This is a genomic window from Haemophilus sp. HMSC71H05 (assembly GCF_001838635.1).
Taxonomy (GTDB): domain Bacteria; phylum Pseudomonadota; class Gammaproteobacteria; order Enterobacterales; family Pasteurellaceae; genus Haemophilus_D; species Haemophilus_D parainfluenzae_R.
The window spans coordinates 1-115,343 of sequence record NZ_KV838038.1 but is presented as its reverse complement, the minus strand read 5'-3'; the positions used below and the strand labels follow the sequence as shown (position 1 = coordinate 115,343).

Annotated in this window: 113 protein-coding genes, 1 other RNA gene and 1 riboswitch (1 of these 115 running past the window's edge); of the genes, 59 read left to right on the top strand and 55 right to left on the bottom strand. The window is 39.7% G+C overall.

Annotation, left to right across the window (positions count from 1 at the left end; translation table 11 throughout):
* A protein-coding gene (gene grcA / locus HMPREF3279_RS09405; RefSeq protein ID WP_005697846.1) for an autonomous glycyl radical cofactor GrcA crosses the window boundary here: on the bottom strand, positions 1–343 show its 5' portion. It extends 41 nt beyond the left edge of the window; 343 of the gene's 384 nt are visible here — the first part of the coding sequence; the start codon lies at positions 341–343; the stop codon falls past the left edge of the window.
* Between the two features lie 250 nt (positions 344–593).
* Here grcA and ung point away from each other — a divergent pair, with 250 nt between their 5' ends.
* Positions 594–1,268 carry a uracil-DNA glycosylase gene (gene ung / locus HMPREF3279_RS09400; protein ID WP_257284698.1) on the top strand — a complete coding sequence of 225 codons (675 nt, stop codon included), beginning with the start codon at positions 594–596 and terminating at the stop codon, positions 1,266–1,268.
* Here ung and tadA read toward each other — a convergent pair.
* From tadA to ampD, 6 genes are all read right to left on the bottom strand, one after another.
* Complete coding sequence (tadA, locus tag HMPREF3279_RS09395) at positions 1,265–1,783, bottom strand: tRNA adenosine(34) deaminase TadA (RefSeq protein ID WP_143422670.1); 519 nt, start codon at positions 1,781–1,783, stop codon at positions 1,265–1,267. The two genes, ung and tadA, sit on opposite strands and share 4 nt — an antisense overlap.
* A gap of 9 nt (positions 1,784–1,792) precedes the next feature.
* On the bottom strand, positions 1,793–2,644 hold the full coding sequence (locus tag HMPREF3279_RS09390) for a thymidylate synthase (RefSeq protein ID WP_049364941.1): 852 nt from the start codon (positions 2,642–2,644) through the stop codon (positions 1,793–1,795).
* A 9-nt stretch (positions 2,645–2,653) separates the two neighbouring features.
* Positions 2,654–3,463: a prolipoprotein diacylglyceryl transferase gene (gene lgt / locus HMPREF3279_RS09385; RefSeq protein ID WP_070868977.1), complete on the bottom strand. Its 810-nt coding sequence runs from the start codon at positions 3,461–3,463 to the stop codon at positions 2,654–2,656.
* Between the two features lie 8 nt (positions 3,464–3,471).
* The gene (locus HMPREF3279_RS09380) at positions 3,472–4,266 is read right to left on the bottom strand and encodes a sulfite exporter TauE/SafE family protein (RefSeq protein ID WP_070776080.1); all 795 of its coding nucleotides are present in this window, start codon (positions 4,264–4,266) and stop codon (positions 3,472–3,474) included.
* On the bottom strand, positions 4,266–4,859 hold the full coding sequence (rppH, locus tag HMPREF3279_RS09375) for an RNA pyrophosphohydrolase (protein WP_049384519.1): 594 nt from the start codon (positions 4,857–4,859) through the stop codon (positions 4,266–4,268). Before rppH ends, HMPREF3279_RS09380 begins: the two co-directional genes overlap by 1 nt.
* Positions 4,860–5,343: 484 nt before the next feature.
* Entirely contained in the window at positions 5,344–5,907 is a 564-nt protein-coding gene (gene ampD, locus HMPREF3279_RS09370; RefSeq protein ID WP_049371639.1) for a 1,6-anhydro-N-acetylmuramyl-L-alanine amidase AmpD, read from the bottom strand.
* Between the two features lie 142 nt (positions 5,908–6,049).
* Between ampD and HMPREF3279_RS09365 the strand changes: the two genes are divergently transcribed.
* The 8 genes from HMPREF3279_RS09365 (at position 6,050) to rhlB (ending at position 12,321) form a co-directional block, all read left to right on the top strand.
* Positions 6,050–6,493: a prepilin-type N-terminal cleavage/methylation domain-containing protein gene (locus HMPREF3279_RS09365; protein WP_049369499.1), complete on the top strand. Its 444-nt coding sequence runs from the start codon at positions 6,050–6,052 to the stop codon at positions 6,491–6,493.
* A gap of 6 nt (positions 6,494–6,499) precedes the next feature.
* Complete coding sequence (locus HMPREF3279_RS09360) at positions 6,500–7,879, top strand: GspE/PulE family protein (protein ID WP_070868976.1); 1,380 nt, start codon at positions 6,500–6,502, stop codon at positions 7,877–7,879.
* Positions 7,880–7,887: 8 nt separating this feature from the next.
* Complete coding sequence (locus tag HMPREF3279_RS09355) at positions 7,888–9,111, top strand: type II secretion system F family protein (RefSeq protein WP_049357729.1); 1,224 nt, start codon at positions 7,888–7,890, stop codon at positions 9,109–9,111.
* The gene (locus tag HMPREF3279_RS09350) at positions 9,108–9,785 is read left to right on the top strand and encodes a prepilin peptidase (protein ID WP_049357727.1); all 678 of its coding nucleotides are present in this window, start codon (positions 9,108–9,110) and stop codon (positions 9,783–9,785) included. Before HMPREF3279_RS09355 ends, HMPREF3279_RS09350 begins: the two co-directional genes overlap by 4 nt.
* An 88-nt stretch (positions 9,786–9,873) precedes the next feature.
* Positions 9,874–10,494 carry a dephospho-CoA kinase gene (coaE, locus tag HMPREF3279_RS09345; protein ID WP_049357725.1) on the top strand — a complete coding sequence of 207 codons (621 nt, stop codon included), beginning with the start codon at positions 9,874–9,876 and terminating at the stop codon, positions 10,492–10,494.
* Positions 10,487–10,693, top strand: a complete 207-nt coding sequence (gene yacG, locus HMPREF3279_RS09340) for a DNA gyrase inhibitor YacG (protein WP_005695505.1) — start codon at positions 10,487–10,489, stop codon at positions 10,691–10,693. Before coaE ends, yacG begins: the two co-directional genes overlap by 8 nt.
* On the top strand, positions 10,690–10,971 hold the full coding sequence (locus tag HMPREF3279_RS09335) for a GNAT family N-acetyltransferase (protein ID WP_049357723.1): 282 nt from the start codon (positions 10,690–10,692) through the stop codon (positions 10,969–10,971). The genes yacG and HMPREF3279_RS09335 overlap by 4 nt, the downstream gene beginning before the upstream one ends.
* Positions 10,972–11,061: 90 nt before the next feature.
* Entirely contained in the window at positions 11,062–12,321 is a 1,260-nt protein-coding gene (rhlB, locus tag HMPREF3279_RS09330; RefSeq protein ID WP_049384600.1) for an ATP-dependent RNA helicase RhlB, read from the top strand.
* 41 nt (positions 12,322–12,362) lie between these two features.
* Here the strand turns inward: rhlB and mreD are convergent, their stop codons facing one another.
* The 4 genes from mreD to HMPREF3279_RS09310 form a co-directional block, all read right to left on the bottom strand.
* Positions 12,363–12,851, bottom strand: coding sequence for a rod shape-determining protein MreD (mreD, locus tag HMPREF3279_RS09325; protein ID WP_049372835.1), 489 nt, complete (start codon positions 12,849–12,851; stop codon positions 12,363–12,365).
* The gene (gene mreC, locus HMPREF3279_RS09320) at positions 12,851–13,915 is read right to left on the bottom strand and encodes a rod shape-determining protein MreC (protein ID WP_049372834.1); all 1,065 of its coding nucleotides are present in this window, start codon (positions 13,913–13,915) and stop codon (positions 12,851–12,853) included. The genes mreD and mreC overlap by 1 nt, the downstream gene beginning before the upstream one ends.
* A gap of 86 nt (positions 13,916–14,001) precedes the next feature.
* The gene (locus HMPREF3279_RS09315) at positions 14,002–15,057 is read right to left on the bottom strand and encodes a rod shape-determining protein (RefSeq protein ID WP_014064069.1); all 1,056 of its coding nucleotides are present in this window, start codon (positions 15,055–15,057) and stop codon (positions 14,002–14,004) included.
* 171 nt (positions 15,058–15,228) lie between these two features.
* A complete protein-coding gene (locus tag HMPREF3279_RS09310) occupies positions 15,229–17,019 on the bottom strand; it encodes an ABC transporter ATP-binding protein/permease (RefSeq protein ID WP_049372833.1) in 1,791 nt (596 codons plus the stop codon).
* 165 nt (positions 17,020–17,184) lie between these two features.
* Here HMPREF3279_RS09310 and HMPREF3279_RS09305 point away from each other — a divergent pair, with 165 nt between their 5' ends.
* The 10 genes from HMPREF3279_RS09305 (at position 17,185) to lipA (ending at position 27,087) form a co-directional block, all read left to right on the top strand.
* Positions 17,185–18,837, top strand: coding sequence for a putative transporter (locus HMPREF3279_RS09305; protein WP_070868975.1), 1,653 nt, complete (start codon positions 17,185–17,187; stop codon positions 18,835–18,837).
* Between the two features lie 152 nt (positions 18,838–18,989).
* Positions 18,990–19,298: a ribosome silencing factor gene (gene rsfS / locus HMPREF3279_RS09300; protein ID WP_005695495.1), complete on the top strand. Its 309-nt coding sequence runs from the start codon at positions 18,990–18,992 to the stop codon at positions 19,296–19,298.
* Positions 19,299–19,337: 39 nt separating this feature from the next.
* Complete coding sequence (gene rlmH / locus HMPREF3279_RS09295) at positions 19,338–19,805, top strand: 23S rRNA (pseudouridine(1915)-N(3))-methyltransferase RlmH (protein ID WP_070868974.1); 468 nt, start codon at positions 19,338–19,340, stop codon at positions 19,803–19,805.
* A gap of 15 nt (positions 19,806–19,820) precedes the next feature.
* Positions 19,821–21,797, top strand: a complete 1,977-nt coding sequence (gene mrdA, locus HMPREF3279_RS09290; RefSeq protein WP_070868973.1) for a penicillin-binding protein 2 — start codon at positions 19,821–19,823, stop codon at positions 21,795–21,797.
* Positions 21,797–22,912 carry a rod shape-determining protein RodA gene (gene rodA, locus HMPREF3279_RS09285; RefSeq protein ID WP_049364923.1) on the top strand — a complete coding sequence of 372 codons (1,116 nt, stop codon included), beginning with the start codon at positions 21,797–21,799 and terminating at the stop codon, positions 22,910–22,912. Before mrdA ends, rodA begins: the two co-directional genes overlap by 1 nt.
* Positions 22,913–22,965: 53 nt before the next feature.
* Positions 22,966–23,826: a septal ring lytic transglycosylase RlpA family protein gene (locus HMPREF3279_RS09280; protein WP_005699977.1), complete on the top strand. Its 861-nt coding sequence runs from the start codon at positions 22,966–22,968 to the stop codon at positions 23,824–23,826.
* Positions 23,827–23,844: 18 nt separating this feature from the next.
* A complete protein-coding gene (locus HMPREF3279_RS09275) occupies positions 23,845–25,032 on the top strand; it encodes a D-alanyl-D-alanine carboxypeptidase family protein (protein WP_049369508.1) in 1,188 nt (395 codons plus the stop codon).
* Between the two features lie 108 nt (positions 25,033–25,140).
* A complete protein-coding gene (gene ybeD, locus HMPREF3279_RS09270) occupies positions 25,141–25,419 on the top strand; it encodes a DUF493 family protein YbeD (protein ID WP_070868972.1) in 279 nt (92 codons plus the stop codon).
* A 1-nt stretch (position 25,420) separates the two neighbouring features.
* Positions 25,421–26,062, top strand: coding sequence for a lipoyl(octanoyl) transferase LipB (lipB, locus tag HMPREF3279_RS09265; protein WP_070868971.1), 642 nt, complete (start codon positions 25,421–25,423; stop codon positions 26,060–26,062).
* A 62-nt stretch (positions 26,063–26,124) separates the two neighbouring features.
* Positions 26,125–27,087: a lipoyl synthase gene (gene lipA / locus HMPREF3279_RS09260; protein ID WP_005695484.1), complete on the top strand. Its 963-nt coding sequence runs from the start codon at positions 26,125–26,127 to the stop codon at positions 27,085–27,087.
* Between the two features lie 69 nt (positions 27,088–27,156).
* Here lipA and HMPREF3279_RS09255 read toward each other — a convergent pair whose 3' ends face one another.
* The 4 genes from HMPREF3279_RS09255 to galE all read right to left on the bottom strand — a co-directional run bounded on the left by HMPREF3279_RS09255 (position 27,157) and on the right by galE (position 32,393).
* Positions 27,157–29,181 (bottom strand): hypothetical protein, encoded by a 2,025-nt coding sequence (locus tag HMPREF3279_RS09255; protein ID WP_070868970.1) that lies wholly within the window; start codon positions 29,179–29,181, stop codon positions 27,157–27,159.
* Between the two features lie 97 nt (positions 29,182–29,278).
* The gene (gene adk / locus HMPREF3279_RS09250) at positions 29,279–29,923 is read right to left on the bottom strand and encodes an adenylate kinase (protein ID WP_005695482.1); all 645 of its coding nucleotides are present in this window, start codon (positions 29,921–29,923) and stop codon (positions 29,279–29,281) included.
* Positions 29,924–30,021: 98 nt separating this feature from the next.
* Complete coding sequence (locus tag HMPREF3279_RS09245; RefSeq protein WP_070868969.1) at positions 30,022–31,296, bottom strand: MFS transporter; 1,275 nt, start codon at positions 31,294–31,296, stop codon at positions 30,022–30,024.
* Between the two features lie 80 nt (positions 31,297–31,376).
* Positions 31,377–32,393: a UDP-glucose 4-epimerase GalE gene (gene galE / locus HMPREF3279_RS09240; protein WP_070776096.1), complete on the bottom strand. Its 1,017-nt coding sequence runs from the start codon at positions 32,391–32,393 to the stop codon at positions 31,377–31,379.
* Positions 32,394–32,598: 205 nt separating this feature from the next.
* Between galE and HMPREF3279_RS09235 the strand changes: the two genes are divergently transcribed.
* Positions 32,599–35,832, top strand: coding sequence for a S8 family serine peptidase (locus HMPREF3279_RS09235; protein ID WP_070868968.1), 3,234 nt, complete (start codon positions 32,599–32,601; stop codon positions 35,830–35,832).
* Between the two features lie 167 nt (positions 35,833–35,999).
* Here HMPREF3279_RS09235 and HMPREF3279_RS09230 read toward each other — a convergent pair whose 3' ends face one another.
* The 3 genes from HMPREF3279_RS09230 to HMPREF3279_RS09220 form a co-directional block, all read right to left on the bottom strand.
* Positions 36,000–36,197: a hypothetical protein gene (locus HMPREF3279_RS09230; protein WP_070868967.1), complete on the bottom strand. Its 198-nt coding sequence runs from the start codon at positions 36,195–36,197 to the stop codon at positions 36,000–36,002.
* A 258-nt stretch (positions 36,198–36,455) separates the two neighbouring features.
* Entirely contained in the window at positions 36,456–37,283 is an 828-nt protein-coding gene (fghA, locus tag HMPREF3279_RS09225; protein WP_070868966.1) for an S-formylglutathione hydrolase, read from the bottom strand.
* 8 nt (positions 37,284–37,291) lie between these two features.
* The gene (locus HMPREF3279_RS09220; RefSeq protein ID WP_197542873.1) at positions 37,292–38,401 is read right to left on the bottom strand and encodes an S-(hydroxymethyl)glutathione dehydrogenase/class III alcohol dehydrogenase; all 1,110 of its coding nucleotides are present in this window, start codon (positions 38,399–38,401) and stop codon (positions 37,292–37,294) included.
* 148 nt (positions 38,402–38,549) lie between these two features.
* Between HMPREF3279_RS09220 and HMPREF3279_RS09215 the strand changes: the two genes are divergently transcribed.
* Positions 38,550–38,957, top strand: a complete 408-nt coding sequence (locus HMPREF3279_RS09215; RefSeq protein ID WP_070868965.1) for a MerR family transcriptional regulator — start codon at positions 38,550–38,552, stop codon at positions 38,955–38,957.
* Positions 38,958–39,081: 124 nt separating this feature from the next.
* On the opposite strand, the gene HMPREF3279_RS09210 is transcribed toward HMPREF3279_RS09215, so the two are convergent.
* Entirely contained in the window at positions 39,082–39,612 is a 531-nt protein-coding gene (locus HMPREF3279_RS09210) for an inorganic diphosphatase (RefSeq protein WP_005695476.1), read from the bottom strand.
* Between the two features lie 200 nt (positions 39,613–39,812).
* On the opposite strand from HMPREF3279_RS09210, the gene HMPREF3279_RS09205 reads away from it, so the two are divergent.
* The 6 genes from HMPREF3279_RS09205 (at position 39,813) to HMPREF3279_RS09180 (ending at position 48,223) form a co-directional block, all read left to right on the top strand.
* Positions 39,813–41,129 carry an NCS2 family permease gene (locus HMPREF3279_RS09205; RefSeq protein WP_070868964.1) on the top strand — a complete coding sequence of 439 codons (1,317 nt, stop codon included), beginning with the start codon at positions 39,813–39,815 and terminating at the stop codon, positions 41,127–41,129.
* 178 nt (positions 41,130–41,307) lie between these two features.
* Positions 41,308–42,687, top strand: coding sequence for a prephenate-dependent tRNA uridine(34) hydroxylase TrhP (gene yegQ / locus HMPREF3279_RS09200; protein ID WP_070868963.1), 1,380 nt, complete (start codon positions 41,308–41,310; stop codon positions 42,685–42,687).
* A gap of 560 nt (positions 42,688–43,247) precedes the next feature.
* On the top strand, positions 43,248–45,191 hold the full coding sequence (locus HMPREF3279_RS09195) for an AAA family ATPase (RefSeq protein ID WP_070868962.1): 1,944 nt from the start codon (positions 43,248–43,250) through the stop codon (positions 45,189–45,191).
* A 180-nt stretch (positions 45,192–45,371) separates the two neighbouring features.
* The gene (queA, locus tag HMPREF3279_RS09190; RefSeq protein ID WP_070868961.1) at positions 45,372–46,463 is read left to right on the top strand and encodes a tRNA preQ1(34) S-adenosylmethionine ribosyltransferase-isomerase QueA; all 1,092 of its coding nucleotides are present in this window, start codon (positions 45,372–45,374) and stop codon (positions 46,461–46,463) included.
* A gap of 112 nt (positions 46,464–46,575) precedes the next feature.
* Positions 46,576–47,724: a tRNA guanosine(34) transglycosylase Tgt gene (tgt, locus tag HMPREF3279_RS09185; protein ID WP_070868960.1), complete on the top strand. Its 1,149-nt coding sequence runs from the start codon at positions 46,576–46,578 to the stop codon at positions 47,722–47,724.
* A 124-nt stretch (positions 47,725–47,848) separates the two neighbouring features.
* Entirely contained in the window at positions 47,849–48,223 is a 375-nt protein-coding gene (locus HMPREF3279_RS09180) for a hypothetical protein (protein WP_049363859.1), read from the top strand.
* A gap of 14 nt (positions 48,224–48,237) precedes the next feature.
* Here the strand turns inward: HMPREF3279_RS09180 and HMPREF3279_RS09175 are convergent, their stop codons facing one another.
* Both HMPREF3279_RS09175 and HMPREF3279_RS09170 read right to left on the bottom strand, forming a co-directional pair.
* Positions 48,238–48,660 (bottom strand): hypothetical protein, encoded by a 423-nt coding sequence (locus HMPREF3279_RS09175; protein ID WP_070868959.1) that lies wholly within the window; start codon positions 48,658–48,660, stop codon positions 48,238–48,240.
* A 4-nt stretch (positions 48,661–48,664) separates the two neighbouring features.
* A complete protein-coding gene (locus HMPREF3279_RS09170) occupies positions 48,665–49,702 on the bottom strand; it encodes an IS1595 family transposase (RefSeq protein WP_070868958.1) in 1,038 nt (345 codons plus the stop codon).
* 131 nt (positions 49,703–49,833) lie between these two features.
* Here HMPREF3279_RS09170 and HMPREF3279_RS09165 point away from each other — a divergent pair, with 131 nt between their 5' ends.
* The 3 genes from HMPREF3279_RS09165 (at position 49,834) to HMPREF3279_RS09155 (ending at position 53,378) form a co-directional block, all read left to right on the top strand.
* Entirely contained in the window at positions 49,834–50,166 is a 333-nt protein-coding gene (locus tag HMPREF3279_RS09165; protein WP_070868957.1) for a helix-turn-helix domain-containing protein, read from the top strand.
* 169 nt (positions 50,167–50,335) lie between these two features.
* A complete protein-coding gene (locus tag HMPREF3279_RS09160; RefSeq protein WP_070868956.1) occupies positions 50,336–52,306 on the top strand; it encodes an HsdM family class I SAM-dependent methyltransferase in 1,971 nt (656 codons plus the stop codon).
* Entirely contained in the window at positions 52,296–53,378 is a 1,083-nt protein-coding gene (locus HMPREF3279_RS09155) for a restriction endonuclease subunit S (RefSeq protein WP_070868955.1), read from the top strand. Before HMPREF3279_RS09160 ends, HMPREF3279_RS09155 begins: the two co-directional genes overlap by 11 nt.
* A gap of 122 nt (positions 53,379–53,500) precedes the next feature.
* Here HMPREF3279_RS09155 and HMPREF3279_RS09150 read toward each other — a convergent pair whose 3' ends face one another.
* Both HMPREF3279_RS09150 and HMPREF3279_RS09145 read right to left on the bottom strand, forming a co-directional pair.
* Positions 53,501–54,673, bottom strand: a complete 1,173-nt coding sequence (locus HMPREF3279_RS09150; protein WP_070868954.1) for a hypothetical protein — start codon at positions 54,671–54,673, stop codon at positions 53,501–53,503.
* On the bottom strand, positions 54,673–55,644 hold the full coding sequence (locus HMPREF3279_RS09145) for a nucleoid-associated protein (RefSeq protein WP_070868953.1): 972 nt from the start codon (positions 55,642–55,644) through the stop codon (positions 54,673–54,675). Before HMPREF3279_RS09145 ends, HMPREF3279_RS09150 begins: the two co-directional genes overlap by 1 nt.
* A 479-nt stretch (positions 55,645–56,123) precedes the next feature.
* Here HMPREF3279_RS09145 and HMPREF3279_RS09140 point away from each other — a divergent pair, with 479 nt between their 5' ends.
* The 6 genes from HMPREF3279_RS09140 to secF all read left to right on the top strand — a co-directional run bounded on the left by HMPREF3279_RS09140 (position 56,124) and on the right by secF (position 61,539).
* Positions 56,124–57,260 (top strand): IS1595 family transposase, encoded by a 1,137-nt coding sequence (locus HMPREF3279_RS09140; RefSeq protein ID WP_070868952.1) that lies wholly within the window; start codon positions 56,124–56,126, stop codon positions 57,258–57,260.
* A 284-nt stretch (positions 57,261–57,544) separates the two neighbouring features.
* Positions 57,545–58,057, top strand: coding sequence for a hemerythrin domain-containing protein (locus HMPREF3279_RS09135; protein ID WP_070868951.1), 513 nt, complete (start codon positions 57,545–57,547; stop codon positions 58,055–58,057).
* A gap of 3 nt (positions 58,058–58,060) precedes the next feature.
* Positions 58,061–58,288 (top strand): sulfurtransferase TusA family protein, encoded by a 228-nt coding sequence (locus tag HMPREF3279_RS09130; RefSeq protein ID WP_005695469.1) that lies wholly within the window; start codon positions 58,061–58,063, stop codon positions 58,286–58,288.
* Between the two features lie 101 nt (positions 58,289–58,389).
* On the top strand, positions 58,390–58,680 hold the full coding sequence (yajC, locus tag HMPREF3279_RS09125; protein ID WP_005695468.1) for a preprotein translocase subunit YajC: 291 nt from the start codon (positions 58,390–58,392) through the stop codon (positions 58,678–58,680).
* A 23-nt stretch (positions 58,681–58,703) separates the two neighbouring features.
* Positions 58,704–60,554 carry a protein translocase subunit SecD gene (secD, locus tag HMPREF3279_RS09120; RefSeq protein WP_070868950.1) on the top strand — a complete coding sequence of 617 codons (1,851 nt, stop codon included), beginning with the start codon at positions 58,704–58,706 and terminating at the stop codon, positions 60,552–60,554.
* 10 nt (positions 60,555–60,564) lie between these two features.
* Positions 60,565–61,539, top strand: coding sequence for a protein translocase subunit SecF (secF, locus tag HMPREF3279_RS09115; protein WP_005697896.1), 975 nt, complete (start codon positions 60,565–60,567; stop codon positions 61,537–61,539).
* A gap of 82 nt (positions 61,540–61,621) precedes the next feature.
* On the opposite strand, the gene HMPREF3279_RS09110 is transcribed toward secF, so the two are convergent.
* The 7 genes from HMPREF3279_RS09110 to HMPREF3279_RS09080 all read right to left on the bottom strand — a co-directional run bounded on the left by HMPREF3279_RS09110 (position 61,622) and on the right by HMPREF3279_RS09080 (position 68,093).
* Positions 61,622–62,662, bottom strand: a complete 1,041-nt coding sequence (locus HMPREF3279_RS09110) for an AI-2E family transporter (protein ID WP_049364902.1) — start codon at positions 62,660–62,662, stop codon at positions 61,622–61,624.
* Positions 62,662–63,000, bottom strand: a complete 339-nt coding sequence (gene glnB, locus HMPREF3279_RS09105; RefSeq protein ID WP_005697836.1) for a nitrogen regulatory protein P-II — start codon at positions 62,998–63,000, stop codon at positions 62,662–62,664. Before glnB ends, HMPREF3279_RS09110 begins: the two co-directional genes overlap by 1 nt.
* A 1-nt stretch (position 63,001) precedes the next feature.
* Complete coding sequence (mog, locus tag HMPREF3279_RS09100; protein ID WP_070868949.1) at positions 63,002–63,595, bottom strand: molybdopterin adenylyltransferase; 594 nt, start codon at positions 63,593–63,595, stop codon at positions 63,002–63,004.
* Between the two features lie 112 nt (positions 63,596–63,707).
* Positions 63,708–66,278, bottom strand: coding sequence for an ATP-dependent chaperone ClpB (gene clpB / locus HMPREF3279_RS09095; protein ID WP_065243050.1), 2,571 nt, complete (start codon positions 66,276–66,278; stop codon positions 63,708–63,710).
* Positions 66,279–66,413: 135 nt separating this feature from the next.
* A complete protein-coding gene (locus HMPREF3279_RS09090) occupies positions 66,414–66,986 on the bottom strand; it encodes a 5-formyltetrahydrofolate cyclo-ligase (protein WP_070868948.1) in 573 nt (190 codons plus the stop codon).
* 26 nt (positions 66,987–67,012) lie between these two features.
* Positions 67,013–67,210, bottom strand: a non-coding RNA gene (gene ssrS / locus HMPREF3279_RS09085) — 6S RNA.
* 91 nt (positions 67,211–67,301) lie between these two features.
* Complete coding sequence (locus HMPREF3279_RS09080; RefSeq protein ID WP_005697879.1) at positions 67,302–68,093, bottom strand: outer membrane protein assembly factor BamD; 792 nt, start codon at positions 68,091–68,093, stop codon at positions 67,302–67,304.
* A 109-nt stretch (positions 68,094–68,202) separates the two neighbouring features.
* On the opposite strand from HMPREF3279_RS09080, the gene rluD reads away from it, so the two are divergent.
* Entirely contained in the window at positions 68,203–69,177 is a 975-nt protein-coding gene (rluD, locus tag HMPREF3279_RS09075; RefSeq protein ID WP_065243051.1) for a 23S rRNA pseudouridine(1911/1915/1917) synthase RluD, read from the top strand.
* A 1-nt stretch (position 69,178) separates the two neighbouring features.
* The gene (gene pgeF, locus HMPREF3279_RS09070; RefSeq protein WP_070868947.1) at positions 69,179–69,916 is read left to right on the top strand and encodes a peptidoglycan editing factor PgeF; all 738 of its coding nucleotides are present in this window, start codon (positions 69,179–69,181) and stop codon (positions 69,914–69,916) included.
* A 48-nt stretch (positions 69,917–69,964) separates the two neighbouring features.
* Here pgeF and ruvX read toward each other — a convergent pair whose 3' ends face one another.
* The 4 genes from ruvX to fadR are packed head-to-tail and all read right to left on the bottom strand — an operon-like array spanning position 69,965 to position 72,465.
* Positions 69,965–70,384: a Holliday junction resolvase RuvX gene (ruvX, locus tag HMPREF3279_RS09065; RefSeq protein ID WP_070868946.1), complete on the bottom strand. Its 420-nt coding sequence runs from the start codon at positions 70,382–70,384 to the stop codon at positions 69,965–69,967.
* Positions 70,384–70,944 (bottom strand): YqgE/AlgH family protein, encoded by a 561-nt coding sequence (locus HMPREF3279_RS09060; protein ID WP_070868945.1) that lies wholly within the window; start codon positions 70,942–70,944, stop codon positions 70,384–70,386. The genes ruvX and HMPREF3279_RS09060 overlap by 1 nt, the downstream gene beginning before the upstream one ends.
* Positions 70,944–71,678 carry a 16S rRNA (uracil(1498)-N(3))-methyltransferase gene (rsmE, locus tag HMPREF3279_RS09055; protein ID WP_070582873.1) on the bottom strand — a complete coding sequence of 245 codons (735 nt, stop codon included), beginning with the start codon at positions 71,676–71,678 and terminating at the stop codon, positions 70,944–70,946. Before rsmE ends, HMPREF3279_RS09060 begins: the two co-directional genes overlap by 1 nt.
* Positions 71,679–71,736: 58 nt before the next feature.
* Positions 71,737–72,465 (bottom strand): fatty acid metabolism transcriptional regulator FadR, encoded by a 729-nt coding sequence (gene fadR / locus HMPREF3279_RS09050; RefSeq protein WP_070868944.1) that lies wholly within the window; start codon positions 72,463–72,465, stop codon positions 71,737–71,739.
* Positions 72,466–72,600: 135 nt separating this feature from the next.
* Between fadR and nhaB the strand changes: the two genes are divergently transcribed.
* Both nhaB and dsbB read left to right on the top strand, forming a co-directional pair.
* Positions 72,601–74,139, top strand: coding sequence for a Na(+)/H(+) antiporter NhaB (nhaB, locus tag HMPREF3279_RS09045; protein ID WP_070582571.1), 1,539 nt, complete (start codon positions 72,601–72,603; stop codon positions 74,137–74,139).
* A gap of 19 nt (positions 74,140–74,158) precedes the next feature.
* On the top strand, positions 74,159–74,692 hold the full coding sequence (dsbB, locus tag HMPREF3279_RS09040; protein ID WP_070868943.1) for a disulfide bond formation protein DsbB: 534 nt from the start codon (positions 74,159–74,161) through the stop codon (positions 74,690–74,692).
* A gap of 74 nt (positions 74,693–74,766) precedes the next feature.
* Here the strand turns inward: dsbB and HMPREF3279_RS09035 are convergent, their stop codons facing one another.
* The 9 genes from HMPREF3279_RS09035 to HMPREF3279_RS08995 all read right to left on the bottom strand — a co-directional run bounded on the left by HMPREF3279_RS09035 (position 74,767) and on the right by HMPREF3279_RS08995 (position 84,467).
* Positions 74,767–75,042, bottom strand: a complete 276-nt coding sequence (locus HMPREF3279_RS09035; protein ID WP_049372809.1) for a DUF1294 domain-containing protein — start codon at positions 75,040–75,042, stop codon at positions 74,767–74,769.
* Positions 75,042–76,304, bottom strand: coding sequence for a serine hydroxymethyltransferase (glyA, locus tag HMPREF3279_RS09030; protein WP_049364889.1), 1,263 nt, complete (start codon positions 76,302–76,304; stop codon positions 75,042–75,044). The genes HMPREF3279_RS09035 and glyA overlap by 1 nt, the downstream gene beginning before the upstream one ends.
* 115 nt (positions 76,305–76,419) lie before the next feature.
* Complete coding sequence (locus tag HMPREF3279_RS09025; RefSeq protein ID WP_257284417.1) at positions 76,420–76,992, bottom strand: hypothetical protein; 573 nt, start codon at positions 76,990–76,992, stop codon at positions 76,420–76,422.
* 81 nt (positions 76,993–77,073) lie between these two features.
* Positions 77,074–77,619 carry a hypothetical protein gene (locus HMPREF3279_RS09020; protein ID WP_070868941.1) on the bottom strand — a complete coding sequence of 182 codons (546 nt, stop codon included), beginning with the start codon at positions 77,617–77,619 and terminating at the stop codon, positions 77,074–77,076.
* 63 nt (positions 77,620–77,682) lie between these two features.
* Positions 77,683–78,906, bottom strand: a complete 1,224-nt coding sequence (locus HMPREF3279_RS09015; RefSeq protein WP_070868940.1) for a DUF711 family protein — start codon at positions 78,904–78,906, stop codon at positions 77,683–77,685.
* Between the two features lie 24 nt (positions 78,907–78,930).
* The gene (gene purD / locus HMPREF3279_RS09010) at positions 78,931–80,220 is read right to left on the bottom strand and encodes a phosphoribosylamine--glycine ligase (protein WP_070868939.1); all 1,290 of its coding nucleotides are present in this window, start codon (positions 80,218–80,220) and stop codon (positions 78,931–78,933) included.
* Between the two features lie 192 nt (positions 80,221–80,412).
* Positions 80,413–82,011, bottom strand: coding sequence for a bifunctional phosphoribosylaminoimidazolecarboxamide formyltransferase/IMP cyclohydrolase (gene purH, locus HMPREF3279_RS09005; protein WP_070868938.1), 1,599 nt, complete (start codon positions 82,009–82,011; stop codon positions 80,413–80,415).
* Positions 82,012–82,191: 180 nt separating this feature from the next.
* A complete protein-coding gene (locus HMPREF3279_RS09000) occupies positions 82,192–82,590 on the bottom strand; it encodes a DoxX family protein (protein ID WP_014064111.1) in 399 nt (132 codons plus the stop codon).
* Between the two features lie 110 nt (positions 82,591–82,700).
* A complete protein-coding gene (locus tag HMPREF3279_RS08995) occupies positions 82,701–84,467 on the bottom strand; it encodes a protein-disulfide reductase DsbD (protein ID WP_070869045.1) in 1,767 nt (588 codons plus the stop codon).
* Between the two features lie 179 nt (positions 84,468–84,646).
* Between HMPREF3279_RS08995 and arcA the strand changes: the two genes are divergently transcribed.
* The 4 genes from arcA to ykgO all read left to right on the top strand — a co-directional run bounded on the left by arcA (position 84,647) and on the right by ykgO (position 86,529).
* Entirely contained in the window at positions 84,647–85,360 is a 714-nt protein-coding gene (arcA, locus tag HMPREF3279_RS08990) for a two-component system response regulator ArcA (protein ID WP_070582579.1), read from the top strand.
* A 112-nt stretch (positions 85,361–85,472) separates the two neighbouring features.
* Positions 85,473–85,955 (top strand): SsrA-binding protein SmpB, encoded by a 483-nt coding sequence (gene smpB / locus HMPREF3279_RS08985; protein ID WP_014064114.1) that lies wholly within the window; start codon positions 85,473–85,475, stop codon positions 85,953–85,955.
* 160 nt (positions 85,956–86,115) lie between these two features.
* A complete protein-coding gene (locus tag HMPREF3279_RS08980) occupies positions 86,116–86,382 on the top strand; it encodes a type B 50S ribosomal protein L31 (protein WP_070868937.1) in 267 nt (88 codons plus the stop codon).
* A 9-nt stretch (positions 86,383–86,391) separates the two neighbouring features.
* On the top strand, positions 86,392–86,529 hold the full coding sequence (gene ykgO, locus HMPREF3279_RS08975; RefSeq protein WP_005695435.1) for a type B 50S ribosomal protein L36: 138 nt from the start codon (positions 86,392–86,394) through the stop codon (positions 86,527–86,529).
* Between the two features lie 50 nt (positions 86,530–86,579).
* Here ykgO and cgtA read toward each other — a convergent pair whose 3' ends face one another.
* From cgtA to rplU, 4 genes are all read right to left on the bottom strand, one after another.
* A complete protein-coding gene (cgtA, locus tag HMPREF3279_RS08970; protein ID WP_005697855.1) occupies positions 86,580–87,752 on the bottom strand; it encodes an Obg family GTPase CgtA in 1,173 nt (390 codons plus the stop codon).
* Positions 87,753–87,779: 27 nt separating this feature from the next.
* Positions 87,780–88,697: a DMT family transporter gene (locus HMPREF3279_RS08965; RefSeq protein ID WP_070868936.1), complete on the bottom strand. Its 918-nt coding sequence runs from the start codon at positions 88,695–88,697 to the stop codon at positions 87,780–87,782.
* A gap of 176 nt (positions 88,698–88,873) precedes the next feature.
* A complete protein-coding gene (gene rpmA / locus HMPREF3279_RS08960; RefSeq protein ID WP_005539872.1) occupies positions 88,874–89,131 on the bottom strand; it encodes a 50S ribosomal protein L27 in 258 nt (85 codons plus the stop codon).
* Between the two features lie 20 nt (positions 89,132–89,151).
* Entirely contained in the window at positions 89,152–89,463 is a 312-nt protein-coding gene (rplU, locus tag HMPREF3279_RS08955; RefSeq protein ID WP_005695431.1) for a 50S ribosomal protein L21, read from the bottom strand.
* Positions 89,464–89,692: 229 nt separating this feature from the next.
* On the opposite strand from rplU, the gene ispB reads away from it, so the two are divergent.
* Both ispB and HMPREF3279_RS08945 read left to right on the top strand, forming a co-directional pair.
* The gene (ispB, locus tag HMPREF3279_RS08950; protein ID WP_070868935.1) at positions 89,693–90,682 is read left to right on the top strand and encodes an octaprenyl diphosphate synthase; all 990 of its coding nucleotides are present in this window, start codon (positions 89,693–89,695) and stop codon (positions 90,680–90,682) included.
* Between the two features lies 1 nt (position 90,683).
* Entirely contained in the window at positions 90,684–91,424 is a 741-nt protein-coding gene (locus HMPREF3279_RS08945; RefSeq protein ID WP_070868934.1) for an epoxyqueuosine reductase QueH, read from the top strand.
* A 47-nt stretch (positions 91,425–91,471) separates the two neighbouring features.
* Here the strand turns inward: HMPREF3279_RS08945 and HMPREF3279_RS08940 are convergent, their stop codons facing one another.
* Positions 91,472–91,777 carry a cell division protein ZapA gene (locus HMPREF3279_RS08940; RefSeq protein ID WP_070868933.1) on the bottom strand — a complete coding sequence of 102 codons (306 nt, stop codon included), beginning with the start codon at positions 91,775–91,777 and terminating at the stop codon, positions 91,472–91,474.
* A gap of 160 nt (positions 91,778–91,937) precedes the next feature.
* Here HMPREF3279_RS08940 and polA point away from each other — a divergent pair, with 160 nt between their 5' ends.
* The 5 genes from polA to HMPREF3279_RS08915 all read left to right on the top strand — a co-directional run bounded on the left by polA (position 91,938) and on the right by HMPREF3279_RS08915 (position 97,824).
* Complete coding sequence (gene polA, locus HMPREF3279_RS08935) at positions 91,938–94,736, top strand: DNA polymerase I (RefSeq protein ID WP_070868932.1); 2,799 nt, start codon at positions 91,938–91,940, stop codon at positions 94,734–94,736.
* 11 nt (positions 94,737–94,747) lie between these two features.
* Positions 94,748–95,062 carry a cupin domain-containing protein gene (locus tag HMPREF3279_RS08930; RefSeq protein ID WP_070868931.1) on the top strand — a complete coding sequence of 105 codons (315 nt, stop codon included), beginning with the start codon at positions 94,748–94,750 and terminating at the stop codon, positions 95,060–95,062.
* A 17-nt stretch (positions 95,063–95,079) separates the two neighbouring features.
* The gene (locus HMPREF3279_RS08925; protein ID WP_070868930.1) at positions 95,080–96,384 is read left to right on the top strand and encodes an L-cysteine desulfidase family protein; all 1,305 of its coding nucleotides are present in this window, start codon (positions 95,080–95,082) and stop codon (positions 96,382–96,384) included.
* 165 nt (positions 96,385–96,549) lie between these two features.
* Positions 96,550–97,593 carry a YeeE/YedE family protein gene (locus HMPREF3279_RS08920; protein ID WP_070868929.1) on the top strand — a complete coding sequence of 348 codons (1,044 nt, stop codon included), beginning with the start codon at positions 96,550–96,552 and terminating at the stop codon, positions 97,591–97,593.
* A gap of 9 nt (positions 97,594–97,602) precedes the next feature.
* Complete coding sequence (locus HMPREF3279_RS08915; RefSeq protein WP_005631077.1) at positions 97,603–97,824, top strand: sulfurtransferase TusA family protein; 222 nt, start codon at positions 97,603–97,605, stop codon at positions 97,822–97,824.
* A gap of 67 nt (positions 97,825–97,891) precedes the next feature.
* Here the strand turns inward: HMPREF3279_RS08915 and nanQ are convergent, their stop codons facing one another.
* A complete protein-coding gene (gene nanQ, locus HMPREF3279_RS08910) occupies positions 97,892–98,359 on the bottom strand; it encodes an N-acetylneuraminate anomerase (protein WP_070868928.1) in 468 nt (155 codons plus the stop codon).
* A gap of 242 nt (positions 98,360–98,601) precedes the next feature.
* Between nanQ and pnp the strand changes: the two genes are divergently transcribed.
* From pnp to HMPREF3279_RS10175, 5 genes are all read left to right on the top strand, one after another.
* Complete coding sequence (pnp, locus tag HMPREF3279_RS08905) at positions 98,602–100,740, top strand: polyribonucleotide nucleotidyltransferase (protein WP_049367217.1); 2,139 nt, start codon at positions 98,602–98,604, stop codon at positions 100,738–100,740.
* Between the two features lie 63 nt (positions 100,741–100,803).
* Entirely contained in the window at positions 100,804–101,745 is a 942-nt protein-coding gene (nlpI, locus tag HMPREF3279_RS08900; protein ID WP_070869044.1) for a lipoprotein NlpI, read from the top strand.
* 75 nt (positions 101,746–101,820) lie between these two features.
* Complete coding sequence (locus HMPREF3279_RS08895) at positions 101,821–103,659, top strand: DEAD/DEAH box helicase (RefSeq protein WP_070868927.1); 1,839 nt, start codon at positions 101,821–101,823, stop codon at positions 103,657–103,659.
* Between the two features lie 95 nt (positions 103,660–103,754).
* Complete coding sequence (mltF, locus tag HMPREF3279_RS08890; RefSeq protein ID WP_070582590.1) at positions 103,755–105,149, top strand: membrane-bound lytic murein transglycosylase MltF; 1,395 nt, start codon at positions 103,755–103,757, stop codon at positions 105,147–105,149.
* 56 nt (positions 105,150–105,205) lie between these two features.
* A complete protein-coding gene (locus tag HMPREF3279_RS10175) occupies positions 105,206–105,349 on the top strand; it encodes a hypothetical protein (protein WP_005697833.1) in 144 nt (47 codons plus the stop codon).
* Positions 105,350–105,394: 45 nt separating this feature from the next.
* Here the strand turns inward: HMPREF3279_RS10175 and hpf are convergent, their stop codons facing one another.
* The 4 genes from hpf to HMPREF3279_RS08870 all read right to left on the bottom strand — a co-directional run bounded on the left by hpf (position 105,395) and on the right by HMPREF3279_RS08870 (position 110,604).
* Positions 105,395–105,718, bottom strand: a complete 324-nt coding sequence (gene hpf / locus HMPREF3279_RS08885) for a ribosome hibernation-promoting factor, HPF/YfiA family (protein ID WP_005695412.1) — start codon at positions 105,716–105,718, stop codon at positions 105,395–105,397.
* 241 nt (positions 105,719–105,959) lie between these two features.
* Complete coding sequence (locus tag HMPREF3279_RS08880; RefSeq protein ID WP_070868926.1) at positions 105,960–107,330, bottom strand: alanine/glycine:cation symporter family protein; 1,371 nt, start codon at positions 107,328–107,330, stop codon at positions 105,960–105,962.
* 87 nt (positions 107,331–107,417) lie between these two features.
* Positions 107,418–107,539: riboswitch (glycine riboswitch) on the bottom strand.
* A 304-nt stretch (positions 107,540–107,843) separates the two neighbouring features.
* Positions 107,844–109,841 carry a transketolase gene (gene tkt, locus HMPREF3279_RS08875; RefSeq protein WP_070868925.1) on the bottom strand — a complete coding sequence of 666 codons (1,998 nt, stop codon included), beginning with the start codon at positions 109,839–109,841 and terminating at the stop codon, positions 107,844–107,846.
* 85 nt (positions 109,842–109,926) lie between these two features.
* Positions 109,927–110,604, bottom strand: coding sequence for a YtjB family periplasmic protein (locus HMPREF3279_RS08870; protein ID WP_143422669.1), 678 nt, complete (start codon positions 110,602–110,604; stop codon positions 109,927–109,929).
* A 68-nt stretch (positions 110,605–110,672) separates the two neighbouring features.
* On the opposite strand from HMPREF3279_RS08870, the gene serB reads away from it, so the two are divergent.
* Together serB and HMPREF3279_RS08860 are read left to right on the top strand one after the other, a co-directional pair.
* Entirely contained in the window at positions 110,673–111,617 is a 945-nt protein-coding gene (gene serB, locus HMPREF3279_RS08865) for a phosphoserine phosphatase (protein ID WP_070868924.1), read from the top strand.
* A gap of 20 nt (positions 111,618–111,637) precedes the next feature.
* Entirely contained in the window at positions 111,638–112,129 is a 492-nt protein-coding gene (locus HMPREF3279_RS08860) for a YajQ family cyclic di-GMP-binding protein (RefSeq protein ID WP_070868923.1), read from the top strand.
* 61 nt (positions 112,130–112,190) lie between these two features.
* Here the strand turns inward: HMPREF3279_RS08860 and argH are convergent, their stop codons facing one another.
* Positions 112,191–113,564: an argininosuccinate lyase gene (argH, locus tag HMPREF3279_RS08855; protein WP_070868922.1), complete on the bottom strand. Its 1,374-nt coding sequence runs from the start codon at positions 113,562–113,564 to the stop codon at positions 112,191–112,193.
* Positions 113,565–113,794: 230 nt separating this feature from the next.
* Between argH and rho the strand changes: the two genes are divergently transcribed.
* Positions 113,795–115,057, top strand: coding sequence for a transcription termination factor Rho (rho, locus tag HMPREF3279_RS08850; protein WP_005695393.1), 1,263 nt, complete (start codon positions 113,795–113,797; stop codon positions 115,055–115,057).
* A 62-nt stretch (positions 115,058–115,119) separates the two neighbouring features.
* On the opposite strand, the gene rplS is transcribed toward rho, so the two are convergent.
* Positions 115,120–115,343: 50S ribosomal protein L19 (gene rplS, locus HMPREF3279_RS08845; RefSeq protein ID WP_070868921.1), on the bottom strand; the 224-nt coding region annotated here is incomplete at its 5' end.

Below are 115,343 nucleotides of genomic sequence, written 5' to 3'. Positions count from 1 at the left end.
GTTGTTCTGGTGTTAAAGAGTTGAAACGTACTGCGTAACCAGAAACACGGATAGTTAATTGAGGGTATTTATCCGGGTTGTTTACTGCATCTTCTAACGTTTCACGACGTAATACGTTCACGTTTAAGTGTTGACCACCTTCAACTTTAACAGTTGGTGCTACGTTTACCGGTAATTCACGGTATTCGATTTGGCCTAATTCGCTCACTGCTACTACTTGGTCTTCTGCAAATTCAGCTTTTGCACATAAACAACGAGCTTCATTTTTTTCGCTGTCTAATAACCAGAATGAGTTTAAAAGATTGTCATTTGCTGCTTGAGTAATTTGAATACCTTTGATCATAAAGTGCCTCCTAATTTGGCGGTTGTATATTTATTAAACTGTGCAAATTTTATCAAACTATTTGAAGAATTCAATTAATTTTGACCTAAAACAGGTTCTTTTTTCTGACTAATTTTTAAAAATTGATCTAGATTAAAGTTTCAGCCACAGCAAGGCTTCAACACACTCCGACTTTTAACAAAGTATTAACATAATTCTAAGATAAAGCCTTTCTAAGCAATTTCATTTATAATGTGCTCAAGCTTATCCAATAAGGAAATACAGAATGAAAACCTGGACAGATGTTATCGGTCAAGAGAAAGAAAAACCTTACTTTAAACACATTTTACAACAAGTCCATCAAGAGCGACTCGCGGGGAAAACCATTTATCCACCGCAAGACGAAGTGTTTAATGCCTTTAAATATACGGCATTTGATGAGGTGAAAGTCGTCATTTTAGGACAGGATCCCTATCATGGCCCAAATCAAGCGCACGGTTTAGCTTTTTCGGTGAAACCTGAGGTTGCAATTCCCCCTTCTCTACTGAATATGTACAAAGAATTGGCTAACGACATTCCAGGTTTTCACATGCCAAATCATGGCTACTTAGTGAAATGGGCGGAGCAAGGTGTACTGCTGCTTAACACCGTGCTGACCGTAGAACGTGGCATGGCACATTCACATGCTAAATTTGGTTGGGAAGTTTTTACAGATCAAGTGATTGCAGCACTTAATGAACATCGTGAAAAAGTCGTATTTTTACTTTGGGGAAGTCATGCGCAGAAAAAAGGGCAATTTATTGATCGCAATCGTCATTATGTTTTAACCGCACCGCACCCTTCTCCACTTTCGGCACATCGTGGTTTTCTAGGATGTCATCATTTTTCTAAAACTAACGAATATTTAAAACAAAATGGTTTAAGTGAAATTGATTGGCAAGTTTAAGATTGCGACTCAACATCAAGCGGGAGACTCTTTTCCCGCTTTTCTTCTTTTTTCTGCTCTCGTCTTTTTTTGAAAAAATCACTCAATTTCTGACCGCACTTTTCTGCGAGCACGCCAGACGTAATTTCTAACGTATGATTCATTTTATAATCATCAAAGAAATGAAAGCGAGAACCTACTGCCCCGGTTTTATAATCTGATGCACCGAAGACTAATCGTTTAATACGGCTATGTAAAATCGCGCCGGCACACATCGTACAAGGTTCTAGTGTGACATAGAGTGTGGTATTGAGTAGACGATAATTTTGAATATTTTGCGCTGCGTTACGCAATGCGACAATTTCAGCGTGAGCGGTTGGATCATTTTCAATGATAGATAAATTCCAGCCTTCACCGAGAATATTTCCTTCATCATCCACCAACACTGCCCCGACAGGAATCTCACCGAGCGCTTCTGCACGATCGGCAAGCATCAGAGCGTGTTGCATAAATTTCTCATCTAAATCTGACCGCACTTTGAATGCCTAAACAGAGAAAGGATATTTGATTGGTTCGTGAGATTGATAACCCACCACCTTGAAATCATCCATCGTTACCCAAGTCTCAAGATCTTCAAGAGTTTTAATATCAGGATTAATTTCTAATTGTGGTGACGGGAATGGTTCACGTTTTAATTGCACATCACGCATTAACTCAAGTTGGTCTTCATAAATATGCGCATTTACAATTTTATGATATGCCTTACCCGGTTTATTGCCAGTAATTTGCGCCATTAATGCAAGGAAAGTAAAAACTTGAATTTGATTGAAATTTAAGCCAAGTGGCACATCACAAGAACGCTGATAGCTAGTTAAGTGCAATGTATCGCCCACTAAGGAGAAGGTGTGTGTGTGCATGCAAGGACGCAAACAACCCAGATCAAATTCACCCGGATTAAAGAAAGTCAGGATCTCACCGCGGTCATCGATACCTCGACTTAAATTATTCACAATTTTACGAAGTTGATCGATGGTTTCGCCATTCGGTTTACGCCATGCTCTACCTTGCACACCATAGACGCGGCCCATATCATCGGTGCCTTTACGGTGTGGATTGGCAAGCCAAGCGGCATTTTCATTGGCATTGGCATCCCATGTTTTGGTGCCAAGTTTACGGAAATCTGCCGCATTATCATAACCACGGATATAGCCTAAAAACTCCGCAATTGCCGCTTTCCAATAGCTTTTTCGCGTGGTAATTAAGGGGAATTGATTATTAGCAACATCATATTCTAAATCCGCATTAATCACTGTAAGGCAACGCTTACCAGTACGCTCATTAGCAACCCACTCACCTTCATTTACAATACGTCGGCAAAGATCTAAATATTGTTTCATAAAAACTCCTTACTGATGAACCGCACTTTTAGAGCGATTGTATGCCCATGCCATAATTAACCCACCGCCAATAATCATCGGCAAACAAAGCGCTTGTCCACGAGTCATGATGCCTAAGAAAGATTCCACTTCAGGCTCACGGACATATTCAACGATAAAACGGAAAATCCCGTAACCAACAAGGAATAATCCTGCTACCGAACCTACAGGACGAGGCTTTTTAATAAAGACATTCAGAATAATAAACAGCACGAAACCTTCTAAGAACGCCTCATAAAGCTGTGAAGGATGGCGAGGTAATAACAATGGATCATTTGGGAAAATCATGGCCCAAGGGACATCTGTTTCTCGTCCCCAAAGTTCTAAATTGATGAAATTACCAATTCGTCCCATCCCTAAGCCAAATGGAATCAAGGGCGCCACAAAATCTGCCGTTTGCCAAAAGCTTCTTTTTTGAGAATAAGAGGTCCAAATCATTGAGATAATCACCCCAATTAATCCACCATGGAATGACATTCCCCCTTCCCAAACACGAAATAAATACAGCGGATCTTGTACAAAATGATCGAAATTATAGAAGAAAACATCCCCAATGCGACCACCTAAGAACACGCCCATAAAGCCATTAAAAAGTAACGTATCCACTTGATCGACTGTCCAACCACTATTTGGTTGATTGGCACGACGAACCGCTAGCCAACGAGCAAAGATAAAGCCTAATAAATACATTAAACCATACCAACGCAACCCTATATTGCTATTACCAAAAGTGAAAATAGTCGGATCAAAATGCGGAAGCATCAAAAATTCTGAATTCATAACATTCCTTATTTAATAAACATATCAACTGCGATCGCAATTAATAGCAAGGCAAAGCCTTTTTTCAAGGTTGGGACAGGGAGTTTGGAGGTTGCTGTTGCCCCTAGTTTAGAAGTGAAGAATGAAGTGCCCGTAATACCAAGCACGGCAGGCAAATAAACATAACCTAGGGAATAATCTGGCATGGAAGGATTACCCCAACCACTCACCATAAAGCTAAACATGCCTGATAAACCAAGAAGTGCCCCACAGAATGCAGAAGAACCGATAGATTTTTTCATATCAATCCCGCGGGAATTTAAAAATGGCACGATAAAACCACCACCGCCAACGCCTGCTGCACTTGATGCCATCCCAATTAAAATACCACCGATAACAGATGCTTGTGTTGTTAAAGGTTTGGTTTTCCCTGTGTTTTTCTTAATAGAAATCACCATTTTTGCCGCTAAATATACGACTAAACAGGCAAAGATTTTGGCTGATACATCACGATCAAGTTTGCCAATAAACAAACCAGAGATAAAGACCGAGATCATCACCATCGGTGCCAATACTTTCACGGCACTCCAGACTATATTACCTAGTTTATGATGACGCTGTGCAGAAGAAAATCCAGTAATCACAATGGTTGCAAATGAAGTCCCTAATGCGGTAGACATCAGCAAGGGTTCAGGTACGCCTACCATCGGCAATAAATAAACCAAGGTAGGGACGATAATTAACCCACCACCAATGCCAAATAATCCCGCAAGAAAACCAACCACAGACCCGACAAGCAAACAAAGTAAAATAAAAGTGAGCATTATTGCCCCCTTGATTTATAAAACGAACGTTTTTGATATTTAGAAGAACCATTTTTACGCGGCGCATGATAAGGTTTATTTGTCTCATGCTCTTGCGAATTTTCAAGCAATGTTTTTTCGTTGCCAAACATCACTTGGGCAAACTCTTTCATCGCTTTGCGATAAACATCTTTCTTAAAGGACACAACCTGACGTACGGGATACCAAAAACTTACCCAACGCCAACCATCAAATTCTGGTGATTTTGTTGTGTTCATATTAATATTTTTTTCATCCCCCACTAATTGCAACAAAAACCAACGTTGTTTTTGCCCAATACACACGGGTTTGCTGTCATAACGCAGCAATCTTTTCGGCAGCTTATAACGCAACCAATGTTTAGACGCGTAAAGCACCTTCACATCTTTGGGTTGCAAACCAACCTCTTCATATAATTCACGATACATGGCTTGTTCGGCACTTTCATTATCGTTAATTCCACCTTGCGGGAATTGCCACGAATTCTGCCCGTATCGTTTAGCCCAAAGCACCTGCCCTTTGCGATTACAAATGACAATGCCTACATTTGGACGGTAGCCATCAAAATCGATCACTATCGTTCACCTTAAATTTTGTACAAAAATAGTTTGCAGATTGTTTCATAAATTCGCTTTTTTATCAACCGAATGGGCATATTTACCCTATTGTGGATAACTCTGTGGGTAACACTTGGATAGTCTAAATTTAACTGTGTATAAAAATTAAAAACCGCTTTTCACACTTCATTTTTTTCATTTTTGCATAACCTTTAATCAAAAATTTTCCAAAAAAAATGACCGCACTTTTTCTCATCAAAGTGCGGTCAAAAATTCAGCCATTTTTTAGTTTAAACATTCCTGGCTTGGTGAAGAAATAACAGCTGTGAGTTATTCAATATTTCTGTGGATAAAATTGTGATTGAGCAAATGGTGACTGTTGCATAACTCTTCTTAGCATTTTACCATAGAGCTTTGAGGAAAAATTTTATCTTTAATTTCATAAAGATAACGCTTATTCACAGAAATCATCTTATTCACATTCAAGTAAAAATTTTAGTGGTTATTTTTCATCCAAGCCTTTTTTGACTAACGCTAAATAGCGTTCCCATTCAAAATATTGACCTGGATCGATCTTACGACCAGGCGAAATATCGCAATGCCCAACGATACGATCGAGCGTTATTTTCGGGTAAGCTTGCATGATATCTCGTGTTAATGCAGCAAGCACTTGGTATTGCTCCGCTGTAAAAGGTTGTTCATTACTGCCCTCTAGCTCAATCCCAATCGCAAAATCATTACATTTATCCCGTCCTTCAAAGCAAGAAAGCCCCGCATGCCATGCTCTATCATTGAAACTAACGTACTGTGTCACCTTGCCATCCCGTTCAATTAAACAATGGGCAGACACGCGAAATTGATAAATTTCCTCAAAATAGGGATGGATGGTTGGATCGAGTTTACCTTGGAAAAAATCATCTACATATCCACCACCAAATTGTTCTGGCGGCAAACTGATGTAATGAATGACGAGTAATGAAATATCCTCTACATCAGGACGTTCATCAAAATGTGGTGAAATCACTTTTCTTGCCTGGCTTAACCAGCCATTTTTTATCTTATTCATCTGTTTTTCTGCGATTAAATTTTATTTTTGCGATCGAGATCGCAAAAGAAGTGCGGTCAGTTTCACTTTCATTTTTCCCTTTTACACAATGTTGCAGCCAATCCTGGCATTTTTTTATTCAACCAAAAGGAAATTTAATTTAATGAAACTCACTTTTTCTAAACCTTTACATAAAGGTTTTACGTTAATTGAATTGATGATCGTGATTGCGATTATTGCTATTCTCGCGACGATCGCCATTCCGTCTTATCAAAATTATACCAAAAAAGCAGCTATCTCCGAATTGTTACAAGCTTCTGCACCTTATAAATCTGATGTGGAACTATGTATCTATAGCACCAATGCCCCAACAAACTGTTCAGGTGGCTCAAATGGCATTGCAGCAGATATCACTACCGCAAAAGGCTATGTCAAATCCATCACCACGAAATCAGGTGTGATTACGGTGACAGGAAATGGTGCATTGGATGGGATCAGTTATTCTTTAACGGCGACAGGCTCAACCTCATCAGGTGTTACCTGGACAACTGCTTGCCCAAGTAATGCTGATTTATTCCCTGCAGGCTTCTGTTCTTCTGCTAAATAGCGAAACATGGCTTATCAAGCAATCGCAAAAAATGGCGAGATTTATCATATCTCGCCACAATATTGGCAACAAAACCAACAGCAACAATCATTGCTGCTGCGTTACTTTGCGCTCCCTCTTAAAGAAGACGAACACCATTTATGGCTTGCGGTGGATTCGCTGAATAATCTTGCGGCTTGTGAAACCTTTGCTTTTTTAAGTGGAAAATTAGTTGAACCGATTTTATTTGAAACGACTCAACTCAAGCAACTTTTACAATCCCTTGCCCCTAAAGCCAATCAAATAGAAGAGCAAACGACGTTTTATCATCATTCAGAAGACGAAAGCACGGCTAATTTATCTAATGAAGATGAACCCGTTGTTCAATTATTAAACAGTATTTTTGAAACAGCCCTGCAAAAAAATGCCTCCGATATTCATTTAGAAACTCAGCCAAATGGGCTCTTAATTCGTTTACGTATTGATGGTGTACTCCAACCACAACCGCTAATCAGTAAATCGCTCGCCAATCGTGTAATTTCTCGTTTAAAACTCTTAGCCAAACTGGATATCAGTGAAACTCGGCTACCACAAGATGGCCGCTTTCAATTCAAAACGACATTCTCCGATATTTTAGATTTCCGCCTTTCTACCTTGCCCACGCATTGGGGAGAAAAAGCGGTATTACGATTACAACAAAATAAACCTGTTCAGTTAAGTTTTTCTGAACTTGGCATGACACAAAACCAACAAATCCAATTTCAACATGCCCTCAGCCAACCGCAAGGTTTAATTCTTGTGACTGGACCAACGGGAAGCGGAAAAAGTATCTCGCTTTATACCGCACTTCAATGGCTCAATACGCCAGATAAACATATTATGACGGCAGAAGATCCCGTTGAAATTGAATTAGAAGGCATCATTCAAACTCAAGTGAATCCGCAAATCGGTTTAGATTTTAGCCGATTACTTCGTACATTTTTACGGCAGGATCCCGACATTATTATGCTTGGTGAAATTCGAGATGAAGAAAGTGCATTGATGGCATTAAGAGCAGCTCAAACCGGCCATTTAGTGCTTTCTACCTTACATACCAACGATGCGATCTCAGCCATTTCACGCTTACAACAATTAGGCATTCAATCTCATGAAATTGAAAACAGTCTCTTATTAGTTATCGCACAACGATTGGTACGCAAACGTTGCTTAAAGTGCGGCCAACATTTTAGTGATTCTTGCGATTGCCATCAGGGGTATCAAGGTCGTATTGGGGTATATCAATTTTTACAATGCGAAAACAACCGTTACCAAACTGATTTTGAATCAATTTATCAAAGTGCATTAGAAAAAGTGAAAGAGCGCATCACCGATCTCGCCGAAATTCAACGCGTGTTAGGTAAAAAATAGGTATCACTATGTCAAAGCAAAAACTCTTTTATTTTCAAGCCTATGATCAGCGACAACAATGGCAAAAAGGCAGTCTGGTTGCCCAATCTAAACAAGCCGCACAATTTCTGTTAATTGCAAAAGGTTTTAGCCACATTCGCTTGCAACAAGATTGGCAGCTTAATCAGAAACCGAAAAATGCAGAAATCAGTGCTTTATTGAATCAACTGGCTACATTACTCAGTTCCGCCATTCCATTAAAAAATGCATTGCACATTTTGCAAGATAACTGCACGCAATTGGGATTGCATCAGTGGCTTGGCGCCTTAATTGAGTTAATTGAAAGTGGTCTTCCGTTTTCACAAAGCTTGGAAATACAAGGAAAGTATTTAAATTTTCAAGAAATTCAACTTATTCAAGTGGGAGAAATGACCGGAAAACTGGCGGAGGTATGCACTAAAATTGCAGAACGTCGAACGCAATCATTAACACTTCAACGAAAATTACAAAAAATTATGCTTTATCCCGCCATGGTATTAGGTATTTCGCTTTCACTTACGTTGATTTTATTACTCTTCGTTGTACCACAATTTGCTGAAATGTATGGCGAAAACTCCGCTGAACTGCCTACATTAACTGCTGTGTTATTAGCCATGTCTCAATTCCTACAACATCATTTTATCGACTTGATGATTGTCTGCATTTTCGCTCTTTTTATGCTAAAGATGGCATTAAAACATTCTCTTTGGCTGAATCAAAAAAAGAATGCGCTGATTAGTCGCATGCCAATTTGGGGCAATATCATTTGCCTTTCTCGTTTAATCAGTTTTAGCCATAACCTGCAATTAATGCTTCAATCAGGAGTGGCATTAACACCAGCCTTAAATAGCTTCCTACCCAAACAACAAACCTGGCAAACACAACATACCTTAAAAGGCGATATTCTGCTGCAACAAGAAGTGCGGTCAATTTTACAGTGGGTTTCTCAAGGTTATCCATTTTCAGAAAGCGTTAGTAGCCATCTTTTCCCAATGGAAGCGCAGCAAATGCTACAAATTGGAGAGAAAAGTGGAAAACTTGCGTTGATGTTGCGCCATATTGCTGATAACTATCAAGAAAAGCTCAATCATCAAATTGATTTACTTTCCCAACTTTTAGAGCCTTTAATGATGCTCATTATTGGTAGTTTAATTGGTATTATTATGATGGGTATGTATCTGCCAATTTTTAATATGGGTTCGGTAATCCAATGATGACATTCGCCTTTTTCTTATTGGGTAGTTTAGCGGGCATCTTTGCTTGGCTTTATATCGATCGTTTTATTCCTAATCTCCAACAAGAAATTTATCAGAACTATATCGAACTTTACCCTGAAAACAGACCCATTTTCCATAGCAAAAAAGCAGCGATTCAATCTCAAAAGTGCGGTCATATTTTCCTTTATTTTTTAGGGTTTGGACTCTGTTTTGCTGCACTCTATTATTTTCTTCAGGATGAATTATTTACTTTATGGCTCGCGATTACGCTTAGTCTCATCTTTGTTATCAGTTGGCTAGACTGGCACTATCAACTGATTTCACCTACACCTTGCCTGTTTTTATTTTTCCTGGGGCTATTCGGTGCACATCAAGAGTTTTCAATTCTGACGATTTCTCAAAGTTTAGAAAGTGCGGTTAGTTTTTTCGGTGTTTTTTATATCATCTACCATTTGTCTAAATGGTTTTATAAGAAGGAAGCGTTAGGCCGTGGCGATTATTGGCTCGCTTTAGGAATCGGCGCTTATCTCACCATCGCGCACTTACCACTTTTCTTATTCATTGCTTGTCTATTAGGCATAATGGCTTATTGGATTTCTCGTAGGCCCGTTTTACCTTTCGCGCCCTTTCTTTGCTTATCCTTAATCATCACCAGTGCAATAACCCTATAAATGTAATATATTGGCAACATTGAAAAATATTATGTTTAAGAAGTGGATGTAAAACATCCTCCTCTTAAATCAAGTAGCAAGGAATATCATGACTTATATTGTAGGACTCACTGGCGGCATCGGTAGTGGAAAAAGCACGATTGCAAATCTCTTTATTGAACTTGGTGTACCCATTGTTGATGCAGATATTGTGGCTAGAGAAGTAGTTGAAAAAGGCTCACCGCTGCTTGCTCAAATTGCTGAGCACTTTGGAAAATCAATTCTGACTGAAGAGGGCGAATTAAATCGAGCTGAGCTACGAAAAAAAGTATTTGCAGACGAAAATGAAAAAAACTGGCTCAATCATTTATTACATCCTGCTATTCGCGAAAGAATGTTAGCGCAGTTAAATGCTCAGACCGCTCCTTATACCTTGTTTGTCGTTCCACTGCTTATTGAAAACAAGCTCACCACACTTTGCGATCGCGTGCTTGTTATCGATGTTAAACCTGAAACTCAGCTGGCTCGAGCGTCATCGAGAGATCATAATAATATTCAGCAAATTCAAGCTATTATGAATGCACAAGTCAGCCGTGAAGAACGATTAAAATGGGCAGATGATATCATTTCAAATGATGCAAAATTGCCAGAAAACTTACCGCACTTAAAACAAAAAGTGCTAGAATTGCACCAATTTTATTTAAGTGAATCGAGAAATAAAAATGTCTGATGAAATTTTTGAAGTCCCTTGCCCGACATGTCAAAAGCCCGTGCCTTGGACACAGGAAAGTCAATTTCGCCCTTTTTGCAGCAAACGTTGCCAACTCATTGATTTAGGCGAATGGGCTGCAGAAGAAAAAGCCATTCCAAGTGATACTGCTGATTTTGCCATGGATCCCAATCTCAGTGATGAATGGAGTATCAAATGAGTCTTCAGCATCACGATAATGGTAAACAGGGTGAGTTTTTCTTACTCGATGAGCAAGGCAAGAAAATCGCGAAACTCACCTATTTTTATGAAACACCCGATACCATTAATGCTAATCACACGTTTGTTGATGATTCTCTTCGTGGACAAGGTGTGGCAGACAAACTCTATCAAGCCTTAATTCATTTTATCCAGGCTAAAAAGCTGACATTACACCCAACTTGTAGCTATATTGCAAGAAAATGGGAACGAACCCAATCTTCTCAATCCCAAGCTTAAACCTATTAATAAGCATTTTATTTTTAAGGATATTTTTCCGACTTCGTGGTATCCTTAGCCCCATTTATTTCTGAGAACCTGTTATTTATTATGCAAGAAAATTATTTAAGTCAGCAGCGGTTTGCTGATCTTCCATTACATCCTATCGTACAAAAAGCCCTACAAGACAAGGGATTTGAATATTGCACCCCTATTCAAGCGTTATCGTTACCTATTACCTTACAAGGAAAAGATGTTGCTGGCCAAGCGCAAACCGGCACTGGTAAAACAATGGCATTTTTAACGGCAACATTTCATCATTTATTAACGCATCAACCTGATTTTGCTACCAATCAACCTCGCGCATTAATTCTTGCTCCAACCCGTGAACTGGCTGTACAAATTAATCATGATGCAGAATTATTAGCAAAAACAAGTGGATTACGAACCGCACTGGCTTATGGTGGTGATGGCTATGATAAACAACTTAAAGCGATTGAAGCCGGTGTGGATATTTTAATTGGTACCACTGGTCGTGTAATTGACTACGTGAAACAAGGGATTATCCGTTTAGATGATATCCAAGTCGTAGTATTGGACGAAGCGGATCGTATGTTTGATTTAGGTTTCATTCGTGATATTCGTTATTTATTACGTAAATGTCCTTCTCCGCAAGAACGACTCACCATGCTCTTTTCTGCAACGCTCTCTTACAAAGTACGAGAACTTGCCTTTGAAGATATGAATTCCCCAGAATACATTGAAATTGAACCAGAACAAAAAACGGGGCATCGAATTAAAGAGGAACTGTTCTATCCGTCAAATGAAGACAAAATTCCTCTCTTGCTCACGTTAATGGAAGAGGAATGGCCAGAGCGTTGCATTGTTTTTGCGAATACTAAACATAAATGTGAAGAAATTTGGGGCTATTTAGCCGCAGATGGTCATCGAGTGGGATTGCTCACGGGTGATGTAGCACAGAAAAAACGTCTTTCATTGCTCAAACAATTTACCGATGGGGAACTCGATATTCTCGTCGCAACCGATGTTGCCGCACGTGGGTTACATATTCCAGATGTGACACACGTCTTTAACTTTGATTTACCTGATGATCGAGAAGATTACGTTCACCGTATTGGCCGTACTGGTCGAGCGGGTGAAAGTGGTGTATCTATCAGCTTTGCTTGTGAAGAATATGCGATGAATTTACCGGCAATTGAAGAATACATTGGGCATTCTATTCCCGTCAGTCAATATGACCCGAATTCATTGATTACTGATATTCCAAAACCTTATCGTTTAAAACGCAATCCTACGCCTCAAACGAGAAATACTACGACAAGAAAAACAAACTATCGTCGTAAAAACTAAAAAGAAAAGCTGATGAATATCTTCATCAGCTTTTTTTATGATTAATGCAATCCGACTCGTCGGCGTGCAGTGCGCATCAATAAGAATACCCACGGCCATAACACGCCTGATGCGATGGCGCCAAAGATTTCCTGCCAGTTAAAAAATGCCCCATGTAAAGAGAATTCAACCAAGAAAATAGCCACTCGAATGGCAAAAACGAAAAGAAGGACCAATAAACTTTGAAACCAAAGGGAAAGATTGCGCAACATTAAGTAATATTTGGAAACAAAATAGAAGGCGATAGAAAGCACTAATGCATGCACGCCTAGAATAGAGCCTAGCACAATATCCCATAAAACCCCGAGTAAAAACGCCCAACCAATGCTTACTCTATCAGGTAAAGCAAGGCTCCAGTAAAGCAAGACTAAAATCAACCAAGAAGGTTTAAAGGCTTGAAAGCCTGCTGGCCATGGTGCTAACTCCATCACTAATGCTACAACAAAGAAGCATAAAATGGTCGCCCATTGAAAAATAAAACGCCCTTGCATTAGTCTTCATCCCTATGTTCTTGTTGATCTGGAGAAACCGGTTCCTCTTGTTGAGGCATTGTGGTTGGAATTTCAGGATCCACGATTTCTTTTCCTGTATGCGGTTGAGTGCTATCCGCTTGGTCATCCGTAATTTTGGTTTTACTCACAGAATGTGTCGCTTCATGGGCTTGGCTTTCTAAACGTTGCTGTACTAAACGACGCACTTCTTCTGGTGACATGGATTTCACTTTCGACATATCAAGATTGCTCGGCCAGAGTAAAAGTAAATAACGTAAACGATCTAATTCAGCTAAAGGTTTCGCTTTCACTGTTGCAAAATAATTAGAACCATCGCGAGACACACTTTGTACAACTGCCACCGGATAGCCTTCTACAAAGCGACCGCCTAAACCGGAAGTTACCAATAAATCGCCTTTTTCAATATCCACGGAACGAGGTACATTATCTAAGGTAAGTTCATCGGAGTGTCCTGTACCACTTGCGATCACGCGCACATCATTACGTAAAACTTGCACTGGGATAGAATGGGTTACATCCGTTAAAAGCAAAACTCGACTGGTGTTCTCGCCGACAGATATAATCTGCCCAATCATTCCTTTTTCATCAATCACGGGCTGACCAACATAAGCCCCATCACGTTCCCCTTGATTAATCACCACTTGCTGACGATAAACATCAGTTTCAGCAGTAAGCACTTCAGCAATTTTTTTGTATTCATCGGTGCGTAAAGGCGAATTAAGCAGCAAACGAAGACGTTGGTTTTCTACTTTGAGTTGATCCAATAATAAAAGATCAGCATTTTTCTCACGCAATTGCTCACGCAATACTTTATTTTCAATAAGCAGTTTATTGGTATCAACCAAGTTGCTTGATACCCCATCTAGAACTGTTCTTGGCCCATTCGCAAGGTAATACAATCCTCCAACGGCAGTTTCCATCACACTACGCGCCTTTGTCATTGATGAGGTTTGTCCATCAACTAAAATGAGTGTCATCGAAGCAATCACCGCTAATGCAAGTCGGATACCTAATGGTGGTGCTTTACCAAAAATGGGTTTCATTCACTGTCCTAGGATTAAAAGGAAAAGTGCGGTCAAAAAATCAGACGAATTAAAAACGCCGATTTTTCTGACCGCACTTTTAGAGATTAAATTTCGTCGCTAAAAATATCGCCGCCGTGCATATCAATCATTTCGATTGCTTCACCGCCACCACGAGCTACGCAAGTTAATGGTTCTTCAGCGATGATTGCTGGTACGCCACATTCTTTTGATAACAATACATCAATGTTGCGTAATAAGGCACCACCACCCGTTAACACCATACCACGTTCAAAAATATCCGCTGCGTGTTCTGGTTGGCATTCTTCAAGCGCTGTGCGCACCGCTGCAACAATACCATTTAATGGTTGTTGAAGAGCTTCTTGTACATCACGAGAGGTTAATTTGAATGAGCGAGGCGCACCTTCAGCAAGGTTATGACCGTGCACTTCCATTTCTAAAATTTCATCACCTTCTTGAATATAAGCTGAACCAATTTCGTGCTTGATACGCTCTGCAGTTGGTTCACCAATCACAGAACCAAAAGTACGACGAACATAAGAAATGATGGCTTCATCAAAACGGTCACCACCGATACGTACCGAAGATGAATACACGATACCGTTTAAAGAAATCACTGCCACTTCAGTGGTACCACCACCGATATCAATCACCATTGAACCGATCGCTGTAGAAACCGGCAAGTTTGCACCGATTGCTGCCGCCATTGGCTCTTCAATTAAATAGACTTCACGTGCACCTGCACCTAATGCTGATTCTTTAATTGCGCGACGTTCAACTTGAGTTGCACCAGCCGGTACACAAACGAGTACGCGCGGGCTTGGACGCATGAAGTTACCGCTATGTACTTGTTTAATAAAGTATTGCAACATTTTTTCAGTCACAGAGAAATCGGCAATTACACCATCTTTCATCGGACGAATTGCGACAATGCTTTTTGGTGTACGACCAAGCATTTGTTTTGCTTCTTTACCTACTGCCGCAATGCTTTTGTATGCGCCCATACGGTCTTGACGAATTGCCACTACTGAAGGCTCATCAAGTACGATACCTTGGCCTTTCACATAAATTAATGTATTTGCTGTACCTAGATCGATAGAAAGATCGTTTGAAAATAAACCACGAATTTTTTTGAATAACATAAGAATTCCGTCATTAGTTTGGTGAAAAATCACTCATTTCTGAGCATAGAAAAAAATTGTGCTAAATGTACCAAAAAATCGAGCTTGATAACAGGATTTTTTGCCTTGATCCTCTACACTTACCTCGCTATTTTTTCTAACAAGGTAAGTGCGGTCAATTTTAGTGGTATTTTATACCTGATTTTGGTCAGTGAATTGCCACTTACCGTTACCTAAAATCATCAATTGCTGCTGATGGAAAGCTTGCAAGGTTGAACGATGCCCCACACTGATAACTGTTGTATTAGGTAAGCGTTCTTTTAACAGACGATACATCGAATCTTCTAAACCTTCATCCATACTCGCCGTGGCTTCGTCCAGAAAGGCGACTTTCGGTTTGTGTAACAGCAAACGAGCAAAAGCCAAACGTTGTTGCTCACCTAGCGAAAGAATTCGTGTCCAATCTTGCTCTAGATCTAAACGATCTTGTAAATGCCCTAAAGACACTTGTTTTAACACCTCAATCATCTCATCACGATTAAAGTCCTTTTCTTCATTCGGATAAGCCAGTGCCGTTAACAAACTACCTTGCGGTAAATAAGGCTTTTGCGATAAGAAAAGTTGGTGAGCTGGACAATATACATCTCCTTCGGAATACGCCCAAAGCCCTGCTACAGTTCTCAACAACGTGGTTTTACCCACGCCTGAATTACCTTGAATTAATAGGGTTGAACCTTGTGGCAACGTCAAATTTAAATTCTCAATTAAGGTTTTTCCAAATGGATTACTGATGCTCAAATCCTTAAAGATCACGTCAGTTTCATGTTCGTGTAAATGGGAAGTAGATTGACGATTTGCCATATCAATCGCATAACTAAAGCCCGTTAAACGATCTAATGTGGCTTTGTATCCGGCAAAACCATCGTAAGAATTACGGAAGAACGAAAGATTTGAATGCAACTTACCAAATACTTGTAGCGTTTGCATCAGATCGCCGAGTTTAATTTGTTTCTCAAAATAACGCCCCACTTGAATTAACAAAGGGAACACAACAGAAACTTGGCTTACTACTAGGTTAAAACCAGAGAATTTTAAGGTTCGATAAACAATATCCCACATGTTATTGATCACCGCACCGAATTGTTTATAAAGTTGGCTGCTCTCAACTTTCTCACCCGCATAAAATGCCACACTTTCCGCATATTCTTTGATACGAATTAAAGAATAACGATAGTTAGCGTTTAAGCGTTCGTTGACGAAATTCAGCATAATTAACGGACGCCCTAAACGGAATGCAATCGCGGTAGTGATAATCACATAAGCAAATACCAAGAACACCATCATGCGTGGAATTTCAGTACCAAATACCATCATTGGTCCCGCTAATCCCCACAATAAGATCGTATAAGAAATCATGGAGGTGACGGCATCTATCACCCCAGTACTTAAAGAGAGCGTGGTTCGCACATAGGATTGCACATCTTGTTGAATACGTTGATCGGGGTTATCTAAGTTAGCGGAAACATACTGCGTTTTGTAGTACGCGCGATTATTCATCCATTTATCGACTAGCTGACCATTCAACCATTCGATCCAATCAATAGAAAAACGTTGCTCTAAATAATAACTTAGCAATGCAGCAATCACTGAGCTTGTCGCAATCACACAAAACAGCACCATTTGATCCCAAAACACAGGTTCATTAAATTCCTGCAAGGATGTGTACATATTGTTATACCACTCAGAATGGACCAAGCTAATACGCACACTGACTAATGTCATCGCTACAATTAATAAGAAAAATAGCAAAGGTTTAATACTTCGACGTGGTGAAAGATACCCACCCGCAAATTGCCAAAATTGTTTACCCCAGTGGGTAAAACGGACTAATAAGAAAATACCAAAGCTAAACACGACAGCCGTCATCGCTAGTGTTTTTACTATCCATAAAAGCGAATTAATGGCCTCTTGAGCGTAATCCATAATCAACCTATAAAATCAAAAAAGTGCGGTCATTTTAGGCGGTGTTTATTTTTAAGCAAGAAAAAATGTGATGGAGATAACATTTTTTGACTTTGTCACAAGCGGGTAAGAAATCTAATTGATATAATCCAAAATAGTTAAATTTTTAATAAATTAGAGGTCGGTATGAGTGAAACTGCGATTACCATTAGTTTGCTTGCCCTCGTCGCCGTGATTGGCCTATGGATCGGGCATTTTAAAATTAAAGGTGTAGGCCTGGGTATTGGGGGCGTGCTATTTGGTGGGATTTTAGTTGCCCATTTTACCACCCAATATGGCATTAAATTAGATAGCCATACATTACATTTCGTGCAAGAGTTCGGCTTAATTCTGTTTGTTTATACGATTGGTATTCAAGTGGGCCCGGGCTTTTTTGCTTCCTTACGAAAATCAGGCTTAACCTTAAATGGGTTAGGCATTTTAATCGTTGCGCTTGGTGCAGTAGTGACAATTCTCATTTATAAGCTTGCGGATATTCCTCTTGATGTCGCGCTTGGTATTTACTCCGGTGCGGTCACCAATACCCCATCTCTCGGTGCGGGTCAGCAAATTCTTTCTGAATTAGGCATGTCGCAAACGACATCTAACATGGGGATGGCCTATGCAATGGCTTATCCTTTTGGAATTTGTGGCATTTTACTTTCTATGTGGCTTATTCGTCTTTTCTTTAAAATTAAAGTAGATGAGGAAGCAGCAAATTTTGAAAAAGAAAGTGGTCATGACAAAGAAGCACTCAAAAGCATGTCTCTGAAAGTCACCAATACTAATCTCAATGGTATCCATTTGATTGAAATTCCAGGTTTTGATGATGAATATGTCGTCTGCTCTCGCTTGAAACGGGGCGAGCTTGTTATTGTGCCAAAAGCGGATACCGATGTTCAACTTGGGGATATTTTACATTTGGTCGGCAATCCTGAAGGCTTGAAAAAAATGCACCTTATCATTGGGGAAGAAGTTGATATCCCGGTAGCAAGCTTGAGTGGCGAAATTCGTTCTGAGCGCGTGGTCGTCACCAATGAAAAAGTACTCGGAAAACAAATTCGTCATCTTGGTATTCATCAAAAATATGGTGTAGTCATTTCGCGTTTAAACCGTGCAGGTGTGGAATTGGTGCCAACTGCCCATACTACCCTTCAATTCGGTGACGTATTACACATGGTTGGAAAAACTGACATTCTCAACCAAGCCATTTCAGTTATTGGTAACGCTAAACAAAAACTGCTACAAGTGCAAATGTTGCCAGTGTTTATTGGGATTGGCTTGGGGGTATTACTCGGTTCCATTCCTTTCTATATTCCAGGTTTCCCTGTGGCATTAAAATTAGGGCTAGCAGGTGGACCATTAGTTGTAGCGTTAATCCTAGCTCGAATTGGTTCTATCGGAAAACTCTACTGGTTTATGCCACCGAGTGCTAACTTGGCATTGCGCGAAATTGGTATTGTGCTCTTCCTTGCTGTAGTCGGGTTAAAATCCGGCGGTAGCTTTGTGGACACACTCACCAATGGTTCAGGTCTCGAATGGATGGGATACGGTATTTTCATCACCCTTGTACCATTAATGATTGTAGGTATCATTGCACGTTTATATGTAAAATTAAATTATCTTTCTCTTTGTGGCCTGTTAGCAGGTTCGATGACGGATCCACCAGCGCTTGCTTTCGCCAATGAACTGAAAGAAGGAAGCGGTGCCGCTGCACTCTCCTATGCGACAGTCTATCCGCTCACCATGTTCTTGCGGATTATTTCACCGCAATTGTTAGCAATTCTTTTATGGGTTTAATACCCTTTCAAACTTGGGGCAGAATAACTGCCCCAATATTCATGCTAAGCACTATGACCGCCATAAAACAATTCAAATAAAATCAGCCCCAAGCCTACCCCTTTCCCTCATTCAATGATAGAATTCATCGCTTTATTTAAATAGGAAAAGAAATGTCATTAGTTGAATTTGTAATTGATAAACTCGATGATTTAAAAGGCACCGAAATTGTGCATTTTGATGTAAAAGGCAAATCATCGATTACTGAAAATATGATTATTTGTACCGGTACATCTAGCCGTCAAGTCTCTGCGATGGCAGATAACCTTATCGCAGAATGTAAAAAAGCCGGTTATGAAACCTTTGGTGAAGAAGGTCGCAATACAGCAGATTGGATCGTGGTTGATCTCGGTCAAACCATCGTTCACATTATGCAGCGCGATGCACGTGAAATGTATCAATTAGAAAAACTTTGGGCATAAAGTGCAGTCAATTTTGACGGTGTTTTGAAAGGGAAAAGGATGAAAATTACATTAATTGCAGTGGGAACGAAAATGCCGGCTTGGGTTACCACCGGATTTGAAGAATACCAACGTCGTTTTCCTAAAGACATGCCTTTTGAACTCATTGAAATCCCAGCGGGCAAGCGTGGAAAAAATGCGGATATTAAACGCATCTTAGAGCAAGAAGGCAAAACGATGCTCGCAGCTTGCGGAAAAGGCAAAATAGTCACATTAGATATCCCAGGCAAACCTTGGACGACACCACAACTTGCTGAGCAATTAGAGGGTTGGAAAAATGATGGTCGTGATGTGTGCTTACTCATTGGCGGGCCTGAAGGTTTATCCCCTGAATGCAAAGCGGCAGCAGAACAAAGTTGGTCACTGTCACCACTCACACTGCCCCATCCATTAGTGCGAGTTGTCGTGGCAGAAAGTTTATACCGTGCGTGGTCACTGACGACAAACCACCCTTATCACAGAGAATAACGTATTACATTACCGATGAATTTAAAAAAATTCTTTTCTGCACCAACCAATGAACCGATCCGCGATAAAAAAGCGGAGCGGAACTTGTTTGCACGTCGAACATTGGTGGCATTCATCGGTATTTTAGCTCTAAGTGGCGTGCTATTTGCTAATATTTACCATCTCCAAGTGGTGAATTACGACATGTACCAAACTCGCTCAAATGGTAACCGTATTAAATTACTTCCGCTTCCTCCTACTCGCGGATTAATTTACGACCGTTACGGCGAGTTACTGGCAGAAAACCTCACTTTTTTCGGTTTATATATCGTGCCGGAAAAAACGGAAAATTTAGACCGCACTTTTGAAGAATTGCGCTATGTTGTAGGACTCACTGATGAAGACATTGAGCATTTCAAAAAAGAGCGTCGTCGTGGTACACGCTATACGCCGATTTTACTCAAGCCTAGCCTAACGGAAGAGCAAATTGCCCGTTTTGCAGTAAACCAGTATAAATATCCAAGCCTTGATGTACGTCCTTATTTCAAACGAAATTACCTGTATGGCGAAGCCATGACTCATATTTTGGGTTATGTTGGACGCATTAATGACCGAGATGTTGAGCGCCTAAAAAAAGAAGAGAAATTTGCTAACTATTCCGGTTCTACGGACATGGGGAAACTGGGTATTGAACGTTATTACGAAGAACAACTCCATGGTACAACCGGTTTCGAAGAGGTTGAAATTAATAACCGTGGTAAAGTTATTCGTAAACTACGTGAACAACCCGCCACCGCGGGTAAAAGTATTCATCTGACTATCGATTTTACTCTTCAACGCTATATTATGTCGCTCCTTTCAGGTCAAAAAGGCGCTGTTGTTGTGCTTGATCCGAAAGATAATAGCGTATTAGCGATGGTTTCAACACCAAGCTATGACAATAATTTATTCGTCGATGGCATTTCTTCTAGTGATTACAAACGTTTACTCGAAGATCCAACTCGACCACTTTACAGTCGTGCGACACAAGGTGTGTACCCGCCTGCCTCTACTGTAAAACCATTCGTTGCTGTTGCGGCATTAACTGAAGGGGTGATTACGCCTAATACCACAATTTTTGACCCAGGCTACTGGACATTGCCAAACTCAACAAAGCGTTTCCGAGATTGGAAAAAAACAGGGCATGGTTATACGGATTTAAACAAGGCCATTACTGAATCATCGGATACCTTCTTCTATCAAACCGCCTTTAATTTAGGTATTGATCGTTTCTCCATGTGGATGAAACGTTTTGGGTTTGGTATGCCTACAGGTATTGAAATTCAAGAAGAAGCCACGGCCAATATGCCGAGTAAAGAATGGAAACAAAAACGTTATAAAAAACCATGGGTACAAGGCGATACAATCTCAGTGGGTATTGGTCAAGGTTATTGGACAGCAACACCATTACAAGTGGCAAAAGCAACCTCTATTGTGGTCAATAACGGTAAAATTCATACGCCACATTTAATGAAATCAGTTGAAGGTGCCACCATTGAGCCGTATCAAGACCCGCTTTTATATGAAGATATTACCGATCCGAAACAAGCTTATTGGGATGCGGCTAAGCGCGGCATGTTCAATGTGGTGAATTCAGGTGCAGGGACTGGACGAAAAGCCTTTATCGGCACGAATTACCACGTAGCGGGGAAATCCGGTACCGCACAGGTATTCAGCTTAAAGGAAAACCAAAAATATAATGCAGCGGGATTGAAAAAAGAATTACATGACCATGCTTGGTTTACGGCTTATGCGCCTTATGAAGATCCGAAATTAGTTGTGACGATTATTTTAGAAAACGCGGGTGGTGGTTCAAGTAATGCGGCACCAATTGCACGGCAAATTATGGATTTCTACTTGAATAAACGCTTGCCACAAATTGAACGTCAAGAAAATGCTGAAAAAGAGAAGAAGACGAACCAAACTGATTTAGATGCGCCAGCACTAGAATCTCAACCAAGTGAGAATGAATAATGGAAGAAAAAGTGCCTTTATGCTTGCGATTATGGCAACGCTTACATATTGATTTTTTATTATTTATTGGATTAGCCGCTATTACGGCTTATGGCATGCTTGTACTTTATAGTGCATCAGGCGCCAGTGAAGTCATGTTCCAAAATCGTATTATTCAGGTCATATTAGGTTTTGCTGTGATGATGATTATGGCGCAACTTCCCCCTAAATTTTATCAGCGACTCGCCCCTTACTTATATTTGGTGGGTTTTATCATGCTGATCTTGGTTGACGCTATCGGAACAACCAGTAAAGGGGCGCAACGTTGGTTAGATCTTGGGTTTATTCGCTTTCAGCCTTCTGAAATTGTCAAACTCGCGGTACCATTAATGGTCGCGGTATATTTAGGTAACCGTCCACTACCACCGAAAATGAGCGAAACCTTTATTGCTATCGCCATGATTATTGTGCCAACTTTACTTGTGGCTATTCAACCGGACTTAGGTACATCAATTCTGGTTAGTGCATCGGGCTTATTCGTGGTATTCTTAGCAGGGATGAGTTGGTGGCTTATTCTTGCTGCTGTAGTTGGCTTAGCGGCATTTATTCCTATCATGTGGATGTATTTAATGCATGACTACCAACGCATGCGTGTATTAACCTTACTTGACCCCGAGAAAGATCCACTTGGGGCGGGTTACCATATTTTGCAATCCAAAATTGCCATCGGTTCAGGCGGTATATCTGGCAAAGGATGGATGCAAGGGACACAATCCCAATTAGAATTTTTGCCTGAACCACACACTGATTTTATTTTTGCCGTGATGAGTGAAGAACATGGAATGGTCGGTTTTCTTATTCTGATGGCAATTTATTTGTTTATTATTATCCGTGGCTTAATAATTGCGGTAAATGCAGAAACCTCTTTCGGGCGTATTCTTGCTGGTGCAACCACACTGATATTCTTCGTTTATGTCTTCGTGAATATTGGTATGGTGAGTGGCATTTTGCCTGTTGTAGGGGTGCCTTTACCACTCTTTAGCTACGGCGGTACCTCATATGTCGCCATCATGGCAAGCTTTGGTTTAGTGATGTCCATTCATACTCACAAACCTCGCTTTATGAAAGGGAACTAATTTCCCTTTTGGCTTTCTTATGAAGAGCACCGATAATCTTGAAAGTAATAAGTATGACATTAAAAAACATCTTAAAAACGACCGCACTTTTTACCTTGATAAGCAGCTCAAGTTTTTCTGCTTTTGCCGATACGCAAAAAATGTATGGTATTCAAGGGGATTCGCTGTCGATTACTACGACCGTTCAAGCGCCACAAAGCTATGAAGTGAATGGTAAAACATACACCACACAAGGTGATGAGGCAAAGTCCTATTCAAAAGAAGGGACAGCAAGTTATTACCACCATAAATTTAATGGTCGTAAAACAGCTAATGGTGAACGCTATGATTCGGCACTTTTCACTGCCGCACATAAAACCTTACCTTTGAATTCTTATGCGGTTGTTACAAACTTACATAACAATCGCAAGGTGATTGTGCGAATTAATGATCGTGGTCCGTTTAGTGAGAAACGTATCATTGACTTATCTCATTCTGCCGCAAAAGAATTAGGCCTTATTGCTCGTGGTACAGGGCAAGTAAGAATTGAAGCTTTACATGTGGATCACAAAGGTCAAATTTCAGGTGCGGGAGCAAAAACGCTTGCCAAGCATGCTAAAACGCAAGAAGCCAGTGAGCGTTTAGTCGTCAATAAAAATAGCGAAAAAAAAAATCAAAACTTAGACAGCACAAACGATGCAAAAACTGTTTTCAAGCTAAAACTACTCGCGCTGTCGTCAAAAAGCCAAGCAGAAAGCATCATCACAAAACTCGCGTTAGATGACATCAAAACGGAAATTAACCAAAATGGGCAAAACTATGAAATCCATTTTGGCCCATTAGCGGATCAAGCGGATATTAATCAATTAAAAACAAAATTACAAAAAACGATCAATGGGCAACCCGTAATCGTTTATACTTATAAAAACCAATAAGCTATTAAAGGAAATGCTATGTTAAAACAATCTGCAAAATTGAAAAAAATTGTACTCTTCTCGGGATTAATAGCAGCGTCAACATTTGCTGCCGCTGAAGATATTCAATACGGTATCGCTGTACCGGAAGTGAATGCGCAAACTTATGTTTTAATGGATTACAATTCTGGTGCGGTACTTGCATCACTTAACCCAGACCAACGCCAATACCCTGCCTCATTAACAAAAATGATGACTAGCTATGTGGTTGGTGCTGCATTAAAACAAGGTAAAATCCATAATGAAGATATGGTGACGATTAGCGAAAGCGCTTGGGGTAGAAATTTCCCAGATTCGTCAAAAATGTTCTTAAATTTAAATCAACAAGTATCAGTGGGTGATTTAAACAAAGGAATTATCATTGTTTCTGGTAATGATGCCTGTGTTGCTGTAGCTGAACATATTTCGGGTACCGTGGCTAACTTCGTTGATACCATGAATAAATACGTTCAACAATTTGGCTTAAAAAATACTAACTTCACCACGCCACATGGTTTAGACGATCCAAACCAATATTCAACTGCACGTGATATGGCGATTATTGGTGCACATATTATTCGTGATTTACCGGAAGAATATAAAATCTACGCAGAAAAAGACTTTACTTTCAACAAAATCAAACAACCTAACCGTAACGGCTTATTATGGGATAAAACTATTAACGTTGATGGTATGAAAACCGGTCACACAAGCCAAGCAGGTTATAACCTTGTCGCATCAGCAACAAGTCCAAACAATATGCGTTTAATTTCTGTTGTAATGGGTGTACCGACCTATAAAGGACGTGAAGTAGAAAGTAAAAAACTCTTACAATGGGGTTTTGCTAACTTTGAAACCTTAAAAACTCAAAAAGCAGGTGAAGAAATTTCAAAACAATCTGTTTACTACGGTGATAAAGGTGACGTTAAACTTGGTGTCTTAGAAGATGGCTTTATCACTGTGCCAAAAGGTAAACAGACTGACTTAAAAGCACGTTATGAATTAGATAACAAATACTTACAAGCACCTTTAGCAAAAGGTCAAGTGGTGGGTAAAATCGTTTATCAATTAGATGGCAAAGATGTCGCTACCGTAAATCTTCAAGCATTAGAAGATGTACAAGAAGGCGGCTTCTTAGGTAAAGGTTGGGACTGGTTAGTGTTAACAGTTAAAGGATTATTTGACTAAACACCTTGAAAATTAACCGCACTTCCCCATTTATATCACATCAATAAATTCGTAAGGTGTGTGAATTTAGCTGATTCACGCACCTTATTCTTAAATTAAGGAAACAACATGGCAACCGAAAACGATTATGAAAAACTAAAAGAAGTAATGGAATTCCCCGCGGCAATGACATTTAAAGTCGCAGGTGTTAACCGTGAAGGTTTAGCGCAAGACATTGTTGCAGTGATACAAAAATATTTACCGGGTGATTATATTCCAAAGGAAAAACCCAGCAGCAAAGGAACCTATAATTCTGTTTCAATTGATATCGTGGCACAAAACTTTGAGCAAGTAGAAACGCTTTACAAAGAGCTTGCTAAAGTTGAAGGCGTCAAAATGGTTCTCTAAGATGAACAATACTGATTTAATTGTCCGTCAATTAGGATTACAAGATTATCAGGAAATCTGGCATAAAATGCAGGAGTTCACGGATAATCGAAATGCAGAAACCACCGATGAAATTTGGCTAGTTGAGCATCATCCTGTTTTCACACAAGGCCAAGCTGGCAAACCAGAACACTTATTACAACGCAGTGATATTCCTGTTGTACAATCGGATCGTGGAGGCCAAATTACCTATCATGGTCCTGGTCAGCAGGTTATGTATGTGCTCATTGATATTAAACGTCATGAACATTTAAATGTTCGCCAATTAGTGACCGCACTTGAACAATCCGTTGTAAAAACCCTAGCAGACTATGGTATTGAAGGTTATCCCAAACCAGATGCACCTGGCGTGTATATTGATGGCAAAAAAATCTGTTCATTAGGTTTACGTATTCGAAAAGGCTGCTCTTTCCATGGGCTCGCGTTTAATATCAATATGGATCTCAATCCTTTCCATTACATTAATCCTTGCGGCTATGCAGGGCTTGAAATGTGTCAGCTTGCTGATTTTATCGGTAAAGAAGAGGCAACACTTGACAAGGTTTCCCCAAAATTAATTAAACACTTTGCCGAACTTTTGGGCTATAATGTTACAAATTTATAACATTCACTTTTATAACACATTTAAAAATGCCTGAATCAGGCATTTTTCTTTAGGAAAGAACAATGTCTACGCCTTTTAAAATGGAACGCGGTGTCAAATACCGTGATGCAGCCAAAACATCAATTATCCCTGTTAAAAATATCGATCCTAATCAAGAGTTATTGAAAAAGCCGGAATGGATGAAAATCAAATTGCCGTCTAGCTCATTAAAGATCGAGACTATCAAAAACGGGATGCGTCGTCATGGCCTACATTCTGTCTGCGAAGAAGCGTCTTGTCCAAATTTACACGAGTGCTTTAACCATGGCACAGCAACCTTTATGATTTTAGGGGCGATTTGTACTCGTCGTTGCCCTTTCTGTGATGTTGCACATGGTAAACCATTACCGCCTGATCCGGATGAACCACGTAAATTAGCTGAAACTATCCAAGACATGAAGTTGAAATATGTGGTGATTACCTCTGTAGACCGTGATGATTTACCTGATCGTGGTGCAGGTCATTTTGCTGAATGTGTAAAAGAAGTGCGTGCATTAAACCCTGGCATCAAAATTGAGATTTTGGTTCCTGATTTCCGTGGACGTATTACTCAAGCCTTAGAAAAATTAAAAGACAATCCACCGGATGTGTTCAACCACAACTTGGAAAATGTGCCACGTTTATATAAAGAAATTCGTCCGGGTGCTGATTATCAGTGGTCTTTGAAATTACTTCATGATTTCAAAGAAATGTTCCCAAACATCCCAACAAAATCAGGTTTAATGGTTGGATTAGGTGAAACTAATGAAGAAATTCTTCAAGTCATGGAAGACTTACGTGCAAACGGCGTAACCATGCTTACACTGGGTCAATATCTTCAACCTAGTCGCCATCACTTACCGGTTGCGCGCTATGTGCCACCAGCCGAATTTGATGAGTTCCGTGATAAAGCCAACGCAATGGGCTTTGAACACGCAGCCTGTGGCCCATTTGTTCGCTCTTCCTACCATGCTGATTTACAAGCAAGTGGTGGATTAGTGAAGTAATCAAAAACAGATAAAAAAATGACCGCACTTTGAATCTCAAGTGCGGTCATTTTTATATTATCCTTTCAACTAGTCAGTTGCTGCTGGCTTCTCTTCTTCACCCTCATCAGTCTCCATCATGCTTTCTTGACGAAGATCTTCAAGGGTGCGACCATTAATTAAGTAGCCATTTTCCGTTTTTTCCACTCTAGAAACGTAATTATCACCTTCTTCCACAAATTCTCGGTGAAGTTTTCCATCATGTTTCACAAAGCTACTTAAATATTGCCAAAAGTATGAATTTTCCTTAATGGCTAAGGCTTTTTCATTTTGATCATCAAACAACATTTTACTTAATGTTAGATTGAATGTGCCTTCAATATTATCTGGAATCATGTCTGATGAATCATCTTCGGGCACTTGGGGCACAATACCACTTACTTCCAATTTAACTGGATAAGCATTGGTCTCTGGATAAGTATTCAGATTTAAATTTAACGTTGCATTATCAACGATTAAATCAAGCTCTTTCCATGAGTTTTTGATGTATTTATCAAATGTGGCTGACGTTAAATGCGTGCTGCATAAGGCCCCATAAAACGGTGCTGAGCAAAATCTTGCTGATAAATGCGCTTTGCTGTGATTAATTTTAAATGGTGCATCAACCGCTAATTTTTCAAATTGGAACCCTGCACTTGGATAACTGGCTTTATTCGCAGACAATGTGATATGTTCATTATATTGATCATTGTCTAGTGTTTCCGTCTTATCACTGGCTGATACGTCATCAAGCACTAAATCGGCCATATTAAATGATTTTAAGGCTGCCTCAATATTGGTTTTACCACTAAATTCTTTCACCCATTTATCTTTGGCATTCAAGAAGTCTTTATTGTCTTTTGATGGTGCCTCTTTCTCAGCAAAAGCATCTAATAAAAACGGTACAAACGCTAATTCGTTTGCCACGTTGTAATCATCTAACTGAATATTAACTTTACCGCCTTTAGCTTCCCATTTACGCTCTTCATCGGCAGGGGTTTGCTTCACACTATCAACATTCAGTTTAAAATCTACATTAGCCTTGGTTAAATCCGTATTCGCCAACTTAAGTTCAAGACCGGCATTTTGTAAGTTAAAGTAAGGTTGATTATTTTTAGGCACATTGACAGAAAGTACGGATAACGAACCATCAAAACGATCGTTTTGTGTAAAAATTTTCGTTAACAAATTGACGCCGTCTTTAATGTCTAGTGAGCCATCACTTAATTTTTTAAATTCATGATGAAAATTGACCGCACTTGGCACGCCATTTTGTTTAATTAATAAATTCAAACCACCCGCTGTCGCTTGGCTTTCTTCTGTCGTACGGCTTTTATTGGCAATGCGTAAAATATCACTACTGAATTTCGTACTCAGATCACGCTTATCTGCCTCACCTGATTTCACGTCAAAGTGGTACGTCGCATTTTTCATATAAACATGGGTGTTTTCGCCATTTAACAACGCCACTTCGGCATTTTTCGCGGTTAAGTCAATACTTGATAGATCGTATTGATTTGCGCCGACAGGCACTAGGCGAGCTTCACCCTCAATTTGTTCCAGTTTAGTGTCTTTATCGTAATTAAAACCACTTAGAGTCGTTTTTAGCTCAACTTCTTTATTTTTTAAGAAATGAAGACCGATTGAAAGGTTTTGGGACTTATTCGCAAAATCACGGAATTCCGTCAAAATATCAGACTGTAAATAATCCCCTACCGGCGAAAATTTACTATTAATCGTATTTTTATCAATCGTGATATTTAATGTTTTATTTAATTGACGAACTAATTGATCAGATAACTGAGACTCCGCTGTAATGAAGAAAGGCAGTGCGGTGAGCTTAGTTGAAATCACATTTGTGCTTTTCGCATCGCTATCTTTTACACTAAAGATCAATTCACGAATAAAAAAGTTTTTCGCGGTTTGCGTCACATTTAAGCTTGCTTGGTTATCCAAAGAATAAGGGAAATTTTTTAACACCTGATCGATTTTATGATTGGTGTAAAATTGTGCGCCGATCCCAAGTGCCACTGCGATAGCCGAAATCGTCAATGCTATTGTTCTTTTCTTGCTCATAATGTCCCCAAATACGATCTCAATTTACGATCTCAAAATCATTTTGAAAAATTAACCGCACTTTTATCTTCAAAGTGCGGTCAGTTTCCAGTCTATTTTAGCCTAAGATTTTATCTAACTCTTGGCTTACAGCTTCCACTTTTTGAGTACCATCTAAACGGAAATATTGCGTATTACCTGCTTTCGCTTCAGCTTGGTAATAATCAATTAATGGGCTGGTTTGTTTGTGGTAAACTGCTAAACGATCTAACACAGTTTCTGGTTTATCATCCGCACGGATAATTAAATCTTCCCCCGTTACATCGTCTTTACCTTCCACTTTTGGTGGGTTGTAAACGATGTGATAAGAACGACCAGACGCTTGGTGTACGCGACGACCACTCATACGTTCAACGATCACTTCATCCGGTACATCAAACTCTAAAACGTAGTCAATTTTCACGCCAGAATCTTTTAATGCATCCGCTTGTGGAATCGTACGTGGGAAACCATCTAATAAGAAACCATTTGCACAATCTGGTTGAGAAATACGATCTTTTACTAATGCAACAGTTAATTCATCCGGTACTAATTTCCCTTCATCCATTAATGCTTTTGCTTGTTTGCCTAATTCTGTCCCCGCTTTAATCGCTGCACGGAACATATCCCCAGTTGAAATTTGTGGGATACCAAACTTGTTCATAATAAATTGTGCTTGTGTGCCTTTTCCTGCACCAGGAGCACCTAAAAGAATAATTTTCATACGAATCTCCAATAAATAATAGACCTGTTTAAAATACCGTTAAAGCCTTGTTTGGTCAAATGATTTTGCTGTTAATTTTGACCGCACTTTATTTTATTTTAAGCTTTTTCATTTCCTTTTTCATTCCATGGCGCCACCCAGAATAAACAAATCATTCCAGGGATAGCGAGGAATAAACAAATCCAGAAAAAATGATAGTAGCCTACTGCTTTAACCAAGTAACCCGATAACATACCAAGCCCTTTACTCGGTAAAGCAGAAAGGCTGGTAAATAAGGCTAACTGAGTGGCTGTATAAAGTGGATTCGTTTCGCGAGCCATAAAGGCGACAAAGGCAGCAGTGCCGAGACCGACACCGATATATTCACCCGCAATCACGAAACCTAATTTCCAAAGCTCTGCTGCACCGATATGGTCAAAATGCCCAAATGCAGCTAACCAAATAAATCCACCAATAGTAATCAATTGGATAAAACCAAATACCCATAATGCGCGGTTAATGCCTAGGCGTAGCATAATCACGCCCCCCACGAGACCGGCAGAGATACTTGCCCAAAGTGAAGTACTTTTTACCACCAACGCAATATGCTCTTTTTCAAAGCCCATGTCATAGACGAATTTCGTTTGTAACGTAGTGGCAAATGAATCGCCAAATTTATACAAGAATAAAAAGAGTAAAAAACCGATGGCTTGGGCGATACCTTTGCGTTGGAAGAATTCTTTTAACGGTATCCAAAACACCATATAGAAAGGTTGATCGCGATCGACCTGTGCAATCTGCGGTTCTTTCGCCAAAAAGAGCGTCATAAATATGCCCGCCAGCATACAAAGTGCGGTCAATAAAAAGACCGTTTCCCATGGATAAATCGTCGCTAAATAAAGCGAAAGCCCCCCAGGAATTAAGCCCGCAACGCGATAAGCATTAATGTGGATGGTGTTCCCCAATCCTAATTCATTATCCGTTAAAATCTCACGACGGTAAGCATCAAGCACAATATCTTGTGTCGCTGAGAAAAAGGCAATGAATGTGGCAATTTTAGCCACCGTACTTAACTCTGCCACGGGATCAAACTGACTAATCGCATAAAGGGAAATCAGCAAAATCACTTGAGAAATCAATAACCAACTACGACGACGACCTAAAAAATGCGGGAAATAGCGGTCTAATAATGGCGCCCATAAAAACTTCAAACCATATGGCACCATCACCCCTGTCAATGCGCCGATTAATTCAACGGAAAGCCCTTTATCTGTCAGCCATACAGGCAACATTTGCAATAACACGAAAAGTGGTAAACCCGAACTAAATCCAGTGAAAACACAGATCAGCATTTTGCGGGTAAATATTTGACTAGAAAGGGATTGTTCTGACATAAAGTGCGGTTATTTTTGAGCGTGTTTTATCTGATTAAAATATTAAGGGCGGAATGATGCTCCGCCCAACAAGAGTGAGATTAATCTCGATATCCTTTCGGATTATTTTTTTGCCAATTCCAGGTGTCTTTCATCATTTGCTCAAGACCACGTTCTGCTGTCCAATTTAACTCTTTTGCTGCAAGACTTGGATCGGAATAGCAGGTTGCAATATCGCCCGGACGACGCGCAACAAGACGATATGGAATTTTAATATTGTTCGCTTGTTCAAACGCTTTCACCATATCAAGCACAGAATAACCGGTACCTGTACCTAAGTTATAAATGTGTAAACCTGCGTCATTTTCATGGCGATTTAATGCTTTTAAGTGACCAATCGCTAAATCCACCACGTGAATATAATCACGTACACCTGTGCCATCATGAGTATCATAATCGCTACCAAATACGGAAAGTTGCGGTAATTTACCGATTGCAACTTGGCTGATGTAAGGCAATAGGTTATTTGGGATACCGTTTGGATCTTCACCAATCAAGCCGCTTGCGTGAGCGCCTACCGGATTGAAATAACGTAAGATCGTCATGCTAAATTGTGGTTCAGCTTTTGCAACATCGGCAAGAATTTGTTCCACCATGTATTTAGAGGTACCGTAAGGGTTGGTTGTACCGCCCACTTTGCAATCCTCTGTAATTGGAATGATTTCTGGATCACCATAAACTGTTGCAGATGAACTAAATACAAAGTTCCACACACCTGCTTTTTTCATTTCTTGAATGAGAACAATCGTACCTGCAACATTATTCATATAGTATTCAGCAGGTTTTTGTACACTTTCGCCTACGGCTTTTAAACCCGCAAAATGGATTACCGACTGAATGCTGTTTTCAGCAAAGATTTTTTGTAATAAAGCACGATCTAAAATATCGCCCTCATAAAATTTCACGTCTTTGCCTGTGATTTCTTTGACTCGTTCTAAAGATTTTGGGGAGGAATTACATAAATTATCCAATACCACCACTTCTTTATTTGCATTTAATAATTCTACTACAGTGTGTGAACCGATATAGCCTGCGCCACCCGTTACTAAAATAGCCATGAGTTACTCCTTAATCATTTTTGTTCGCAAATTATAACATTGATTTCTACGATACATAAATTTATCCCCTCTTTTGACCGCACTTTGGTGTGATCGTTGTCACAGAATAAACATTTTTCTCTGGAATTTTGATTTGAGTCATTGAAGCGCTTCGCGATGAGGCGAATAATAGTCTCCTAAAATCAAAAAGATAAAGGAAGACAATATGAAACCTCAAACACTTCAAAAAACCGCACTCGCACTACTTGTTGGTTGGTATGCTGCTAATGCAGCCGCTTATTCTGAACAAGGCCAAGCCGGTAATACAAAAAGTTGGGAAAGCACTGAATACCTCAAAGACTGGGGCTTAACCTCAATGAATGCCTCCACGGCTTATGCTCTTGGCTTTAATGGTTCAGGCGTAAAAATCGGCGTGATGGATTCAGGTGTGCTATTAAACCATCCTGAATTTCAAGACGGTCGAATCCACGTAGTAAAAACAGAAGGGACTTATAGTAAAGATGGCATGCGTTATCCCGATGCATCGGTGGGAAATGGCCCAATTAATAAAAACGAACCCGTAAAAAACGGCAAACGTAATTTTGATAAAACAGATAACGGTGTATTCACCAAAGGTGAAGCCTTCAATATTGATGGGGCATGGCATAAATATACCAATGATGCGCACGGTACGCACGTTGGCGGTACAATGGCGGCAAGCCGTGACGGCAATGAAATGCACGGTGTGGCTTTCGGCGCTAACCTCTATTCTGCTAACACAGGTGGTAACGACAACATGACCTATGGTCCAAACCAAGACTATAGTTTCTTCTTACAAGGCTACTCTGCTCTAGCGGATGCGGGCGCCAAAGTGATTAATAACAGTTGGGGTTCAAACCGTCGTGTCAATTCATCCTTTATCGGTGCCTTAGGCTATAAACCAAAATATGGTTGGCGTGATGTGCCTGAATATGGTGTTCAATATTATGATGTACCAAAAGCACCTGATCCAATTTCCAGTCCTGCAGCACATATTTATTTAAGTAACTTAGGCGAAGCTGAAAAAGCTTATTATCAATTTGTCACCAGTGGTGAGAAAAACTTTGTTGATGCGGCTTATGAAGTGGCAAAAAATAAACAAGTGATTCAAGTCTTTACAGCGGGTAACCGCAGTATGATGGCTGAGTCCTTTACGCGTGCAATGTTGCCTTATTTCAGACCTGATGCAGAAAAATACTGGGTAAACGTCACGGGGCAAGTCGGTGGTGAAGGCTATCCTAATGATTCGAATGACGATGTGAGTGATGAAAAAGCAGGCGCAGATATTCAAGAATTTAACCTCGCCGGCCATTCAAAATGGTGGACGATTGCAGCGCCATCCGCCAACATCTATTCCTCCTACATTCAATTACAAGACAACAATACTTATGGTGACCCTATTTACAAATCAGCTGGTGGTACTTCAATGGCTGCGCCTCACGTAAGTGGTGCATTAGGTGTTATCTTTTCTCGCTATCCATACATGACAACTGATCAAGCACGCGATGTTATGCTCACTACAGCAAGACAAACCACACTTCGCAAAGGGCTTGAAGGTAAACCATTAGAACGTTGGGAAACTGAACAAGGTGTACCAAGTAACGTTTGGGGTTGGGGAATTTTAGATCTTGGCAAAGCCATGTTTGGCCCAGGTCAATTCTTAGGAAACATGAAAATCAACCTCAATCAAAATGATGTTTGGTCAAATGATATTAGCGATAAAGCCATCAAAGCTCGTCAAGTCGAAGATCAAGCTGAAGCCGCGACTTGGGCTACACGCAAAGCAGAATTAGAAGCATTAATGCAAAATCGTGCAGGCGCGACAGCTGAAGAAAAAGCAGAATATCAAGTCGGTTTAGCGCGTGAAGCCGCTCGTAATGAACGTGCTGCACAAGGCTATGTTGGTGCATTAACTAAAAATGGGACTGGCACCTTAACCCTCACTGGTAATAACAGCTTCACTGGTGAGATTACCGTGAATGAAGGTCAGCTTTCAGGGTTAAATCAATCCCTTGATTCGGCACAACAAGTCATCGTAAAACAAGGTGCAACATTGGAAGTGTTACCGAAAGCGGAAGTCACTAAACCAAGTGAGAATGGATTTGTTACTGAAACCTTAACTAGCACCGCGAAAACGGTCACTGCGACAGTAGAAAAAGGTGGTCGTTTCTTACTGAATAATGGTATTGCTAACGTCAATGCAACCTTTGCAGACGGTTCTGTTTTAGTGCCAAATAAATTTGATGAAGAAATTCTGCCTCAATTACAAAAAGATCCACAAAAAGCGGTATCTGTGCAAGGTACTGGCTCATTTGTGGGGGCTGAAAATGCGGTAGTTGAAACACCTCGTACTTATGATTTCTTTGCCGTTAAAAATGAAAGTAATGCGAATACGTTGAAAGTGACTGTTCAGAAAAAAGCCCTTTCATCTGCGGCGACGACTGAAAATGAAGTGGCTATCGCCAATGCCTTAGATGCAGCAACAAACAGTGCGGCATATCAAAGCCTTATTTGGGGTACAAAAGAGAATGCTCGCCAAGCCTTTGCTCGTTTAAGCTATGATGAAGATCTCGCGGCCGAACAACACAATGTGTTAAATGGCTTATTGCTTCGTCAGCAACTTGCCCAACCGGGTGCAGTAAGAGCACAACTTAATACCGGCACACAAATTTGGACAAGTGGCACCTTCACCCACTTCAGCACGGATAGTTTAAGCAGTCATGCGTACAATCAACTTGTGGGTGTTGATGCAACCATTGATACAAACAAACATTTAGGTGTATTTGTTGGTTCAACACAAAATAGCCACAAAATTGACCGCACTTCGAAAGATCGTGCCGTGCATTTAGGCTTAACAGCTGAACATCGTTTCAACGTGTTAACACCGAAAATTGGCTTTATTCAAAGCTGGGGTAAACACGAACAACGCGCTGAATTTGCACAAGGTGTGAAAACCCATAGCCAAACACAAAATGTCTTTGCTGAACTTGCCTACACTGGCTTAAAAGGCGAACATTTTGCGATTGAACCTTATGCTGGCGTAAGCTATATGCACATCAAAAACAAAGGTGTGACAAAAGACGAAGTGCAGTTAAAAGACAACAATCGTGATTTAATCGTCACCTCTGTAGGTTTACGTCCATCCATTCCATTTGCAATTGGTGGCGTTCAATTAAATCTATTAGGTGATGTGGCGTATCATCGTTTCCACAAAGATAAAGCGGCGGAAGGCAGCTTGGTGATCAATAATCAAGGTGTCGCAAATCTTTATGGTAAAGAATTGAAAAATGTCGTCACAACAGGTGTCGCATTACAAGCGCAGTTCACACCAGTATTCAGTGTGAAAGTCGGCTATCAAGGTGCTTACAACCACGATACCAAAGCGAATAATGTGAATGCAGAATTACGCTTCTCGTTTTAACGATATCTAATGATGCAAAAGTGCGGTCAATTTTTAAGAAGTTTTAAAACTCTTTGAAAATTGACCGCGCTTTGTATTAGATGTTTTAAATTATATGCCTTTCAAACAACTAAAAGCGTCTATACCCCAAAGACTAAGATCTTGATATTTTTTTTGAAATATATCTCTTACTTCCTCCTAGATATTAAAAAATGTATAGGCAAAATAACAAAATGCAGTTTTAGAGACATAATAAAAGCTTTCTCAATTAATAAATCATAATGGATGTTTTTTATCCCTAAATCCATTTGAGCATACAACAATGAAATAAAAAATAAAATAACACCGCCAAAGAAAGATAGTAAAGTTAAAATAATATTCTTCATTACTTACTCCCCCACTTTCTCATTACAGCTATCTCTATAATATATAAAACCGAAAGATAATATCAAAACTATAACAGCTCTAATAATCTTACTTGCTTTCATTTTTGAGTCCTTAGCTAATTTATCCTCGATGTTATAAATATTTTCTGCTACTTAACTAATGCTTGAAGGCATCAATATGATGCCTTTTAAATTCATTAAAATCAAAAATTAACATTCGTTCCAACGTTTGATCGATTCACGAATCACTTCCTTGTCTTACTTCAAAAATGCCGAATGATAGGCAATATGCTCACCAATAAAACTGGCGATGAAGTAATAGCTATGATCATAGCCTTTATGGAAGCGCACATCGATCGGTTGATTTGCCGCACGACAGGTTTCGATAAAATCTGCGGTACGCAATTGTGTTGGCAAAAATTCATCTTCTAAGCCCTGATCAATACGCATACCTTGTACTTTATAGCCTTGTTGAATGAGCGAGCTGGCATCATATTGCTGCCATTTTTCACGATCTTCCCCTAAATAAGCAGTAAAGGCTTTTTCTCCCCAAGGCACGAGGCTTGGCGATAAAATAGGCGAAAAAGCAGAAACACTTTGATAACGTTCTTGGTTTCTCAGTGCTAATACCAATGCGCCATGTCCGCCCATTGAATGTCCCATAATGGAACATTTTCCGTTGGTCGGGAAATTTGCTTCAATCAGATCTGGCAATTCATTCAAAATATAATCATACATTTGATAATTCGTCGCCCAAGGCTGCTCGGTCGCATTAAGATAAAAGCCCGCCCCCTGCCCTAAATCGTAAGCTGCATCGTTCGGTACTTGCTCTCCGCGAGGGCTGGTATCGGGCGCAACCACAATTACTTGATGTTCTGCTGCATAACGCTGGAAGCCTGATTTGGTAATGAAATTTTGTTCAGTACATGTTAAGCCAGAAAGCCAATAAATCACACCAAGCGGTCGATTTTCCGGATTATTTGGTAAATAGACGGCAAATTTCATTTCGCATTGAAGCGTTTGGGCATCATGTGCCCAAACTTGCTGCAAACCGCCAAAAATTTGATGTTGTTCAATCAGTTTCATAGCGTACCTTAGTAATGAATAACCGTGCGGATCGATTTACCTTCGTGCATTAACTCAAAGGCTTCATTGATTTGATCGAGTGTCATTGTGTGAGTCACAAACGGCTCTAACTGGATGTCACCTTTCATTGAATCTTCCACCATTTTCGGCAGTTCAGAGCGACCTTTCACACCACCAAATGCGGTGCCTTTCCAAACACGACCTGTGACCAACTGGAACGGACGCGTTGAAATTTCTTGGCCTGCACCTGCTACGCCGATAATAATGGATTGTCCCCAACCACGGTGTGCACTTTCTAATGCTTGACGCATTACGTTTACGTTGCCAATACATTCAAAGGTATGATCAATGCCCCATTTGTTGATGTCTAACAACACATCTTTGATTGGTTTATCGTAATCGTTCGGGTTCAAACAATCCGTTGCACCGAACTGTTTTGCCAACTCGAATTTTGCAGGATTGGTATCAATAGCAATAATACGACCCGCTTTGGCTTGACGTGCACCTTGCACCACAGCTAAACCAATCGCCCCTAAGCCAAACACGGCAACAGAGTCGCCTTCTTGCACTTTTGCGGTGTTATGTACCGCACCAATACCTGTGGTAACGCCACAGCCTAGTAAACATACTTGTTCGTGGTTCGCTTCTGGGTTGATTTTCGCCAGTGACACTTCTGCAACAACAGAATATTCACTGAAAGTAGAACAGCCCATATAGTGATAGATCGGCTGACCTTGATAAGAAAAACGCGTTGTGCCGTCTGGCATTAAGCCTTTACCTTGTGTATCACGCACTGAGACGCATAAGTTGGTTTTACCTGAACGACAAAACTCACATTCGCCACATTCTGCGGTATAAAGCGGAATCACGTGATCGCCTGGTTTTACGCTTAACACGCCTTCGCCCACAGCAACAACCACACCCGCACCTTCGTGCCCAAGCACCACAGGGAATACGCCCTCAGGATCGCTTCCTGATAACGTAAATGCATCAGTATGGCACACGCCAGTGTGAGTGTTGCGGATTAACACTTCGCCTTTGCGAGGCATTTCTACGTCGATTTCCACAATTTGTAAGGGTTGATTTGGAGCAAATGCTACCGCTGCACGAGATTTGATCGTTGAGTTGATTTGTTTAATTTCCATTATTTTTCCTCTTAATTCATTGACAAAGTTGCCTTGCCTAAGCAAGATAGCAACAGTTTACACTTTAGAGCTCACTCTAAGGCAAGCGTTTTTTGCAACTTTTTATTTGGAAGGAAGGGAAATGACTTACACCACCGCTAAAGCTGCCGAAAAAATCGGTATCTCTGCCCACACCTTACGCTTTTACGACAAAGAGGGCTTATTGCCTAACGTTGGACGCGATGAACACGGTAATCGCCGTTTTACTGATAACGACTTGCAATGGTTGAGCTTATTACAATGCTTGAAAAATACAGGAATGAGCTTAAAAGACATCAAACGCTTCGCTGAATGTACCACCATTGGCGACGATACTATTGACGAACGACTTGCATTATTTGAAAGCCAAACGGAAAATGTGAAGTGTCAAATTACTGAATTAAAACGCTATTTAAACTTGCTGGAATACAAGTTAGCATTTTATCAAAAAGCCAAAGCGTTAGGCTCGGTGGAAGCCGTGAATTTGCCGCAGATTCCTGAAACGACCTAAGTTAGGGGCTTAGTCCAACTTTTTGGGTGCAAGTCAAAATTGACCACACTTTTTTTTTGCTTATAGATACATAAAAAACAAAAGGCATCAACTTGATGCCTTTTAAATTCATTAACATGAAGAATTAACGTTCATTCCAACGTTTGATTGATTCACGAATCACTTCTTTCGCTTCTTCTACATCACCCCAGTGAGTCACTTTTGTTGAACCTGGTTTTTTCAATGCTTTGTAGTTATTGAAGTGGAATTCAATTTGTTTGATTAATTGCGCTGGCACATCTGCAAGGCTGTTGTATGCATTGCCGGTATCGCGGTCATCTGCTGGCACACAAACGATTTTATCGTCCACTTCGCCATCATCAACGAATTTCATCACACCGATTACTTTTGCTTCAAGGAATACACCTGTCGCAAGTGGTTGGCGAGTTAATAATAAAACATCTAACTCATCGCCATCTTCGTCTAAAGTTTGTGGAATGAAACCATAGTTAGTTGGTTTTGCGAAGATCGCTGGCTCAACACGGTCTAATTGGAACGCTGCAACTTTGCGGTTCCATTCGATTTTGTGGCAGCTCCCTTCTGGAATTTCATTTACCACATTGATAATGCCGGCATCTACATCGCCTGGCGTTAAAATTTGATTAAAATCAGCCATTGTTTTTCCTTTTTTGATTACGTTAAAAACTTTCAGAGTATAGCAGTTTTTAGCCGATAAAAAAATATGCGAAAAATATCCTCAAAACTGACCGCACTTTCCCGCCAGACTGACAAAAAAACGATTGCGCAAACGTTTACTTTTAAGTAATTTGCTATAAAATAGCACGTCTTTTTTTGATTATTAACCTAGGGGACTTTATGTCAAGTTTAGAAAAAACCTTTGAATTCAGCAAACGCGGTTCAACGGTTCGTCAAGAAATCATTGCAGGTTTAACCACCTTCTTAGCCATGGTGTATTCCGTGATTGTTGTGCCTAAAATGCTTGGTGACGCTGGCTTTCCGGCTGAATCAGTGTTTATCGCAACCTGTTTAGTGGCGGGTCTTGGTTCGATTTTAATCGGCTTTTGGGCAAATGCGCCAATGGCGATCGGTTGCGCAATTTCATTAACTGCTTTCACCGCATTTAGCTTAGTGATTGGTCAACATGTTTCTATTCCTGTGGCATTAGGTGCCGTATTCCTCATGGGTTTGGTGTTCACCTTAATTTCGGCAACAGGTATTCGTTCATGGATTTTACGTAACCTGCCATCAAGTATCGCGCACGGTGCAGGGATCGGGATCGGCTTATTCTTACTTTTAATCGCCGCAAATGGCGTAGGCTTAGTGGTCGGCAACCAAGCGGGTTTACCGGTTAAATTAGGTGATTTCACCTCTTTCCCAGTAATGATGTCTTTAATCGGTCTTGCATTCATTATCGGCTTAGAAAAAATGAAAGTGAAAGGCGGGATTTTATGGGTCATCATCGCGATTACTATCGTAGGTTTAATCTTCGATCCAAACGTAACATTCAATGGCCAAATCTTCAAAATGCCAACCTTTGGTGAAAACTCACTTTTCTTACAATTAGATTTACAAGGTGCATTACAACCAGCCATTTTACCCATTGTCTTTGCTTTAGTGATGACTGCCGTATTTGATGCGACAGGTACTATTCGTGCCGTTGCAGGTCAAGCTGACTTATTAGATAAAGACGGACAAATCATCAACGGTGGCAAAGCCTTAACCTCTGACTCTGTAAGTAGCTTATTCTCAGGTTTATTCGGTACTGCGCCAGCCGCTGTTTATATCGAATCAGCAGCAGGGACAGCTGCAGGCGGTAAAACGGGTATCACCGCTATCGTGGTCGGCGTATTATTCTTATTAATGTTATTCTTCCAACCACTTGCCTTCTTAGTGCCTGGTTATGCAACTGCACCGGCGTTAATGTATGTGGGCTTATTAATGCTAAGCAATGTGAGCAAATTAGACTTCGATGATTTCGTGGGCGCAATGAGCGGCTTAGTTTGCGCGGTATTCATTGTGTTAACGGCAAACATCGTAACGGGTATCATGCTTGGCTTTGCGGCATTAGTGATTGGGCGTATCGTGAGTGGTGATGTGAAAAAACTCAACATCGGCACGATTATCATCGCTGTTGTGCTTGTCGCATTCTATGCTGGCGGTTGGGCGATCTAATTAAATATCATCATGATAAGGCGAACAATAGTTCGCCTTTTTTATTTCTAGCCTAAAAAACAATCGAAAAACCAACCGCACTTTTACTTTACAAATCCCTAAATCCGCCTAAAATACAGGCCTTTACTACGGCTTGCCAAAAGCAAGCTACTGACCTGAAATCAGACAAGAGAACATTATGACAACCCCATTTAAACCTGAATTACTCTCCCCTGCGGGCTCCCTTAAAAACATGCGCTATGCTTTTGCCTATGGTGCGGATGCCGTTTATGCAGGCCAACCACGTTATAGCTTACGTGTACGCAATAATGAATTTAATCATGCCAATTTAAAAATCGGGATCGATGAAGCCCATGCGCTTGGCAAAAAATTCTATGTAGTGGTGAATATTGCACCGCATAACTCCAAACTCAAAACCTTTATCAAAGATTTACAACCTGTGATCGACATGGGCCCAGATGCCTTAATTATGTCTGACCCAGGCTTAATCATGTTGGTGCGTGAAAACTTCCCGGATATTGATATTCACCTTTCTGTACAAGCGAACGCCGTAAACTGGGCAACGGTAAAATTCTGGAAACAAATGGGATTAACTCGTGTGATTTTATCGCGCGAATTGTCTATTGAAGAAATCGCTGAAATTCGCCAACACGTGCCCGATATCGAACTCGAAATCTTCGTACATGGTGCGTTATGCATGGCGTATTCTGGCCGTTGTTTGCTTTCTGGCTATATCAACAAACGTGACCCAAACCAAGGTACTTGCACGAATGCTTGCCGTTGGGAATACAAAATGGAAGAAGGCACCACGGATGAAGTGGGCAACATCGTGCCAAAAATCGACCCTGCTCAACAAATCGAAGTGAAAAATGTGGCGCCAACTTTAGGCGAAGGTGCAGTAACAGATAAAGTCTTCCTTTATACCGAATCACAAAAACCAGATGAACAAATGACGGCATTTGAAGATGAGCACGGCACCTACTTTATGAACTCAAAAGATCTGCGTGCCGTACAACACGTGGAAAAATTGACCGCACTTGGTGTGCACTCTCTAAAAATCGAAGGTCGTACTAAATCATTCTATTACTGCGCAAGAACCGCACAAGTTTACCGCAAAGCCATTGATGATGCTGCAGCAGGCAAACCATTTGATGAAAGCTTAATGGATACATTGGAATCCCTTGCTCATCGTGGTTATACCGAAGGTTTCTTACGTCGCCATACGCACGATGAATACCAAAATTACGAATACGGCTACTCTATCTCTGAACGCCAACAATTTGTCGGTGAATTTACCGGTAAACGTAACGAGCAAGGTATGGCTGAAGTGGCGGTGAAAAATAAATTCTTGCTTGGTGATGAAGTAGAAATGATGACTCCACAAGGCAACATCGTCTTTAAGATTGAAAAAATGCTTAATCGCAAAAACGAAAATGTGGAAGCGGCACTTGGCGATGGACACTTTGTCTTTTTAGATGTGCCACAAGACGTCCAACTTGATTATGCCTTGTTGATGCGTAACTTGATCAACACCAACACGCGCAATCCACACAATTAACTTGTTAAAAAATTGTTGCATTTGTTAATAAATGCACTATAATACGTCCCATACCTGATTTGTTAATTCAACAACTCATAGTATGACTCCAAATATTTTGCCCTTTCACCTTTTTGAAAGGGCTTTTTTTATGTCTAAAATAAATCATGAGATATAGATCACAAATTTAATATATATTTCATTCCCATATTGAAGCCACTATGAAAAAGCGTAAACTACCCTCATTATTTTATATTTAACAATGGGATAACTCTCTTGAAAGATCATTATATTATCTATCTTCGAAAATCGAATGAAAAACTCCGCTCCGTCCAAACTCATTTGGAAGAAATAGCTATTATTGCCAAAACACTTATAACTATTGCTACCTTACGATAAATCCTAAGCAGTCCTGCCCAATTACAGAAAGTGCTAAAGAGCCTTCTTACTAATGTAGATTTGCAAGCCAGGGTTGTTGAGTTAACTGAATAGGTCGAACAGTCATATAGCTAGATTATTTGGATAGTAAAGTATTTATATTCAGATTATCTGGATTTAGAATTAAAAATAAGGATTTTATTATGTATATTCAAGATATTTATATTGAAAACATGGGGGCTATAGAAAAATTTAAATTAACCCATTCTCAATTATTCACTAGTGATAATACCCCTAAACCTATTATTCTTGTCGGCAAAAATGGCTCAGGAAAAACAACGTTGCTTTCAAGCATTGTTGATGCTTTGTATGAATTATCAAATGATTGTTTTTCTGATGTATTGCCAAAATCAGGCATGGGGTATAAGTATTTTAAAGTATCAGGAAGCAGTAATATAAGAAGCAGTAAAGAATTTGCTATTTCTTATTTAAATTTTTATAAAAATGGAAATTCATATGAATATTTAGATAAGAGTGGAAACATTACTTTAGAGGAAATAAAATCCAAAATAGATTATTTAAACATCCTTAACAGGATATCCAATAATAGTAGCAATTTTAAATTATCCACTCAAACTTCTAAAGATGATATTTTTAAAGAAGACTTCCTGAGTAATTCATATTGTTATTTCCCATCTGATAGATATGAACTACCATATTGGATAAATAAAGGAACCATTGAAATTTCTGAACAATTTTCTGATGAGTTAGGCTTTGATAATTATTTAGATAGAGATATTCTTATAAGAAAATCATTAAATCAGGTAAAAAATTGGATTTTAGATGTTTTTCTGGACTCAAAAGTTAGCATATATGAAAGTGAGAATAAGCTACATATAAAAGATTCTGAAAATGTAAGTAATGCTATTGCTTTATCTCAATCAATTAGAAACATTGAAGAAATAATTTCAAATATCGTTCAGAGAAAGATAAGCATACAATTAAATTATAGAGGGATGGGTCAATCACGGATAAAGCTATTTGATTTAGAAAATCAATCTGAATTTGTACCATCATTAGATAATTTATCTGCAGGACAAAGTACATTATTGGGAATTTTTTGCACAATTATTCAATATTCAGATCGTACGAATTTAAGTAAAAGTATTCATTTACAAGATATTGAAGGAATCGTAATTATTGATGAGGTGGATCTACATCTTCATATTGAATTACAACACGATGTTTTACCAAATCTCATTAAGTTATTCCCTAAAGTGCAGTTTATTATTACAACACATTCTCCATTCTTTTTGGCGGGAATATCTAAAACTTTTGATAAAGATGATATTTTGATTCTTAACATGCCAGATGGGATTGAGATTCAATCTATTGAAGATTTTTCTGAGTTTACTAAAGCTTACCATTTGTTCAGCAATGTGACGAATGACTATAAAACTGAATTAGACAAATTGAAAGCAACTATTCAGTCTTCAAATAAGCCACTTATCCTTACAGAAGGAAAAACAGATTGGAAACATTTAAAATCTGCAAAAAGGTCTTTAGAAAATTATAATGACTTAGATATAGATTTCTTAGAATATGAAGATCATGTGAAAATGGGATCTGACCCTTTAAGTAAAATGATTGAATCAATAAAAAATATTCCTAATAATAGAAAAATCATTGCCATATTTGATAGAGATGAATATTCAATTTTAAATAAATATGGGGAAGAACCATTTAAATATTTAGGTAATAATGCGTATGCTTTTTGTATTCCCAAGGTTAGCGATAATTTAGATCAAATATCTATTGAATATTACTATTCAGAAGAAAATTTAAAAACACTTGATGAACAGGGGAGAAGATTATTTTGTGGTTCTGAATTTCATATATCAGGAAATAGTATTGCTAATGGATACCAAACTAAAGAGAAAACTAAAGCGGGTAAAAGAGCAATTATTGATTCTAATGTATTTTGTGATACTGATAGAGCGCAAGAAAATTCTGTTGCATTATCGAAAAATAACTTTGCTGAAAACATTTTGAATGGAGAGGAAGGTTTTCAAAATTTTGATTTTTCTAATTTTTCCAAGATATTTGATATAATTAGGATGATTCTTCAGCATTCCGAGTCTCCATAAATTAAATAAGCAGCTGCCATCAGGCAGCTGTGTATTTAAACAAAACTTAATAGATTTGAATAGTATTTACTCTTCTACTAGATCTCCCAAACCAATTTATTCGCAACAAGATTTTCCCTTGTTTTTCCTATTCATTCGCTCTAGACTATGCCCCATTTTTAGCTTTCATGATTTACAATTATGCGTGTTTCTGACTTTCATTTTGACTTACCTGATGAGCTGATTGCTCGTTATCCTAAAGAAGATCGCTCTTCTTGCCGTTTGCTACAGCTTAATGGCGAAAACGGGGAAATTTCTCACCGCACTTTTACCGATGTATTGGATTTAATCGACGAAGGCGATTTGTTGATTTTTAACAATACACGCGTGATCCCTGCTCGTATGTTTGGTCGTAAAGCCAGTGGTGGGAAAATTGAAGTATTGGTGGAACGTGTATTAAGTAAACACCATTTCTTAGCGCATATTCGTTCGTCAAAAGCTCCGAAAGAAGGCGCAGAATTATTTTTAGGCGAAGATAAACTCGGTGAAAATAAGGGCGTAAAAGTGATTATGATCGGTCGTCAAGATGCGCTTTTTGAAGTGGAATTAGCGGATAAAAGTCGCAATGTACTTGATGTGTTACAAGAAATCGGTCATATGCCTTTGCCGCCTTATATTGATCGCCCTGATGAAGAAGCGGATCAAGAATGCTATCAAACCGTGTATAACAAAGTCCCAGGTGCAGTGGCTGCGCCAACGGCTGGCTTGCATTTTGATGATGAGCTTTTACAAAAACTACACGAAAAAGGGGTCAATTTTGAATTTGTGACTTTGCACGTGGGCGCAGGCACATTCCAACCTGTACGTGTTGAAAATATTGAAGATCACATTATGCATGCAGAATATGTGGAGCTTTCTCAAGAAGTCTGCAATGCCATTATTGAAACGAAAAAAGCGGGTAAACGTGTCATTGCAGTAGGCACAACATCAGTGCGTTCTGTTGAAACCGCTGCCCTATCGGCAGAAGAAAATGACAACCCAGATTTAATTGAACCCTATTTTTCTGATACGTCTATTTTTATTTACCCGGGTAAATCCTTCCGTGTGGTGGATGCGTTGATTACCAACTTCCACTTACCAGAAAGCACATTGATTATGTTAGTGTCTGCCTTCGCAGGCTTTAGCCACACCATGAATGCCTATAAAAGTGCGGTCGAAAATCGCTATCGTTTTTTCAGTTATGGCGATGCGATGTTCATTACCAAAAATCCAAACGTGAAAGGCTTAGAATAAGTGGTTTGACTTATTTTCACCCAACTCATAAAATACCTATCAAGAAGCCTGTACTAACAGGCTTTTTTATTGAACAACAACCTACGAACTGTTTATTCGTTGAGGAAAGAAAATGAAATATGAATTAGATAAAACCAGCGGCAGTGCACGTCGTGGTCGTTTGGTATTTGAGCGTCCACAAGGCACGTTCAGCGTAGAAACCCCAGCATTTATGCCAGTAGGTACTTATGGCACGGTAAAAGGCATGACACCAGAAGAAGTGCGTGCGACAGGTGCAGAGATTTTGCTTGGTAACACGTTCCATCTATGGCTTCGTCCAGGCCAAGAAGTGATGCGTAAACACGGTGATTTACACGACTTTATGCAATGGCATCGTCCTATTCTGACTGACAGTGGCGGCTTCCAAGTATTTAGTTTAGGTAAATTACGTAAAATTACCGAAGAAGGCGTAAAATTCCAAAACCCAATTAACGGTGAGCGCATTTTCCTTTCGCCTGAAAAATCCATGGAAATTCAATATGATTTGGGTTCTGACATCGTGATGATTTTCGATGAATGCACGCCTTATCCTGCGACTTTCGATTATGCAAAAAAATCCATGGAAATGTCTCTTCGTTGGGCAAAACGCAGCCGCGATCGCTTTGATGAATTAGGCAATAAAAATGCCCTATTCGGTATTATTCAAGGTGGCGTATTTGAAGAATTACGCAAAGTATCACTAGAAGGCTTAGTCAATATTGGCTTTGACGGTTATGCGGTGGGCGGTTTAGCGGTAGGCGAACCAAAAGAAGACATGCACCGTATTTTAGAATACATCTGCCCACAAATTCCAGCTGACAAACCGCGCTATTTAATGGGCGTGGGTAAGCCAGAAGATTTAGTGGAAGGCGTGCGTCGTGGTATTGATATGTTTGACTGTGTAATGCCAACCCGTAACGCACGTAACGGCCATTTATTCGTCACGGACGGCATTGTTAAAATCCGTAATGCAAAATACCGCGATGATACGAGTCCATTGGATCCAGAATGTGATTGCTACACCTGTAAAAACTACACAAAAGCGTATTTATATCATTTAGATAAATGCGGTGAAATTTTAGGTGCACGCTTAAATACCATTCACAATTTACGCTATTATCAACGTTTAATGGCGGAAATTCGTCAAGCTATCGAAGACGATCGTTTTGATGATTTTGTGGTGGAATTCTATGCTCGCATGGGCAAACCTGTTCCCCCATTACAATTAGTAGATAAATCATAATTGATGAAAGTGCGGTAGAAAAGTGATTCGTTTTTTCGGTATTATGTAGCAGTTGCACAAAGATTTAACCGATTAAAAACCTTAAAATCCCTATTGAAATTTTAACTCAATAGGGATTTTTATTATGGCACAAAAGTTGCTGAAACACGAGTTAGTGGAACGCCTATTAAAGCTAAAAGAAAAGCAAGATGAGCTGACGGTGCAAATGCAGTGTTTGTCACAAGAGATTAACGCATTAGCTCAACCTTATATGCCTAAAGAACCAAAACCGCAGCCCTTGATTACGATGCGATTAGTTGCTCAAGTTTTGCGTGAAAATCCCGATTGGATGTTTTGTGGGGAGATTGCTGAAAAAACCTTGGCATTGTTAGGAAAACCACAATTTGTTGATATGGGCGATAAGCACTATAAGACAGTCAATCGAATACTGGTTAAATTGCGTAAAAGAGGAATCGTTGAAAATGGGTTGAAGTTTTGGCGGTTAAAGCCATTAAAATAGCGGTAGAAATACCGCTATTTTTGTTTCCATTGCCAGTGAACCTCATTTCGGCTGATTTGAATTCTATCAATCCATTCTCTTTTATAAAACTCATTCAGTTGTTTACGAACGGAATCAAGATGCTTTTCAGAGGGTGTGTCAGGATTTTGCTCAATATCGAAAATGCGTTGCGTGAGTTCGGCAATTGTAAAGGCTTTATTGGGTGCTTCTCGCATCATCTGTACGATGTATTTACGAATTTTCCCTTTAAAGAGCTTATATTTGGAACGGTACACAAAGTTGTCCGTATTATAAAGGGCTACATCACTTTCCTGTTGAGTAAGCTCGATAGCACGTTTTAATGTGGCAATGTTCGCATCAAGTAACGCGAGATGATGCAATACCTGTTTACGCTCAAACTCAAATTCTTTGAGATTCTTATCTAAGTTATATGCCATCTATCTACTGCCAAATCACTTCTTGATGAATAATTTTTCGTTGCCAATAACCGCACCATTCATTGTTATCGTTGGTGGTTTTCAAACATCGGCTTAATACATCAATAAACTGCGCTTTATTTGAGGTACGGCGATTGTCCTCACGGTACGCAATTTCATTCGCATAGTTAAGTAGGTATTCATTGCTAATTCGGTGAACTTGCCCGTAATACATACGCTTAAAACGACTAAATAGACTTTCTGCCTGATTGTTTGTTACACCTAAATCACTACGATATTCTTCTTTATGGTTGACAGTTCTCAAGTTATAGTAAGGCAACAAGACATCATAAGCAGTGCTTTCATCGGTATTGATTTGCGTATTCGGTTTAATGAACTTATCGGCAAAACTTTTCACTACCGATTGCGATTCCGTATGTGCCACAAAAACGTGAGAACGTTTTGCTCCACAATGCAGCGCATTACTGGCTTTTTCTTCTGGTGAATAATGCTCACGTGCAACCATTACACAACGTTTGTCAGGATTCTGATTTTCCTTTAAGCGATAGTCAATGCGGTCAGATTTCTTATTTGCTTTACGTGGTGAAGGATGAACATAAGTCCCGTCCATATCCACTACACCTGAAAGGGGGTTCATATCACGACTTTCTAATAATGCTTTACGGAATTTATGCGATAAAACAAATGCCGTGCGAGGATTAAGTTTTGCATTACGTGCTAATTGAAGGGAAGATAAGCCTTTGACGGCATTTACCCATTCCATTAAAGCATAGAGATAAACCTTAATCGGTTTCTTGCGATTAGCAAAAATGGTGCCAGAAGTAACACTAAAAGTGTGATTACAATGTTTGCAACGCCATTGTTTACGTGTAGAAATATAATAAGGCTTGTGTTGTACTCCACATTTAGGGCAAGTGATGAACTCTTTGCCACCCCATCTTAATTCACAAAGCAAATCATACGCTTCTTCTTCCGAGAGTTGTGCAATCTCGTAGGATGAAAGCGTGCGAGCTTTGCTAGAAAGTAAGAAATGCTGAGTCATCGTCTTGTTTAAAATTTATGTTAATAGAGATTTTAAATATGCTCAAACGTGATAAAATGCGTTTAAACCAAAAACAAATATACGCTCATTTGCGTAATTTGTCAATTGTAAATTGAAAATGGAACGCTCAAATGTGCATATCAGAAAGATTAAGACAAGTTTGTGAAGCTAAAAATTGGAAAATTACAGACTTCGCAGAACAAACAGGAATAGCCTATCGCACGATGCAAGGTTACATCGGTGGCGAACGTGAACCCAATGCGGAAGGCATGACTGGGATCGCTAAAGCTGGGGTCAATTTAAATTGGCTCGTTAGCGGTGAAGGTGAGATGTTTCAATCTGTAATACAAAAAAACGAAATATCGGAACAGGAAGAAAAATTGATCGCGGACTACCGTTCTATGCCCGAAAACCTAAAAGATGCTTTCTCAATTTCTTTCAAAGAAATTTCTAATAAACAATAAATATTTAACTTGACATTAACTCAATAAGGAACAAAAAATGTCCCTACAAGCCTACAAGCCTACAAGCCTACAAGCCTACAAGGCTACAAGCCTACAAGCCTACAAATAAATTATCATCTATCAAAGAAAAATCTTGCAAATGTATTTCTGGCGTTTGGGGAGATTTCTAATGGATAGAACATCAATAATTAATCGAATTGGAATTAAGTACCATACTTCAAATATTGAAGGTGGTGAATATAGCTACGTATCAGAAGCTGGGAGTAAACAAGCTCTAATTGATGCTTTAGGCTGGAAACCAAAACACTTTAAACTTGATATTCGCTTTGAGTGTGATGATGTAGTTGTTCTTGTCGAAACAAAGCAGAAATTTGTTAAATCAGATGAAGAGCAGTTAAAAGAATATCTTGCGGAAGAAATAGCTTTACATAAAAGTAAGAAAACTATTTGTATTTTGGCTAACACTCAGAATGATAAGATTAAAGTGTGGAAGTATTCTATTGAAGATGATAGTTTTCTTGAAAATGAAAAAACTATTGATTCAATGGAACATTATGTTTCGTTATTTTCAGAAAATAAGCAAAATGACAGAGAGTTAGTTCTTAGGAATACTTATGAATTAAATGAGTTATTGCACAAAAAAGATATTGATGAAAAACTTAGAAGTCAATTTGTAGGAACAGCTTTACTTTACATTAAAGATATTGTAAAGAGAAAAAACATTACTTTATCTGATAAAGAATCAGTTAGTTTATTAAAAGCATACTGGGAGGATTTATCAGAAAAATTAATTTGTGCAGGAGTGGAAGAGACTCTTGAAGGATTATTGAATGGTTCAGAAAATAAAACAAAGAAAATAGAGTTAATTCAAAATAACATTCTTAAAAATCAGAAAGTAAAAAGATTAAAAATATCTGACTGGGTTGAGATTTTACTAAAAATAACTAGTGGTATTTATGCTTATATTGATACGCAAAGTGCTGAAGGTCAAGATATTTTAAATCTATTCTTTATTGCTTTTAATAAATATACAGGTAAAGCTGATAAAAATCAGGCATTTACTCCAGATCATATTACAGAATTTATGTGCCGAATTACTGATATGGATAGAACAAAAAGAGTTTTTGATGGCACGTGTGGCTCTGGCTCATTCCTTGTTCAGGCATTAGTTAAACAACTTGCCGATTGTAATACTATGAACACAACATCGGAACAAAAAATGTCTTGGTCCGAAACTGTAAAACGAGAGCATATATGGGGAATAGAAATCGAAGAAAATGCCTATGGTCTGGCTACCACTAATATGTTAATACATGGTGATGGTAATAGTAATATTAAAGAAGGTGATTTATTCAATAACAAAAAATTTATAAAATCTGCTAATCCAGATATTATTTTAATGAATCCTCCGTATAACGCCAAACCTATGAACATTCCATTTTCATCTGTTTATCTTATCAATTCAGAATTAGATGAGGATACGATAGAAGGTACATGGCAAAAAAAAGCTCTCAAAGGAAAGGAGGATCCAACAAAAGGCTTTGTATTTGTTCAATTTGTATCTAATTGTATAAAGGAAATAAATATTGAATTATTAGAAAAAGGAAAATCAAAGAAGAATGTAAAACTTGCTGTATTATTACCTGTTGCGGCAGCTATTGGTACAAGTTCAATTCTTACTGAAGCTAAACATAAAATTCTTGAAGATAATACTCTTGAAGCTGTTTTTACTCTCCCAAATGAAATTTTCTATCCTGGAGCATCAGCTTCTGCCTGTTGTATGATATTTACTCTTGGAAAACCACATGTAAACTCTGATGGAACAAAATCTAAAACGTTCTTTGGATTTTATAAAAATGATGGTTTCAAGAAGAAAAAAAACTTGGGGCGTATTGAACAATTTGATGAAAATAATAATAGCTTATGGAAACAAATTGAAGAAAAGTGGATTTCAATGTATCGAAATAAAACTATTGTTGATGGTTTATCAGCAATGGCAGAAGTTGATGGAAATGATGAGTGGTTATGTGAAGCATATATGAAAACAGATTATACAACTCTCACAAAAGACGATTTTCAATTGACATTAAATAATTATCTTTCATACAAAGTTAAAACAGGACAAGTTTATGAATCTTAATGTAGAAAACTGGAAACCGTTTAAAATTGGTAATTTATTTTCATTATTTCAAAATGGAAAAGCTAATCAAGGGTTACTTCAAGATGGCTTAGATTGTTTTTATGTAGGAGCAAAGAAAGATGATAATGGAGTAATGTTTACATGTAAACGAGATGAAGAACTTGTACAGAAGGGTAATTGTATAATATTTATTTGCAATGGTGAAGGTTCCGTTGGATTTTCTAACTACATGGATGTGGATTTTATAGGTACAACAGATATTGTTGCAGCTTACAATAGTATTTTAAATGAAAATATAGGTACTTTTTTGGCAACAGTTTTTAGTAAAGAGCGACCCAAATATTCATTTGGAAGAAAATGGAAGAAGTATTTAAAAGAAACGGAAGTTTTATTACCTACAAAGTATAATTCTGATGGTACATTGTTAATGGATAGAAATCTTGAATATTCTAAATATGGTTATATACCAGATTGGGATTTTATGGATAATTATATAAAATCTTTATCATATAAACCTTTAACAACCAAAAACAATAGTAGAGAAATTAAGGATCTTAATATACAACTTTGGAAAGAGTTTAGAGTAGGAAAGTTATTTAAATGTGAAACAACAAAAATGTTAATTAAAGATGAGCTAGAGGATGGCAGTATTCCATTTATCTCTCGTTCAGCAGAAAATAATGGATGTATAGGATATGTCGATGCGGATCCGGAATATATAAATAAGCAATGTTGCTTAACTATTGGTGCAGAAGGAGTTTATAGTTTTTATCAGGATGTGGATTTTGTGGCAGGTAACAAAGTATATACATTAAAAAATGAAAACCTTAATGTCTTTAATGCAATCTTCATTAGTACAATTCTAAATAGAGATGCTTACAAATTCTCTTATGGAAGAGCTAGAATTTTAAGCAAACTAAAACAGGAAATAATAAAGCTTCCAATTATAATGAATAAAGATAATCTTCCATTTATAGATATCAAAAGAAGGTATTCTGATGATGGATTTCTACCTGACTGGAAGTTTATGGAAAATTATGTGAAATCTTTACCTTATGGAGATAGATTATAAAAAATAGCGAGCTTAAGCTCGCTATTTTTATACTTGAAAACTGAGCAGATAAGAGTATTGGTAAAAAGTATTTTTACACTACTCAAAAATATTTTATATGCTGAAAACTGCTATATTACATTTTATCCACAATATATTTGCAATGTTTTAATTGCAAATAAAAACATTATAAAACCATAAGCAAAACAAGCAGTTAAAGATAAAAATAAAACTCTATATAAATGTCTCTGTTTTCTAAGTAATTTATTTATTCTAACTTTATCTTCTTCCCATTGCCCTTTTAATTTTCCTGGAATTTTGCCTTTACCCTCAAATCGTTCAACATCTTGTCTAATGTGATCGAGAACTAATTTTTGATTAGATAACCCATAACCACATATTATACAATAGAGCATAAGAGCAAGATAAATCAACCAGTTATCTGCTGATTTTAGAGCTGAAGGCACAGCAGTTAGAAATGGTAGTCCTAAAAACTGAGGAAGTATTTTGCTAATCGTATCGTTGATTTTTGTTACAAATTTTTCAGTGTTCTCTTCTAGCTTTTTAACAAATTTCTCATAGCTAAAGTTTTCAAGATACAAAGCATATTGAGCTTGTACCGATTCGCTTATGTGAGCAATCTGCTGAATTACATCTGAAAAGTTGGCGTCAGAAGGTAAAGAATCTGATAATACAAAAGCTAGAATAGATTTTTTCTCATCAATATGGCTACTGGTTTCTTCATCATTAAGCCATTCCTGAAAATCAGTAACTAGCTTACGTTGTTCATTATCTAAACCTCGAATAAGTTGAATAAACTCATTTAGTTTTGCAGTAACATCAATAGATAATTCAAAGGTCTTTTTGCTAAAAAATATAAGTTTTTTATTTACTGCATCGGTATAAGAGTCCATCGAGATTAATTGTCGTAAGAAATTTCTGATGACTTGATAAGATTCTAAAACAGGTACATTCTCATCGAATGAGGCTAGGTTTTCGGATTTAATGAAGTAAGGAGCATTAGATAACGAATCGTTATTGAATTGAGTTATATCACCTTTTATGAAATCATCTAGTTTATTGAAGAAACGCCCAAATTGTGGCTTAGGCGTTCCGAAAATAAGATTCACTTTTACCCCTAGTTCAGGCTTACTTTCAGATTCCAACATTGTATCTTCATAATTGTCATCGGATAATAGCCGATTGAGCATTTCTAGCTGATCTTCCGTTTGAATACAAAAAAGACGTTTTTCCGAACCGATTAACGGATCAGATTCACGATAAATTTGTACAAGCTCGGAAAAGGTAACGCTCATTATTCAAATGCTTCTAATAACTCTAAAGTTGGATTATTGACGATAATTCTACCATTATCTGTAGAAATCTGCCCCTCTGAAATTGCTGTTCTATCAAAAGATAAACGCCAGTTCTTAGTTTTTCCCACGAAAGTAATTAATCGTTTAAGTGCAGTCTTATCTGGTGTAAAACCATCTTGCACCCCCGTATCCACATTACTTAGTTTTTCTTGTAATAACTGAGGATTGCTCGGATAAACTCGATTAGTAAATTCCTCTGTATTAAATGAACCACCAATATTACTAATATCTGCCAGATAAGACTTTACGTCATTAAAGAATGTTGTTTTTTGCTCTAACTCATAGCCTTGTTCGCGAGTAAATTCCTCAAGCAAGCTTACCAATTTTTTGGTTTCTTCTCTTGCGACAAGAGCATCATTACAAGATAAAAATTCTTTAAAGTAAACAGATACATCACCTTGTCCTTTAAGGAAACTAATATAACGAGTTTCATTTGCTTGCCAAGCAGTTAAATCAATACGTCCAGCGTATTTGAGATGTTCAATATCCAGCATTTCATTTTCTAACATTTCCCAGTTTTGAGCAGAGAAACCAACACGGTCAGCTAAAATGGCAATTAATAGGTAATTACTGTCTTGATTTTCATAATGCGCGATAAATACTTTTCCACCTGTTGCAAAAGGTTGGCTTTGAATCTTTACTAGAAGAGTATTCATCATTCTTACTGTTAAGTGTTGAAAGTCATCATTTCCAAAATAATCATTTAAGAATCTAGGCATTGGGAAATTGTCTTCATCACTATCAAATGAACCAAACCCTTTACCTGCTCGTACTCTATATGCTTTTGTTAATGTTTCTAAGAAATTGTGATGAGCTTCATTTGGGGTAAGCGGACTAGGGTTAAGCTCTAACTTAGCTTCACCGTTTTGCTCTTTATGTAAAATGTGGTAAGTAATATGTCTTATTGTCATAATCGTATCTTATCTTGCCATGAAAAAATTGAGGTTTCATTGCATTATAAGCTAATTTAAAAATATATTAACTAAATAGTTCATTAAAAATACTAAAAGGTAGGTAGTAAAATAAGAAGTTCCCTCAAAGGAATTGTTTTACTTGACGAATCCGTAATTTAGGATTACATTCAAATCTCATTCTTTAGGGAAAAACTCCCTCCGAGAATAACTACAATTTGCCAACGAAACAATTATTTTGCCTTTAGCTTCCCTTAAAATGGGGAAGATAGATAAACCGCAAAAATTGAGCATCTTGCACATTATGGGCGAATGCTGCAATGAGTTTATCTAGGCGCTTAGTTCACAAATTTTCTTGTGACAGTACGGTATTCGAGGCATAAACGCTTTGAGCCGATCTGAATTTTTCAGATGGGCGTTTTTTTGCATCTGGCGTTTAGCAAATCTCGAATGCCTTGTACTACACAAGGAAATTCGCAATGGCTCAACATTATTTACTTTCAAGCAAATCAAAAAACATCAATTTAAAAGATATTTTACGCCTTACTGAAGAAGATGCTTTTCACCTCTTAAAAACTCACCGTTGGGGAAACCCTGATAATGTTCGTGATGTATGCTGCCCGCATTGCGGTATTCGCCACGAAGCCTATTTCCTTGCTTCTCGTAAACGTTGGTGTTGCAAACATTGCAAACGCCATTTTTATATTACGACAAATACAGCCTTTGCCTTTCATAAAGTTGATTTAGTCGATATTCTTGCTGTCATCTTAATGATGATAAATAGCTCAAAAGGCATTAGTGCGATTGATGTTAGTCGTCATCTTAATTTGAACTACAAAACGGCATTTGTACTTTGTGGAAAAGTTCGCGAAGCTTTATTTAAAACGCGCGATTTAAGTTCATTGTCAGGCGAAATTCACGAAGATGGAATGTGGATCAACTTTACCCTGCGCCCAACTAATTTTCGTAAAAATAATCATAAACAACGTCAGAAAGCTGATGAGAAAGGTCGCAAATATCCTAAATTTAGAACGACTAAACGTTGTCTATTTGCTATTACACAACGTGCTGCAAATGATAGCAATATATCTGGAGCAAATCGTACCATTGTTGCAATGGATTACACCGAAAATGCGGATACTATTTTTGCACTGAATCAACGCTTTGTGAAAGCAGGCAGTGATATTATGTGTGATGAAAATCCTGCTTATAAAAGTCTTGATTTTCATTACACCCGTTGGTCGGTGAATCATCAAGAGGCTTATAGTTCGAAAGGTGTAAACAACAATCTAGCAGAATCCTTTAATGCCAGAATGCGCGACTTAATGCGTGGCACACACCATAAAACCGATAATAAATATGCCTTACACTATGCAAATCAAGCTGCATTCTTTTCAGATAACCGCCGTAAATCAAATGGGGAACTGTTTGAAGATGTCCTCAAACGTTGCTTATGGGTATTGCCGCTCAAAGAGTGGGTCGGTTACTGGCAAGGAAATCATCGTGAAGGTGAGCTTCTCGGTATGAAAGCTTTTGCACCTAACGAAATTTCATCACAATACTTTAAGCGACTTGAAGAACAAGCTGCATACGATGAAATTCTGATGGCAGCATAGAATCGTATAGGCGTTAATAGACTTAGATAGAATTATATAGAAAGAAATAGCTTACCTGAATGAAGGTTGAGCGGAATAGCTATGCCTTGAGTTTAAAAAAAATGGAAATTTAATGTGAAAATTGCTAGGTTGAAGTTAGAATTTTAGTTAAAAGAAATGCCTTTCACAATTTTCATTCGGAAAGGCATTCAAATTTATGCTGTAAATTAGTCAATTTTCGGACTTTGTGCAACTGCTACATAATACCGCGTTTTTTGACCGCACTTTTTAACAAAGGAAACCTTATGCAAATCCTTGAACCTCAGCAATTTGCCACTTGGAATGAGCCGATTGATATGCTTTACGCCTGTCATAGCAAGGTGAAACGCTTTTGTAAGCAGCTCACCATTCTTCCAGGCTATTTAGAAAAGAATGGCGTGAATCAAGCCGTATTAAATGATGTGAAAACCATTTTGCAGTATTTTAATCACGCGGCGCCACTTCATCATGATGATGAAGAAAAAGATTTTTTCCCTGCTTTAATTGAAAAAGCGCCTCAAGCGAAAGAATCGGTAGATGAATTAGAACGCCAACATGTTACTTTGCATGAAAATTGGGCAAAGCTTTCGGAGCAGCTGGAAGAATTGATTGCAGAGAAACGCACTGATGTAGATGAAAGGCTGATTACGCTATTTGTAGCAAGTTATGATAGACATCTTGCCCTTGAAGAGCCGCTATTTGAGCTTGGTAAGCAATATTTATCCGCAGAACAACTCACAGCTATGGGCAAAATTATGTTTGCTCGTCGCCAAGCTTAAACCATGAAATATCAATTAAATTTGACCGCACTTTCCTGCCCGATTCCGCTTTTAACGGCGAAGAAAGCTTTGGCAAATTTAGCGCCAAATGATGAATTAGTTTTGCAATTAAATCGTCAAAGTGCGGTAGAAAATTTTGTTGTTTTTTGTGAAGAAAATCAATGTGAATTAGTGGATAAACATTGGCTTTCCGAGCAAATCTTCGAAGTTTGCTTGAAAAAAATCAATTAATCCTAAAATTCTCGTTGTTATTGCCTTCATCGGCTTTTACTGAATGCCGTTTTATGGTATTTTACGCACACTTTTAACTTTTCATTTATAAGGAAAACACAATGGAAGCACAAAGCCCAATGTCCACGTTATTTATTTTCGTGATCTTCGGTTTAATTTTTTATTTTATGATTTACCGTCCACAAGCGAAACGTAACAAAGAACACAAAAAATTAATGTCTGAATTAGCGAAAGGCACTGAAGTATTAACCGCTGGTGGTTTGATTGGTAAAATCACCAAAGTAACCGAAGGTGCTGAAATTGTTATCGCTTTAAACGATACTACTGAAATCACGATTAACCGTAACTACATCGTTTCAGTATTACCGAAAGGTTCTGTAAAATCTCTCTAATTTAAATTCCTAAAGGGAAAACTATGTTAAATCGTTACCCATTATGGAAGAATCTAATGGTGATCCTTGTGGTCGCCATTGGTGCTTTATACTCTCTTCCAAATATCTATGGTGAAGATCCTGCGGTGCAAATTTCCGGTACACGCGGACAACAAGCAGACACCACCGCATTAACTGAAGTACAAAATGTACTGAAAGAAAATAACCTTCCAACCAAATCTATCGTTCTTGAAAATGGCTCCATTCTTGCCCGTTTCACCAACACAGATGACCAACTTCTTGCCAAAGATAAAATTGCAGAAAAACTTGGCACTAACTACACCACCGCATTAAACCTTGCACCGGCAACACCGGCTTGGTTAAGTAGTATTGGTGCAAATCCAATGAAATGGGGTTTGGACTTACGTGGTGGGGTACGTTTCTTGATGGAAGTGGACATGAATTCTGCATTGGCTAAACGTCAAGAACAGTTACAAGACACATTACGCAACGAATTACGTAAAGAAAAAATTCAGTTTACGGCGATTAAAAATGGCGACAAATTTGGTACAACGGTCACATTAGAAAACGCAGACCAAATGTCAAAAGCAGCGCGTATTATTCGTCAGTTACACCCAACATTAGACGTGTCTGACATTGGTGACAACACCTTAAACCTTGCCCTTTCAGAAGCGGCATTAACAGAATCACGTAACTTAGCCATCGAGCAAAACTTAACGATTTTACGTAAACGTGTCGCTGAATTAGGCGTAGCTGAAGCGGTTATCCAACGTCAAGGTGCAGAACGTATCGTTATCGAATTACCGGGTGTTCAAGATACTGCGCGCGCAAAAGAAATCTTAGGGGCAACCGCAACACTTGAATTCCGTATTGTGAATTCATTAGTGAACCCTGAATCGGCTGCTCGTGGTATGTTACCTTCTGACACAGAAATCAAATATGACCGTCAAGGTAGACCTGTTGCACTTTACAAACGTGCGGTATTGGGTGGTGAACATATCATCAACTCAAGCTCGGGTTTAGACCAAAACACCAGTACGCCACAAGTAAGTGTGACCTTGGATAGTGAAGGCGGCGAAATCATGTCGCAAACGACCAAGAAATATTACAAAAAACCGATGGCAACCTTGTATGTAGAATACAAAGATAATGGTAAAAAAGACGAAAATGGCAAAACCATTTTAGAGAAAAATGAAGAAGTGATTAACGTCGCAACAATTCAAGGTCGCTTTAGTTCTAACTTCCAAATTACGGGTGTAAGCAGTTCTGCAGAAGCACAAAACCTTTCTATGTTATTAAAATCAGGTGCATTAATCGCGCCTGTTCAAATTGTTGAAGAACGTACAATCGGTCCTTCTCTTGGTGCACAAAACGTAGAACAAGGTATTGATGCAAGCTTCTGGGGCTTAATTGCCGTCATAGTCTTCATGCTGATTTACTATAAAGTCTTCGGTATTATCGCAAGCTTTGCCTTGGTGATTAATATCGTTTTATTAGTCGGTTTGATGTCTATCCTACCTGGTGCAACACTCACCATGCCAGGGATTGCGGGTATCGTATTAACCCTGGGGATGTCGGTGGATGCCAACGTACTTATTTTTGAGCGTATCAAAGAAGAAATTCGTAATGGTCGTCCAATCCAGCAAGCCATTAACGAAGGTTATAACGGTGCATTCACCTCTATCTTCGATGCGAACTTAACCACAATTTTAACGGCAATCATTCTTTATGCTGTGGGTACCGGTCCAATTCAAGGCTTTGCGGTAACCCTTGCATTAGGTGTAGCAATTTCAATGTTTACAGCGATTACTGGAACACGTGCTATCGTGAACTTCCTATACGGCGGTAAACGTCTTGAAAAATTATCAATTTAGGTAGGATAAGATGAGATTATTTGCAAAAGATAAAAACGGACATTTTATCCGTGAAGTGAATGGGATTAAATTGCCATTCCCTCTCACTGAATTTATGAAAGTGAGATTTGTAGGGTATGCATTTTCCGCAATTTTAATGGCGATTTCCCTCTTCTTCATTGTGACAAAAGGCTTCAACTGGGGCTTGGATTTTACCGGTGGTGTGGTATTTGATACTCACTTCTCACAACCGGCTGATTTAGAAAAAATCCGTGGCACATTAAATCAAAATGGGATTGCAAGCCCGATTGTACAAACAACGGGTTCTGTACAAGACGTGATGATTCGCTTACCGGCTGACAATAACGATTCTGCTATTGGTGATCACGTTAAAAGCATGCTCCAAACAATTGACCCTAATATTCATATTAACAGTATCGAATTCGTCGGTCCAAACGTTGGTGAAGAACTGGCTCAAGGTGCGGTTTATGCGACCCTTGCAACCCTAGCAATGATGTTAATTTACGTGGGCTCACGTTTTGAATGGCGTTTAGGTTTTGGTGGTATTGCCTCACTTGCGCATGACGTGGTGATTACACTCGGTGTATTCTCTGCATTACAAGTCGAAATGGATTTAACCTTCGTGGCGGCGATTCTTTCCGTTGTAGGTTATTCTATCAACGATAGTATCGTGGTATTCGACCGTGTTCGTGAAAACTTCCGTAAAATTCGCCGTGTAGAAACCATCGATATTATTGATATTTCCTTAACGCAAACCTTATCGAGAACCATCATGACATCTCTCACAACGCTTCTTGTTGTGATTGCCTTGTTCTTCTTTGGTGGTCCATCAATTCATAACTTCTCATTAGCGTTATTAATTGGTATCGGTTTTGGTACTTATTCATCAATCTTTATCGCGATTGCGATTGCTTATGATATCGGCCTACGCCGTGAACATATGATTCCACCAAAAGTGGATAAAGAAGTAGATGATTTACCTTAATCTATTAAACATCAGATAAAAAGAAAGCCACCATAACGGTGGCTTTTTTATTGCTAAAATTATGACATTTTATGACCGCACTTTAGTCGTTTACATCACCTAATAAAGCCGCATATTTCTTCGTTGATTCAGAGCTTTCTAAGGTAATTTTAAACGCCATTGTTAGCGGCACTGAAAGTAACATACCGACTGTACCGAGCAACCATCCCCAGAAAAGCAACGAAAAGAATACGACCAAGGTAGAAAGTCCTAAGGTTTTCCCCATCATTTTCGGTTCAATAATATTACCAATCACAATATTGGATGCAATAATACCAGCTGTCACGCCCATACCTACACCAAATCCATTCAGTAATAACGCTTGAACAATAATAGGCACTGCGGCAATAATCGAACCAATATTCGGAATGTAATTTAATAGGAAACTTAACGTCGCCCATAAAATGGCATATTGGACATCCATGACATCCAACAAAATCCACGTCGAGACGCCGGTAAGCAGACTAATCACCGTTTTCACACCAAGATAACTAATCACACCGTCTAAAATACGATCGATGTGATGTTCTTCCGCGACAACATCATGTTCATTATCACTTAAAACTAAAGCAAGTTTATGCTTCATGGTTGGTGCTTCAAGCAGCATAAAAATCACCGCTAAGATCAACACAAAAACATTCGTCACCACACCAGAAAAGTTTAATAACAAACGGCTCACAAAGTTCATGATCACACTTGGATCAAAATGCTCCATAATGGCTTCGCGAGAAATTACAATCGGCAATTTCAGTTTTTGAGCTAATGCCATGGCATCATTTATACGCTCTGAAAGCAACACTTTATATTGAGGAATTGAGCGAGTGAATTCCTGCACACTGCTGTTAATTAATCCTGCCAGGAAAAAGAATATGATTAAAATTAAGATAAACAACAAGGCAATCGCAATACCATGTGGCACTTTGCGTTGTGTCATCGCTTTAATTACCGGCGAACAAATAATGGCGATAAATAATGCCAATAAAAAAGGCACGACAATCTCCGCCGCCAATTTAATTCCCGCAAATACAATCACTAAAGCTGCCATTGCGACTAAAGTGCGGTTAAAATTTAAGTTTTTTTCCACTAAATGGCTTCCTCATTTTCTTCGCCTGTACGAACACGGATCACGCGTTCTACATCATAAACAAAGATCTTCCCATCACCGATTTTCCCTGTTTGGCAAGTTTCAACAATGGTTTCAAGACATTGTTCAAGTAAATCATCCGGCACGACAATTTCCATTTTCACTTTAGGTAGAAAATCCACCATATATTCCGCACCGCGATAAAGCTCTGTATGCCCTTTTTGGCGGCCAAAACCACGGACTTCAGTCACGGTCATTCCGCTAATACCGATATCAGATAAATTTTCACGCACATCATCTAATTTAAATGGCTTAATAATGGCTTCGATTTTTTTCATCTTATTTCTCCAAATTTTCACGGCGCGCGGCTTTCGGGCGGAAGCTTGTAATCACTTCAGGTTTGGTATCAATATAAATACCATCAATTAATTGCAAACAGTAAGGCACTGCACTAAAAATCCCTTTCACTAAGACTTTGCCTTGTTCATCTTTCACGCCTTCTAAGGTTTCTTTGATGGCTTTTGGTTGACCCGGTAAATTCAAGATGAGACTGTTTTTACGAATCACACCAACTTGACGAGATAGAATCGCTGTCGGCACAAAATGCAAACTTACTTGACGCATTTGCTCGCCAAATCCTGGCATTTCACGATCGGCTACCGCTAACGTTGCATCTGGTGTCACATCACGTTTTGCCGGCCCTGTACCACCAGTGGTTAGCACTAAATGACAATGGTGCTCATCCACCAATTCTTTCAACGTTTGTTCAATTAATGGCTGATCGTCTGGAATTAATCGTGTTTCCACTTCAAAAGGATCTACCAACGCTTGCTCTAGCCATTGTTGTAATTCGGGAATCCCTTGATCTTGATACACACCACTTGATGCACGATCTGACACTGAAACCAAACCAATTTTTAAAAGTGCGGTCATTTTTTTCCTCATTTTTATACGCAATACACAGCGTCATTCTACCCTATTTTATCTTTTACCAAAGCATAAAAAAGCCATTTAGCTTTCACTAAATGGCTTTTCATTTTACAAATTATTGTCTGGCTTGAACTTTGCCATCCACATAATCCACTGTGACTACTTTACCTGGTAATAATTGACCAGATAGAACTTGTTGTGCCAAGCTGTTTTCGATCTCTTGTTGGATTGCACGTTTTAATGGACGAGCCCCATAAATTGGGTCGTAACCCACTTCACCAATGAAATCTAATAACGCTTCGGTAAATACCAATTCGTAACCACGGGTTTCCATACGTTTTGCTAAACGTTCTAATTGGATGCTTGCAATCGCACGGATATTGTCTTTACCAAGTGGGTGGAATACCACAGTTTCGTCAATACGGTTGATGAATTCCGGACGGAAATGTTGGCTCACCACTGACATCACTAAGGCTTTCATTTCGCCATAGCTTTCATCTTTGCTACCTTGGATTAAATCAGAACCCAAGTTAGAGGTCATAATCACCACGGTGTTACGGAAGTCCACAGTACGACCTTGACCATCAGTTAAACGGCCATCATCCAACACTTGTAATAAGATGTTGAATACATCCGCATGTGCTTTTTCCACTTCATCGAGCAAAATTACTGAATATGGACGACGACGAACTGCTTCAGTTAAGTAACCACCTTCTTCATAGCCGACATAACCTGGAGGCGCACCAACCAAACGAGATACGCTGTGTTTTTCCATAAACTCTGACATATCAATACGTACCATCGCATCTTCGCTGTCAAAGAGGAATTTCGCCAATGTTTTGCAAAGCTCAGTTTTACCCACACCAGTTGGACCTAAGAATAAGAAAGAACCAATTGGGCGGTTAGGATCAGAAAGCCCTGCACGGCTACGACGAATCGCGTTTGCAACGGCATCGACTGCTTCTTCTTGACCGATCACACGTTTGTGCAATTCTTCTTCCATGCGTAAGAGTTTTTCTTTCTCACCTTCCATCATTTTAGAAACTGGAATGCCGGTTGCTTTAGAAAGTACTTCGGCAATTTCTTCATCTGTCACACGATAGCGTAATAGGCTCATTTCTTTGCCTTCACCGGTTTCAGCGGCTGCAAGTTGTTTTTCCAATTCAGGAATACGACCATATTGAAGCTCAGACATTTTGCTTAAATCGCCAGCACGACGCGCTTGTTCCATTTCAGTTTTCGCCGCATCTAACTCTTGTTTGATGTGTTGAGAACCTGAAAGTGCTGCTTTTTCTGACTTCCATACTTCTTCAAGTTCCGCATATTCACGTTCTTTGTCAGAAAGTTCTTTTTCTAACATTTCTAAACGTTTACGGCTTGCTTCGTCTTCTTCTTTTTGTAACGCCTGTTGTTCCAATTTTAATTGGATAATACGGCGTTCAAGACGATCGAGCGGCTCTGGTTTAGAGTCAATTTCCATACGGATGCTCGAAGCTGCTTCATCGATTAAGTCGATGGCTTTATCCGGCAATTGACGATCAGAAATATAACGGTGTGAAAGCGTTGCAGCTGCCACGATTGCTGGGTCAGTAATATCCACATGGTGATGGATCTCATAACGCTCTTTCAAACCACGTAAGATAGCAATGGTATCTTCCACGCTTGGCTCGTCCACAAAGACTTTTTGGAAACGACGCTCAAGTGCCGCATCTTTCTCGATATATTGACGATATTCGTCTAGAGTGGTCGCACCCACACAGTGTAATTCACCGCGAGCTAAACTTGGTTTTAATAAGTTACCTGCATCCATCGCACCGTCAGTTTTACCTGCACCAACCATGGTATGGATTTCATCAATAAAGAGGATCACGCGACCTTCTTCTTTTGATAACTCATTTAAAACGGCTTTTAAACGCTCTTCAAATTCACCGCGGTATTTCGCACCGGCAATTAAGGCGCCCATATCTAAAGAAAGCACACGTTTATTTTTTAAACCTTCAGGCACTTCACCATTAACAATACGTTGTGCCAAACCTTCCACAATAGCGGTTTTACCTACACCAGGCTCACCAATTAATACTGGGTTGTTTTTGGTACGACGTTGTAATACTTGAATGGCGCGACGAATTTCTTCATCACGACCAATCACCGGGTCGAGTTTGCCGCTTTCAGCACGAGCTGTTAAATCAATTGTATATTTTTCAAGAGCTTGTCTGCTTTCTTCTGCATTTTGATCGTTCACGCTTTGTCCTCCACGAATATGTTGGATCGCTTGTAAAATTTGTTCTTTTTTCGCACCACATTTTTTCAAAATGTCATTTAATGCGCCTCGCTCTTCAAGCGCAGCTAATAAGAACAATTCACTGGAAATAAATTTATCTTGTTTTTGTTGAGCTAATTTGTCACATAAATTCAATAAGTTAAGTAATTGACGGGAAATTTGCACATCACCGCCATTACCCGACACTTGTGGCAATTTATTCAATTCGGCATTTAATTCATTACGCAATAATGCCACGTTCACGCCACTGGTCGTTAAAATTGGTGCAATTGAACCGTCTTGTTGATTTAAAAGTGCGGTCAATAAATGCACTGGTTCGATAAACTGATTATCTTTACCTAGCGCCAATGATTGTGCTTCACTGAGTGCTTGTTGGAATTTTGTGGTAAATTTTTCAATATTCATATGCTTATCTTCTCCTGATTAAATTCTTGGGGTCATCCCCTTTACGAGTTATTAAATAAGACCCTTTTTTGGTATTTCAAGAGAAAAAATCAACAATTTTTAATTTTTTCTATCAAACTTTGCTTCTTGATAGGTTTAAACGACTAAGATTTGATGAAGTGGCACGTCCCAAGCTTCAGTTGGAAGCTGTTCGACTTGCTGACATTGATGGGCTAATCCCACAGGGATAAAAGAAGAATTTCGCCAATTTTGTAAGGTACGATCATAAAAACCCCCTCCCATGCCAAGGCGATTACCTTGTTTATCAAAAGCGACAAGTGGTGCAAAAAGAATATCTAATTCCTCTAAAGGCAATACGCTCTGAACATTGAGTTTTGGCTCCCAAATGCCAAATTTATTTTTCAGCATCGGTGTATCTGGCAAATAACGTAAAAACAAAAGATGGTTAGGATTGAAAGGGTGTAATACGGGCAAATAAACGTACTTATCTTGTGCCCAAAGAGTTTTAATAAGTTTATCTGTGGAGATTTCTCCATCAAAGGAAACATACAAGGCAATATGCTGCGCATTTCGTTCTTCAATTAATGCAAGAGCTTGTTGAGTAATGGAATCTTCCGCCTGTTGCTGCTGAAGTGCGGTCAAATTTGCTCGTGTTTTACGAATTTGTTGACGGAGTTGATTGCGAAGCGTTTGCTGTGTTGATTTCATTCGATTGGAAAGAATGGATTTAAGAGAAAGGTCCCAGAGTGCCGCTACGAGTAGTAGTCCTTGAACCCGACGGTCCAAGGAAACCGGTAAGGCCATTTTTAGGTTTCTTTAGTCCAATGACAAAGTCAAAGGTCAAGCCTACACACCAATGGCGGGAAACCGATTTATAAAGTTCTAAGTATCGGCTCAGGGACATAACCCATCCACGAACACCCCAGGAAATCTTTTAAATTTATACTAGCTCAATTTGATTGGTTTGACTAGCCTTTATTTGAATAATTTTGCTTATTCAAGCACGTCCCACAAGGGACGGGATTATTTTTTAACCGGTTGAATTAAATCAGACTCTTCCGGTTTTTTCACGTCCGCAAATTGTTTATCTTTATTCGCATCGATGACTTGTTGAGTTTGACTCGCTAATTGTTGTAAACCCATTTTTTCATAGGCTTCTTTCATTAAGAATAAACCTTCGTAAGTCGCTTTGGCATCTGGATATTGTTGTAACATACCCACTACACGGTTTGCTACAGCTACCCATGCATCACGTTTTGCATAGAATTTTGCAATTTCTAATTCATGACGAGCTAATGAATCTTTGATGTATGCCATACGTGCTACTGCATCTTGTGAATATGGGCTATTTGGGAACGCACGCACTAAGCTTTGGAAGTTTGAAAACGCCGTTTTCATTGAAGTAGTTTCACGCGTTGCACGATCGATACCAAAGAAGTCTTGAATCATGTTATCAGCCGTTGCCAAGTTAGTTAAACCCGCCATATACACTGCATAGTCACGGTTTGGACTTTGTGGGAATTGGTGTAAGTAGTTATCTACAGTTACCAACGTTGCGGTGTAATCTTGCGTTTTATAGTTTGCATAAATTAAATCAAGCATTGCTTGCTCTTGGTAAGTACTACCAGGGAAACGCTCTGTTGCTGCTTTTAAATAACGAATCGAGTCAGAATAGCTTCCTTCTTGCAATGCTGCGGCCCCTTTTGCATAAAGATCATCAACAGAAGCTTGTTCCACTTCTTTATTACCACTGCTACAAGCTGCAATCGCGAATGAGGTCAATGCAATAAGTGCAAGAGATTTTATTTTACGCATTCTTTTTTCCTTAATTTTTACGAAAATCAATAAATAAGTTACAATTAACGAATATTGTATAGAACATTACACAATAAGCCAACTTTTTAAATTTTTAGATGGATTTTTTATGCCACAAATGACCTTAACGGCTGAAATTCAGCCCGAACAAATGGGACAGCGTTTAGACCAAACCCTCGCAGAGTTGTTCCCAGAATATTCCCGTTCGCGTTTAAAAACCTGGATTGAAGCAAAACAGGTAAAAATGAACGGTGAAATTGCCGATATTCCACGTGCAAAAGTTTATGGCGGAGAGCAAATTGAGATTTCGGTAGAAGTGGAAGATGAAAACCGTTTTGAGCCACAAAATATTCCACTCAATATCGTTTATGAAGATGACGATATTATCGTGATTAACAAACCTAAAGATCTCGTCGTCCACCCTGGTGCAGGCAATCCGGATGGCACGGTACTTAATGCACTACTCTATCACTATCCACCTATTGCCGAAGTACCGCGCGCAGGAATTGTGCATCGTTTAGATAAAGACACAACGGGTCTCATGGTTGTTGCTAAAACGATTCCTGCACAAACGAAACTCGTGCGTGACTTGCAAAAACGCAAGATCACTCGTGAATACGAAGCCGTCGCCAGTGGCATTATGACCAAAGGTGGAACCGTAGACCAACCAATGGCTCGCCACGCGACAAAACGCACATTGATGGCGGTTCACCCAATGGGTAAACCCGCTGTGACGCACTACCGCATTATGGAAAATTTCCGTAATTACACGCGTTTACGCTTACGTTTAGAAACCGGTCGAACTCACCAAATTCGTGTGCACATGGCACATATTGCGCATCCATTATTAGGTGATCAAACTTACGGAGGTCGTCCTCGCCCACCTAAAAATGCAAGCGAAGCCTTCAATGAGGTTCTGCGTAATTTTAAACGCCAAGCCTTACATGCGGTTATGTTGCGTTTAGCTCACCCAATTACAGGTGAAATGATGGAATGGTATGCTCCATTGCCAGATGACTTTGTTGAATTACTGCATGCCTTAAAAGCGGATTACCTCGAACACAAAGACGAATTGGATTATTAAGATGAGAACCATTGCTCCAAACTGGACTGTTCCGCCACATATTCAAGCTTTTACAACCACAAGAGAAGGTGGTGTAAGCCTGCCGCCTTTCGAGAGTTTCAATTTAGGCGATCATGTCGAAGATGATAAAAGTGCGGTCAAAACTAACCGCACTTTATTGGTCGAAAAATTTAATCTGCCACACTTTCCGTTATTTTTAACCCAAACACACAGTACTCGTGTAATCACGGTGCCTTATGAGGGCAATAATTTAGAGGCTGATGCGGTTTACACCAATCACCCTAACCAAGTATGTTTGGTGATGACAGCTGATTGTTTGCCAGTTTTATTCACCAATAAACAAGGCACTGAGGTGGCTGCAGCCCATGCGGGCTGGCGCGGACTCTGTGATGGGGTGTTAGAAGAAACAGTGAAATGTTTCCAATCTGCCCCCGAAGAGATTATTACGTGGTTTGGGCCTGCTATCGGCCCTAATGCATTCCAAGTTGGCAAAGAAGTGATTGAGCAATTTATGGCTTTTGACCCGATTGCAGAAACGGCTTTTCGACCAGATCCGAATGTGGCAGGAAAATACCTCGGCAATCTTTATCAAATCGCTACACAACGCCTCAATAAATTAGGTATTACCCAAATTTACGGTGGGGAGTATTGCACATTCACTGAAAAAGAGAGCTTCTTTTCCTATCGTCGAGATAGCAAAACAGGAAGAATGGCGAGTCTGATTTGGATAAAAAAATAAACTCATAAATACAACAAACCGCACCTTAAAGTGCGGTTTATTTTTGGCTTATTCTGAATAGTTTTCGAACCAACTTTCTAAAATCAAGCAAGCAGAGATCCCATCGACTTTGCCTTTATTGAGAGCACGATAACCGCCACGCTGGAAAATTTCATCGCGTGCAGAAACCGTCGTTAAGCGCTCATCTTGCAGTTCTACTTTAATACCGAAACGACCATTTAAGCGATTGGCAAATTTTTTCGCACGAAGTGTTAAATCTTGCTCGGTTCCATCCATATTTAAAGGTAATCCCACTACAATGATATCGGGTTTCCAATCCTTTAAACATTTTTCAATAGCATCCCAATTGGGAATCCCATCTTGGGCTTTAAATGCAGGCAAGGCTTGCGCTGTACCCGTAATACTTTGCCCAACCGCACAACCGATACTTTTTGTGCCAAAATCAAACGCGATTGCCGTGATGCCCATTAACTATGCCCTACTTGTGAAAAAACAAAATTATGAGGATTAATCCCTAATAATTGATTCGCGGCAGGATAACGATCTTCATAAATAGTTTCAAATAAAATGGTGTCTGAAGCAGGTGCCACTAACCACGCATTATATGCTATCTCTTGTTCTAGCTGTCCGGCTGTCCAACTTGCACAACCGAGAGCAACAAGATATTTTTCGGGTGCATCCTCTGAACCAAAGGTTTCCACAATATCTGCTGATGTGGTGAGATACATCTCATCAGTAATTTTATAACTATGCTCAAATTCTTTCGCGGCTTTCTTATGCAGAATAAAACCACGCTCAGAATGTACCGGGCCACCCGCAAGTACAAGTTCATTGCTAAAAGTGCGGTCATTTTTCATCATAAAATTCATTTTTGAATATAGCTCAGCAATGCTTAAATCAGTGGGCTGATTAATCACTAAGCCCATCGAACCTTGCTCATTATGCTCGCACATATACACTACGGTATTTTGGAAATAATCCTCCAACTGTGGCATCGCAATTAAAAATTGCCCTTGTAAATCCATCATTATCCCAAATCTCCAAAACAAATTTGTAACGCACTAATGGCTGCTAAAGAAGCCGTTTCTGTGCGTAGCACACGCTTTCCTAATAAAATTTCAGTAAATCCTTGTTGTTCAGTTTGTGCGATTTCTTGAGGTGATAAACCGCCTTCTGAACCAATAAGTAAACGAACCCCTTCTTTTGGAATTGAAGGTAAGGTTTTAATTGAATATTGGGCTCTTGGATGTAAATTCAATTTCAATGCACCATCATTCTCTGCACACCAATCTTGTAATTTCATTAACGGACGAATTTCTGGCACAACGTTACGGCCACATTGTTCACAAGCCGCAATAGCAATTTTTTGCCATTGTTGAATTTTCTTATCCATGCGTTCGCCGTCTAGCTTCACGCCACAGCGTTCTGACCATAATGGTGTAATCACGTTAACGCCTAACTCTACAGATTTCTGAATGGTGAATTCCATTCGATCACCACGGGAAATAACCTGCCCTAAGTGAATCAATAAATTCGACTCTTTATCACTCAATTCACAACCAAGAATTTCCACCTTAACGGCTTTTTTGCTCGCTTCAATAATTTTTGCTGGATAAATATGATTACTTCCATCAAATAATTCAATTTGCTCACCTTCAGTCATACGAAGTACACGCCCTACGTGATTAGCCGCCTCCTCTGAAAGTTGGCAAGTAGATTGATTTTTAAGGGATTCTGGATGATAAATTCTTGGAATACGCATAATATTGAGTCTTTGATATAAGGAAAAAGTGCGGTCATTTTCAACCGCACTTTTAATATTATTCTGTTGCTAAATCTTTTGGCAAGCTTTCTAAAATGGTTCGCCAATAAGCGGAAGTCACTTGCTTGTGTTTACGAATACAACCTACCACTAAATCGGATTGACCACTTTCACAAATATCGCGCAATTCAACATAGAAATCATGCGTGACTTGGCGATGTTTTTCTTCGCTGAAAAACAATAAACCAATTTTATGATAAACCCCACGTAAACTATTAAAAATTAAACGATAGAAAGGTTTATTAGCCATGACTGTAAATTGACGGAATAATGCATAGTCAAATTCCATATAGCTTTCTGCCGTATTTTCTAATGAATCTAACCCTTTAAACAAAGCAACTGAAGCTTTAGGTGAATTTTTGACAGCTTCATAAATATAAGATTCAGACATACGACTACGCAATGAAAGCATATTTTCAATGATTAATGGCGCACTTTGACGATCTAAAGTAATTAAGGTTTCAATAATGCTTGGACCAGCTGTATCCCAAATATTATTGACTTTTGTCGGCTTGCCGTGTTGAATGGTAAGCCAGCCATCACGAGCCAAACGCTGCAATACTTCGCGTAATGTAGTACGTGTGACGCCGATTTTATCAGCCAAATCACGCTCAGAAGGAAGATTGGTGCCTGCGGGAAATACATTATCCCAAATACTTCTAACAATATATTCTTCGGCAAGAGCGGCTGGGCTTTGTGCCCGTAAAAGGGTATTATCTGTTTGCATAAATATAAAATAAATATAAAAAAAGCTTAAAAAGATCAAAAAAATGTGATTTATTCAATAAATCTTTAACTGGTCTATTATCCTTTAAAGCTGTATATATTACAATGACAAGACTATAAAAAAACGGAGTTCGATATGACTTACACACAAGCATTCATGAAAAACTTTCTGGGCGCAAGTCCAGATTGGTATAAATTAACCATTATTGCCTTCTTGGTAATTAACCCGATTTTATTCTTTTTTGTTAGTCCATTTTTTGCAGGCTGGCTACTCGTGGCTGAGTTTATTTTCACGCTAGCCATGGCATTAAAATGCTACCCTCTTCAACCGGGTGGTTTATTAGCATTTGAAGCCATTGCCATTGGCATGACGAATGCCGAACACGTTAAAGCGGAGATCGTGGCAAACTTTGAAGTGGTTTTACTTTTAATCTTCATGGTCGCCGGCATTTATTTTATGAAGCAACTTTTGCTTTATGTCTTCACCAAATTATTAGTGCGTATCCGTTCTAAAATCGTTCTCTCTTTAGCATTCTGTTTTAGTGCAGCATTTCTTTCAGCTTTCTTAGATGCACTAACTGTTGTGGCGGTCATCATCAGTGTTGCCATGGGTTTCTATGGGGTTTATCACAAAGTGGCATCAGGGAAAAATCTACAGGATGCGGTTGATATTGCCGATGATAACAAAATCAAAAATCACGAAACTCTCGAAAAATTCCGCTCTTTCTTACGTAGCTTAATGATGCATGCTGGTGTCGGTACCGCACTCGGTGGTGTAATGACCATGGTGGGTGAGCCACAAAACTTAATCATTGCAGAACAAGCTAAATGGAATTTCATTGAATTTTTCTTCCGTATGGCTCCTGTGACAGTCCCTGTATTTATCTGCGGATTACTCACTTGTATTTTAGTCGAAAAATTTAAATTATTCGGTTATGGTGAAAAACTACCGGAAGAAGTATGGCAAGTCTTAGCGGATTTAGATCGTGAAAACGCACAAAAAATGTCTAAACAAGATAAGATTCGCCTTTCTGTCCAAGCAGTTATCGCGGTTTGGTTGATCTTAGGTTTAGCCTTCCACTTAGCGGCTGTAGGCATGATTGGTTTAAGTGTGATTATCCTTGCAACAACCTTTACTGGTGTAACTGATGAACATGCTATTGGTAAAGCATTCCAAGAAAGTTTACCTTTCACTGCATTATTAGTCGTATTTTTCTCTGTCGTTGCGGTGATTATCGATCAAAAACTCTTTGCGCCAATTATTCACTTTGTATTAAGTTCAGAAGAGAAAACACAGTTAGCATTATTCTACGGTTTCAATGGTTTACTTTCTGCGATTTCTGATAACGTATTCGTAGCAACAGTTTATATCAATGAAGCGAAACATGCCCTTGCGACAGGCGCAATTGCACCGCACCAATTTGAATTACTTGCGGTAGCAATCAATACAGGGACAAACTTACCTTCTGTCGCTACACCAAACGGTCAAGCAGCATTCTTGTTCTTATTAACATCATCACTTGCGCCATTAATTAAACTTTCTTATGGTAGAATGGTCTACATGGCATTGCCTTACACTATCGTATTAACGCTAGTTGGTTTCCTTGCAATCGAATTTATCCTACCAGGAATGACGATTTGGCTTGCAAACCTTGGCTTAATTCTTCCAATTTAATGAAGCATAAGGAGAAAGAATGCTCGACTTTTTTAAGCAATTATCCCTTAAACGTTCAGCGTGGATCTTTTTGGCATTTTCCGCATTTGCCTTAGAATCGACCGCACTTTACTTTCAATACGGAATGGGTTTACAACCTTGCGTACTTTGTGTTTACGAACGTTTAGCTATGGTAGGGTTATTTATTGCTGGTTTTATCGGTGCCTTAGCCCCTAGTTCGCTTATTGTCCGCATTCTTGCTCTTATTGTGGGTTTATTTAGTGCAATCAAAGGATTAATGATTTCCATTCGTCACCTTGATTTACAAATGAACCCAGCGCCATGGAAACAATGTGAATTTATACCAAACTTTCCAGAAACGTTACCATTCCATAAATGGCTACCTGCAGTGTTCAATCCAACAGGCAGCTGTAATGAAAGCCAATGGTCACTTTTCGGCATCACAATGGTGCAATGGTTGGTATTTATTTTCGCTGTCTATATCATTGTGTTGGGATTAATTACACTTTCACAAGTGAAGAAAAGTCGAAATCGACGCCTCATTTTTAAGTAGTCTAATCGCATACTAAAAAGCCTAGAGATATTCTCTAGGCTTTTTTATTACTGAAAGTCATTCTGTACTCAACATTATTCAAGAAAGAAATACCAATACGGCATTAAGATCAACCAAATAAAGGCACTGAGAATAACAACAAATTTAAAACTAAAGTGTTTGGTTTTATGACGAAAGCGTTTCATCCCGCAATAAACGCCAATAAACCCACCAAGAAGGCTTAATAGAAAAAAGGTATTTTCAGAAATTCGCCAACCGTGGCGAACCGCGCGGACTTTGTCTTTCCACATTAAAAAATAAGCGGCGATATTTACCGCCGCTAACATCACAAATAAAAGCTGAATCAGCATTATGCGTAAACTGGAAGACGTTTGCAGATTGCCAATACTTTTTCTTTGGTTGCTGCAATCACTTGTTCTTCGTTTTCTTTACCTAATGCATCTAATACATCACACATCCAGCCGGCTAACTCACGGCAGTCTTGTTCGTTAAAGCCGCGACGAGTCACCGCTGGTGTACCAACACGAATACCAGAGGTCACAAATGGTTTTTGTGGGTCATTTGGTACTGAGTTTTTATTCACCGTGATATTCGCTTTACCTAACGCAGCATCAGCCGCTTTACCGGTTAAGCCTTGTTTGATGAAGCTCACTAAGAATAAATGGTTTTCTGTACCGTTTGAAACCACGTCATAACCGCGTTGTTTAAACACTTCCACCATTGCTTTCGCATTTTTAATTACGTTTGCTTGGTATTCTTTATAAGCTGGTTCTAATGCTTCTTTGAAACATACTGCTTTCGCCGCAATAATGTGAACTAATGGACCACCTTGGTTTGCAGGGAAAACAGAAGATTGTAAGCGTTTATAAAGCTCTTCATCACCGCAGGAAGAAAGGATTAACCCACCACGTGGACCACCTAAGGTTTTATGGGTAGTTGTTGTTACAACATGTGCGTATGGTAATGGGTTTGGATATAAACCTGCTGCGATTAAACCTGCAACGTGCGCCATATCCACAAATAAATATGCGCCTACTTCATCGGCGATTTCGCGCATTTTTTTCCAATCTACAACTTGAGAATAAGCAGAGAAACCCGCCACAATCATTTTTGGTTTATGCTCTAATGCTTTTTGACGCACATCTTCATAGTCGATTAAACCATCAGCAGTGATACCATAAAGTACAGAATTATAGATTTTACCGGAGAAGCTCACTTTCGCCCCGTGAGTTAAGTGCCCGCCGTGTGCTAAATCCATCCCTAAAATAGTATCGCCAGCATTGATTAATGCACCATATACCGCCGCATTGGCTTGTGAACCTGAGTGTGGTTGTACGTTTACATAATCCGCACCAAACAACTCTTTAGCACGATCAATCGCTAACTGCTCGACAATGTCTGCGTACTCACAACCGCCGTAGTAACGTTTACCAGGGTAGCCTTCAGCATACTTGTTAGTAAACTGTGAACCTTGCGCTTCCATTACGCGTGGGCTCGCATAGTTTTCAGATGCGATAAGCTCAATATGCTCTTCTTGACGACGATTTTCGCCCTGAATGGCTTGCCATAGAACCGGATCGTAATCAGCGATGTTCATACTTTTTTTAAACATTGTGTTTTCCTCGTTGTTTGAATTATTTGTGTATAGTTTACCTGTTTCCAAGTAAAAACTTAATCAAAAATTTCGATCATATTTTTCATTATTACAATGAAAAACATTCATTTATCTAAATCGAGCCTTTTTCTTTCACTAATTTCTCAATTAGTTTAACTTCTTTTGTTTTCTCGCCAGCACCCAGTTTATGGCATTGGCTGGTTTCTTTCGTATAAGTATTAAAATTTGTCATCCTTGTTGGGCTTTTCATTTTAATCTTCATATCTAAATGATTACCGCAGTTATTACAAGGTGAAACAAATTCCTTATCATATTCTTTAAATTCTGGAGATTGTTCAATAATTTTCGCAACTTGTGGTGAATGCGCAGTTTTAAATAGACGATCCGTAAAGTCATAACTTAACTTGCCGTCATTTACCTGCCATTTGGCTTTAGCTTGCAATAAATAACGCATCCAGCCTTCTTTTGTATCAATCTGTGAAATACCACGTAGAAGCACAGTTTGATCTGCGTGATAGGTGACATAATCAAAATGCTCAACAGGTAAAGGGGATTTAGCTGCAGGTTTTACATGGCAAATCCAATCGCCGACTAAAGCTTTTTCCTGTTCTGTTTGTTGATGTGCCGTTGCACATCCCGATAACAATACTGCGATAAAACTACTTAATACTAATTTTCTCATCATAATTCTCCTTTTATTAATTAGATTCCCGCACTTTAAAAAATAAAGTGCGGTTGAAATCGTATTTGTTTTTCTTTATCGACTCTATTTCTTGACAAACCATTTATTCAATAACTGAATGTCCTTGTCATTTTCTGTCACTCGTCGGCAAGTTTCAAAATCCTTACCGAGAATAAGTTGATTGCCATTTTGTTTCAGCTCAATTGGCATATCCGTATGATTACCAGATTTACTATAAAATGCAGCCAACTGTTCTTTTTCTTGTTTTTGTAAAGCTTTATTTTGCTTGATGACTTTAGCCACATTTTTACTATGAGCCGGCACCATAGCACGATCGATAAAATCAAAACTCAAGACATTATTTTGGCTCTGCCATTTCACCTTACCTTTTGTTAAATAACGAATAGTCGTCTCTTGATCCAATTCAATGTAGGAAATGCCTCGCAAGGCACCTGTTCCATCAGATTTCAAGACAAAATGATCTAAACGATCATAAGTTTGTTTATCTTTCGTTGGGATAGTATGACAAATCCATTCGCCATCTAACGTTGAGCTTTGTGAAACATTTGAAGTCCCAGCACAACCTGTTAATAATACTGCTACAAAACTACCCAATATTAACTTTCTCATAAGATACTCCTTTTATTGTCAGTAGGGATAACATTCATCACAACAAAGTAGGGAAATTTTTATTTAATCCGGAATATGTAAAAGGCGGCAGTTACATAAATCATCACTCTCAAATTCTGATATTTCACCAGCAACCTTATTCGGAATGGGGAATAAACGCACAGTTAGCGGTTTATTTAAGCGAAATGCCATCGTCCCCGTATCACGCATAATCGCCGCGATGCTTTCAGCCTTAGCATTTCCCGCCACAGGAACCGTATCTAAACCGATACCACATACAGCGCTATACGTCAGTAAAGCACGAATATCAAAATAGTGTTTTTGTGTTCCTTCGGCTAAACCTAAATCTTCCGTCACCGCCAACATTAATCCGGAAAACCCAACCAATGGCACATGTTGGATTGATTTAAACACTTTTGTCAGTAAGGCAGAAACTTCTACTGAACCAGCCGCACCAAAATATGGCAACCCCATTAATTCATAAATTTTTGTCATGGATGCACAATTTTTTGATGGAGCCGCCGAACTATCGATACCTGCAAATTCAAATTCACCTGATAATTTGACCGCACTTAGCATTTCTAATACTTGATCTACATGATATTGCAGCGCTTGCGACATAGCCTGATAACAATCAGCATAAAATTGATTATGAGGTGATTTTGGTACAGATTTTAATACTTCGACTAATAAATCGGGTGTTTCTAAACCAATGACAAAACTGTTTGGTAAATGACTTAGATGATAACCGGCGGGGAAATAAGGAATAAATGGCTTGCAGTTAAAATTCACCGTAAAGTTAAAATTACCTTCGCCACGTGGTGTGATATTTGCAATTTTTTGTACCGCATAAACAGATTGCTCAATAAGTTCATTATCTAACACGCCATTCTCATCTAATGGCACATTGACACAAGCATTACACAAGTCACCATAAGCTGCGATTAACTCTGGCAATAACGTAATTTCCTCTTTATTTCTCGCCGCACCTATTGCAAATCGAAGACGAATTCCACTTTCATTAAATTTATTCAATAACTCCGTTAAATACTGCAAATCTGCTTTTGCTGTCTGCAAATTAGTTAAATCCAAATATTCCCCAAAGGGATTGGTAATCACTCGAATCGATTGCAAGGTATAACCTGCTTTCTGTACAGCAGGTAATAACAAATCCACATCACGTTTCACCGAATAAAGGGCATCTTCCCATTGCGTTTTATCTTTATGTAACGTCAGAAAAAAACTGATTGTGCGAAGACGACATAATTCTTTATTTTTATAATCCATTCGATCCCTTAACATTAAATGTCGTTATTTTTGCTGCTCACGTTCAACAGCACGATAGCCAATATCTCGACGATAAAAACGTCCAGACCATTGAATTTGCTCAGCGAGTTTTAAGGCTTTTTGTTGCGCTTCAAATACACTTTCGCCTAACGCAGTCACACAAAGCACGCGACCGCCGTTCGTGACTAACTTGCCTTCTTGTTCTGCGACGCCCGCTAAGAAAACTTTCTCATTTTCGACCGCACTTTGTGGCAAACCGATGATTTCATCGCCCCTGCGATAATCACCTGGATAGCCTTCAGCAGCCAAAACAATACCCAAAGAAGATTTTGGATTCCATTGGGATTTCACTTCGTCCAATTTACCATCGCAAGCTTTAAGACAAAATCCTACCAGATCTGATTCAAGACGTAGCATGATCGGCTGGGTTTCTGGATCGCCAAAACGACAGTTAAATTCGATCACTTTCGGCTGACCATTCGGCATAATCATTAATCCTGCATATAGGAAGCCAGTATAAACATTGCCTTCCGCAGCCATACCATTGACCGTTGGATAAATCACTTCACGCATAATGCGATCATGAATTTCTGGTGTCACCACTGGTGCAGGTGAATACGCCCCCATACCGCCGGTATTCAAACCAGTGTCGTTTTCTCCCACGCGTTTATGGTCTTGACTAGTTGCCATAGGTTCGACGTTTTTACCATCTACCATGACGATAAAGCTGGCTTCTTCACCATCTAGAAACTCTTCAATCACCACTCGGCTACCCGCTTCACCAAAGGCATTGCCAGAAAGCATATCACGCACAGCTTCTTCCGCTTCCTGCAATGTCATTGCAACAATTACGCCTTTGCCCGCTGCCAAACCATCCGCTTTTACGACAATTGGCGCACCTTTTTCACGTAAGTACGCCAATGCAGGTTCTACTTCGGTGAAGTTTTGATATTCTGCCGTTGGAATTTTGTGACGAGCGAGGAAATCTTTAGTGAATGCCTTTGAGCCTTCCAATTGCGCTGCTGCTTTAGTTGGACCAAAAATTTTCAATCCAACTTCACGAAATGCATCAACTACCCCAATCACTAATGGTGCTTCAGGGCCAACAATGGTTAATCCAATTTGCTTATCTTGAGCAAATTTCACTAATGCGGGGATATCTGTTGCAGAAATATTCACGTTTTCTACTTTGTGTTCCAATGCGGTACCTGCGTTACCCGGTGCGACAAAAACTTTATCTGCTAATGGAGATTGTGCTGCTTTCCAAGCCAAGGCGTGTTCACGACCGCCATTTCCAATGATGAGGATGTTCATAATGCTCCTTGTATCTTTTTGAATTTAACCCCCTCTTTAGCAAAGAGGGGTAGGGGAGATTTGGCAGAAGTTATTTCAACCTCATAGTATATTTAGCATCGTTTAAATCTCCCCCCAACCCCCTCTTTACGAAAGAGGGGGGAGGAATAAGTAAAAAAGTAATTCGCTTATTGAGCGAAGTTACGATATAAATTAATGTCTAAAATGACGCATTCCAGTTAATACCATCACCATATTATGTTCATCCGCTGCATCGATGACTTCTTGATCGCGCATTGAACCGCCCGGATGGATAACACATTGAATACCTACTTTCGCCGCTGCATCAATACCGTCACGGAATGGGAAGAACGCATCAGATGCCATTACACAACCGGCTACAGTTAAACCTTCATCCTGAGCCTTAATACCCGCAATCTTCGCAGAATATACGCGGCTCATTTGGCCTGCACCAATGCCGATAGTTTGATTGTCTTTAGCGTAAACAATGGCATTGGATTTCACGAACTTCGCAACCTTCCAGCAGAACAATAAGTCTTTTAATTCTTGTTCAGTTGGCTGACGTTTACTCACCACTTTTAAATCATCCACACCAACCATGCCTAAGTCCGCATCTTGTACCAATAAACCGCCGTTTACACGTTTGAAATCTAAACGTTCAGAACGAGAGGTCCATTCACCGCATTCAAGCAAACGAACATTTTTCTTACGTTTCACTACATCTTGCGCTTCAGCAGAAACTTTCGGTGCAATAATCACTTCAACGAATTGGCGCTCCACAATTTCACTCGCAGTTTTTTCGTCTAATTCACGGTTGAAAGCAATAATGCCGCCAAATGCAGAAGTTGGATCGGTTTGGTAAGCGCGATTATAGGCGTCTAAAATATCTTTACCTAAAGCCACGCCGCATGGATTAGCGTGTTTAACGATCACACAAGCTGGCTCATCAAATTCTTTCACGCATTCAAGTGCTGCATCGGTGTCAGCAATATTATTGTAAGACAAGGCTTTACCTTGTAATTGATGAGCGGTGGCTACGCTCGCTTCTTTCACATTTAAATCAACGTAGAAAGCTGCATTTTGATGAGAGTTTTCGCCGTAACGCATAGTTTGTTTACGCACGAAGTTAAGGTTTAAAGTACGTGGGAATTGACCGCACTTCGCATTCGCGTCTTCTTCCTCTGCAACATGATATGGTTTCACCATTTGTCCAAAATAGTTGGCAATCATAGAATCATATTGAGCGGTATGTTCAAATGCTTTAATCGCAAGGTCAAAACGAGTTTCAAGTGTTAGGCTGTTGTGGTGTTTATCCATTTCCGCAAGAATGGCGTTAAAATCATGATTATTCACTACGATCGCCACATCTTTATGGTTTTTCGCGGCAGAACGCACCATGGTTGGTCCACCGATATCGATATTTTCTACCGCATCAGACAAGGTGCAATCCGGTTTAGCCACGGTAGCGGCAAATGGATATAAATTCACGACGACCATATCAATGCCTTCGATGCCATGTTGCTGCATGATAGCGTCATCTGTACCACGACGGCCAAGAATCCCGCCATGCACTTTTGGATGTAAGGTTTTCACACGACCGTCCATCATTTCTGGGAACCCCGTATAATCAGATACTTCAGTCACCGGCAAACCATGTTGCTCCAACAATTTTGCAGTACCACCTGTGGAAAGTAGTTTTACACCTCGCTGTACTAAGCCTTGAGCAAATTCTACGATACCGGTTTTATCAGAAACACTCAGTAAAGCCTGACGAATTGGACGATCTGTCATTACATTTTCCTTTAATTAAATGGTTAAAAATAAGCGCGGGGAATTATAACGCAAACGTTTGCGTTTATGTAGAAAAAATTTTCCTGGTAAGCGCACTTCAACGTTCGACTGCTTATTAGGAGGTTTAAAAAACAAAAAAGCCCGCAAAATGCGGGCAACCTAACAGTGTGAATAATGTGATTAGCGTTTGCGGTTATCTAAAGAAAATGCACCGGCACCCGCAAACACAAAATAGAAGAACACGAGAGAGTAAAGTAAAGCTAGCTCACCACCGTTCGCGATTGGGAAGAATAAATTCCCTTTACCTGCAACGTGCATAAAGAAATATGCATAAGCCATTTGACCCGAAAGGATAAATGCCGCCGGGCGAACAAATAAGCCTAAAATTAATAGGATTGAACCAACAATCTCGATTACTCCACCGACGATCATCATTGGATCGCCCACTGCGCCGTTACCGCCCGTCATCGAAATTGGGAATTCCCAGAATTTCGCTGTACCGTGCAAGATAAACATATACGCGGCGATGATACGTAATAAAGCTAAAACATACGGAGAGTATTTTTCTAAATTTTTCATAAAGTTTTCCTAATAAAAAGTAATTTGAGAACGGGGTGTATATTAATGATTAACTCAAAGCCAAACAATACCTCAAATCGAAAAGGACTTTTTACTATTAGGAAATAATTTTACGCTTTACTGATTTTCTCAATCCATTGTAAAAATTCAACAGGTGGCATAAATCCGTTAACACGACTCCCCTCAATTTCTTTTCCATCTCGGTTAAAGAACAAAATAGTCGGTAAACCTAACACTTTATATTTTGCCATTAAAGCGCGGTTTTCTTCGGAGTTTTTTGTCATATCGACTTGAAGAAGCAGCATGTCACCAAAGGCTTTTTGGACACTAGGATCACTAAATGTTTCTTTTTCAAACTCTTTACAAGCCACACACCAATCCGCATAAAGATCGAGCATCACAAGCGATTTGTTATTTTCTGACAGTGCTTGTTGCAATTCAGCTTCGCTTCCCACTTTCTTAAATTCAACATGAGAAACGGCTTTATTTTCGACCGCACTTGGTACTGAGCCTTCACCCCAAACCCAAGCTTGAAGCGGTTTAACACTAATCATAGCTGCCACTAAAAAGAAAATTCGGAATACCCAACCTGTGCCATTTTTTGGCATTTGGAAAGCAAACCAAATGAAAAATGCAGTACCCAGCATCGCCCATAATCTTGGTGTCCATTCATCCGGCAAAATACGAGAAATTAAGAATACTGGTAACGCGAGCATCACAAAGCCAAAGAGCTTTTTAACGGTTTCCATCCACATGCCTGATTTAGGCAGGATTTTATTCCCAAATAACGTGATTAAAATCAGCGGTACGCCCATGCCCAACGCAAGCAAATAAAGCGTGATCGCGCCAGTGAATAAATCCCCACTCTGCGCCACATAAAGCAATGCGCCAGAAAGCGGTGCTGATGTGCAAGGTGAAGCCACAAGCCCCGCAATCATCCCCATTAAGAACACGCCACCAAAGGCTCCAGCTTTTTGCTGTTGGCTAAGTAAAGACAGTTTTGTTTGTAAGGAACTTGGGAGCTGTAAGGTAAATACACCGAACATCGACAACGCTAACAAGACAAAGATGATTGATAAGCCAATCATCACGTAAGGATGTTGCAACGCTACTTGGAATGGCAAACCAATTGCCGCCACAATTAAGCCTAACAAGGTGTAAGTCAGCGCCATCCCCTGTACATACACAAAACTTAATGCAAAGGCACGCCACATATTAGGACGTTGATTTTGACCAATTACTATCGCTGAAAGTAACGGCAGCATTGGCAACACACAAGGGGTAAAAGCCAAACCTAAGCCCAATAAGAAAAAGCCAAATACGGCATATTTGTTATTAAATAAGCTTTCCGCTAAACGATCTTGCTCTGCTTTAGGTTGTGCGGAAAGAGCGGTCGATTTTTCTGATGTTTTTTCAGTATTGGCGATCTGTGCAACCGGCAAATCCGCCACTTTGATTTCTTTCACTTCAGGCGGATAACAAAAGCCCGATGTACAACCTTGGTAAGCAATTTCAACCACATCTTCGGCTTTTAATGGCGGGTGGCTTGCTTTAAAAATAGCTTGCACGGGCTTTTTGAAAATCTTCATTAAGCCAAAATAAGGATCGTTATAATCTTCAGGTGAAATAGAAAATGTCGGTACATCAAATGATGAGGTTTCCTCATGGTTGAGCTTCACAGAAATTTTCTCTTGATAGAGATAATACCCTTCTGCTATCGACCAATTAACGATCACATTTTCTTGATTCTCGCTTTTTGCAGCTGAAAATTGAAAAGCGTCATCCACAGGTAAGAAAGCCGGTTTCTTATCAAAAAGACCGGCTTGAGTGGAAAGTGCAGTAAAAATAAAAAATAAAAAAAGAAGAATTCGCTTCATCATAAAGTCCCAACTATTGTTCCTACTAAAATTCTAGCATAGATCAAAAGAATGTTAATAATTTATGACTTAGATCATAAAATTAAATGTAATTTAAACAATGACCGCACTTTTCTGTTGTTACAGCAATGTTACAATTATAGAATATGCCCATAACAAAGTATAACAAGGAGCAACGAATGGCTACCCCCAAAATTCTCATCGTGGAAGATGAAGCGGTAACCCGTAATACGTTAAAAGGAATTTTTGAAGCTGAGGGCTATGAGGTATTACAAGCACAAGATGGTGCCGAAATGTATCGTCAGTTAAGCTCGGAAACGGTTAATCTCATCGTATTAGATATCAACTTACCCGGTAAAAATGGTTTATTACTGGGCCGTGAATTGCGTGAAAAAACACCTATCCCTCTGATTTTTCTCACGGGGAGAGATAATGAAGTTGATAAAATCTTAGGTTTAGAAATCGGAGCCGATGATTATCTCACCAAACCCTTCAACCCTAGAGAACTCACCATTCGTGCAAGAAATTTATTGCATCGCACCATGACATTAAATGGCAAAGAGGCCCATTTACAACGTGAGAACTATCGTTTTAATGGTTGGACACTGGATTTAAATAGTCATAATTTAATTACGCCTGAAGGCACTGAGTTTAAGCTACCGCGTAGTGAATTTCGTGCCATGTTGCATTTCTGTGAAAATCCAGGAAAATTGCAAACTCGCGAAGAATTATTGCTAAAAATGACAGGACGCGAATTAAAACCACAAGATCGTACTGTGGATGTAACAATTCGCCGCATTCGGAAACATTTTGAAGATCATCCTAATACACCAGAAATTATTGCTACCGTGCATGGTGAAGGCTATCGTTTCTGTGGTGAATTAGAAGAATAATCTCTCATTAAGTAATAAAAGGCTGAGTCAAATCAGCCTTTTGTTTTTTGCTATCCACGGCGAGATTCGGTAAAATCAACGCCAATTTACGATTAATAAACAACGGATAACAATGACCAAAAAGAAAGTCAAAGTCGGCTCCAACACCATTGCGTTAAATAAACGAGCTAGACACGAATATTTTATTGAAGATGAAATTGAAGCCGGCCTTGAGTTACAAGGTTGGGAAGTAAAATCAATGCGCGCGGGTAAAGCCAACATCAGCGATAGCTATATCATTTTTAAAAACGGTGAAGCCTATTTATTTGGAGCAACCATTCAACCATTAAGCTTGGCCTCTACTCACGTGGTTTGCGATCCGACGCGTACACGTAAGCTTTTATTGAATAAACGTGAACTAGATAATCTTTTCGGTAAATCAAGCCGTGATGGTTTTACTATTGTTGCCCTTTCTCTTTATTGGAAAGGCCCTTGGGCGAAGATCAAAATCGGTCTTGCGAAAGGTAAAAAACAACATGATAAACGTGATGATATTAAAGAGCGCGAATGGAAAGTGGCGAAAGAGCGTATTATGAAAAATGCGCATCGTGGATAACTCTCCAACCAAACAGACAAAATGCCTTTCAATCGAAAGGCATTTTTCTTTTTCTCAATATGAAAAAAATTCTCATGGCTATGAATAAAAATACATTGATAATCATTCTCTTTTAAATTAGTATCTTCGCCCAATTATTTCCGTCATATAAGGAGTTCTAATGAAAAAAGGCATTCATCCTGAAAATTATCGTACCGTTTTATTTTACGATTCCAATGCGAAACAAGGCTTTCTCATCCGTTCTTGCGCTAAAACTAACAACACCATGCAATGGGAAGATGGTAACGAATACCCTGTATTTATGTGTGATACCTCATCTGCATCTCACCCATTTTATACCGGTAAAACCCGTCAAATTGGGAATGAAGGTCGTGCAAGTGAATTTGCAAACCGCTATGGCAAATTTGGTGCATTTAAATCAAAATAGGAATATTCAATGAAAGTATTATCTTCGCTAAAAAGTGCTAAAAACCGTCCTGGCTGCAAAATTGTTCGCCGCCACGGTGTCGTTTATGTCATTTCGAAAACTAATCCTCGCTTTAAAGCACGTCAAGGTGGGAAAAAGAAAGGTTAACAGCAATAAAAAAAGAGCGGTCAAATTTCCGCTCTTTTTTCATTTAGGCATTAAGGTTTATAAATAAACTCAACGCCTTCTTCATCTTCTTCGTCCCAATCATCCCAGTCGTCATCTTCATCATCAAATTGATGTTCAGCAAGCTGTTCTTGATGGTAGTCTTCCCATTTGAATTTCACTTCTTCCGGTTTATTTTCTTCTACTTCCGCATCTCGTGGATTCGCTTCAATGAAATCCATAATATCACGACAAAGTGGCGGTACATTCTTACCGGTTGCGGCAGAAATAAGGTGATAGCCTTCTTCCCAACCAAGACGTTCGGTAATCTCTTGAGCACGTTCATGCGCCTCTTCTTCTGTCATCGTATCAATTTTATTGAAGACTAACCAACGTGGTTTATCTGCCAATTTTTCACTATATTGGAATAATTCTGACTCGATGATCGCAATATTATCAGCAGGATCGGATTCATCAATTGGGTTAATATCCACTAAATGAATTAACACACGACAACGTTCTAAGTGCTTTAAGAAACGAATACCCAAACCCGCACCATCCGATGCACCTTCAATCAATCCAGGAATATCGGCCACCACAAAGCTATGGCTCTCATCCACTTTCACTACGCCTAAACTTGGCACTAAAGTGGTAAATGGATAATCAGCAACTTTTGGTTTTGCAGCTGAAACGGCGCGAATAAAGGTGGATTTACCAGCATTCGGTAAACCTAACATCCCGACATCTGCAAGAAGCATTAATTCTAATAATAAATCGCGTTTTTCTCCTGGTGTTCCCATGGTTTTTTGGCGAGGTGCACGGTTCACTGAAGATTTAAAACGTGTGTTCCCTAAACCATGATAACCACCTTTCGCCACTAACATTTTGGCGCCATGCTTTGTCAAATCGCCAAGCACTTCTTTAGTGTCATTATCAATTGCACGCGTTCCCACCGGCACACGTAACGTAATATCTTTACCGCGGCGACCAGTACAATCTGAACTATGGCCGTTCTCACCGCGTTCTGCGGCAAAACGTTTCGTAAAGCGATAATCGATTAAGGTATTTAAGTTTTCGTCTGCAACCAAATAAACATCACCGCCATCACCGCCATCACCGCCATCAGGGCCACCTTTGGGGATAAATTTTTCACGGCGGAAACTTACACAACCGTTTCCACCATCCCCTGCTTCCACACGAATCAGGGCTTCATCAATAAATTTCATAAAAACTCTCCAATATTTAACCGCACTTTACTTTGATTGCGGTAATAACTTATGTCCGATTGCCGACAAAATTGCTCCGCATACTACAACAAACGCCCCAATATAGCTAATCATATTTAATTCTGGCGCGGCAAAATTCTCAGGGCTCACATAATGGGCAAGATGGGCAAAGAAAATGGTAAAGAGTGGTACTAAGGTTATCACTACGCTTACTTTAGAAACTTCCCAACGATTAAGCGCCTCAGCATAAGCCCCATAACCAAATAACGTATTCAAACAACAATAAACAAAACAACCGAATGCAAACGGGGTGAGGTTACTCACTTGTGAAAATTCAGCTACAGGTGTAAAGACTAAAAGACAGCCGAAATACATCATTAATAAAATTTGTTGCGAACTAAAACGACGGAGCATAAGCTTTTGTGCCATACCATAAGCCACCCAAACTAATGAAGCAGTCAGGCTGAGTAAGACACCTGTTAAATAACCACTCTCTCCTTTAAACACATCAAGCTTATCATTGAAGAAAAGCGCCAACCCAGCCAATAACAGACCTAAACCAATCTTTTGGTGTAATCCGAGCTTTTCTTTAAAGACAAAAATACCGCAAATTAACATACCAAAAGAAGAAAAATGAATAAAAATTTGAGCTGAAGAAGGATCGATAAAATTAAGTGAGCTATTAAATAAAAAGAAATTACCCGCTAATCCTGCTACACCGATGAGTACAAGCCAAATAAAACGACCACCTTTCGAAAATTGTGGTAATTTTTTCTTGTAACCTAACAGAATCAATAGTGCAAGAGAAGCTACCGCAAATCGATACCAAACGATCGTTTGTGGTGTCATCACTGATAGAACCTGTTTTAACGCAATAGGTAAAGATCCCCACGCCATCGCTGTAATTAAAGCGAAGAGAAAACCTAAAAGCGGTTGTTGTTTCATGATATCTTCCTTTATTTTACTAAAGTGCAGTTAGGAATTAAGATAAATTTCGACTAAGAAATATCAAGATAAGCAATAGTGCCAGAATAACAAATGTGATTGATGATTGTAAATTACAGATAAAAAAGAAAACGCCCCACAGATAATGCGGGGCGTTTATCAAATCAGATGTAAAATTATTCAGTTACAATACTTACGTATTTACGGCTTTTCTCGCCTTTAACTTCAAATTTTACTTTACCGTCAGCGGTAGCAAATAAGGTGTGGTCACGACCCATACCTACGTTGTTACCTGCGTGGAATTTAGTACCACGTTGACGTACAATGATGCTACCTGCTAATACAGATTCGCCACCGAAACGTTTAACACCAAGGCGTTTAGCTTCAGAATCACGACCGTTACGAGTTGAACCACCAGCTTTTTTAGTTGCCATCTACTTGATCTCCTCTGAAATTATGCTTGAATCCCAGTGATTTTCACTTCTGTGAACCACTGACGATGACCTTGTTGTTTACGGCTGTGTTTACGACGACGGAACTTAACGATTTTAACTTTATCGCCACGACCTTGTGCCACAACTTCAGCCACTACTTTCGCGCCAGCTACTACTGGTGCACCAATTTTAACATCTTCACCATTAACGACCATCAACACTGAGTCGAACTCAACTGTTGCGCCAGTTGCAAGTTCAAGTTTTTCTAAACGAACTACTTGACCTTCGCTCACACGGTGTTGTTTACCGCCACTTTGGAAAACTGCGTACATAAATACTCCGCTATAATTGTGCTTCTCCGTTACTATTTTCGGTCCGCACTTCAAAATTCATATAAATAGGTCGCAAATTCTACGGAAAAAACAACTCGATCGCAAGCACTTATTTGCAATAAAATAAAAAAAAGCGCTTTTCCTCGAGTTTAATTTCAGAAACCCTGAAAAATCGGGTAAAATTCACCGCACTTTTCTTTTATATACACAACCATCGAACCAAATGAAGATGAACAAACAAGATTTAATGGATATGCATGCAATCCAAGCATTAACAGATGCGGATATGCAGAAAGTCAATCGAGCCATTTTAGCACAAATTAACTCCGATGTGCCGATGGTTAATCAGCTTGGTTTTTATATTGTACAAGGTGGCGGAAAACGTATTCGACCACTTATTGCGGTTTTAGCGGCGCGTGCATTAGGCTACGAAAGCGATAAAGTGGCGACTTGTGCAACCTTTGTAGAATTTATTCACACCGCATCTTTATTACATGATGATGTGGTGGATGAATCGGATATGCGTCGTGGTCGCGCAACGGCAAACTCAGCCTTTGGTAATGCCGCTAGCGTATTAGTAGGTGACTTCATTTATACTCGTGCATTCCAATTAGTGGCGCAGTTACAATCTCTAGACATTCTTCGCATTATGGCGGATGCCACCAACGTGTTGGCGGAAGGTGAAGTGCAACAATTGATGAACGTGAACGATCCCGATACCACTGAAGAAAGCTATATGCGCGTGATTTATAGTAAAACGGCACGATTATTTGAAGTAGCGGCGCAATCTGTTGCGATTGTTGCAGGTGCTGAAAAATCAATTGAAACCGCATTTCAAGAATATGGTCGCTATCTCGGTACCGCATTCCAATTAGTAGATGACGTGCTAGATTACAGTGCGAATGCAGCTGCATTAGGTAAAAATGTGGGTGATGACCTCGCTGAAGGTAAGCCTACTCTTCCTTTATTACACGCAATGCGTCACGGCAACCCACAACAAGCCGCGCTTATTCGCGAAGCCATTGAACAAGGCGGAAAACGTGATGCGATCGATGAAGTACTTGCGATTATGGCAGAACATAAATCTCTCGATTACGCAATGGATCGTGCGAAACAAGAAGCCCAAAAAGCGGTTGATGCTATTGCCTTATTACCTGAAAGCGAATACAAAAAAGCCTTAATTTCACTGGCTTATTTATCGGTAGATCGAACTTATTAATATGACTGAAGAACAAATTCAACCGCAAAGTGCGGTCGATTCTAAACCTAAATTTCAAAAAACACGTAAACAAAAGGTGCGCAAGGATCCCAATGCGCCTTTTATTCGTGAAAAACTCGAATTACCTGAAGGACATAATAAGTTACTTCTCCACTCCTGCTGTGCGCCTTGCTCAGGTGAAGTAATGGAAGCCATTTTAGCCTCAGGTATTGAGTTTACGATTTATTTTTACAACCCGAATATTCATCCATTGAAAGAATATTTAATTCGTAAAGAAGAAAACATCCGATTTGCCCAAAAATTCGGGATTCCGTTTATTGATGCAGACTACGATCGCCAACAATGGTTTGATCGCGCAAAAGGTATGGAATGGGAACCTGAACGTGGCATTCGCTGCACCATGTGTTTTGATATGCGTTTTGAAAAAGCAGCTGAATATGCTCATGAACATGGTTTCCCTGTATTTACCAGCTGCCTTGGTATTTCTCGCTGGAAAGATATGGATCAAATTAATGGTTGTGGTCACCGTGCGGCTGAAAAATATGATGATGTGATTTATTGGGATTACAACTGGCGTAAAGCTGGAGGATCTCAACGCATGATCGAAATCAGTAAACGTGAACGTTTTTATCAACAGGAATATTGTGGCTGCGTTTATTCTTTACGAGACAGCAATAAATGGCGTGAAGAAACAGGGCGACAAAAAATTGAAATTGGTAAACTCTATTACACACCAGATTAAAAACACATAAAAAAGAACCGCACTTTCAACATGCGGTTCTTTTTTATTTAATCTACAATGGTACGCCCACCTAATGCATTCTCTAAAGAATGATCTAACTGCTGAATTCGCGTACATAACACGTTTTCAATCTGGGCATTTTTATTTTTTTCTTGGGTTAATTCAAAACTTAAATTCAAGGCAACAATAGAAAGCACTCGGTCTAATTGCAATAAACCTGTACGCTCTTTCATTTCAGACACTTGAAGATCTAAATTACGCGCCGATTGACGCAAAATCTCTTCTTGTTCTGCAGGGACATTCAAGCGCAGCACTTGCCCTAATACAACAACTTCAACCAGTTTTAATGACATGTTATTCCCTTATGTTGAATGCTCAAGTAATCCTATTATGCCACAGCCAAATGCCTTCGTCATACTTTTTACGTTTAATTGACCGCACTTTATCCGTTCGCCCCATTTCGCAATTTACGCTATAATGCGACACTTTTCATTATTTTTGAACGGAATATTTATGCCAACTATCGCTCCTAATCCATTAGTCCTAGTGGACGGTTCATCTTATTTATATCGTGCTTTTCACGCATTTCCACCACTCACCAATTCAGCCGGCGAACCAACCGGTGCCATGTACGGTGTGTTAAATATGCTCAAAAGCCTGATTTCGCAAGTGCAACCGAGCCATATTGCGGTGGTCTTTGATGCGAAAGGCAAAACTTTCCGTGATGAAATGTTTGAACAATATAAATCCCATCGTCCACCGATGCCAGACGATCTGCGCAAACAAATTCAGCCATTGCACGATATTATCCGTGCCCTTGGCATTCCTCTTTTAGTCATTGAAGGTGTAGAAGCTGATGATGTCATCGGTACTCTAGCGGTAGCGGCTTCCAAAGCGAATCAAAAAGTTTTGATCAGTACCGGCGATAAAGACATGGCACAGCTAGTGGATGACAACATTATGTTGATCAACACCATGAATAACACCTTATTAGATCGCGAGGCTGTGATTGAAAAATACGGTATTCCGCCAGAACTCATCATTGATTACTTAGCGCTAATGGGCGATAGCGCCGATAATATTCCTGGCGTAGCGGGTGTGGGTGAAAAAACGGCTCTCGGTCTCTTACAGGGTATCGGCAGCATGGCAGAAATTTATGCTAACTTAGACAAAGTGGCCGAATTGCCAATTCGTGGGGCAAAAAAATTAGGGGATAAATTATTGGCTGAAAAAGAAATGGCGGATTTATCCTATCGCCTTGCCACGATCAAAACCGATGTCGCTCTCGATATCACTCCGGAACAACTTACCCTTGGTGCAAGCAATAACGATCAACTTACCGAATATTTCGGCCGTTATGAATTTAAACGTTGGCTCAATGAAGTGATGAATGGCGCTGACTCCATCACCAATAATAACGAACAACCAACCAAGATTAATCACTATCAAGCTACGCCAGCCCTCGCTCAAAATAATGACGATGAAACATTGCCGGCAATTCAAATTGATCGTAGCCGTTATGAAGCCTTGCTCACTGAAGCGGATTTAAATCGTTGGGTGGAAAAACTCAAGCAAGCCAAACTTTTTGCGCTAGATACTGAAACCGATAATTTAGATTATATGGCTGCCAACTTAGTGGGCATTTCCTTTGCGTTAGAAAACGGTGAAGCAGCTTATTTACCGCTACAATTAGATTATTTAGGCGCACCAAAAACTCTCGAAAAAACAACCGCACTTACGTTGTTAAAACCGGTTTTAGAAAATCCTGCTATTCAAAAAGTCGGGCAAAACTTCAAATACGATCTCACCATCTTCGCCCGTAATGGCATCGATGTGCAAGGTGTGGCTTTCGATACTATGTTGGAGTCCTATGTACTCAACAGCACAGGCCGTCATAATATGGACGATCTGGCGAAACGTTATTTAGGGCATCAAACAATCACTTTTGAAGAGATTGCAGGCAAAGGTAAAAATCAGCTGACTTTTAACCAAATTCCGTTGGAAAAAGCCGCCGAGTACGCGGCGGAAGATGCTGATGTGACAATGAAGCTGCAACAAGTGCTATGGGAAAAACTCTCTAAAGAACCCACTCTGGAAAAACTCTTTAAAGAAATGGAATTGCCATTGTTAGGCGTACTGTCCCGTATGGAACGTCGCGGTGTTTTAATTGATAGCGATGCGCTATTCCTACAATCTAACGAAATCGCTAACCGTTTAAGTGAATTAGAAGAACAGGCCTATGTCTTGGCGGGGCAACCATTTAATTTAGCTTCCACCAAACAATTACAAGAAATTTTGTTTGATAAATTAGGTTTGCCGGTTATTCAAAAAACACCAAAAGGTGCGCCATCCACCAACGAGGAAGTGTTGGAGGAACTCGCATTTAGTCATGAATTACCGAAAGTGTTGGTAGAACATCGTGGTCTCAGCAAACTAAAATCCACCTACACCGACAAATTACCGCAAATGGTGAATCCGCAAACGGGTCGAGTGCATACTTCCTACCATCAAGCGGTGACCGCCACCGGTCGTCTTTCATCAAGCGATCCGAATCTGCAAAACATTCCGATTCGTAATGAAGAAGGCCGCCGTATTCGTCAGGCATTTATTGCACGCGAAGGCTTTACTGTTGTGGCAGCTGACTATTCGCAAATCGAACTACGCATTATGGCGCACCTATCACAGGATCAGGGCTTAATTAACGCCTTTACTCAAGGCAAAGATATTCACCGCTCTACTGCGGCAGAAATCTTTGGGGTAGAACTGGATGAAGTAACGTCCGAGCAACGCCGCAATGCTAAGGCAATTAACTTCGGATTAATTTACGGTATGTCAGCCTTTGGCTTATCGCGTCAACTCGGTATTGGCCGTGCCGATGCCCAGAGCTATATGGATTTGTATTTCAAACGCTATCCAGGCGTACAAACCTTTATGCACGATATTCGCGAAAAAGCCAAAGCCCAAGGCTATGTGGAAACCCTATTCGGCCGTCGTTTATATCTACCAGATATCAACTCTTCTAATGGTATGCGCCGTAAAGCTGCCGAACGTGTCGCGATCAATGCACCAATGCAAGGCACCGCCGCAGACATTATTAAACGTGCCATGATTCAATTGGATCAAAAACTACAAAACGATCCCAATATTGCGATGATTATGCAGGTGCACGATGAATTGGTGTTTGAAGTGCGGTCAGAAAAAGTCGCGTTTTATAGCGAACTCATCAAAACACAAATGGAAAGCGCGGCTGATTTAGTGGTGCCACTGATTGTTGAAGTGGGTCAAGGCACGAACTGGGATGAGGCGCACTAAGGAATTTAGTCATGAATAAAGTTATTAGAAGTCACCTCTTTACGGCAGAACACGCTTGGGGAGCCCTTGATATTACCAATATGAAGGGTATTTCCGTGCGTCTGCACTGGACAGATAAACCTTACAAATGGCATATCAATGACGGTGAAGAAGTCTTTGCTGTCATGGATGGTACGGTGGAAATGCGCTACAAAGAAGACGGCCAAGAGAAAACCGTATTGCTCCATACAGGTGATATTTTTTATGCGGATATCGGTACCCAACATGTTGCTCATCCACAAGGCGAAGCGCGCATATTAGTCATAGAGAAAGAAGACAGTATTTAATAAATTAAAAGAATTTTATGAATCAAGAAAGACTCAACGAAATCGAAAAACCATTACTTCACCTTGTGGAACGTGATGTGGTTCCCGCACTTGGCTGTACTGAACCTATCTCTTTAGCGCTTGCCGCAGCAACTGCAGCCAAATATTTAGGCAAAACACCTGAACGTATTGAGGCTAAGGTATCGCCAAACTTAATGAAAAATGGTTTAGGTGTTGCAGTACCGGGAACGGGCATGGTGGGTTTGCCTATTGCCGCGGCGATTGGTGCTTTAGGCGGTGATCCAGAGGGTGAATTGGAAGTATTAAAACACATCACGCCAGAGCAAGTTTCACAAGCCAAAGCGATGCTTGATAAAAAGCTCGTTAATGTGGATATTCATCAAACTGATCATATTTTATATTCGGAAGCCGTGTTGTTTGCGGATAATGACCGAGTGAAAGTCGCCATTCAAGATCAACACACAAACATCATTCTGATTGAAAAAAATGGCGAGGTCATTTTTGAGAAAGAACACGATGAATGCGCTGATTGCGATCCTTATGATATTTTCAAACAGGTTAACGCGCGTGAAATTTTTGAATTTTCTTGTGAAGTTGAGCTCGATAAAATCCGCTTTATCGGACAAGCAGCTTCGCTCAACCGCGCACTGTCTAACGAAGGATTACGGGAAAATTACGGTTTACATATTGGCAGAACATTACGCAAACAAGTTGGTAGTGGCTTAATGTCAGACGATTTGCTCAGCAAAATTATGATTGAAACCACTGCAGCCTCCGATGCCCGTATGGGCGGGGCTACATTACCAGCAATGAGTAATTCAGGTTCAGGTAACCAAGGTATTGCCGCGACTATGCCCGTAGTTGTGGTGGCCGATTATTTAAATGTGAGTGAAGAAAAACGTCTCCGCGCCCTCTTCTTATCACACTTAATGGCCATTTATATCCACAGTAAATTACCCAAACTTTCTGCCCTTTGTGCGGTAACAACCGCATCGATGGGAAGCTGTGCGGGTATCGCCTATTTACTTACGGGTAAATTTGAAACCGTGAGCATGGGGATTTGCAGCATGATTGGTGACATCAGCGGAATTATCTGCGATGGGGCATCCAATAGCTGTGCGATGAAAGTCTCCACCAGCGTGGCTTCTGGTTATAAATCAGTTCTCATGGCGATGGATGAAACCCATGTGACGGGCAATGAAGGTATCGTTGAACATGATCTCGATCGCACTATCGATAATCTATGCTCAATCGCTTCTAAAAGTATGCACCATATTGATCGCCAAGTGATTGAAATTATGGTGAGTAAACCCTGTCCCTAATATCGTGATAACTTACAACAAAGTGCGATCAGAAAAACATACAAATTTCTGACCGCACTTTTTTTATATCAAAAAAACATATTTTCTAGCAAAAAGTTATTGGCGTTACCTTCTTATTTTTTTAGAAAATACTGCTCTACTTAGTTTTAAAAGAAAGGAATAGTTATGCTTTTAACCGGATTACTTTGCGGAATTTTACTCGGATTTGTGATGCAGCGTGGACGCTTTTGTATTACTGGCGCATTTCGCGATATGTATGTCACCAAAAATAACAAAATGTTTGTTGCCCTTCTATTGGCGATTACCGTGCAATCCATTGGTTTCTTTCTCTTAAAAGAAATCGGTGTATTAAATGTCGATCCGGCTGAAAATTTTGCCTTTTTAGCGGTGATTATCGGTGCCTTTGTATTTGGTGTTGGTATTGTTCTTGCTGGCGGTTGTGCGACAGGTACATGGTACCGCGCTGCAGAAGGTTTAGTCGGCAGTTGGGTTGCGTTATTCACTTATATGTTGTTAAGTGCCATCATGCGCACTGGCCCATTAGGGGAATTCAATAAAACTTTACGTGACATCAATATCGAACAACGCAACATTTATGATACATTCGGCATTTCACCTTGGTGGTTAGTGGCACTATTAACTTTAGTGACAGCCTTTTATGTATACAAACATCTCAGCAAACCAAGCGTAAAAGTTGTGGTATTAAAACCGAAGAAAACGGGGCTTGCCCACTTATTATTTGAAAAACGCTGGCACCCATTTTTCTCAGCCGTGTTAATTGGATTAATCGCGCTTGCCGCTTGGCCACTCAGTGTTGCTACTGGTCGTGAGTTTGGACTTGGTATCACCGGCCCATCCGCTAATATTATGCAATTCCTTGTTACTGGCGACGGTAAATTTATTAACTGGGGCGTATTCTTAGTTTTAGGGATTTTTATCGGCTCATTCATCGGCGCGAAAGCAAGCAATGAATTTCGTGTTCGTGTACCGGATGCCACTACGATTCTACGCAGCGGACTCGGCGGTATTCTCATGGGTATTGGCGCAACCCTTGCGGGTGGCTGTTCTATCGGTAATGGTTTAGTCGAAACTGCCTTTTTCTCTTGGCAAGGTTGGGTCTCATTGCCATTGATGATCCTCGGCACTTGGGTGGCCGCCTACTTCACCATTATCCGTCCACAACGTTTAAAATTAGCAAAAGCATCATAAGGAGTTTATATGATCGTTAAATTACCTACACTTGGCCTTGTTTGCCCATTTCCTCTCGTTGAAGCTAAGGAAGCTATGGCTAAGTTAAATAAAGGCGATGGCCTAGAAATTGAATTCGACTGCACACAAGCCACCGAGGCTATTCCCGCTTGGGCAGCAGAAGAAGGTTATGAAGTCACAAACTTCGAGCAAATTGATGATGCAAAATGGTCAATTACCGTAATTAAATAATAAAAAAGTGCGGTCAGAAAAATACATAAATTTCTGACCGCACTTTTTCTTTAATGAATCGAAATAATTAAATCAATTCGACTGGTACTTTCACCACCAGTTTTTTCACAAAACTTGATTTACCGTTTACGGTGCAACCTGGCTTATGGGGTTCATAAGGGAAAAAGACGGCGAACATTTTTGGTAAAAGTGTTACCGTGCTTTTATCTTCAATTTGCGGGGTAAGTTGGTAATCATCGGCATCACGATATTCATCGTATAAGCTGAGGTTTGGATAGGTCGCACTTACTTCAACATTTTCTTCACCACGAATAAGTAATTGAATATCTAGATATTTATGGTGAAGTTCAGCTTGTTTACTATCCGCCTCAACCGTATCAAATTCCATGACATTCATATAGACTTGCTCGCTTAAATCATGACGGCCATTTTCTAATGCTTCAAGATCTAAGGTGTTGAGATGATCGCAAATGTCCGCGATAACTTTTGGTAAACCCACTTTGAAATTTGGGGTATTTAATGCACTGATAATCATAGTGTCTCCTTACGTATGTATTTGTATGAGAATATGATAACAAGTTGCTTATATTAAATAAAGTTACCAATAAATTTAAAACTCTGTATAATAAGCGAGCTTTATTTTCTGCATTAGCGTGCGGCTATCAAAAGAAATTTTTAAACACCAAAAGTGCGGTCATTTTTTCGAGAGATTTCTTTTGCTAGTCGCAATCTGGAAAATAAAGCTTTGTTTTAAATATTATTTTGAAGGAAAACATTGTGAATCCAATTGTTAAACAATTTAAATACGGTCAACATACCGTTACTCTAGAAACCGGCGCAATTGCACGTCAAGCAACTGCTGCGGTTATGGCAAGCATGGACGATACTACGGTATTCGTGACTGTTGTTGCTAAAAAAGATGTGAAAGAAGGTCAAGACTTCTTCCCATTAACCGTAAACTACCAAGAGCGTACTTATGCGGCGGGTAAAATCCCTGGTGGTTTCTTCAAACGTGAAGGCCGTCCATCTGAAGGCGAAACTTTAATTGCACGTTTAATTGACCGTCCAATTCGTCCATTATTCCCAGAAGGTTTCTTCAACGAAATCCAAGTTGTGGCAACTGTGGTTTCTGTAAATCCACAAATCAGCCCTGACTTAGTGGCAATGATCGGTGCTTCTGCAGCATTAACCTTATCAGGTGTTCCTTTCAACGGTCCTATCGGTGCAGCGCGTGTTGGTTTTATCGACAACCAATTCGTATTAAATCCAACCATGGCTGAACAAAAACAAAGCCGTTTAGACTTAGTAGTTGCAGGTACTGACAAAGCCGTATTAATGGTTGAATCTGAAGCTGATATTTTAACTGAAGAACAAATGTTAGCGGCGGTAGTATTCGGTCATCAACAACAACAAGTTGTGATTGAAGCAATCAAAGAATTTGCAAAAGAAGCAGGTAAACCGCGTTGGGATTGGGTTGCGCCACAACCAAACACAGATTTAATTAACAAAGTAAAAGCGATTGCTGAAGCTCGTTTAGGCGATGCATACCGTATTACTGAAAAACAAGCTCGTTACGAGCAAATCGATGCGATTAAAGCGGATGTGATTGCACAAATCACAGCTGAAGATGAGGAAATTAGCGAAGGTAAAATCGTGGATATCTTCACCGCACTTGAAAGCCAAATCGTTCGTGGCCGTATCATTGCAGGTGAACCACGTATTGATGGTCGTACCGTTGATACCGTTCGTGCATTAGATATTTGTACTGGTGTATTACCACGTACTCACGGTTCTGCAATTTTCACCCGTGGTGAAACACAAGCATTAGCCGTTGCAACATTAGGTACTGAACGTGATGCACAAATCATTGATGAATTAACGGGTGAACGTCAAGATCACTTCTTATTCCACTACAACTTCCCTCCATACTCTGTAGGTGAAACCGGTATGATTGGCTCACCAAAACGTCGTGAAATCGGTCACGGTCGTTTAGCAAAACGCGGTGTAGCTGCGGTTATGCCAAGCCTTGCAGAATTCCCGTATGTGGTGCGTGTTGTATCTGAAATCACTGAATCTAACGGTTCTTCTTCTATGGCTTCTGTATGTGGTGCGTCTTTAGCATTAATGGATGCGGGTGTACCAATCAAAGCCGCTGTTGCAGGTATCGCAATGGGCTTAGTGAAAGAAGAAGAGAAATTTGTGGTTCTTTCAGATATTTTAGGTGATGAAGACCACTTAGGTGATATGGACTTTAAAGTGGCTGGTACACGTGAAGGTGTAACCGCACTTCAAATGGACATCAAAATTGAAGGTATCACCCCTGAAATTATGCAAATTGCATTAAACCAAGCAAAAGGTGCACGTATGCACATTCTTGGCGTAATGGAACAAGCAATCCCTGCACCACGTGCAGATATTTCTGACTACGCGCCGCGTATTCACACCATGAAAATTGATCCGAAGAAAATCAAAGATGTTATCGGTAAAGGTGGTGCAACTATCCGTGCATTAACTGAAGAAACTGGTACTTCTATCGATATCGATGATGATGGTACAGTGAAAATTGCTGCAGTAGATAGCAGTGCAGCGAAAAACGTGATGGCACGTATTGAAGAAATCGTTGCTGAAGTTGAAGCGGGCGCAATTTACAAAGGTAAAGTGACTCGTCTTGCTGATTTCGGTGCATTCGTGGCTATCGTAGGAAATAAAGAAGGTTTAGTTCATATTTCTCAAATCGCAGAAGAACGCGTAGAGAAAGTGAGTGATTATCTTCAAGTTGGTCAAGAAGTGACGGTTAAAGTGGTTGAAATCGATCGTCAAGGTCGTATCCGCTTAACCATGAAAGATCTTGCACCAAAACAAGAAACTGAAGCAGAATCTGCACCTGCAGAAGATATTTCAGAAGAACAAGAATAATCTCATAGGATGTGTAAAAACCTTTGCACACCCGTTTTGATTATCGAACTAACTTATAAAACAATGCAATATTTTCGGTTATTCCGTTTTCTAGTTTCATTATCTAGCCTAAGTCTGACTTTATTTATTTCCGGTTGTGTACAATCGGGAAACGTGTTTGTCGCACCAAATAAAGTCGTGCTCGCGGATCAAAACCCGAATACGCACTTCGAACAAGAAGTGATGATTACCCGAATCGGGCAGGTTTTATTAGTTGGAAAAATGAGTAATGAAGAACGAGCGACGCTTCACTTTGAACGTGGCGTATTATACGACTCCCTCGGTTTATGGGGCCTCGCACGTTATGACTTTACACAAGCCCTCGCGTTACAGCCAAAGATGGCTTCCGTTTATAATTACTTAGGGCTTTACTTACTGCTTGAAGAAGATTACGACAGCGCATTAGAAACCTTTAATGCGGTGTTTGAGTTGGATCCAAGTTATGACTATACCCACCTTAATCGTGGTTTAAATTTTTATTACGTCGAACGCTATAATCTTGCTGAAGACGATTTGATGAAGTTTTACGAAGCCGATACCAAAGATCCTTATCGCGTACTCTGGCTCTATTTGAACGAACAAAAATTAAAACCACAAGAAGCCCATGCCAACCTTGTTGAACGAGCTAAAGGGTTATCTAAGGACTTCTGGGGAACAAATATCGTTCAATATTATTTAGGTAATATTTCCGTGAGTGACTTGCAAGAGCGGGCAACTAAATTTGCAGAAAACTCGCAACAATATGCAGAAATATTAACCGAAACCTACTTTTATCTAGCAAAACAAAAACTCAATTTGGGGCAAATTGATGAAGCGGCGGCTTTATTCAAACTTGCTATTGCGAATCAGGTATATAACTTTGTTGAGTATCGTTTTGCCGTGTTAGAGCTGATGAAATTGAAACCGGCTCAAACTGACGACGAAAAAGAAGAAAAAAGTGCGGTCACAAAAACTGCTGTTTTCTAGACTTGCTTCTTTCTTTTGTAACAAATAAACCTGAAAGCGAACTTGAGCTTTCCTTACTTACATTCGAGTATTTTAATGACAGACAAAATCACTTTTAATGATTTGGGCTTGCCTGAATTCATTCTAAAAGCCGTTTCTGACCTTGGTTTTGAAACACCTTCGCCAATCCAACAAGCTTGTATTCCTGCTCTTCTAGAGGGCAGAGATGTACTTGGTATGGCACAAACCGGTAGTGGTAAAACTGCCGCATTCTCTTTACCTATTTTGGCAAAAATTGATCCTGCCGCAAAACATCCACAATTATTGGTGATGGCACCAACGCGTGAACTTGCAATTCAAGTTGCTGATGCTTGTGAACACTTCATGAAATATGCAAAAGGCATCAACATCGTGACCCTTTATGGTGGTCAGCGTTATGACATCCAATTACGTGCATTAAAGCAAGGTGCACAAGTTGTTGTAGGTACACCGGGTCGTATTTTAGATCACATCCGTCGTAACACATTAAATCTTTCTGAGTTAAGAGCTATCGTACTTGATGAAGCCGATGAGATGCTTCGTATGGGCTTTATTGATGATGTAGAAACCGTTATGGCAGAATTACCAGAAGAGCACCAAACAGCCCTTTTCTCAGCCACCATGCCTGAGCCAATTCGTCGTATCACAAAACGCTTCATGAACAACCCGCAAGAAGTGAAAATCAAAGTAAATAACGATAATGCGCCGGATATTGAACAAAACTGTTGGTATGTTCAAGGTTTCCGTAAAAATGATGCATTATTGCGTTTCTTAGAAGTGGAAGATTTTGATGCGGCAATCATTTTTACCCGTACTAAAACGGGCACACTTGATGTGACTGAATTATTAGAAAAACACGGTTTCCGTGCTGCGGCATTAAACGGTGATATGACCCAACAATTACGTGAACAAACCTTAGATCGCTTACGTAATGGCAGTCTTGATATCGTCGTTGCAACCGATGTTGCTGCGCGCGGTATCGATATTGAACGTATCAGCCTTGTAGTGAACTATGATATCCCACTTGATGCAGAGTCTTACGTTCACCGTATCGGTCGTACTGGTCGTGCAGGTCGTTCTGGTCGTGCATTATTATTCGTTGAACCACGTGAACGCCGTTTACTTCGCAATATCGAACACTTGATGAAAAAACCAATCAATGAAGTTGAATTGCCAAATCATGAAGTGTTGCAAGCCTGTCGTCGTAAAAAATTCCAAGACAAGATTACCAAACAATTGGAACATCACGATCTCGAAATGTATCGTAGCTTATTGGAAGATTTATTCACGGCAGATCAGGATCAAGAAGATATTGCTGCGGCGATGTTGATGTTGCTTCAAGGAGAACAAAAACTGATTCTTCCACCTGATCCACCAATGGATAAGCGTCGTCGTGACCGTAATGATCGCGGTGATCGCCGTGAAAATCCACGTTCAGCTGAACGTCGTGGTGAACGTAAAGGCTATGGCACCCCACAACCGATGGATTTATATCGTATCGAAGTAGGTCGTGCAGATGGCGTAGAAGTACGTCATATCGTAGGTGCTATCGCAAATGAAGGTGATATTAACAGCCGTTATATTGGCCATATCAAACTTTATGATGACTACTCTACTGTTGAATTACCACAAGGTATGCCAAAAGAATTGCTCCAACAATTCGGAAAAACTCGCGTTTTAAATAAACAAATGCAAATGAGCTTTATGGGCGCAGCACAGTCAGACAACAGACGTGGTGGCAATGACTTTGGTGGAAAAGGTCGCCGTAATGAACGTGGAGACCGAGGCCAAGATCGCTTCCGTGGTGAACGTAACGGTGAACGTCGTCAGCGTAAATTTAACGATAAAAACGACCGCACTTTTAATGAGCGTGGTCGCCGAGATCGCCAACGTTAATCCTTATTTAACAGCCCCTTGAAGTAAAAGGGGCTTTTTTATTGTCTTAATTCTCGTTACAATCGTCTCTTATCTCAATTTATAAGGTTTATCTATTGAAAGGTCTATTTTTACGTATTATTGCTGCTTTTGCATTATTACTTTGGGCAATTGATATGGTCTTCCCTTGGCAAAAAATTATGCAATCGGAGCAAAACCCTTACACCACGATCAAAAATCGCGGTAGCCTAATTGTCGGCACCATTAACAATCCCATTTACTATTTTATTGGGAATGAAGGCGAATCAGGCTTGGAATACGAATTAGCAAAAAACTTTGCTGATTATTTAGGGGTTCGCTTACAAATTAAAACCTTAGAAAATAACGATCAGCTTTTTAATGAATTAGAGAACAATAATATTGATATCGCCGCTGCGAATCTTTTGTTCCAGCCTCAGCGTGCAGAAAAATTTCAGTTAGGACCATCTTACACCTCTGCCTCTTGGCAGCTTGTGTATAAAAAAGGTGAAAATCGCCCGAAAGATTTAGCGCAAGTCCAGCAAGAAATTATTATTTCTGCGGGGGAAGACTTAGAAAAATTATTATCCCTTGCACAGAAAAAACTTCCTGCACTTAAATGGCAGAATAACAAGCAGTTAACCCAAGAGGAATTATTAATTCAAGTAGCGGAAGGCAAAATTCCTTATACAATTGCAAATAGTATTGATGTGGCAGCTGCACAACAAATTCGCCCTAACTTAGCAATTGCATTTGACTTAACAGATGAAATGACCGTGCATTGGTATCTTTCTAATAAATCCTATAATGAGCTACAAGCAGGCTTGTTAGATTTTATGAATAATGCCATTGAAACTGGATTAATTGATCGTATTGAGGAAAAATATTTCCGCCATATTACTGCCTTTGATTATGTGGATACTCAGGCTTATTTAGAGGCTGTAGAAAAAATTCTGCCTCAATATCAACCGCTCTTTGAAAAATACAAAGGGAATTTAGACTGGCGATTATTAGCTGCTGTAGCCTATCAAGAATCGCATTGGGACCCTTATGCCACCTCTCCAACAGGTGTACGCGGAATGATGATGCTTACCAAAGATACGGCTGTGCGGATGAATATTAATAATCGCACAGATGCTGAACAAAGTATAAAAGCGGGATCGGAGTATTTGCATTGGCTACTCGACCAAATGCCTGACAGCATTCCAGAAGAAGATCGAATTTGGTATTCTTTAGCGGCATACAATATGGGGTTAGGGCATATTTTAGATGCTCGTCGCTTAACTAAAAAATTAGGCGGCAATCCTGATAACTGGTTAGATGTAAAAAATAATCTTCAGCTATTATCGGAAAAGCGCCATTATTCAAACTTAAAATATGGCTACGCTCGCGGCTATGAAGCCTATCAATATGTCGAAAATATTCGCCGTTACATGAATAGTATTGTGAATTATCATCGCGTTCAAGAAAACCAAGCGACTGCAACAGAGTAAATGCGGTCAGAAAAAGCAACGTTTTATTGAACTCAAAGAAAAACAAGGAGAAAAAGATGTTAAAAAGAAAAACTTTTTTAAAGAAAAAAGCATCAAGAGATATCTCTGCCTCACGCAACTTGCGTTTAAGACGCTTAAAACACCGTAAAGCAAAACAATTCCAACGCCATGCATTACAATTAGTGATTCAAGATATCTAAAAAAGGGCGAACATCATGTTCGCCCTTTTATCTACTCATTATTCTCTATTTTTCAAAAGAATCTTTCAAACGCTCATCTGCTCGGCGGGATTCGCCTTTATGTTGAAGTTTATTTAATTGACGTTCTAATTTTTCTTCGACTTCATTGATCGCTTTATACATATCATCAGCCGTTGCAGTGGCTAACAGATTACCTAATGGAGTTCCAATTGAAGCCTCTACTGAAAAGCCGTTTGGTACTTTACTTAAAACAAAATGTGGGCTAATCAGTTGAGTGTGCCATTTCTCTAATTTTGCAAGTCTTCCCTCCACATGTTCACGAATTGCAGGGGTGATTTCCATTTGTTTACTTGTGATATTGAGTGTCATAGCATTTACCTCTTTTGCTTAAATGAACCCTTCGGTTCCGTTCATCTTTAATAACAACATATCGACCTTGAACCACTTTTTCAAGTGCTTTTAGGTAAATAAAAAAACAAATGTTCAAAAATATGATCGGGATCTAATTTCTGAAAAAATGTGATTTCATTTCCGTGTAAACTTGTTATGATGTAAAGCTGTAAACAACAAAGGGAAGCGTTCAGCTTCCCTTTTATTTTTACGACATGAATTAGGCTAATTCATCTTGATCATGTTGTGTGGCTTTTAAACGTTCAAAGTAATCTTTGGTTTCTGAAATAATCTCTTTGCGTAAACCAATTAATGCGACTAAGTTCGGGAAGGCCATTAAACCATTCACGATATCCGCTAAGATCCAAATTAAATCTAAAGTCAGGAAGGAGCCTGCCCCAACCAGAACAATAAACACGAAGCGATACACTTTAATACCACGGATACCAACTAGATAAAGGAAACAACGTTCACCGTAGTAGCACCAACCTAAAATTGTGGTGAAAGCAAAAAATAATAGGCCAACTGTTACAATTGTTGCACCAAATGATGTACCTAATCCCTGAGCAAAAGCATAGTTAGTCACACTTGCGCCTGAAAGCTCTGGGTTACTCCATGCTCCTGTAATCACAAGCACTAAGCCTGTCATCGTACATACGATGATAGTATCTAAAAATGTCCCCGTCATCGAAATTAAACCTTGGCGAACGGGCTCTTTCGTTTGCGCTGCTGCGGCTGCGATTGGCGCACTTCCTAAACCTGATTCATTTGAGAAAATACCGCGCGCCACACCAGATTGAATGGCTTTCATCACGGTAAAGCCAACTGCACCACCTAAAGCTGCCTGAGGATTAAACGCACTCTGAATAATTAATGAAATTGCAGCAGGTAATTTATCGTAATTAACGATTAAGATGATAATTGAGGTCGTCACATAACCCAGCGCCATAAAAGGCACAATGACGGCAGAGGCTCTCGCAATACGTCTTACTCCACCAAGAATAATCATAGCGACCAATACCGTCACCACTGTTGCAGTAATCACAACAGGCACATTAAAGGTGTCTTGCATCGCATGCGTAATCGCATTGACTTGAGGGAAAGTACCGATACCGAAAAAGGCCACCAACACCCCAAATAACGCAAATAATTTCGCTAACCATTTGATACCAAGACCACGTTCGATGTAATACATTGGTCCACCAGCCATAAAACCGTATTTATCGCGCACACGATATTTCACTGCAAGCAAACATTCGGCATATTTGGTTGCCATGCCTAATAATGCAACTAGCCACATCCAAAAAATCGCGCCAGGTCCACCCGCTTGTACTGCGGTCGCTACACCCACGATATTCCCTGTACCAATAGTTGCCGCTAATGCGGTACAAAGTGCAGCAAAAGAAGACACGTCCCCTTTGCCTTTATTTGCACCACGGGCAAATAAATAGCCCAAAGCACGAGGCAAATAACGAATTTGCAAAAAGCCTAAACGAAGGGTGAGATAAAGTCCGGTTCCGGACAAAAGAATAAGTAGGGGCGGTCCCCATATAAAGCTACTAATAGCCGATAAGATTGTCTGTAATGACATTGATGATTCCTCGTCGTTTAAAATACAAATAAACTCGACAAGGAGACAAGAAGAATCCCGATAGAAATATATTGATAATACGGATTGTCTTTTGCCCCTGTCCTTTTGCCTGAGCGTTTGGAAAACAATCGAAAAATCGACCGCTCTTTTGCGCCTTCGGCGTCCATTTACATCGATAAAATGCAATGGATCTCTCCAAGGGTTCGTCCAGTAACAGTCCCTGCAATCTTGCGATTGCGCCTGAAAGATTTTACCTCGTCGGCGTAGGGGCAATTCCCTACTCTCCAGCTACCTTCTTCCGAACTCACTTTTTACGTTTTATTTTTTATCGCAAAAAGTGTCGCGAATTTTAGCAAACTTGAAAGGCTAACTCAATGGATTGACGAAAAAAGGCTTAGATAACAAGGTGAAAGCAGATAAAAACAAAGTGCGGTCAAAAATTTTCTTATTTTTTGACCACACTTTCTTAAAAAAGAAAGGCAGGTAATTACCTGCCCTTATCTATTTTAATAATTATAAAATCTCTTTTGCTTTTGCCACCACGTTATCCACGGTGAAACCAAAGAGTTTGAATAATTGATCTGCTGGTGCTGATTCGCCGAAGCTATTCATACCTACCACGCGACCCTCAAAGCCGACGTATTTATACCAGAAGTCTGCAATACCTGCTTCGATTGCAACACGTTTGGTTACGGCCGCAGGTAACACACTTTCACGGTACGCTGCATCTTGTTTATCGAAACGGTTAGTGCTTGGCATAGAAACGACACATACTTTTTTACCTTCAGCAGTCAATACATCTGCTGCTTTCAATGCTAATTCCACTTCAGAACCTGTCGCAATGAAGATTAACTCTGGTGTACCCTCACAGTCTTTTAACACATAAGCACCACGTTTAACTGCCTCTAATTGTGCAGAAGTGCGGTCCATTTGTGCTAAGTTTTGACGGGTAAAGATCAACGCACTTGGGCCATCTTGACGCTCAACCGCTTGCTGCCATGCAATAGCTGACTCTACTTGGTCACATGGACGCCATGTTTCAAGATTTGGAATTAAGCGTAATGATGTGGTTTGCTCCACTGGTTGGTGAGTTGGACCATCTTCGCCTAAACCGATCGAGTCATGAGTATAAACGAATAAAGTGCGTTGTTTCATTAATGCCGCCATACGCACCGCATTATGTGCATATTCGTAGAACATTAAGAAGGTTGCGCCATAAGGAATGAACCCGCCGTGTAAAGCAATACCATTCATAATCGCTGACATACCGAACTCACGTACACCATAGTTGATATAGTTACCGCCTACGTTTTCGTGTGCACGAATTGGTTTAGAACCGCTCCATAACGTTAAGTTAGAGCTTGCTAAGTCTGCAGAGCCACCTAAGAATTCAGGTAATACATGTGCATAAGCTTCGATTGCATTTTGTGATGCTTTACGGCTCGCAATGCTTGCAGGGTTAGCTTGTAATTTTTCAATGAACGCTTTAGATTCTGCCGCCCAATTTGCTGGTAATTCACCGTTTACACGACGTGTAAATTCTGCTGCAAGTTCAGGGTATGCTTTTGCATAAGCCGCAAATTTTTCTTCCCAAGATTTTTCTGCTGCAGCGCCTTTTTCTTTCGCAGACCATTCAGCATAGTACTCAGCTGGAATTTCAAATGGACCATATTCCCAGCCTAGTGCTTTACGAGTTAATGCGATTTCTTCATCACCTAATGGTGCACCGTGACAATCATGAGAACCTGATTTATTTGGTGAACCAAAACCGATAATGGTTTTACAAATAATTAATGTTGGTTTTTCTTTTTCTGCTTGAGCAAGAATGGTTGCAGCGCGAATTTGTTCTGCATCATGACCATCTACATTACGGATTACTTGCCAGCCATAAGCTTCAAAACGAGCTACGGTATCATCGCTGAACCAACCATCTACATGACCATCAATCGAAATGTTGTTGTCATCGTAGAATGCGATTAATTTACCAAGACCTAATGTGCCTGCTAAAGAGCAAGCTTCATGAGAAATCCCTTCCATTAAACAGCCATCGCCTAAGAACACATAAGTGTGGTGGTCTACGATTTCATGGCCTTTACGGTTAAATTGACCCGCTAAGGTTTTCTCTGCAATCGCCATCCCTACTGCATTGGTGATACCTTGACCTAACGGACCTGTTGTGGTTTCAACACCTGGCGCATAACCATATTCTGGGTGACCCGGGGTTTTAGAATGTAATTGACGGAATTGTTTTAAATCTTCGATAGAAAGATCGTAGCCTGTTAAATGTAATAAGCTATAAATCAACATTGACCCGTGACCGTTAGAAAGCACAAAACGGTCGCGATCAGCCCATTTAGGGTTGTTTGGATTGTGTTTTAAGAAATCGCGCCATAATACCTCAGCGATATCCGCCATTCCCATTGGTGCGCCTGGGTGGCCTGATTTTGCTTTTTGTACTGCATCCATTGATAGCGCACGAATTGCGTTGGCGAGTTGTCTACGAGTTGCCATGTTTTTCTCCTATCTAAATAATTCTGAGTATTCTACCTTATTTACTGATTGACTTGAGCAATATCTGCAATTTTATTTACCTTGATCAAATTCTTCGACGACGTTGATGGAAACGTTGGCTACTCGATTTACCTTGTAAATTTACCACCGTTTTAGTTTCTACTGGTTTTCGATATGTTCGACGATAATGACTTAAAAAATAATGAATGGAACTGGCGAATAAAGCACCTAATAAAAAAACCACCACAATTTCACCATATAAGCGGTGGAAGACTTGATTAATTTTGCTCTGCGTCGTTTGAGCATATTGGGCATCAAATGTTACCCTCAAAAAGCCACGAACGGCATTATTGGAAGCGGAATAAATCGGCTCAACAATTTGTTGTGTTGAAAATTCACCTTCATTTTTATGTTCTAGGCCAAGTTGCTCACGAAGATTGCCGGTATTAGTACTTTGTGCCAATTCTTTGCCGTTATAATCATAAATGGTCGCATCGAGTACAAAGTTTTCTTTAACTAAATTATCTAAATTTTCAACGAGCTGATCGGATTTCGCATTATTGGTTAATAAAACTGAAAATAAATTGGCTTGCTGACGAACCAAAGTATGCGATAAATTTGCTACTTGATTCACACTTGAAAGCTGTGAACCAATCTTAAATTGTTTCACACCAAATAAAATCACCGCCATGGCTCCGATACAAAGCAGAATGATGAGTCCAAACATCAGTGATTTTTGAAGTTTTTCTTTAATTAATTGCACGTTGTTTTTCCATTTTTTCGCCAAGATCGGCTAGAATAGATGAGTATTCACAATTTACAGGATTTTCTATGCAAATTCAAAACCTTGCAAGCATTACCCAAAAATATCCCCAATTCCCCACCACACTTTCGTCTGATTTGCCTCACTCCGATGAATCGCATGCGTTTATTTTATACGGTACAACGCTGAATTTAGCCAAATTACTCGAATTCCAACAAAAGTGCGGTCAATCTTTCCTGTGTTTTGATGCATGGAACGTTGAAAAAAATACCGTTGTTCTTTTAAAAGGCAAATGGCTAGCCGATTTTATTGCCCATGCTCACGACCTGCAATTAGACATCGCCAAACTGGATTTTGATGCAAAATTATCAGAAAAAGGTTTATTGGTAATGGATATGGACTCGACTGCCATTCAAATTGAATGTATCGATGAAATTGCCAAACTTGCTGGCACGGGTGAATTAGTTTCTGCCATTACTGAAAGCGCTATGCGTGGCGAGCTCGATTTTGAACAAAGTTTGCGTCGCCGTGTGGGTACGCTTAAAGGCGCGCCAGAAAGCATTTTGCAACAAGTACGTGAAAAATTGCCTTTAATGCCAGGCTTAATTGAAACCATTAAGACATTACAACTACATGGTTGGAAAACCGCCATTGCTTCTGGTGGTTTTACCTATTTCGCCGATTACTTAAAAAGTTTATTAAACCTCGATTTTGCGGCGTCTAATCAATTTGAAATCATTGATGGCATGCTCACCGGCAATGTAAAAGGTAGCGTGGTCGATGCACAATACAAAGCGAATACCTTGCAAAAACTCGCTGAGGAATACAGTATTTCACGCAAAAACACCCTCGCCATTGGTGATGGCGCCAATGATTTGGCGATGATGAATGTCGCCGGATTAGGCGTGGCATTCCATGCCAAACCGAAGGTGCAACAACAAGCGCAAATTGTGGTAAACTTTGCTGACTTAACCGCACTTTTATGTCTTTTAAGTGCAAATGATCGAATTTAATTCATTTTGGGAGAAAATTTATGCCATCTTTTGACATCGTATCTGAAATTACTATGCACGAAGTGCGTAATGCGGTTGAAAATGCAAACCGCGTATTAAGTACACGTTATGATTTCCGTGGCGTGGAAGCCGTCATTGAATTAAATGAAAAAAGCGAAACCGTGAAAGTGACCACCGAATCTGATTTCCAATTAGAGCAATTAATTGAAATCTTAATTGGTGCGTTTGTAAAACGTGGCATTGAGCATAGCTCATTGGATATTCCAACAGAAAGTGAACATCACGGTAAACTTTACACCAAAGAAATCAAATTAAAGCAAGGGATTGAACCTGATATGGCGAAAAAAATCACTAAATTAGTGAAAGATTCAAAAATCAAAGTTCAAACTCAAATTCAAGGTGAACAAGTACGCGTAACCGGTAAATCCCGTGATGATTTACAAGCTGTTATTCAATTGGTGAAAGGGGCTGAATTAGACCAACCATTCCAATTTAATAACTTCAGAGATTAAAAAAACGAAAGAGCGGTCAAAAAACACAACATTTTTTGACCGCTCTTTTTATTTGCGTTAATTAAGCTAATCTCGCTTTTGCTTCTGCAATCGCTTCTGCGACACGAAGTGGTGAAACCCCACCTTTCGCACAACGTTTATCTAAACAAGATTGTAGTGAAAGAATGTCATATACATCATCCCCCACTACATCGCTGAATTGACGGAATTCAGGAATGGTTAAGTCTTCCAAGGCTTTACCTTTTTCAATGGCATAAACCACAGTTTCACCGACAATGTGATGAGAATCACGGAATGGTACACCTTTTGCCACGAGATAATCTGCTAGCTCTGTTGCATTTGAGTAGCCTTTTAAAGCAGCTTCGCGTGTACGGTCGGTATTCACTTTTAACTCATCTAACACGAAAGTCGCCATATCTACGCAATCTTGCCAGGTATCTAATGCATCAAAGATCCCTTCTTTGTCTTCTTGCATATCTTTGTTATACGCTAATGGTAAACCTTTTAAGGTCATCAACATACCGGTTAATGCGCCCATGACACGGCCCGCTTTACCACGAATCAATTCACAAGCATCTGGATTTTTCTTTTGTGGCATTAAAGATGAACCAGAAGTCACACGATCCGATAATTCCACAAAATTCGCTTCACCACTGTTGAAAATAATCATATCTTCTGCAAAACGAGAAAGGTGAGCCATGCTTAAAGATGCCGTTGAAAGTAATTCCACAATATGATCGCGATCTGATACGCTATCCAAACTATTACGCGTCGCAAAAGCAAAACCCAGATCAGCGGCTAATTGTTCACGATCAACTGCATAGGCTGTCCCCGCAAGTGCACCACTGCCTAATGGGCAGCTATTCATGCGTTTATAAGCATCGGCGAGACGTGAATAATCACGCTCAAACATTTCCACATAAGCCATACACCAATGGGCAAAAGTGATGGGTTGAGCACGTTGTAAATGAGTATAACCCGGCATCACTGCATCTTGCGTCTTTTCCGCTGTTTGCACCAAATGACGTTGAAGATTACGAATAGATGCTTGCAACTCCGTTACACGTTGTTTGCACCACATTTTAATATCAAGTGCAACTTGGTCATTACGGCTACGGCCTGTGTGTAATTTTTTACCTAAATTACCCACTTTATCGATAAGCTTACTTTCCACCCAACTATGAATATCTTCTGCATCATCTTGCAAAATCGCCTGTGGATTTGACCGCACTTCAATTAATAATTCATTTAAGGCAACTTCTAGCTGTTGTTGCTCTTCAGCACTTAATACACCAACGTTGACTAACGCTTTAGACCAGCCAATAGAGCCCTCAATATCTTGCTCTGCCAAACGATAATCAAAACGCAGGCTATCATTAAAATCTTTAAAACGTTTATCTGCCGCTTGTGTAAAACGACCACCCCAGAGAGCCATAGGTTATCCTTCTTTTAATATCAAAATTGATTAATTATTCAATTATCACGCATAATTAATCAATATGCAATAATAATCTCTTTATGGTTTGCTATTTTACCCTGTTTTTTCTAACAAAAACTAGACAGTATTAAATTTTAGTGGTAATTTACGCACCATTCTTAAGGGCATTGCCCACCATTCAAACATTTCAGTATTATCAACTCTTATTCGTTCCAACATTATTAATTATGCATCTTACAGAACTTAAAAATACGCCTGTTTCTGATCTTGTGAAACTTGGCGAAGAACAAATGGGTTTGGAAAATCTTGCCCGTTTACGTAAACAAGATATTGTTTTTGCTATTTTGAAACAACACGCCAAGAGCGGTGAAGATATTTTTGGCGGCGGCGTGTTGGAGATTTTACCCGATGGTTTCGGTTTCTTACGCTCCGCAGACAGTTCCTACCTTGCTGGTCCTGATGACATCTACGTCTCTCCAAGTCAAATTCGTCGTTTCAATCTTCAAACTGGTGATAAAATCGAAGGTAAAATCCGTCCACCAAAAGAAGGCGAACGCTATTTTGCACTTTTAAAAGTCGACCAAGTCAACGATGACAAACCTGAAGTCTCTCGTAGCAAAATTCTTTTCGAAAACTTAACCCCATTACACGCAAATTCTCGTTTAAGAATGGAACGTGGTAATGGCTCAACCGAAGACTTAACCGCACGTATTTTGGATTTAGCCTCTCCGATTGGTAAAGGTCAACGTGGTCTTATCGTGGCACCACCAAAAGCCGGTAAAACCATGTTGCTACAAAATATTGCACAAAGCATCACGCACAACTACCCAGAATGTGAACTTATTGTGCTTTTAATCGATGAGCGTCCAGAAGAAGTAACGGAAATGCAACGTTCAGTAAAAGGTGAAGTGATTGCTTCAACTTTTGATGAACCAGCCGCTCGTCACGTTCAAGTGGCTGAAATGGTTATCGAGAAAGCAAAACGTTCTGTTGAACACAAAAAAGATGTGGTGATTTTACTCGACTCTATCACGCGTTTAGCACGTGCTTACAATACCGTTACACCAGCGTCTGGTAAAATTCTTTCTGGTGGTGTGGATGCAAATGCGTTGCATAGACCAAAACGTTTCTTTGGTGCTGCACGTAACGTAGAAGAAGGCGGGAGTTTAACCATTATTGCAACTGCACTTGTAGATACCGGTTCAAAAATGGATGAGGTTATCTTTGAAGAATTTAAAGGTACCGGTAACATGGAATTACATCTTTCTCGCAAAATCGCTGAAAAACGTGTGTTCCCAGCAATCGACTTCAACCGTTCAGGTACGCGTAAAGAAGACTTACTTACCACACCAGATGAATTACAAAAAATGTGGATTCTTCGCAAAATCCTTAACCCAATGGGCGAAGTGGAAGCGATGGAATTCCTCATCGACAAACTTATGGTGGCGAAAACCAACGATGAGTTTTTTGAAATTATGAAGCGGTCTTAATTCTGACCGCACTAATAAAAACAAAAAAGGCTTGGAAAACCAAGCCTTTTTTATTTTGCGAATTATTCGCCCAAACGCTCTTTAATACGAGCTGATTTACCTGAACGTTCACGTAAGTAGTAAAGTTTAGCTTTACGTACTGCACCTTTACGTTTAACAGTGATTGAATCTACAACTGGTGAGTGAGTTTGGAATACACGCTCAACACCTACACCGTTAGACACTTTACGTAAAGTAAATGCTGAGTGCAAGCCACGGTTACGAATTGCAATAACCACGCCTTCGA

Coding starts and splice junctions, on each gene's coding strand:
- HMPREF3279_RS09350 (WP_049357727.1), top strand. CDS start 9,108: ATGATGACATTCGCCTTTTTCTTATTGGGTAGTTTAGCGGGCATCTTT.
- HMPREF3279_RS09145 (WP_070868953.1), bottom strand. CDS start 55,644: ATGACAATAAGACATATTACTTACCACATTTTACATAAAGAGCAAAAC.
- HMPREF3279_RS09130 (WP_005695469.1), top strand. CDS start 58,061: ATGAAATATCAATTAAATTTGACCGCACTTTCCTGCCCGATTCCGCTT.
- HMPREF3279_RS09305 (WP_070868975.1), top strand. CDS start 17,185: ATGAGTGAAACTGCGATTACCATTAGTTTGCTTGCCCTCGTCGCCGTG.
- rplU (WP_005695431.1), bottom strand. CDS start 89,463: ATGTACGCAGTTTTCCAAAGTGGCGGTAAACAACACCGTGTGAGCGAA.
- rlmH (WP_070868974.1), top strand. CDS start 19,338: ATGAAAATTACATTAATTGCAGTGGGAACGAAAATGCCGGCTTGGGTT.
- lipA (WP_005695484.1), top strand. CDS start 26,125: ATGTCTACGCCTTTTAAAATGGAACGCGGTGTCAAATACCGTGATGCA.
- HMPREF3279_RS09315 (WP_014064069.1), bottom strand. CDS start 15,057: ATGTTATTCAAAAAAATTCGTGGTTTATTTTCAAACGATCTTTCTATC.
- rsmE (WP_070582873.1), bottom strand. CDS start 71,678: ATGCGTATTCCAAGAATTTATCATCCAGAATCCCTTAAAAATCAATCT.
- HMPREF3279_RS08980 (WP_070868937.1), top strand. CDS start 86,116: ATGAAAAAAGGCATTCATCCTGAAAATTATCGTACCGTTTTATTTTAC.
- HMPREF3279_RS09280 (WP_005699977.1), top strand. CDS start 22,966: ATGACATTAAAAAACATCTTAAAAACGACCGCACTTTTTACCTTGATA.
- purH (WP_070868938.1), bottom strand. CDS start 82,011: ATGACAGATCGTCCAATTCGTCAGGCTTTACTGAGTGTTTCTGATAAA.
- HMPREF3279_RS09080 (WP_005697879.1), bottom strand. CDS start 68,093: ATGCGTAAAATAAAATCTCTTGCACTTATTGCATTGACCTCATTCGCG.
- rho (WP_005695393.1), top strand. CDS start 113,795: ATGCATCTTACAGAACTTAAAAATACGCCTGTTTCTGATCTTGTGAAA.
- serB (WP_070868924.1), top strand. CDS start 110,673: ATGCAAATTCAAAACCTTGCAAGCATTACCCAAAAATATCCCCAATTC.
- nanQ (WP_070868928.1), bottom strand. CDS start 98,359: ATGATTATCAGTGCATTAAATACCCCAAATTTCAAAGTGGGTTTACCA.
- HMPREF3279_RS09365 (WP_049369499.1), top strand. CDS start 6,050: ATGAAACTCACTTTTTCTAAACCTTTACATAAAGGTTTTACGTTAATT.
- ampD (WP_049371639.1), bottom strand. CDS start 5,907: ATGAATAAGATAAAAAATGGCTGGTTAAGCCAGGCAAGAAAAGTGATT.
- tkt (WP_070868925.1), bottom strand. CDS start 109,841: ATGGCAACTCGTAGACAACTCGCCAACGCAATTCGTGCGCTATCAATG.
- smpB (WP_014064114.1), top strand. CDS start 85,473: ATGACCAAAAAGAAAGTCAAAGTCGGCTCCAACACCATTGCGTTAAAT.
- cgtA (WP_005697855.1), bottom strand. CDS start 87,752: ATGAAATTTATTGATGAAGCCCTGATTCGTGTGGAAGCAGGGGATGGT.
- HMPREF3279_RS09335 (WP_049357723.1), top strand. CDS start 10,690: ATGAGTCTTCAGCATCACGATAATGGTAAACAGGGTGAGTTTTTCTTA.
- HMPREF3279_RS08930 (WP_070868931.1), top strand. CDS start 94,748: ATGAATAAAGTTATTAGAAGTCACCTCTTTACGGCAGAACACGCTTGG.
- ykgO (WP_005695435.1), top strand. CDS start 86,392: ATGAAAGTATTATCTTCGCTAAAAAGTGCTAAAAACCGTCCTGGCTGC.
- HMPREF3279_RS09235 (WP_070868968.1), top strand. CDS start 32,599: ATGAAACCTCAAACACTTCAAAAAACCGCACTCGCACTACTTGTTGGT.
- HMPREF3279_RS09205 (WP_070868964.1), top strand. CDS start 39,813: ATGTCAAGTTTAGAAAAAACCTTTGAATTCAGCAAACGCGGTTCAACG.
- HMPREF3279_RS08880 (WP_070868926.1), bottom strand. CDS start 107,330: ATGTCATTACAGACAATCTTATCGGCTATTAGTAGCTTTATATGGGGA.
- nlpI (WP_070869044.1), top strand. CDS start 100,804: ATGCAATATTTTCGGTTATTCCGTTTTCTAGTTTCATTATCTAGCCTA.
- rluD (WP_065243051.1), top strand. CDS start 68,203: ATGCCACAAATGACCTTAACGGCTGAAATTCAGCCCGAACAAATGGGA.
- HMPREF3279_RS09160 (WP_070868956.1), top strand. CDS start 50,336: ATGGATAGAACATCAATAATTAATCGAATTGGAATTAAGTACCATACT.
- HMPREF3279_RS09215 (WP_070868965.1), top strand. CDS start 38,550: ATGACTTACACCACCGCTAAAGCTGCCGAAAAAATCGGTATCTCTGCC.
- HMPREF3279_RS09275 (WP_049369508.1), top strand. CDS start 23,845: ATGTTAAAACAATCTGCAAAATTGAAAAAAATTGTACTCTTCTCGGGA.
- rodA (WP_049364923.1), top strand. CDS start 21,797: ATGGAAGAAAAAGTGCCTTTATGCTTGCGATTATGGCAACGCTTACAT.
- HMPREF3279_RS08925 (WP_070868930.1), top strand. CDS start 95,080: ATGAATCAAGAAAGACTCAACGAAATCGAAAAACCATTACTTCACCTT.
- polA (WP_070868932.1), top strand. CDS start 91,938: ATGCCAACTATCGCTCCTAATCCATTAGTCCTAGTGGACGGTTCATCT.
- pgeF (WP_070868947.1), top strand. CDS start 69,179: ATGAGAACCATTGCTCCAAACTGGACTGTTCCGCCACATATTCAAGCT.
- HMPREF3279_RS09020 (WP_070868941.1), bottom strand. CDS start 77,619: ATGAGAAAGTTAATATTGGGTAGTTTTGTAGCAGTATTATTAACAGGT.
- dsbB (WP_070868943.1), top strand. CDS start 74,159: ATGCTCGACTTTTTTAAGCAATTATCCCTTAAACGTTCAGCGTGGATC.
- mog (WP_070868949.1), bottom strand. CDS start 63,595: ATGACCGCACTTTTAAAAATTGGTTTGGTTTCAGTGTCAGATCGTGCA.
- glyA (WP_049364889.1), bottom strand. CDS start 76,304: ATGTTTAAAAAAAGTATGAACATCGCTGATTACGATCCGGTTCTATGG.
- rsfS (WP_005695495.1), top strand. CDS start 18,990: ATGTCATTAGTTGAATTTGTAATTGATAAACTCGATGATTTAAAAGGC.
- HMPREF3279_RS08895 (WP_070868927.1), top strand. CDS start 101,821: ATGACAGACAAAATCACTTTTAATGATTTGGGCTTGCCTGAATTCATT.
- secD (WP_070868950.1), top strand. CDS start 58,704: ATGTTAAATCGTTACCCATTATGGAAGAATCTAATGGTGATCCTTGTG.
- HMPREF3279_RS09195 (WP_070868962.1), top strand. CDS start 43,248: ATGTATATTCAAGATATTTATATTGAAAACATGGGGGCTATAGAAAAA.
- yegQ (WP_070868963.1), top strand. CDS start 41,308: ATGACAACCCCATTTAAACCTGAATTACTCTCCCCTGCGGGCTCCCTT.
- clpB (WP_065243050.1), bottom strand. CDS start 66,278: ATGAATATTGAAAAATTTACCACAAAATTCCAACAAGCACTCAGTGAA.
- HMPREF3279_RS09025 (WP_257284417.1), bottom strand. CDS start 76,992: ATGATGAGAAAATTAGTATTAAGTAGTTTTATCGCAGTATTGTTATCG.
- HMPREF3279_RS08920 (WP_070868929.1), top strand. CDS start 96,550: ATGCTTTTAACCGGATTACTTTGCGGAATTTTACTCGGATTTGTGATG.
- lgt (WP_070868977.1), bottom strand. CDS start 3,463: ATGAATTCAGAATTTTTGATGCTTCCGCATTTTGATCCGACTATTTTC.
- secF (WP_005697896.1), top strand. CDS start 60,565: ATGAGATTATTTGCAAAAGATAAAAACGGACATTTTATCCGTGAAGTG.
- HMPREF3279_RS10175 (WP_005697833.1), top strand. CDS start 105,206: ATGTTAAAAAGAAAAACTTTTTTAAAGAAAAAAGCATCAAGAGATATC.
- HMPREF3279_RS09245 (WP_070868969.1), bottom strand. CDS start 31,296: ATGTCAGAACAATCCCTTTCTAGTCAAATATTTACCCGCAAAATGCTG.
- HMPREF3279_RS09180 (WP_049363859.1), top strand. CDS start 47,849: ATGGCACAAAAGTTGCTGAAACACGAGTTAGTGGAACGCCTATTAAAG.
- HMPREF3279_RS08995 (WP_070869045.1), bottom strand. CDS start 84,467: ATGAAGCGAATTCTTCTTTTTTTATTTTTTATTTTTACTGCACTTTCC.
- ruvX (WP_070868946.1), bottom strand. CDS start 70,384: ATGGGCATCACGGCAATCGCGTTTGATTTTGGCACAAAAAGTATCGGT.
- HMPREF3279_RS09355 (WP_049357729.1), top strand. CDS start 7,888: ATGTCAAAGCAAAAACTCTTTTATTTTCAAGCCTATGATCAGCGACAA.
- HMPREF3279_RS09140 (WP_070868952.1), top strand. CDS start 56,124: ATGGCTCAACATTATTTACTTTCAAGCAAATCAAAAAACATCAATTTA.
- rhlB (WP_049384600.1), top strand. CDS start 11,062: ATGCAAGAAAATTATTTAAGTCAGCAGCGGTTTGCTGATCTTCCATTA.
- HMPREF3279_RS09155 (WP_070868955.1), top strand. CDS start 52,296: ATGAATCTTAATGTAGAAAACTGGAAACCGTTTAAAATTGGTAATTTA.
- HMPREF3279_RS09060 (WP_070868945.1), bottom strand. CDS start 70,944: ATGATGGATTTACAAGGGCAATTTTTAATTGCGATGCCACAGTTGGAG.
- queA (WP_070868961.1), top strand. CDS start 45,372: ATGCGTGTTTCTGACTTTCATTTTGACTTACCTGATGAGCTGATTGCT.
- ispB (WP_070868935.1), top strand. CDS start 89,693: ATGAACAAACAAGATTTAATGGATATGCATGCAATCCAAGCATTAACA.
- galE (WP_070776096.1), bottom strand. CDS start 32,393: ATGGCTATTTTAGTAACGGGTGGCGCAGGCTATATCGGTTCACACACT.
- adk (WP_005695482.1), bottom strand. CDS start 29,923: ATGAAAATTATTCTTTTAGGTGCTCCTGGTGCAGGAAAAGGCACACAA.
- HMPREF3279_RS09150 (WP_070868954.1), bottom strand. CDS start 54,673: ATGAGCGTTACCTTTTCCGAGCTTGTACAAATTTATCGTGAATCTGAT.
- coaE (WP_049357725.1), top strand. CDS start 9,874: ATGACTTATATTGTAGGACTCACTGGCGGCATCGGTAGTGGAAAAAGC.
- HMPREF3279_RS08945 (WP_070868934.1), top strand. CDS start 90,684: ATGACTGAAGAACAAATTCAACCGCAAAGTGCGGTCGATTCTAAACCT.
- mreD (WP_049372835.1), bottom strand. CDS start 12,851: ATGCAAGGGCGTTTTATTTTTCAATGGGCGACCATTTTATGCTTCTTT.
- HMPREF3279_RS09360 (WP_070868976.1), top strand. CDS start 6,500: ATGGCTTATCAAGCAATCGCAAAAAATGGCGAGATTTATCATATCTCG.
- hpf (WP_005695412.1), bottom strand. CDS start 105,718: ATGACACTCAATATCACAAGTAAACAAATGGAAATCACCCCTGCAATT.
- HMPREF3279_RS09165 (WP_070868957.1), top strand. CDS start 49,834: ATGTGCATATCAGAAAGATTAAGACAAGTTTGTGAAGCTAAAAATTGG.
- HMPREF3279_RS09210 (WP_005695476.1), bottom strand. CDS start 39,612: ATGGCTGATTTTAATCAAATTTTAACGCCAGGCGATGTAGATGCCGGC.
- glnB (WP_005697836.1), bottom strand. CDS start 63,000: ATGAAAAAAATCGAAGCCATTATTAAGCCATTTAAATTAGATGATGTG.
- fghA (WP_070868966.1), bottom strand. CDS start 37,283: ATGAAACTGATTGAACAACATCAAATTTTTGGCGGTTTGCAGCAAGTT.
- HMPREF3279_RS09000 (WP_014064111.1), bottom strand. CDS start 82,590: ATGAAAAATTTAGAAAAATACTCTCCGTATGTTTTAGCTTTATTACGT.
- yajC (WP_005695468.1), top strand. CDS start 58,390: ATGGAAGCACAAAGCCCAATGTCCACGTTATTTATTTTCGTGATCTTC.
- lipB (WP_070868971.1), top strand. CDS start 25,421: ATGAACAATACTGATTTAATTGTCCGTCAATTAGGATTACAAGATTAT.
- HMPREF3279_RS08915 (WP_005631077.1), top strand. CDS start 97,603: ATGATCGTTAAATTACCTACACTTGGCCTTGTTTGCCCATTTCCTCTC.
- mrdA (WP_070868973.1), top strand. CDS start 19,821: ATGAATTTAAAAAAATTCTTTTCTGCACCAACCAATGAACCGATCCGC.
- HMPREF3279_RS09380 (WP_070776080.1), bottom strand. CDS start 4,266: ATGCTCACTTTTATTTTACTTTGTTTGCTTGTCGGGTCTGTGGTTGGT.
- arcA (WP_070582579.1), top strand. CDS start 84,647: ATGGCTACCCCCAAAATTCTCATCGTGGAAGATGAAGCGGTAACCCGT.
- HMPREF3279_RS09035 (WP_049372809.1), bottom strand. CDS start 75,042: ATGCTGATTCAGCTTTTATTTGTGATGTTAGCGGCGGTAAATATCGCC.
- HMPREF3279_RS09255 (WP_070868970.1), bottom strand. CDS start 29,181: ATGAGCAAGAAAAGAACAATAGCATTGACGATTTCGGCTATCGCAGTG.
- tgt (WP_070868960.1), top strand. CDS start 46,576: ATGAAATATGAATTAGATAAAACCAGCGGCAGTGCACGTCGTGGTCGT.
- HMPREF3279_RS08965 (WP_070868936.1), bottom strand. CDS start 88,697: ATGAAACAACAACCGCTTTTAGGTTTTCTCTTCGCTTTAATTACAGCG.
- HMPREF3279_RS09135 (WP_070868951.1), top strand. CDS start 57,545: ATGCAAATCCTTGAACCTCAGCAATTTGCCACTTGGAATGAGCCGATT.
- HMPREF3279_RS08940 (WP_070868933.1), bottom strand. CDS start 91,777: ATGTCATTAAAACTGGTTGAAGTTGTTGTATTAGGGCAAGTGCTGCGC.
- HMPREF3279_RS08860 (WP_070868923.1), top strand. CDS start 111,638: ATGCCATCTTTTGACATCGTATCTGAAATTACTATGCACGAAGTGCGT.
- ybeD (WP_070868972.1), top strand. CDS start 25,141: ATGGCAACCGAAAACGATTATGAAAAACTAAAAGAAGTAATGGAATTC.
- argH (WP_070868922.1), bottom strand. CDS start 113,564: ATGGCTCTCTGGGGTGGTCGTTTTACACAAGCGGCAGATAAACGTTTT.
- rpmA (WP_005539872.1), bottom strand. CDS start 89,131: ATGGCAACTAAAAAAGCTGGTGGTTCAACTCGTAACGGTCGTGATTCT.
- HMPREF3279_RS09175 (WP_070868959.1), bottom strand. CDS start 48,660: ATGGCATATAACTTAGATAAGAATCTCAAAGAATTTGAGTTTGAGCGT.
- HMPREF3279_RS09390 (WP_049364941.1), bottom strand. CDS start 2,644: ATGAAACAATATTTAGATCTTTGCCGACGTATTGTAAATGAAGGTGAG.
- purD (WP_070868939.1), bottom strand. CDS start 80,220: ATGAACATCCTCATCATTGGAAATGGCGGTCGTGAACACGCCTTGGCT.
- fadR (WP_070868944.1), bottom strand. CDS start 72,465: ATGCAAACAGATAATACCCTTTTACGGGCACAAAGCCCAGCCGCTCTT.
- HMPREF3279_RS09230 (WP_070868967.1), bottom strand. CDS start 36,197: ATGAAGAATATTATTTTAACTTTACTATCTTTCTTTGGCGGTGTTATT.
- yacG (WP_005695505.1), top strand. CDS start 10,487: ATGTCTGATGAAATTTTTGAAGTCCCTTGCCCGACATGTCAAAAGCCC.
- nhaB (WP_070582571.1), top strand. CDS start 72,601: ATGACTTACACACAAGCATTCATGAAAAACTTTCTGGGCGCAAGTCCA.
- HMPREF3279_RS09310 (WP_049372833.1), bottom strand. CDS start 17,019: ATGGATTACGCTCAAGAGGCCATTAATTCGCTTTTATGGATAGTAAAA.
- HMPREF3279_RS09090 (WP_070868948.1), bottom strand. CDS start 66,986: ATGAAATCAACACAGCAAACGCTTCGCAATCAACTCCGTCAACAAATT.
- HMPREF3279_RS09170 (WP_070868958.1), bottom strand. CDS start 49,702: ATGACTCAGCATTTCTTACTTTCTAGCAAAGCTCGCACGCTTTCATCC.
- mreC (WP_049372834.1), bottom strand. CDS start 13,915: ATGAAACCCATTTTTGGTAAAGCACCACCATTAGGTATCCGACTTGCA.
- HMPREF3279_RS09015 (WP_070868940.1), bottom strand. CDS start 78,906: ATGGATTATAAAAATAAAGAATTATGTCGTCTTCGCACAATCAGTTTT.